Raw genomic sequence first — 115,343 nt, forward strand, 5'->3', positions numbered from 1 at the left:
CGCGGCCGCCGTGCCCGAGCTCGCGCCGATGGCCGGCTTTGACCAGAAGAGCCCCTATCACGCCCATGACGTGCTCGAGCACACGGCGCGCGTCTGCGCGGGTGCGGAGGAGTTCGCGGGCGGTCGTCCGCTGCCGGCGCTGCGCTGGGCGGCGCTTCTGCACGACGTGGCCAAGCCCGCCTGCTGGAGCGAGGACGTCTCGGGGCGCGGGCACTTCTTCGGGCATCCGGGGGAGGGCGCGCGGGTGACGCGCCGCGTGATGGGCCGCCTGGCGATCCCGGGCGAGGTGACGCGCGGGGCGGCGGCGCTCGTGCTGCTGCACGACTTCGAGATCCGTGCGAGCGCGCCGTCCATGCGGCGGATGCTCTCCGAGCTGGAGGCGGCGGCGCCGGGCCAGGCGCGGCCGCTGGCCTTCGCGCTTCTCGACCTCAAGCGCGCCGACGCGGTGGCCAAGGCCCCCGCGTGCATGGGCTACGCCGTCGAGCTGGACGCCATGAGCGCGGTGCTGCGCCGCGAGCTGGCGGCCGGCGGCGTGTGGCGCGCGCGCGACCTGGCCGTGGGCGGTGCCGACGTGATCGCCGAGCGCGGCATCGAGCCGGGCCCCGGCGTGGGCATGGTGCTCGCCCAGCTCCTGGAGGCCGTGAAGGCCGGCGAGGTTCCCAACGAGCGCGAGGCCCTTCTCGCCTGGCTCAGGTGGTAGCCGCCCCCGCATAACTTCTCCAGAATTTCTGGTTGCGCGCGCGGGACGATTCCCGTATAGTACTTCCTTGCGCTGAGAGGCGCACGAAGTGGCAAATTGGGACTTCGTCTAGTGGTAGGACAGCGGATTCTGGTTCCGTCAACGGGAGTTCGACTCTCTCAGTCCCAGCCATTTGCCGCTTGCCTCACAATCGCATATGTGGCCCGTTCGTCTAGCGGTTCAGGACGCCGCCCTCTCAAGGCGGAGATCACCAGTTCGAATCTGGTACGGGCTACCAAATGGCCCGTTCGTCTAGCGGTTCAGGACGCCGCCCTCTCAAGGCGGAGATCACCAGTTCGAATCTGGTACGGGCTACCAAACTGAAATTCGGCGAACTGCCCCTGAGCTGGGCGTTCGCCGATTTTTTGTGCCGCGGTGACGCCCTTTTCGAGCAGACTCTCGCTCGCGCGCCACGGTATCTCCACACGCAGCACGCCGCGGTCGTCGATGGTCGCGCGGGAGGCGGCGTGGCGCAGGAGGGCGTCCGGGTCGCGCCGGCAGAGGCGCGTGCGGACCCACTCCGCCATCTCGTCGACCGTGGGGACGGCCGTGGCGGCCGCCTCGACCTCGCGCTCGAGCGCCGCGCGCTCCCCGGCGAGCTCCGCCAGGCGCCGGTCGGTCCCGGGCGGCACGACGCCCGCCTCCACGGCGCGCAGGATGTTGCGCTCGGCGCGGGAGATCTCCGCCAGGCGCCGGCGGGCGCGGCGGACGGCGGGGGAGTCCCCGTCGCTCTCCATGGCCAGGACCGCGGCCCGCGCGATCCGCTCGGAGAGGTCGCGGTCGGCGAAGGCCCGGGCGAGGGCGCTCACGGCCGCTTCCTCGACCTCGTCCTTGGGGTAGCGCCGCTCGTGTCCGCCCCCGGTGGGGACGGAGTAGTAGAGGTAGCGGCGGCCCGAGCAGCCCGTGCCGCTCGTGCCCCGGTACGGGGTCCCGGTCGCGGCGTCGAACAGCCTCCCGCAGAGGGCGAAGCGGTTCTGTCGCGGCTGGTGGTCCATGAGGGCCTGGACGGCGGAGAAGAGCTCGTCGGGGACGATGCGCGGCATCCCGCCCTCGACCCTGACTCCGTTGAAGAGGTAGACGCCCCGGTACTTCTCGTTGGTGAGCACACCGCGCAGCGAGTTGGTGGTCCAGGGGTTGCCGCGCGTGTTGCGCGAGCCGGAGGCGTTGAGCCACTCCACGACGGCCTTCCTGCCCTCGCCGGCGGCGACGCGCTCGAAGGCCTCGAGCACGAGGGGCGCCTCGCCCTCGTCCACCTCGTAGCGGCCGTCGGCGCCCGTGCGGTAGCCGTAGACGCGCACCCCGTTGGCGAGGCAGCCCTCGGCGTTGCCCATCATGCCGCGCAGCGTGTTCTGCGCGAGGTTGCGGGAGTAGTACTCGTTGTAGCCGTCGATGACGGCCTCGAGGATCACGCCCTCGGGCCCCTCGGGGATGGACTCCATGGCGGACTGGAGCGCAACGCCGCACTCCGCGAGGCGCTTGCGGTAGACGGCGGCGTCGAAGCGGTCGCGCGCGAAGCGGTCGAGCTTGTAGACGAGCACCGTGCCGAAGTTGCCCGAGCGCGCGTCGGCGACCATGCGCAGGAACTCCGGGCGCTCGTCGCTCGTGCCCGAGAGGGCGCGGTCGGCGTAGGTGGCCACCACGGTGAGCCCGTGGCCCGCCGCCCAGTCCGAGCACACGCGCACCTGGTCCTCGATGGACTCGTCGCGCTGCTTGTCGGACGAGAAGCGCGCGTAGATCACGCACGCGGCGCGGTCGGGCTCTGGCGTCCTTCTCTTCTTGCGTGGCATAATGTACCTGCCTTTCAAGCGTTCCCTTGGCTGGCGCTTGCCCCGTGTCGTCTGGCAGGACGCGCGGGGCGCTATTGTGCTACCTGATTCTCAGAGGCCTCTTCCAGTCAATCGGGAACCCCATGGGCGCCAGGCTGACGCCTGGGTGTCGGCCGACGATTGCTGAGAGCTCCGTCCCCAGGTCATCCCATCGTTGGGGCCACGAGGACTCGTAGATCCTCCGGATGACCAGGAGCGTGGGGAACTGCTTGTCCCCCTTGTATGCCGAGTCGGGGCTGATCATCGTTGGTCGCGTGGTCATGACCCTGTTGAACAGCCTGCTGTGGTGGGCACAGATGTTGCGAACGTACGTCAGATGTCTGAGCCAGCTCCTGAGGATGAAGGGCTTAGCCCCAAAGTCCCTGGCGACGGCCGCTCTGACGCTCGTCCCATTCGGGTATGCGGCCGAATCCGCTAGGTTTCCGTATAGCTGCGAGACAGTCCCCATTGACATGACCTCGACGGCCGCCCATATAGGGAGATCGCCATACTTCCCCATGTTGTGGACGACGCAGGGGACGCCATCATCCAGCGCTCTGTCGCGCTCCCTCTTGAAGTTCCCCATTGACCTCGCGTGGCTCTTTGAGCTAAGGAAGTTATTCGAGTCCTCGTGGGCGAGCGGGCCGAGGGCCATCGACATATGGTAGGCAAACGATGTCCTCGCCTTCACCTCAATGGGCGCGAGCGCTCGCCAAACCCAGTCTCTCAGCTCGGCGTCGAGCAGGTAAATCTCCCAGATGTCATCAAAAGTCGTTCCCGGAATGAAAGCGCCGTCCGACTCGAGCGTGAGCCAGTACCCTCGAAGGCGGTAATAGTTGGACTCCGCGAGATGACTCAGGGCAGAGGCCTCGTCCTCAACGAGAAGGCCGCGACCCTTCATGAGGGAGAGCTGATCCCTGAGCGAAAGAGGGCTCTTCATCGGAATAAAAGACGACCCCGCCTGGTTCGCTCCGCCAGTCGGACGGGTCGCGTGCGGGGTACTGTTGGTTGCATTCTTACCCATCTCCCCATCCTTTGCAACACTTTGCAGCACGAAAACACATCTTGTGACACGTTCGCGCACGAAATGACAGCAAGCGGCACGTCAGACGAACCGGAGGTCGCCCTTCGGCCTCACCTCGACCTTCGAGGCCGCCCCGAACCCGCCGGAGGAGACGAAGCCTCGAGGGACGCCGACGACGTCCTCGAACACGTCCTCGGGCACCCCACACCTCGCCATGAGGGCCTTCACGTCGAGCAGCCCCTCCCTCACGGCGAGCGAGACGCACGTCCTGAGGAGCGTCGGGGCTTCGGGCATCCTCTCCCCGTCGTAGGGTTCGGACTTCCTCCAGCGCTTGCGGCTTATGGCGACCTGTCTGGAGGTGTACTGCGACTCGTCGAGGAGGCCGAGGTCGTACGCCCTCCTCACCATCGCCTGTATGGAGACGCCCCACGTCAGCTTGGCCATCTTGAAGTCCTCCAGCGAGAGGCCGACGAGGGAGTCCCTGAAGGGCCCCTCGGGAAGCAGCAGCGCCCCCGCGAAGCGGTGCCCCTGGGACTCGACCACCTTCCTGACGTCAGACGGGATGGACTCGATTCCCGGGATCCCGCGGTGAAGCACCATGTGGCCGAGCTCGTGGGCGACGTCGAACCTCCAGCGGAAGGCGTTCCCGAGCTCCGTGTTGACCATCGCAACGGGGCGGCTCGTCGACCCCATCCTCGAGAGGGCGTCGAGCGTCTCGACCCCGAACGGGAACATGCACACGACGACGCCGTGCGCCTCGGCGGAGGCGACGAGGTTGGCGACCGGTCCGTCACCGAGGCCCCAGGCTGCCCTGAGGTCGCTCGCGGCACGCTCGATGTCGGCGCCGGAGATCTCGTCAACCGACCCGGCGCCGATCGTCGGGACGTCGAAGCTCGGGAAGTCGAGGATGGAGTCGAGCTCCGCCACGATGGAGTCGACCATCTCCGACCTCGCGTCCTGGGCGCTCCGCGCGGACTTCGTCGCGGCGCTCATGGACCTGAAGAACACGGTGGTGCCGACGTGGCCGGTGCCGCCCATCAGCACCTCCGGGGTGGTCGAGAGCGCCTTGGCGAGCTTGCCCGCCACCTCCTCGGTGAGAGCGGCGCCGCCCCTCTCGACCTTGGAGATGGTCGACTGGGAGACCCCGGACTCGACGGAGAGCCTCTTCGCCGTCATCATGCGGGCCTCCCGGACGCGCCGCACGCTGTTCCTCGCCCTATCGGCCATCGCCCGACGCCCTCCTCTCGACGTCCCTCTTGACGGTGACGACGGGCATGTCGACTGCCGCGGGCTCGACCGTCCGGCCGCGACGGACGAGGTGGCTGAGTGATAGGTACTCGTCGGTCTCCTCTGTGATTCCGGGGAGCAGGATGCCGACGGAGGCCAGAGTCAGAGCTGATGGCCTTCCGGGCTTTGCTGCCGTCTGGTAGGTGATGATCGCGCTCGCTTGCTCTCCGGTCGGGGGCGAGGGTACGAGCTCGTCCCCGACGAGCTCGAGACGGAACTGCCCGTTCGAGTTGAAGCTGTCCTTGAACGGCGTGCTCCTGGGGCGTGTGCCCTCCACGGCGACCTTGGCCACGGTCACTCGGACGCCACTCTCCGTGGCGAGCAAGTCCTTCCAGTGGCTCCTGCCCCGGCGGCTGACCGACGCGTCGAATCCTAGCGTCTTGAGTCTGCCCTTGACGGCTATTGCCGCGAGATCCCTCGCGATGTGGGGGACGGAGTCCATGTCTCCGGCATCCTCGACCATGTACTCGACGGTGTCCGCGGTCCTGTCCTCGACGGCCCGCCTGATAGCCTCTACGAGGACAGCGAGACCCTCCTCGCCGCCAAGCGCGTCTACGACGGACTGCATGCCAGGGTTTGCTATATTCATGTATACCTCGCTAACCGAAAAGGATGATTCGATAAGAGGATAACAAATCATTGGCGCAAGCGTTAATTGAACATGAAGAAAATTTCTTCATGTTGGGCTACCGGGCGTTCCGTCACCTAGGCCGCCTCCTTCGTCGGCCTCTCCCGAGGCCTGATGGAAGAGCTCCGCCGTTCCTTCGGCTCCGCCGACCGAGCTCTCAAAGACGAGGATTATTCTGACGCCATCAGTACCCTCGTCGTAGTAGTCGCAGGCGATTCTTCCCTTGCACGGGCGATCAATGTTCTCGGAGATTGTCCGGTATGCCTTCGCGTTCCTTGCGGAAACCTCATAGAGCCCTGTTTTCCCGTTCCGGATGAGAATGTGCGGCTTCGCCTGGGATCCCTCTCTGGTTGGAAGGACCTCGAAGGTGGGCGAGAAGTACGCGCTCCTTTTCGGCCAGTCGCCGCCAAGCCACCTTTCGCGCGTGGGATATAGGGTGGCCATGAGAGACTCGTCGGTCACCTCGATGCCAGCCCTTCCGGATATGGTCCGAAGTCTATTCGCCTCTCTCCTCTCGTCAACGGCCGCCAGGAGATTCGCCTCGTTAATCGGGATGAGGGCAGACGTCTTCGACTGTTGGTCCCACCACTCTCTCAGCGCTCTCGTGTCGATTGTCATGGCAGCAAGCTCGGGTATTCCGGCGGAATACATTCCAACCTTCTTGACCTTGAGGCGGAGCCTGAACCCTGCTGCGACGACCTCCTTGAGGTAATCAAGGCCACTTCCGAGCGACCCGAACACCCTTCCGTTGTACGAGACGGCGGTGGTTCCCCACTCGACAGTGTCGATGGTTGTTCCGGTCGACCGGCTGTGAAGCTCCACATCATGGTCTACGACGTCGACGTAGAACTCGTCGCCCGTCTTGATTCCCTTGAAGACGACTCCGAGGTAAGTGAATATCTTCGTTTGGCAATTGCCATCGATATTAATCTCCTCGCGAACGGGTCGGCGAGGGGAGGGAATTGGACGGCTCTCGGTCGTGCATGCCTGGGAGCGACCCTTCCCCTTGCCTCTGTTTGATCCGAACAGCCAGCTGAGGAATCCCATCACGCGCTCATTCCTTCCGTATCAGCTCCACGTTCGGCAGCCTCTCCCGAGGCCAGCGCGGCGTTGCGCGCGGCGACGACGAGGGAGTGGCGGTTCTCCGCCGTGGAGGCGTCGTGGCATTCGACCGCCTTGTCTAGGGATTTGCCTAGAGCTTCCATCACAGGCCTTCCGTTGCGAGAAGCACGAGGACGATGCCCCCTTGTTCCCCTATTCCTGATACTCGGCCAGGGCGTAGTAGTCGGCCGTCGCGAAGTCTGCCGCCTGGGTGAAGTGGACCTCGAAAGAGCCGGACCCGCCTGCCGCAACGCCGTCTGACCACCCAAAGGCGGCGTCAACGCCGTTTCCGTCGCCGTCGCGCAGGATCGCGACTACCTGCACGTCCGCGGCGTTCGAGAACCCGTTCGAGACCATACCAGAGGCAGAGACGCCCAGGACCTCGTCGGAGGTCTCCGACGTGCTCGTGACTTCGAACGTGGGGACGTCACCCTCCCACTCGAAGAACTCTCCCTCCTCGGGAGCAATTGCACGCGCCTCTATGCGGGCTATCGAACCCTCTCCGACGTCGAAGATGGACGCGACGGCGAAGGTTTGACCCGGCACCGCCGTGAGGTTCGTGTGCAGCGTGAGCGGCTGTGTGTCGGAGCCAATGACGGCGTCGTCGGAGTCGAAGGCCGTGATCTCGATCTGCGGCATCTCGACTGCGTAGGCGTCGCTAGTGTTGCGGGCCACTGCCCATGCAGTCGCGAACCCCATGTGTGGAGAGGAGAAGCCGCTCTCGGTCACCTCGACGGACGGGGCTCCGGGCTCATTCTTACCCTGGTCGCCCGTCGTCTGGCCGTCCTGTTCCGAGCATCCGACCAGCCCGAGCGCTCCCAGGCCGACCGCGGCGACGAGAGACCTGCGTGTGATGTTTGACATGGCATCCACCTTCCTTTGTTCCCGGTGATGAAAGAGCGTCTTCGCGCTTACCTACACCGCCTCCGTATCAGCTCCACGTTCGGCAGCCTCTCCCGAGGCCAGCGCGGCGTTGCGCGCCGCGACCACGAGGGAGTGGCGGTTCTCGGCCGTGGAGGCGTCGTAGCACCTCACGAGCTCCTCGCGCATGGGGTCGGCGGGCGCCGACGCGCCCTCGGGGGGCCACTGGCGGCCGGCGAGCTCGTCCAGGGAGCAGCCGAGAAGGTCGGCGAACTCCCAGGCTTTCTCGAGCGTGAAGTTCGCCTTTCCCTGCTCATAGTTTGTGTATGTGTAGGCGTTCATTCCGATCTTCTCGGCAAACGCTGTTGCACTTCTGAATCCAGCCTTTTTTCGTAGCGCTTGGAGCGTCGAGTAGCCCCTGTCCAGAGTTGCCATCACAGGCCTCCCGTCGCGAGGCCGAGAAGGAACTCCAGCACCTTGACAATGAGGCCGGGGGTGGCCTTCTCCACGCCCTCCATGAGCTTGGAGCCGATGCGGGAGAAGAGTCCTCTGTCGCCCCTTGCCGCCGCCCCCTTTGCCTGGGCCAGGAGCTCCTGGAGCTCTGACTTCTGCGCGTCCGTCAGTCCGGGTTCCGCGTCGACCGCCTCGGACACCTGGGAAATCGTGACGCTTACGACGGCGGACGCCTCGGACCTGCTGTTCCCGACGTCGCTGAGGATGACGGTGGCTCCCCTCGCTGCAGCGTTCAGCTTGGCCACCTCAAGCTCGTGCTCCCTCCTGTCGCGCAGCGCCCGCATCTTCGCGACCAGAACCTCGACGTCTCTGCGCGCGTCGCCGTCGGTGTACGCGGGCATTCCGTTGACTGTGGCGCGATAGAGCGCGAGGCCGTGCTTGTAGGTTGGGACGTCATCAGCTATCGCTCCGCAGAATAATTTTACGAGGGCCTTGGCGCTGCCCTCCTCCTCGCCGGAGAGAAAGCGCTCCCCCTCCTCGATGTACTCGTCGATAAGCGACATCTACGCTACCTCGCCCCCTCCGCTGTAGGAAGATCACGTTCGGCCACATCCTGGCTCATGCCCGCGAAGTCGCGGGCTGTGTCGAGGAGGCGGTCCTGGAGCTCGGCATCGCGCGGGTCGCGGAACTCGGAGGGGCCGAGCACCGGCATGCCCGCGATCTCGTCTATTGAGCAGTCGAGAAAGACGGCGCAATTGTAGGCCTGCTCGAGGGACATCATCGCCCCGCCGCGCTCCCAAGGGCCATAGGTTAGCACTTTCACATCAAGCCTTTTCGCAATCTCCGCCTGTTTGAGGCCTGCACGCTTCCTCATCTCCTGGAGGTGTATTTCCATCGATGCCTCCTTTCTTATGACGCAGATATTGCATCCAAAATGGAGGTCTCAACGAGATTGTCGGCGTTCAGAATCGACGTCTTCGGGTGCCGACCCTTTTCCGTTACTGCCTTTAAGCAGGCTATCAGTTTTGGCGCAATATTGGCATGATTTCTCGGTTGCGAACAGTAAAAGCGACTGTCTGCGCGGGGAATCGAGAAAGTCGTCACTGCCCGCTACGCGCAGCCGCGGCAGCCGGCGCAGGCCGCGCGGGCCGCGGGCGTGGCGGCGAGCCCGCCGCGCGCCGTCTCGCGCAGGCGCGAGGGCAGGGCGTGGCCCACCTCGGCCATCGCGGAAACGACCTCGTCGAACGGCACGAGCCAGCTCACGCCGGACAGCGCGAGCTGCGCCGCGGAGAACGCCGCCGCCACGCCGATCGCGTTTCTCGCCTGGCAGGGGACCTCCACGAGGCCGCCCACCGGGTCGCAGACGAGTCCCAGCAGGTTGGAGATCGCCAGCGAGGCCGCCGTCAGCGCCTGCTCGGGCGAGCCGTCGAGAAGCTCCACGAGCGCCGCCGCGGCCATCGCCGCCGCCGAGCCCACCTCGGCCTGGCAGCCGCCCTCGGCCCCGGCCACGCACGCGTGCGTCTGGATGTTGAGGCCCACGGCGGCCGCGCACCACAGCGCCGACGCCACGTCCTTCTCGCCCGCGCCCACCGCGTCGGCCACGGCGAGCACGCAGCCGGGCACCACACCCGCCGAGCCCGCCGTCGGCGCCGCCACGATCACGCCCATCGCCGCGGAGCGCTCGAGCACGGCCATCGCGCGGGCCACGGCGTCGGTCTGTACCTCGCCCATGAGCGACGCGCCCCAGCGCTCCGCGCCCGCGTTCACGAGCCGCGCCTCGCCGCCGATGAAGCCGCCGAGCGAACGTGCGGGCGCGGCGATCGGAGCGCTCGTCTCCTCGCGCATGACCTCGATCACGCGGCGCATCGAGGCCTCGGCGCGCTCCTCGCCGGTGAGGCCGCGCTCGCGCAGCTCCATGACGCCGCCGATGGAGAGACCGCGCTCGGCGCAGGCCTCCAGCAGCTGCGCGCCGTCGTCGAAGAGCTCCTCGGCCGTGACGCCGGGCGCCGTCGCGGAGGCGGAGCCGGGCACCGAGATGAACGTCGCGAAGCTCACGTCGCGCAGCGCGCGCACCTGCGGCAGCACGCCGTCGGCCGGCGCGCCGTCCGTCTCGAAGACGGAGTAGGCCCGCCCGCCCTGCTCGGTGCGGTAGGTGCGGCAGAAGGCGATGTTGACCCCGGCCTCCGCCAGAAGGTGCGTGAGGGAGGCGAGAAGCCCGGGCGCGTCGCGGTGCGCCACGAAGAGGGTGGCGTAGGCGCCGGTGATGTCCACGCCGACGCCGCTCACGCGGCTGATGCGCATCTTGCCGCCGCCGAGGCTCTCGCCGCGGACCTGGCAGGTCGTCCCGTCCTCGCACTCCATGTCGATGTCGACGGTGTTGGGGTGGACGGAGGTGTCGTCGGGCGCCTCCACGAACTCGAACTCGAGGCCGGCCTCGCGCGCCAGCTCGAACGCGTCGCGGATGCGCTCGTCGTCGGTGTCCAGCCCGAGGATGCCCGCCACGAGCGCACGGTCGGTGCCGTGGCCGCGGTAGGTGCGCGCGAAGCTGTTCCACACCGTGAAGCGGACGCGCCGCACGCGCCCGGAGACGAGCGAGGCCGCCACGCGCGCGCAGCGCAGGGCGCCGGCGGTGTGCGAGGAGGACGGGCCCACCATGACGGGTCCGAGCACCTCGAAGGCCGAGGTCGTGGCGAGGGTCTGCGGCTTGGCTGCCATGGTCGCCGGTGCCGCTAGAGTGCCATCGCGCGGGCGCGGTCGATGCGGGCGAGGCAGTCCTCGCGGCCCACGAGCGCCATCGTCTCGCCGAGCGGCGGGCTCACCATGTTGCCGCACACGGCCACGCGCACGGCCTGGAAGACCAGGCGCTTCTTCACGTCGAGCGCCTCGGGCAGCGGCTCCAGCGCGGCGTCGATCGCAGCCGGCTCCCATTCGGTGAGCCCCGTCAGCGCCTCGCGCGCGGCGTCGAGCACCGCGCCCATGCCCTCCTTGGCCAGGCCCTTCTCGACGCTCTTCTCGTCATAGACCAGCGTCTCGGCCGTGGCGAAGACCGGCGCCGTCACGGCGACCACGTCGGCCGGGAACTTGGTGCGCGGCTTCACGATCGCGGCGAGCGCGTCGACCCAGGCCTCGTCGGCCTCGAAGTCGCCGCCCACGACGCCGGCCTCGTGGAGCTCCGGCAGCATGATCTGGTCGGCGAACTCCTGGTCGCTCATCGAGCGGATGTACTCGGCCTGGATCCAGTCGAGCTTCTTGGGGTCGAAGGTGGCCGGGTTCTTGGAGACGTGCTCCAGGGAGAACTCGCGAGCCAGGACGTCGCGCGGGATGATCGTGGTCTCGCCGTCGAGCGACCAGCCGAGAAGCGCCAGGTAGTTGACGAAGGCGTCGGAGAGGTAGCCCGCGTCGCGGTACTCCTCCACGTTCGTGGCGCCGTGGCGCTTGGAGAGCTTCTTGCCGTCCGCGCCCAGGATCATCGAGATGTGCGCGAACGTGGGCACCGGCGCGCCCAGGGCCTCGTAGACGATGACCTGGCGCGGGGTGTTGGAGAGGTGGTCGTCGCCGCGGATGACGTGGGTGATGCCCATGGCGGCGTCGTCCACGACGGTGGCGAAGTTGTAGGTCGGCGTGCCGTCGGTGCGCTGGATGACGAAGTCGTCGAGCTCGCGCGCGGCGAAGGTCACCTCGCCATGGACGGCGTCGCGCACGACGACGTCGCCGCGGTCCTCGGGCACCTTGATGCGCAGGACGTACGGCTCGCCGGCGGCAATGCGCGCACGCGCCTCCTCGGGGTCGAGGTCGCGGCAGCGGCGCTGGTAGCCCTGGAACGGGTCCTTGCGGGCCTGCGCCTCGGCGCGGTCGGCGGCCAGCTGCTCGGGCGTGCAGAAGCACGGGTACGCCTTACCCTCGTCCCAGAGGCGCTGGGCGGCGGCGCGGTACATCTCCGCGCGCTCGGTCTGGAAGTAGGGGCCAAAGTCGCCGCCCACCTCGGGACCCTCGTCCCAGTCCAGCCCCAGCCAGCGCATGGCGCGCAGGATGATCTGGGTGTTCTCCTCCGTGGAGCGCTCGGGGTCGGTGTCGTCGATGCGCAGGATGAAGGTGCCGTGGTTGGCGCGGGCGAAGGCCCAGTTGTAGATTGCGGTGCGCGCGCCGCCCACGTGGAGCTTGCCGGTGGGGGAGGGCGCAAAGCGCACGCGAACGGGGGTCTCGGACATGGCGTTCCTCTCGATGGTGCTTCTCGTCACATACGCGACCAGTATACCGCGCGGGCGAGAAGGGCGAGGGCCCGCGTCTCCACGTCGCCGTCGTGCGATTGGTAACGCTTTTGGGCGCGATTCCGTTACCAATCGCAAAGTAAGCTCCGGGCGCCGCGCCGCTGGGCGAGAAGGACGCGCGATGCGCGGCTCACATGAGGCGCGTGTCCTCGAGGCGCCGCTCGAACCACTCCCCGAGACGGATGACCGGCCGGCGCACCACGAGCCCCAGCACGAGCGCCGGCACCAGGTAGGCGAGAAGGACCGCGAGCTCGCGCCAGTAGTCGAGCCCGTAGAGGCCGAACATCGCCGCGCGCAGGGCACCTTCGCTGTGCACGAACGGCAGCCACTGGTAGAGCGCCTGGAACGCCGGCGGCAGCATCTGCGGCGGGAAGGTCCCGCCCGATCCCGCCACCTGGACCACCATGAGGACCACGGCCACGGCCTTGCCCACGTCGCCGAAGGACGCCGTGAGCGAGAAGATCAGGTTCACGTAGACCACCGACGACGCGAGGCACGCGAGCGCGAAGAGCGCCGGGTGCGCGCACTGGACGCCGAGAAACGCGAGGTCGCCGCCAGCGATGAGCGCGGCCTGCGCCACGCCCACCGCGCAGAAGAGCGCGAGGCGCCCGAGGTAGGCCTCCGCGTGCGAGCAGCCGGTCTCGGCGAGCGCGGCCGCCGACGGCGTGGCGCGCACGAGCGCGGCGAGCACCACGCCGCCGATCCAGATCGCGAGCGTCGTGTAGAACGGCGCCATGGCCGAGCCGTTGTTCTCGACCGGGTGGACCGCGGTGCGCTCCACGCTCACCGGGGAGGCGACGAAGTCGGCGAGCGCCCCGGTCCCCGAGCCCAGGGCGGCCCGGACCTGCTCGAGGTCGTCGGAGGCGAGCGCCGAGCGCAGCCGAGCGTGGAGCGCGTCGAGGTCGTCCGCCGCCGCGTCGAGCCGATCCGCCGTGTCGTCGAGCGCGCCGCGGGCCCGCCCGAGCGCGTCCCCGGCGCCCGACGAGGCGCCCTCGGCCGCGGAGAGCGCGGCAGCGAGGTCGTCCCGGAGGGCGTCGGCGCCGTCGGCCGCGTCGCCCACCCGGTCGGCCAGGCCCTGGAGCGTCCCGCGCACGTCCTCGTCGTAGCCGTCCCGCGCGTCGCGTATCGCCGTGCGCGCGTCGGAGAGAAGCCCGGCGAGTTCCCCGCGCGCCGCCTCGGCGTCCTTCGCGCCGCTCGCCAGGTCCGCGGCCGTGCGCCCGACGCCGTCGGAGAGGTCCCGGAGCTCCGCGGCCACGTCGCCGGCCGTCTCGGCGAGCCCCGACACGACGGCGCGGATCGCGGCCACGCGCTCGGCGCCCGCGCTGCCCGCGCCGAGGCGGTCCTGGAGGTCGGCAAGGAGGCCGTCCGCCCGCTCGAGCGAGGCCTGCAGCCCCTCGAGGGACGCGACCTGGTCGTCGAGGGCCGTTCGGGCGTCCGCGAGGGCGCCCTGGAGGCGGTCCTGCTGCGCGCCTGCGGCGTCGAGGGCGCCGTCGATCGCGTCGCCCACCTCGTCCAGGCTCCCCTCGGCCGAGGAGAGCGCGTCGCCCACGGACGCGGCCGCGTCGTCGGCCGCCGTGCCGACCCCCTCGAGGCCCGACGCCGTCTCGCGCAGGGTGTCGCCCGCGTCCCCGACCGGCGAGAGCGCCGAGGAGGCCGTCTCGGCGCCGCCCGCGACCAGCCCCTCCGTCGCGGAGAGGAGACCGGAAAGCTCGCGCGCGTCCCCCGCGGAGCCGCGCAGCGCCTCGGACGACCTCGTGACCGCCGCGTCGAGGCGCGCCGCCACGCTCCGGGCGCCGTCGCCGTCGAGCGCCCGCCCCAGCTCCTCGAGCGCGCCCGCCCCCACCGTCGTGACGGCCCGCGCGAAGCCGCGGTCGATGTCGGCGCGCACGGCGTCCTCGGCCTTGCCGGTCACGATGGAGGCGATCGCGTTCTCCTTCTCGTTCTGGTAGAAGCGCACCCGCGGCCGCTCGGGCGCGGCGGAGAGCATCGTCATGAGGCCGCGCGAGAAGTCCTCGGGCAGCACGACGGCCGCGTAGTACTCGCCCGAGCGCACGCCCGCGACGGCGTCCTCGGGGGAGGTCGCCACGTAGTCGATCGTCTCGGAGGCGCGCAGCTCCGAGACCACGCGCTCGCCGAGGTTCACGCTCACGGGCAAAAGCTCGCCCGCGTAGCCCGCGTCCTCGCTCGCCACGGCCACGCGGACGTTGCCCGTGCTGCCGTAGGGGTCCCAGCTGCCGGCGATGTTGAACCAGGCGTAGAACGAGGGGACCGCCACCATGCCCACGACCACCACGACCGCGACCAGCCCGGTCCGCAGCCTCCGCGCGTCGCGACGCGCGAACGCGAGGACCCTGCCCAGAGAGGCGCGCATCACCGCTCACCGCCCTTCTCGCCCAGCGCCGCGTCCACGAGCTCGCGGCGCCCCATCCGCCCGAGCTCGCCCCGCTCGCGCAGGCGCTCCCTCAGGTAGTCGAGGCCGACCAGGTAGCAGCAGGTGACGGCGAGCGAGGCCGCCCACGCGGCGAGAAGGACGAGGCGGGCCCCGGGCAGCGCGGCGCCGAGGGCGAGCGCGCAGGCCGGCGCCACGACGAGCGCCGCGAGGCCGCGCCGCATCCGCGCCGGGTAGAGCCGCTCGAAGCGCCGCTCGCGCTCGAGCAGGGCGTCGCGCGTCGCCGCGGACTCGCCGAGCGCGCGCAGGACCGCCCCGAGCCGCCCGTCCCTCTCGCCCGTGCGCTCGGTGACGAGCAGGTCCGTGCGGGCGAGCTCGCGGTCGAAGAAGGCGTCGACGTCGAGCAGCCGCGGCCGCGCGAGTGTTGCCAGCGCGAGCGCCGGCAGCGCGAAGGCGAGAAGGACGAGCAGGTCGCGGACGTAGTTGCCGTCGTAGAAGCCGCCGACGGCCTCGCGCATGGCGTTGATGCCGTAGGTGAAGGGGAGCCAGGGGCCCAGGGCCTGGAAGAAGGCCGGCTGCATCTGGATGGGGTAGAGCCCGGAGGCGCCGGGGATCTGCAGGACCACGAGCAGCACCGCGAGCGCCTTGCCCACGTGCTTGAGCGTCGCCGCGAGGGCGTAGATCACGAGGACGTAGACGAGCGAGGCGACCATGCCCGCGAGCACGTACGCCGCCGGAGAGACGCTCTGCACGCCGAGCGCGAGGTCGCCGACGCAGCAGACCACGGCCTGGACCTGGCCGAGAAGGGCGAGCAGCAGCCAGCGCCCCCAGAACGCCTGGGTCGCGGTGACGGGGGCCGCGTCGCCGGGCAGGCCCTCGTGGTCGACCTCGAGCTTGTAGACGGCCACGAGGACGAACCCGCCGACCCACAGAGCGAGGTTGGTGTAGAAGGGCGCCACGCCCGACCCGTAGTTGGCGACTGGGTAGACGGCCTCGGTGACCAGGTCGACGGGGGAGGCGAGGGCCGCCCCGGCCTCGGCGGGGTCGAGTTCGAGGACGTCCGTGACGAGCGCGGGGTCCGCGGCGCCCCGCAGCGCGGCGAGGTCGTCGGCGAGGGCGCCGGCGTCCGCGGAGGCGTCCCGCAGCGTGGCCGCGCCGTCCTCGAGCGTCGAGGAGGCGCTCGCGAGGACGGCGTCGAGCTGGTCGAGCGTCCCCTGGGCCTGGCCGATCAGGGCCGGCAGCGCGTCGGCGCCGCCGGCGAGGCGCCCGCCCGCGTCCCCGAGCGCGTCGAGCGCGCCCGCGAGCTCGGGGGAGACGTCCTGCGCGAGGTCCGCCTGGAGCCCGGAGAGGGCGTCGGCGCCCGTCTGCGCGGCGTCGGCCACCGACCCCGCGAGCCCCTCCATGTCCTCGGCGCCCGCCGCGACCTCCTGGGAGACGGCGCGCATCCCGGCCGCCTGGGCGTCCTGGGAGTCAGCGAGCTCGTCGAGTGCGCGGACCTGCTCGTCGAGCGCGGCGACGGCGGCGTCGCGGGCGGCGGCCTGCGACCCGCTCAGGGACAGCGCGGCGAGCGCGTCGCGGGCCCGGCCGAGCGCCGAGCCGACGGTGCGCAGCGTGCCCCCGGCCGCCTCGACCTCCGACGCCGCGGCGTCGAGCTTGCCCTGCGCCCAGCCCACGTCCCCGGCGACGAGGGCCACGTCGTGGCTCGCCTGCGACGCGAGCGCGGAGAGGGTCGAGGCGCCCGTCCCCAGGTCCGACGAGAGGTCACGGGCGAAGCTGCGGATCCTCGCGCGCGTGTCGCCGAGCGTGCCGAGCGCACCGTCGAGGTCCCGTGCGAGGGAGCGGGCGCCGCCGGACGCGTCGTCGAGGGCGTCGCGCGTGCGGGCCACGGCGGCGCGCCCCTGCGCGACGGCCCCGCGCGCAGCGTCGAACGCGTCGGCCGTCTCGGAGAGGTCCCCCTCGGCGCCGCGCAGGACGGCCAGTGCGTCGCCGGCCGTCTCGTCGGCGGCGCCCGTCGCCCCGCCCACGGCCGCCTGCACCTTCTCGGCGACCGCCTCGCCCGCGACGCGCACGAACTCCGAGGAGACCTGGTCCTCGAGGGTCGTCGCGCCCGTGTCGGTGACCTTGGGCGCGACGGCGTTGGCCTTCTCGTTCACGTAGTAGGAGACGCGCGCCGACCGCGCGTGCCCGCTGACGGCGCCCGCGAGCGTCCCCGTGAAGTCGCGCGGGATGACGAACGCGGCGTAGTAGCGCCCCGAGCGCACGCCCTCGAGCGCCGTCGCCTCGTCGACGAAGGTCCAGTCCAGCTGGTGGTTCTGCTCCAGGCGCTCGCGGATCAGCGCGCCGGCGTTGACCGGGCCGAGCCCGGGCACGTCCGCCCCGGCGTCCTCGACCGCCACGGCGACGGGCACCGTGGCGGTGTTCTCGTACGGGTCCCAGTTGGCGAGGACGTTGAGCCAGGCGTAGGCCGACGGTATCAGGCAGACGCCCAGCGTGACGAGAAGCGCCACGGGGCTCCTGAGCAGGCGCTTGAGGTCGCGGACGAGTATGGCAAGCGAGGCGCGCACGGTATCCCCTCTCATGCGGTTGCACGTGAGGGGGCTTCTTCCCGTCGCCGGCGCGCGCCGCGGGCCCGCCGTCCTTCTCGCCCGCGAATCCACCGTCTCGGCACAAGGCTGCTCTCTACCTGAAATGCGTTCGGTAACGGAATCCGGCCCGAAAGCGTTACCAACCGCAAAGCGGCCCCCGCGCCGCCGCGCCGCCGGGCGAGAAGGGCGCGCGGAATTGTGGCGAGACGGCGCAGTCGGGTCCGCCGCCGCGCCGCGCGGGTATCATGTACGGGCCAGCCGGCGGAATGGTAACGGCCGCCGGGATCGTAGAAAGGACACCCATGACCACCACCTCTCGTTCCATCGCACCGCGCAGCTACCTCTTCACCTCCGAGAGCGTCACCGAGGGCCACCCCGACAAGATCTGCGACCAGGTCTCCGACGCCATCCTCGACGCCCTTCTCGCCAAGGAGGCCCAGCTCCAGGCCGAGGGCTACGTCGCCCCGAGCGGCACCCCCGCCAACGTGGACAACGTCCGCTGCGCGTGCGAGACCTTCGTGACGACGGGCACCGTGGTGGTCGCAGGCGAGGTGCGCACCGAGGCCTACCTCGACGTCCAGACGATCGCGCGCGACGTGATCCGCCGCATCGGCTACGACCGCGCCAAGTACGGCTTTGACTGCGAGACCTGCGGCGTCATCAACATGATCCACGAGCAGAGCCCGGACATCGCCGCCGGCGTCGACGAGTCCTTTGACGCGCAGGCCGGCCGCACCACGGACCCGATCGACCTCGTGGGCGCGGGCGACCAGGGCATGATGTTCGGCTACGCCACCGACGAGACGGACGTCTACATGCCCATGCCGCACTACCTGGCCTCCCGCATGGCCGAGCGCCTGTCCGCCGTGCGCAAGGACGGCACGGTGCCGTACCTGCGCCCGGACGGCAAGACCCAGGTGACGGTGCGCTACGAGGACGACCGCCCCGTCGAGGTCACGGCCGTCGTGGTCTCCACGCAGCACGATGCGGCCATCGCGAGCATGGACACCGTGCGCGAGGACATGGTGGAGCACGTGATCGCGCCGGTGCTGGACGCCGCGGGCATCGAGTGGGGGAGCGCCGTCATCTACGTGAACCCCACCGGCCGCTTCGTGGTGGGCGGCCCCATGGGCGACACCGGCCTCACCGGCCGCAAGATCATCGTGGACACCTACGGCGGCATGGGTCGCCACGGCGGCGGCTGCTTCTCCGGCAAGGACTGCACCAAGGTGGACCGCTCCGCCGCCTACGCCGCGCGCTGGGTTGCCAAGAACGTGGTTGCCGCCGGCCTCGCACACCGCTGCGAGATCGAGCTCGCCTACGCCATCGGCGTGTCCCACCCGCTCTCCATCATGGTGGACACCTTCGGCACCGGCGCGGTGGATGACGCCACGATTGAGGCGGCCGTCGAGAGGGTCTTTGACCTGCGCCCGGGCGCCATCATCCGCGACCTGGGGCTGCGCCGCCCGATCTTCGAGAAGACCGCAGCGTACGGCCACTTTGGCCGCGAGGACCCGGACTTCACCTGGGAGCGCACGGACCGCGTGGACGAGCTGCGCGCCGCCGTGGGGGCGCTCGCGTAGCCGGGTCGCCTGCCGTGCGAGCCTTCCACTTCACCAGCCGCGGCAACGCCGCGAACGAGGACTTCGCGCGCGCGGGCGCGCTGCCGGGCGGCGGCGCGTACGGCGTCGTGATCGACGGGGCGACGGGCCTTGCCGGCGAGGCGCTCTTCTTGCCGCGCTTCTCGACCAACGCCCAGTGGCTCTCGCATGCGACGGGAGCCGCGCTGTGCCATGCGCTCGAGGCGGGCGTTCCCGCAAACGAGGCGCTGGTCAGAGCCGTCGCCACCTCCCGTTCCGAGCTCAAGGCCGCCGCCGGGCGACCCCTCGGCCGGATGGACCCGGACGCGGTGCCGTCTGCCACGCTGGCGCTCGCCGTGGCGGGCGAGAGGGACGTGGAGCTCTGGGGCCTGGGGGACTCGCCGCTCGTGGCCCTTCTCCGCACGGGCGAGCTCGTCGTCTCCACCGACGAGGCACTCGAGGCGCTGGACGCCCGCGTGGTCGAGCTCATGCTGGAGCGCTCCGCCGGACGCGACCTCACGGTGTCCGACCGCCGCGCGCTCGTGCGCGACGAGGTTCTCGCCAACCGGCGCCTCCGCAACACGCCGGACGGCTACTGGTGCCTGGACCCGTCGGGCGCGGGGGTCGCGCACGCCCGGCGCCTCACGCTGCCGCGCGCGGACGTGGTCGCGGTCGCCGGGATGAGCGACGGCCTCTTCCGCGCGTTCGGCCAGTACGGGCTGGCCTCGCTCGCGGAGTGGATGGGCGACGCCACGTACCTCTCGGCCCGGGAGCTCTGCGAGCGGATGCGCGCGCTGGAGGCGGCGGACGCCGGGCTCGAGCGCTTCCCGCGCATGAAGGTCGGCGACGACGCGAGCCTGTTTGTGATTGCGCCCTAATCTGAAGCTTCGCCTCTAACCTTGCGTGACTTTTGCGGCCGCAAAAGTCGGAGTTTTTCTCGGCTTACTCTGTTTCCGCAGGTGAGAAGGTCGTGGCTTCTTGTCAACCAAGAAGTTCTGTCATTTGCGGCCGCAAAAGTCACGCGAGGGTGGGCGGTACGTGTCCGCGCGCCAGCCGGGTACAATGGGGGTCCGTCAGGGGACGAGAAGAACGGGGATCCGGCAGCCATGCCCTACGCGAGCGTCGTGCTCGACATACCCACGCGCGCACTGGACGGCGCCTTCGACTACGCCGTCCCGGCCGAGCTCGCCGCCGAGGCCGTCACGGGCTCCACGGTGCTCGTGACCTTCGCCGGACGCGCGGCCGTGGGCTACGTCGTCGCCACGCACGAGGAGCCGCCCGCCGGCGTCGCGCCCGAGAAGATCCGCGCCGTCGAGCAAGTCCTCGCCCCGAGCGCCTTCGACGAGACCGCCGCCCGCGTGGCGGCGTGGATGGCGCGCGAGTACGCCTGCCCGCCCGCCGAGGCGATCCGCCCCTTCCTCGCCCCGGGGCAGAAGGTCCGCGTGACCCGCGCCTCGGCCGACGCCCCCTGGGAGCTCCAGACCGAGCGCGCCGGCGCCGTGGACGACCGCTGGGCGCGCCTCACGCCCGCCGCGAACGACTACGAGCCCGCGCGCACCGCCTCGCGCCAGCGCGCCGTGATCGAGGCGCTGCGCCAGGGCCCGCAGCGCGTGGCCGAGCTCTCCGCCACCATCCCCGGGGCGGCCGCCGCCGTGACGGCGCTGGCCAAGCGCGGCGTCGTCGACGTCACGCACCGCCGGCGCGTGCGCGGCACGGACGACACCACGCTCTCCTCGGCCGCCGCCCCGCGCCCGGAGCGCCTCACAAACGGCCAGCAGGCAGCGCTCGCCGCCATCGACGCCGCCCGCACCGCCGCGCGCGGCGACGTCGTGCTCGTGGACGGCGTGACCGGCTCCGGCAAGACCGAGGTCTACCTGGCCGCCATCGAGCGCGCGCTCGCCGACGGCCGCGGCGCGCTCGTCCTCGTGCCCGAGATCTCGCTCACGGCGCAGACCGTGGGCCGCTTCCGCAGCCGCTTCGGCGACGAGGTCGCCGTGCTGCACAGCCGCCTCTCCACCGGCGAGCGCTTCGACCAGTGGGACCTCGTCCGCAGCGGCCGGGCCCGCGTGGTGGTGGGTGCCCGCTCGGCGCTCTTCGCCCCGCTGCGCGAGGTCGGCCTCATCATCATCGACGAGGAGCACGAGGGCTCCTACAAGCAGGACAAGTCGCCGCGCTACCACGCGCGCGAGGTGGCCGCCGAGCTCGCCCGGGCCCGCGGCGCCGCGCTCGTCCTCGGCTCGGCCACACCCTCGCTCGAGAGCCTCGCGCGCTGCCGAGCCGGCGTCTTCCGCGGCGCCCGCTGGACGCGCGTCGAGATGCCGGAGCGCCCCGGCGCCGCCGTCCTGCCGCGCGTGACGGTCGTGGACATGGCGGAGCAGTTCCGCGGCGGTGGTCGCTCGATCTTCTCGGCCCCGCTCGCGAACGCCCTGCTCGACGTGGCCCGACGCCGCGAGAAGGCGGTGCTTCTGCTCAACCGCCGCGGCTTCGCGAACTTCCTCATGTGCCGCGAGTGCGGCTGCGTGCCCGAGTGCCCGCACTGCTCGACGGCGCTCACCTACCACGAGCGCGGCCACATGCTGGCCTGCCACAGCTGCGGGCGCAGCTGGCCGGTCCGCGCGTTCCCGGACCCGTCCACGAGCTGCCCCAACTGCGGGAGCCGCTACCTCGCCGCCTTTGGCGTGGGCACGCAGCGCGTGGAGGACGAGCTGCGCATGCTCCTGCCCGAGGACGTGGAGGTCATCCGCATGGACGCCGACACCACCCGTGCCAAGGGCGCCCACCAGCGCCTGCTCGAGCAGTTCGACGCCGCGGAGTGCGCGGTGCTCGTTGGCACGCAGATGATCGCCAAGGGGCTCGACTTCCCCGAGGTCACGCTCGTGGGCGTGGTCAACGCCGACACCATGCTCAAGCTGCCGGACTTCCGCGCCGCCGAGCGCACCTACGACCTGCTGGAGCAGGTGGCGGGCCGCGCCGGCCGCGGCGAGCGCCCGGGCGAGGTCATCGTGCAGACCTACTGGGCCACGCACCCCGCCATGCGGGCGGTGGCCGCCCACGACCGCGCGGTCTTTCTCGACGCCGAGCTCGCCGAGCGCGCGGAGGCGCACTACCCGCCGTTCGCGCGCCTCGCCAACGTGACGGTGTGGGGCAGGGCCGAGAAGGACGTGCGCTCGACCTGCGACGAGCTCGCCGCGGCCGTGCGCGGGCGCGTGGGGGACGACGCCGGCTGGGAGGTCCTGGGGCCCGCGGAGTGCGTGAAGGCGCGGGTCAAGGACCAGTTCCGGCGCCACCTCATGGTGAAGGCGCCCGCCGACGCGGACCTCGGCGGGGTGGTCGGCGCGTGCGCGGTCTCGCTCGGACGGCGCGCGGGTATTAACATGGCAGTGGACATAGACGCCTACGACCTGATGTAGGAGGAACCGTGAAGGAACTCGAGGAGATCGTGCTCTCGCCCGACCCGCGCCTCTCGCAGGAGTGCGCGCCGATCGAGGAGATCGACGACGAGGTGCGCGCGCTGGCCAAGCGCATGCTCAAGGTCATGTACGCCGCGGACGGCTGCGGCCTGGCGGGCCCCCAGGTGGGGGAGATGCGCCAGATCGTGGTCATCGACGTCGACTGGGCCGGCAAGGGCTCCAAGAAGAACCCCTACGTGCTGATCAACCCCCGCGTCGTCACCGCCGACGGCCCCGAGATCGAGGGCTCCGAGGGCTGCCTCTCCTTCCCCGGCGTGAGCGTGCGCGTGAAGCGCCCGAGCCACGTGGTCGTGCAGGCCAAGAACCTCGACGGCGACCTCATGCAGTACGAGGCGTCCGACAACCTCATGGCGGTCTGCCTGCAGCATGAGATCGACCACGTCCACGGCGTGACGATGTTCGACCACCTCGCGCCGATGGCGCGCGCCGAGGCGGAGCGCGACTACGAGGAGGCGCTCGCCGCGGGCGCGCGCCCGGGTGACACCGAGGTCTAGGGGGGCGCCGATGCCTGACACCAAGCTGCGCGTCGTCTTCATGGGGACGCCCGAGTTCGCCGTGCCGTCGCTCGAGCGCCTGGCCGAGAGCTGCGACGTCGCGCTCGTGCTCACGCGCCCGGACGCCGTGCGCGGCCGCGGGCGCGCGCTCGTGCCGTCGCCGGTCAAGGCCCGCGCGCTCGAGCTGGGCCTTCCCGTGGTCGAGGCCTCGCGCATCACGCCGGAGGTGGCGGACGCCCTGCGCGCCGCCGCGGCCGACGTCTTCTGCGTGGCGGCCTACGGCTGCATCCTGCCCGACGAGGTGCTCACCATGGCGCCCGGCGGCTGCGTGAACGTGCACGCGTCGCTGCTGCCGCGCTGGCGCGGCGCCGCGCCGATTCAGCGCGCGATCCTCGCCGGCGACGAGAGGACGGGCGTCTCGATCATGCGGATCGGCCACGGCGTGGACACGGGTGCCTACTGCGCCCAGGCGTCCGTCACGGTGGGCGAGAAGGACACCGAGGCCCTCACGGCCGAGCTCGCCCGTGTGGGCGCCGAGCTCCTGGTGGAGACGCTGCCCTCCGTTGTGGGCGGCACGGCCGCGTGGGTCGAGCAGGACGAGGCCCTCGTCACGCACGCCGCCAAGATCTCCAAGGCCGAGCTCATGCTGGACCCCGCCGACGGCGTGCGCGCAAACGCGCTGCGCGTGCAGGCGTCCGGCGACACGGCACCGGCCCGCTGCGTGGTGGCCGGCCGTGGCGTGCGGGTGTGCGCCGCGCGCGCGGGCGAGAAGGACGTGGCACCCGGGTCCGTGGCCGCCGGCCGCGGCCGCGTGTGGCTGGGCTGCTCCGACGGCTCGCTCGAGGTCCTGCGCGTGAAGCCCGACGGCAAGCGCGAGATGGAGGCTGCGGCGTGGGCCGCGGGCCTGCGCGGTGACGGCCTGACGTGGGGGCGCGCGTAGTGGCGCGCCTCTCGCTGGCCCGCCGCGCGGCGCTCGCGCTTCTCGGCGAGCGACGCCGTCGCGACGCCCGGGCGCGCGACCTGCTGCGCGGCGCGGGCGCGCTCGACAAGCTCGACGAGCGCGACCGCGGCCTCGCCACGAGGCTCGTCCTGGGCGCAACGGCCGCCGAGGGCGCGCTCGACGCCATGGTCGACGCCCACCTCCGCCGTGGCGCGCACCTCGAGCCGCGCGTCCGCGACGCCCTGCGCCTCGCCGCCTACGAGCTCGCCTACCTCGGGACGAGGTCGGACGTCGCCGTGAGCCAGGGCGTCGAGCTCGTCCGCTCGGTCGCGCCGCGCGCGACGGGCCTCGCCAACGCCGTGCTGCGCCGTGTGGCCGAGGGGGACGTCGCGGCCGTCGCCGCGGCGCGCGAGCGCGTCGCCACAGGTGACTTCGACGTCCGTGACCTGGTGATCGTTGGCGCGCTGCCCGAGTGGCTCGCCGAGCGCGCGCTCGCCTCGCTCGGGGCCGGCCGCGCTGCCGCCTGGGCGTGCTCCGCGCTCGAGCCCGCCGCCCCCTGGGCCGCCGTCAGCCGCGCGCGCCGCACGGAGGACGAGGCCCTCGCCCTTCTCGCCGACGCCGGCTGCGAACCCGAGGTCGGCCCGCTTCCCGGCTCGGCGCGCCTTGGCGCCCCGTCGCGCCTCGCGCCGTCCGGGCTCGTGGAGCGCGTCGTCGCCATCCCGTGCGACCTCGCCGCCCAGGAGGTCGCGCTCGCGTGCGCGCCTGCGCCCGGCGAGCGCGTGCTCGAGGTCGGCCAGGGCCGCGGTACCAAGACGCTGCTGCTCCAGAACGCCGCCCTCGCCGCCGGGGGTCCGTGCGAGGTCACGGCGGTCGAGGTCTCGCCGCGCAAGTCCGAGCTCGCCGCGCGGCGCATGGAGGTCGCCGGCGTCGCGGGCCACGTGCGCTGCGTCTGCGCCGACGGCCGCGCCCTGCCCGCAGACCTCGGCGCCTTCGACCTCGTCTTTCTCGACGCGCCCTGCTCCGGCACGGGAACGCTTGCCCGCCACCCAGAGATCGCCTGGTCGCTCGAGCCGTCCGCTCCCGCCGACCTGGCCGCCCTGCAGGCCGAGCTCCTCGCCGCCGCCTCCGCGCACGTCGCGGCGGCCGGCCGGCTCGTCTACGCGACCTGCTCGGTGCTGGCCGAGGAGAACGAGGCCGTCGTCGACGCGTTCCTTGCCAGCCCCGCGGGCGCGTCCTTCTCGCTCGAGCGTGCCGGCCTCACCGAGGTTCCCGGCGGCTCCGACACACACTTCCACGCCCTTCTCCGCCGCCGGTAATTTGCGGTTTGTAACGTTTTCCGGCCGGATTCCGTTACCAACCGCAACGTTCACGCCGGCAGCTTGCGCTTCGTAACGTTTTCCGGCCGGATTCCGTTACCAACCGCAACGTGCCTGCCGCGCGCGCCCCAAGCTCCGTGAATTCGCGCTGAAGCCGAGAAGAACGGCGCATCCTCCCGGCGCATTTTGGGTAACGTTAACAGCGTTTGCCGCACCCCCGGAAGGACCCGACCCGCCATGCTCGAGCTCAAGGACATCTCCAAGCGCTACGTCACGACCGGCTTCACGCAGGTGGCGCTCGACCACGTCTCCATGGCCTTCCGCGACAGCGAGTTCGTGGCGGTGCTCGGCCCGTCCGGCTCCGGCAAGACCACCATGCTCAACATCGTGGGCGGACTTGACCACTTCGACGACGGCGACCTCGTGATCGACGGCATCTCCACCCGCGAGTACAAGGACCGCGACTGGGACGCCTACCGCAACAACCGCATCGGCTTCGTGTTCCAGAGCTACAACCTCATCCCGCACCAGACGATCCTCGCCAACGTGGAGCTCGCGCTCACGCTCTCGGGCGTGGGCCGCGCCGAGCGCCGACGCCGCGCGCTGGACGCCCTCGCGCGCGTGGGCCTCGCCGACCACGTGAACAAGCGCCCGAGCCAGCTCTCCGGCGGCCAGATGCAGCGCGTGGCCATCGCGCGCGCCCTCATCAACGACCCGGAGATCCTGCTCGCCGACGAGCCCACCGGCGCCCTGGACTCCGCCACGTCCGTGCAGGTCATGGACCTGCTCAAGGAGGTCGCCCAGGACCGCCTCGTCGTCATGGTCACGCACAACCCCGAGCTCGCCCATAGTTACGCCACGCGCATCGTCGAGCTGGCGGACGGGCACATAACCGCCGACTCCGACCCCTTCGACCCCGCCACGGCGCCGCGTCGCGAGGCCAAGGCCACGCGCCGCACCTCGATGAGCTTCCTCACCGCGCTCGGCCTCTCGTTCAACAACCTCATGACCAAGAAGGGCCGCACCATCATGACGGCCTTCGCGGGGTCGATCGGCATCATCGGCATCGCCGCGATCCTCGCGCTGGCCAACGGCGTCAACGACTACATAGCCCGCGTGGAGGAGGACACCCTCTCCAGCTACCCGCTCTCCATCACCAAGCAGAGCATGGACATCTCCGGCATGCTCTCCGAGGACGGGACGGGCCAGGCGCGGGCGGGCGAGAAGGACGACGACCCCGAGCAGATTCCCGAGTTCATGATGCTCACCGACATGTTTGCCTCCGTGGGCTCCAACGACCTTTCCGGCCTCAAGAGCTACCTCGAGTCCAACCCCGACGACCTTGACTCCTACGTGAACGCCATCCAGTACGACTACGGCCTCACGCCGCTCGTCTACAGCGCGGACACCTCCGACGGCGCGGTCCAGCTCAATCCCAACGCGCTCTCCACGGCCATGACCGGGGGTGCGTCCGGCACCGCCACGGCGGGCATGACGGGCGGCGGGATGTCGGTCTTCAACGAGATGATCGACGACCCCGAGCTCCTCGAGTCGCAGTACGACGTCGTGGCCGGCCGCTGGGCCACCGCCGCCGACGAGTGCGTGCTCGTGCTCACGCAGAGCGGCCGCATCTCCGACTACACGCTCTACGGCGTCGGCGTGCTCGACCCCGCCGACCTCACCCAGATGGTCACGAGCGCGATGAGCGGCACGGCGGGCGAGACGGACATCGAGCAGGGCGAGGTCGACTTCACCTACGACGACGCCCTCGAGCTGGACTTCCGCGTGCTGAGCCCGTCCGACCTCTACCGCAAGAACGCCGAGACGGGCGGCTGGACCGACATGTCCTCGGACGCCGACTTTGTCGCGCAGGCAGTCGAGAATGGCCTCGACCTGCACGTCGTTGGCGTCGTGCGCCCCAACGAGAGCTCCGACGCCAAGGCGCTCTCCGCCGGCATCGCCTACACGCCCGCGCTCACGCAGGAGCTCATGGAGCGCGCCGCGGACTCGGCGATCGTCCAGCAGCAGCTCGCCGACCCCGAGGTCGACGTCTTCACCGGCAAGTCCTTCGACACCCTGCAGGAGGAGGCGCGCCAGGGCGTTGACCTGGGGAGCCTCTTCTCGGTGGACGAGGACGGCCTGCGCTCGGCCTTCTCCTTCGACACGAGCGCGCTCCAGGGCGCCTTCGACCCGTCCGGCCTGGACCTCTCCGGGATCTCCGTGGACCTCTCGGGCGTGGCGGACCAGGTCGACGTCGAGTCGCTCGTGGCGGGCGCGCCCGCGCCGGACTTCTCGGCGATCCTGGACCAGGAACTCGCGGACCCCGCGCTCACGACCGAGCAGCTCGAGGAGGTCACGACCCTCGGCGGCCAGCTCGCCGGCGACTTCGTCTCGTGGTGGGGGAGCAACGCCGGCGCGCTCGACCCCGACGACCCCGACTTCGTCCAGAAGGTTGCCGACCACTTCGAGCGCTACCTCGCGACCGAGAACGCCCAGGCCCTCCTCACGAAGATCGACGCCGTGGCCGGGCCGGCCGTGCGCGAGCGCGTCCAGCAGATCGTGTCCGACTACGTCTCCGGCCAGCTCGCGCCGTACCTGCAGTCGTTCTTGCAGAGCGTGTCCGCCCAGGTCGGCTCGGCTGTCTCCGCCCAGCTCCAGAGCGCCATGACGCAGGTCCTGTCCCAGTACGCCGATCAGGTGGCCGGTGGGCTCTCGCAGCTCCAGAGCGCCTTCTCCGTGAACGCCGACGCCCTCGCCGGGGCCATCCACTTCAACATGGACGCCGAGGACCTCACCTCACTCATGGAGAGCTACGCCAACGCGTCCCAGCTCACCTATGACAACAACCTCCAGACGCTCGGCTACGCCACGCCGGACGACCCTGCCGCCATCCAGATCTACCCCAGGGACTTCGAGGCCAAGGAGCGCGTGGTCGACGTCATCGACGCCTACAACGACCAGCAGCGCGCCGCCGGAAACGACGACGCCGTGATTACCTACACCGACTACATGGGCGTGATCATGGGCAGCGTGACCGACATCGTGAACATGATCTCGCTCGTGCTGATCGCGTTCGTGAGCATCTCGCTGGTGGTGAGCTCCATCATGATCGGCATCATCACCTACATCTCGGTGCTCGAGCGCAAGAAGGAGATCGGCATCCTGCGCGCGATCGGCGCCTCCAAGCGCAACGTCGCGAGCGTCTTCAACGCCGAGACCTTCATCGAGGGCCTCATCTCCGGCCTCTTTGCCATCGCCGTGGTGGTTATCGTCTCGGTGCCGGTGAACGCCTGGGTGCTCGCCGACTTCGACGTGGAGGGGATCATGAACCTGCCTGCGGGCTCTGCGGCGGTGCTCGTGTGCATCTCGGTCGTGCTGACGCTGGTCGCGGGCCTCATCCCGTCGAGTGCCGCCAGCCGCCGCGACCCCGTGGAGGCCCTCCGCAGCGAGTAGGGGAGCCCCCTTTTCGCGGTTTGGGTTCACCTCCCTGAGAGTGCCGTCGCGCGACCTGCGGTTTTGCTAGCGACTACCGTCCATCGTGCGTTTTGGTGAACCCAAACTTCGAAGCGAGGCCTCGGCAGACTGTGGCGTGTGGCCCTTGACATGCAGACTTTCGCATATAGACTAGTATGCAAAACTCTGCACACTAGCAAGAAGGCGAGAAGAACATGGACACGATGCCCATCTCCGTCCCGCGCCAGGCTGGCATCTACGTGCGCCGCTCCCGTGAGGCCCAGGGCCTCACGCGCACCCAGCTCGCAGCGGCAGCTGGCGTCTCGGAGCGTCTGCTCGCCTCTCTCGAGCTCGGTGACGCCACGGGAATCAGACTCGACAAGCTGCTCGCGGTCTTCGATGCCCTTGAGCTCTCGCTTGCGGTGCAGGGCGAGAAGATCGCCGCCCCATCGCCCTCGCCTGCACCCGCTGCGGACCGGCGACAGACGCCGCAGCCCATCAAGGCAGCCGCAATTTCCTTCGATGACGCAGATTTGATTGCGTCCTACACCCGGCTTTTCCGGGAGATCGCTCGGGAGCAGGGGGTTGTCCTTCCTGAGGGGGCGAGCTAGCCATGGCAGCTCTCGATCTGCGCGTCCTTGTCTCCGGAATTCCCGCAGGAACTGTCCATCAGGACGAGCGCGGTCTCATGACCTTCTCCTATGACGCCGGCTACCAGGGTCCGCCACTTTCGCTCTCCATGCCCGTCTCCAACCGGATCTACGGCTCCGATGTGCTGCGCCCGTACCTCTTCGGCCTGCTGCCGGACAGCGAGCTCCAGCGCCGTGCGATCGGACGCGAGCTCGGGGCGAGTGCCAACAACCCGGTGACGCTGCTCGCCCACATCGGTCTCGACTGCCCGGGAGCCGTGCAGCTCTGTCCGCCTGATCGCATGGACGAGGCCCTCTCTCGGGATGACGACCGCCGCGAGCTCACCGACCACGAGGTTTCGCTGCGTCTCAAGGTCGTCCGCGACGAGCCCGAGGCCTCGTGGATGGGACTCGAGGAGCGGTGGTCGCTCGGCGGCAATCAGGGAAAGTTCGCGCTCGCGGAGGAGGACGGCCACTGGTTCGAGTGCCACGGCGCCGCCCCCACCACGCACATCCTCAAGAACGGCGTCGTCGGCTTCAGGCTCCAGGCGCTCAACGAGTACGTCTGCATGCGCACGGCGGAGCGCTGCGGCGTGGCGGCGGCACACGTGGACTACCGCTTCTTCGAGGACGAGCCCGCGCTCATCGTGGAGCGCTACGACCGCTTGCGAGATGCCGCGGGCAAGGTGGTTCGCCTGCACCAGGAGGACCTCTGCCAGGCGCTCTCGGTCATGCCGGACAGCAAGTACGCCGAGGACGGGGGTCCTGCGGCGCGTGACGTGCTGCGACTGTTGGCGCAAACCGCTCACAGCAAGCTCAACCTGCTGCTTTTCTCGCAGCAGCTCTTCTACAACGCGCTCGTCGGCGCACCTGACGCGCATGCAAAAAACTACTCGGTGCTTCTGGGTATGGGCAGGAACGCGGGGCTCGCTCCCATGTACGACGTCGCCTCCGGCCTCGCCTACGAGAACTTGAGGCGGCGCGCGCGTCTCGCCATGTCCATAGGAGGGGAGAACCGCGTGGGTCGCATCGGCGCCGGCGCGCTCAAGCGCTACGTGGGTGGGGGAGATCCCAGCCTTGCCGCGCTTCTCGACCGCGCGGGGCTCACGCTGACGTCGTGTCGCGCCCTCATGACCGACCTTGCGCAGGAGATCCCCGTTGCGATGGGGGAGGTCTTCGAGGAGTCTGCCGGGCTGCCTGGTGCGGACGAGCTCCGCGAGCACCTGCTCGAGCCCGTCGCCGACAACTGCCGTCGCACGCTCGCGCTGTTGTAGCCCCGCCGCTGCGCTATGCTGTGGGCGGACGAGAGGAGCGCGCATGCTGCAGAGGGACTATGTCCTAGAGATCATCGGCCAGTTCGTGGAGGGCGTCTCGCGCGCGCTGCGTCGTGCGGCGGCGGGCGAGAAGGACGGTCTTCTCGCCACGGAGCAGGAGATCGGCGAGCTGCTGGAGCTCGACCACGCGACCGCGCTCGCCCTCGCACCCGACTCGCTCGTCACGATGATGGTGCTCTCGGGCATGGGCGACTCGGTGGCCGCCTACGTCTGCTACGCGCTCGAGCGCCTCGCTCGCCTCTACGAGCACGCGGGCGACGAGGACACGGCGGGCCTGCGCCGCCTGCAGGCCAAGGCCGTCGCCGAGTCCTTCGGCTGCGACCCGGACACGCCGCCCGCCGAGCTCGCCGCGGTGGACGCGGAGCTGTTTGGGTAGGGTACGCTGCGATTTACTACTAGCGCCGGGGCAACCGCCCTACAACGCCGCCGCAACCTTGAGCGGGCGTCCCGCGCGCGGCTTCTCGGTAAGACGCGCCCTCACCGAGTCCAGCGAGACGTAGGCGTTGCGGCCCTCTCTCCAACCATAGAGCCGGGCGTCCTTGATCATCTGAGAGACGCGGCCCTGCGTGACTCCGAGCATGCGCGCCGCTTCCGAGGCCGTCACCTTCTCTATGGTCTCTATCCCCGCCGAAATGCCAAAGACCATGTTGGTCCCACCGTGTCGTGGCTTGTTGCCAAAGGTCGGCGTGGGCAGCTCCTTGCCGGCGATTTCCCAATCCTCGATGTGCATCTTGAGCCAGTCTGCGACCATGAGGCAGAGGTCCTCGAAGTCCTCGCCCTGGGTCGCGCCCTCCATGTCGTAGGGGACGGCGATGAAGCGACCCTCTTCCTGGAACACCTCGAATTCGTAGACGCCGAAATGCATGGCTACCTCCAGTTCTTAATCCCCGCATCACGCAGGATGCTCTTGAAGGTGAATTCCAGAATCTCTCGATGTCTGGGTACCCAGACTTCTCTTCCGTCGGCGTGTCTGAATCTTTCGTGCTTTGTACCGCCTTCGGCGTGGAATCCGTATGCCTCCAGAAGCCTAACCACGTCCCTGCGCTTGGTCAACGCCTCTCCAAAAAATATATAGTGACATTAGAATAATGTCAACGGCATAAGCTTGGACGCACATGCTAGCCAACGGGGAGGCAAGATCTCATCCTTGTTGCTGACACTTGTCTGACGGTGCAGGTAGAATGAGAGATGACGCCGGATGCAGTTCGGCGTACGGTCGGGGTTGAAGGCGCAAGTGGCATGGCGAGCGCGGCGCATACGCTGAGGGTGTGTTGTGCGGTGCTTGGTGTGGTGCAATCGGCCCCTATTTGTCCCTGAGAGCCTCGGCTTGAGCCATTTTCACCAGTTTCTTCTTGAGCTCGCAGATCTTCTGGTCCTGCGTGAACGTGCGGACGAGAAGAACCAGGATGCCGCAGCAGAAGATGAAGTTCACCGGCGCGTCAAAGCCCAGGACGTCGGATGCCCAGTAGGCGATCTGGGGAAAGACGGCGAGCACGAGCAGGATGGCGACGATGAAGAGCCAGAAGATCGAGTCGGTGATCTCCAGGCTGGACTTGCGGATCCTGCGCAGCACAAAGAGCAGGATGAGGGCTGCGCAGACGATGAGGGCGATTCTCAGGGGGCCGTTCATGCAGATCACCTGAACCACTGGACGAGGAGGATGGACGTGCAGGCGCGGGCCATGTAGGAGATGGAGCGGCGCAGGTTGAGGTAGGACTCGCCGGCCTCGCGCTCGCGCATCTCCACCTGGACCTCGCGGACCTTCGCACCGCGCCGCATGAGGTAGGCAACCGAGTCGGGCTCCGGGCCAAAGTCAAAGCGCCGCGCAAACTCCCGCATCATCGCCTGGTTGTAGAGGCGCATCCCCGAGGTCGGGTCCGTGATGCGCTGGCCGGTCGTGAGCCTGATCAGGGTGCTCAGCAGCCTCGAGCCGATCATGCGGGCCGAGAAGGACTTGCGCTCGCTCACAAAGCGCGAGCCGACCACGATGTCGGCGCCCGTGCGCTCCATCTCGGCCACCATGGGCGGGACGTGGACGGGCATGTGCTGGCCGTCGGCGTCAAACTGGATGACGGCGTCGTAGCCGTGGGAGAGCGCGTAGGTGACGCCCGTCTGGAACCCCGCCGTGAGCCCGAGGTTGGTGGGGTGGGTGACGTAGTTGTAGCCGTGCTCCCTGCAGATGGCCTCGGTTGCGTCCGAGGAGTCGTCGTTGATGATGACGTAGTCGCATCCCGTGTTAGCGGCGAGAAGCTCCTCGACCCTGGACACGATGGACTCCTGCTCGTTGTAGGCAGGGATGATGGCAAGTACGCGCATGGTGCTCCAGGTGGGGGTCTAGGATGTCACGTCAGCGCCATGAGTATAGCCCAAGGGCTTCTCTCCCTCATAGAACGCAAGCGTCTTGTCCAGATACTCATCCGCATAGCGGAAGTAGATGTAGAGCCACTCGCCCACGAAGTCGCCCTCCGCCTCCTTGAGCAGCGACCACAGGTACCAGCACCAGCCGGCGAGCTGGACGTGCGCCAGGCAGTGCCTGACCTCCTCCGGCTCCGGTGCGTGGCCAAGGTACTCGCCGAGGGCGTGCAAGGCCTCGGCCTCGCTGAGCTCGCAGCAGACGACGCAGGTGCCAAAGTCGTTGGCATAGTCGCTCATGCCCGCATACTCCCAGTCGATGAGGTAGTACTTGTCGTCCTCGTCGATCAGGAAGTTCATGTAGAAGAAGTCGTTGTGGCAGAGGCAGACGCGGGCGCCGTCCGCCCTGACGTGCGCCTCGAGCTTGTCCACCTTGGCGGACATCTCGGCGTAGCCGGGGATGTCGATGGGGCCCTTCTCAAGGAGCAGACCCTCGTAGCGCTTTGCCTCCTCGTAGAAGTCAAAGTGCCGCGCGACCGCGGCGTTGGACCCGTGCAGCTCGCGCCCCATGCGCATCATCCGTGCGAGCTGGTCCGGGTCGTGCGGGTCGGGCTGGTGGGAGTTTGGGACAAAGCGAGAGATCTTCCACCCGCGCTTTGGGTCCTCAAAGACAAAGGTGTCGTCTATGCCGAGCTCGCGTGCGGTCTCGAGGGCCGCGACCTCTCCGGAGCGATCGATGAGCAGCTCGGTGCCCACGCCGGGGTGACGGTAGACCCACTCCCCGGAATCGGTCGCAAAGTGGCACGAGAGATTGGTGAGTCCCTGCTTGAGGGGGTAGATGTCACGAATCTCCTCGCGGGAGCACCCGAGCACGCCCATGATGTTGTCAAAGATCTGGGAGTCAACGTTGTCGATGAACTCCGGGTCAAAGCCCTCGACCTCGGCGAGGGAGTCAAACTCGTGGATGACGCCCTCGGGGTAGCGCCTGATCTCCATGTCGAGTGACCCGACGTTGCGGACGAGGACGGACTCCCAGAGCTCGTCCTCGGACCCGGCGCGCCTCATCTCTTCGTCGAGCAACGGCACAAAGCACTCGCAAAATGCTCGGTCAAGGTATGCATGACCCAGCATGACCCACGAGTTGCCCCCGCCGACGGTGACGCCTGTGATTCGTCCGTCCTCTCCGGCAGACAGGCACCACTCGCTCGTCTTTCCGTCAACGTACTCCGAGGCGTAGTAGGACTTCCAGACGTAGCGCTCGAAGGGGTTTACGGTGAAGTAGTCGTCAGAGGAGCAGACGTAGGTGTTGCCCAGCCCCTCGCGCAGGAGCCAGAGCGTCCAGGAGTTGTTGCGCTCCGCGTATTGGTCGTTCACCACGATCTTCACGCCGTACTTTGCGGCCAGGTAGAAGAAGTACTCCTTCTTATAGCCCACCGCCACGGTGATGTCCGAGATGCCTCGTCTGAGCAGCTGCTCTATCTGGCGCTCGACAAGAACCTCCCCTCGCACGCGCAGCATCCCCTTGGGGCGCTCGTAGGAGAGGGGGACAAGGCGGCTGGAGAGGCCTGCCGCCAGAATGACGGCGTTTCTCACGCGGTGGGGCTCGAGCGCCGCGACGCCCCGCTCGGTGATGCGGCCGTCCTCGACGAGGCCGGCCTGCTCGCAGGAGCGGATGGCGGACTGCGCCGCGTTGCCGGTGAGGTCGGCGAGTCCCGCAAGGTCGTCTGGTCTCGAGGGCGACCCCGTCGAGGAGAGCGCGCGGAGGACCTCGAACTCGTCTCTTGTGAGCGACATGCTGCCGTCCCTACCTAGTCCTTCTCGGTCCCAAACAGCTCGCGGAAGTCCGCCGCGGCGGTGATGGCGCCCAGGATGATGACGATGGCGCACACGATGCCGCGCGGGTCGGGCATGGTGCCCAGGAGCAGGAGCGAGAAGGGAATCGCCCATGCGGAGTAGGTGATGTTGAGCGCCATGGCGCGAGAGGCGCCGATCTTGGCGATGGCACGGTAGTAGCAGAGGTAGGAGACCGTGCCGAGAAGGGCGGCGAGTGCGATGACGGGCATCGCGCTGCTCGCGATGATGTCGAGCGTGCAACCCCAACCGCCGAGCAGCGGGATGATCACGAGGGCGTAGGTGACGGCCGAGGTCGTCTGGCGGATCTGCATGGCGCACTCGTCGTCCACGCTCGCGTTGCGCAGGCCCCAGTCTATGACCACGGCCTCGGTGCCCCAGCCAAAGACGCAGACGAGCGAGCCGATGATGCCGAGCGTCCAGTCTCCGGGGATCGCGTCGACGGGGGAGTAGCCCAGGGCGGCGACGCCGACCACGCATGCGAAGAGACCGACCCACTGGTAGGCGTGCATGCGCTCCTTCAAAAAGACAGTGGCGAGAAAGGCCCCGTAGGCGGGGAAGAACGCGGAGATCGCCGCCGTGTAGGCGGCACCGATGTTGTTGATCGCGAGGACGTAGCCGGTCATGCCGACGGGGCCGCCGATCAGCGCCGCCCCAACGATGACGAGGCCCTCGCGCGAGCGAATCGTCTTCCACGTCTGGGCGAGCTTTCTGCGGGCGGCCATGTAGAGGAAGGAGAACACCGCGGAGCTCGCATCGTGGAGGAAGGTGCTCGTGAACGACGCGAGCGCTATGGCCTGGGGTGTCGAGACAAAGGCGGCGTTGGAGAGCGCGATGCTCAGGATGACCGTATCGAGCGCCCAGGTGATCGCCGCCGCAACTCCGTGAATCATGCCGCCTCTCCGTTCTCGTACCAGTCGAGCACCATGTCGACGTAGTTGGTGGCATAGCTGTAATAGATGTAGAGCCACTCGCCGACCCCGGCGCCCTCTGCCTCCTTCTCGAGTGCCCAGACGTACCAGCACCATCCTCCGAGGACGACGCGCGACCAGAAGTGCCTGCGCTCCTCGAAGGTCGGGGTGCGCCCAAAGTAGTAGGCGAGGGCGGCGTCCGCCTGCTCCCGGTCGTACTCGCTGCAGATGACAAAGGTGCCAAAGTCGTTGCCGGGGTCGGACATCCCCGCAAACTCCCAGTCGATGACGTCGAGGCCGCCCTCCTCGTCAAAGAGGAAGTTGAGCGGCAGGTAGTCGTTGTGACTGAAGCAGAGGCCATAGCCGTCTGCGGCGGAGAAGTCGTTGAGGCGCACGATCTTGTCGCGAAGCTCAAAGTAACCGGGGATGTCGATGGGGCCGTGGGTCTTGAGGAGGTTCTCGTACCCGACGCCATCCGAGAAGAAGTCGAACTCGGAGTCGATGGTCGCCCCCGACTCGTGGAAGCGGCGGCACAGCTCCATCGCCCGTTTGACCTGGGAGGGGTCGGTGGGATCGAGCGTGTGGGCGTTCGGGACAAAGCGGCAGATCTTCCAGCCTCTCCGCTCGTCCTCGTGGATGAACGTCCGATCGACGCCGAGCTCGCGCGCGGCTGTGTTGGCCTGCGTCTCGGCGACGCGGTTCATGAACTTCTCGGTGCCGATGCCGGGGTGCCGGTAGACGTACTCGTCATCACCCACGCGGAAGTGGCAGGAGAGGTTGGTGAGGCCCTGGCTCATCGGATAGAAGTCGCTGATCTCCTCGCAGGTGCAGCCGAGCACGCTCACGATGTTGTCAAAGATCTCGGAGTCGACGTTCTCGATGAAGTCGGGGTCAAAGTCCTCGAGCTCGGCGAGGGAGTCAAACTCGTGAATGACGCCCTCGGGGTAGCGCCTGATCTCCATGTCGAGCGTCTTGATGTTGTCCGCGTAGATGGCCTCCCAGAGCTTGCCGCTGTTCTCCGCGTGGCTCACGGCCTCGTCGAGCAGGGGGGCAAAGCGCTCGGAGAAGTCGTGGTCAAAGTAGACGTGCCCGAGCATGACCCACGAGTCGCTCCCGCCGACGGTGACGCCCGTGATGCGGTCCCTGGGACCGGCCTCGATGCACCACTCCTCGGTCGGGCCGGCGGCGTACTCCGAGGCGTAGTAGGACTTCCAGACGTAGCGCTCGAAGGGGTTCACGGTGAAGTAGTCGTCCGAGGAGCACACGTAGGTGTTGGAGAGGCGGTCGCGCACGAGCCAGAGCGTCCAGGAGTTGTTCTTCTCGGCAAACTGGTCGTTCACCACGATCTTGACGCCGTACTTTGCGGCGAGGTAGAAGAAGTACTCCTTCTTGTAGCCCACGACCACGGTGATGTCGGTGATCCCGCGCTCGAGCAGCTGCCTGATCTGGCGCTCGATGAGCACCTCGTCGCGCACGCGCAGCATCCCCTTGGGGCGCTCGTAGGAGAGGGGGACAAAGCGGCTGGAGAGGCCGGCGGCCATGATGACGGCGTTTCTCACGCGGTGGGGCTCGAGCGCCTCGATGCCCCGCTCGGTGATGCGGCCGTCCTCGACGAGGCCGGCCTGCTTGCAGGACTGGACGGCGGAGTTGACCGCGCCCAGGGAGAGCCCGCAGGTCTCGGCCAGGTCGCGCTGCGTCAGCGGCTCGCCCGTGTCGGAGAGCGCCTGCAGGACCTTGAACTCGCTCTTGGTGAGGGACATGTCTGCTCCCGGTAGTATCGACTGCTTACCTTGGGATGATTGTACGCTTACCGTTTTCTTATGTTCATATTACTTTGAAGCCAAGCTGAAAATGAACGTATTCTTCAAAAAACATGGAAGGTCACCAGGCTTACGGCGCGGGCTGTCCGATGGGGTATGCTTTTCAGCCGAGTTGACGCGAAGGGAGATGGGCAATGAATCAGGCGGAGGCGCTTGCAAAGCTGCAGGCAACCGAGCTGGAGATTCTGCTGGTGATTGCTGCGTTTTGTCGAGAGCATGATATTACGTGGTTCCTTGAGGGGGGCACGGCGCTCGGGGCGATTCGCCACAAGGGCTTTATCCCCTGGGACGATGACGTGGACATCGCCTTGCTTCGTAAGGACTACGATCGCTTTTGTGAGCTTGCAAAGACGGGGCTTCCCTCCGGCTACTCTCTCCACACCTCACGAAACACCGCCGGCAACGCCGCCCTCTTTGCAAAGGTCTACAAGGACGGAACGCGCTTCGAGAATCAGGAGACTCGCGAGGCGGGGCACGCCCAGGGCATCTTTGTGGACGTTTTCCCCTACGATCGTCTGCCCGTCGATTCTGCCGAGCGTCGCCGGGAGATCTCTCGAGCCTCTCGCGCGCAGCGACTCTCCTACCTCTATCATGCAAGAAGCGTGACGGTTCCCCATAGGGGTGCTCTCGGGGCCTCCGAGCGTGCCGCGTGTTTCTTGGCCCATGGCGTCCTTCGTCTGATTGTGTCGGATGCCGAATGGTTCCAGAATTGTTTTGACGGCGCCATTGTGCGCGAAGGGGAACTGAGCGACGAATGCCTCACGCTTGTGTGGCCAAACATGTCGCCCATTTCTGCAAAATGCCTTGTGCCTCCTGCCGTCGCGCAGTTTGAGGGGCATGAGCTGCCCGTCCCTCATGACGTTGAGCTTTATCTCGAGCATGTCTATGGCGACTGGCGTCGCATACCCGATCCCGAGGATCGCCATACGCATCTGCCGTTGTTCATAGACTTCGGCGACGGGACGACGTGGGGAAGTGCCGCGCGATGAAGCGACTCTCTGTCAGGGAGAATATGATTTGGAACTCGGTGGGTTCGCTGCTGTACTCCGGGTGCCAGTGGCTCATCACCGTGTTGGTGGTACGGCTTTCCCCAGACTATGACGCTGCCGGCGTGCTTGCTCTTGCCATGGCGATCTCCAATGTTTTTGCACCGATTGCGCTCTATAAAATTCGTGCCTATCAGGTGTCGGACGTTCATGAGGAAACGTCCTCGGGAGAGTACGTGGGTTTCCGCTTTGTCACCATCGGAATCGCCCTTGTTGGCGTCATGGCATATGCCGCGCTGACCTGTGCCTCGAACGCGCTTCCTTGCATCTTCCTCTATCTCGTGTTTCGTTCGATTGACAGCTTTATTGACGTGCTCCATGGCATTGACCAGCAGCACTATCGCATGGATTATTGCGGTTGGTCGATGGGCGTGCGCGGGGTGTTGTTCGTCGTCTCGTTTTCTCTGGTGCTGGCGCTTACGGGCAGCCTCGAGCTTGCCGTGCTGTCCATGTCAATCGTGACCCTTCCAATTGTCTTCTACGATCTTTCACGCGCTGCGCGCCTCTCGTCTGTGCGCCCCGTGTTCTCCCGCGAGAAGATCCTCCAGCTGCTTGTTCGATGCCTTCCCGCCGTAGTGGGCATGGCGGTCTGCAATCTCGTCGTCACGTTTGCTCGACAGTACCTCGGCATGTCCCAGGGAGAGTCGGCCCTTGGGATTTATGCGTCCATCTGCACTCCCATCGTCTTGATTCAAGCGTGCTCAAACTATGTGTATGCCCCGCTGCTGGGCGTATTTGCCGAGCACCTCGACCGAGGGGACACAGCCTCTTTTCGTCAACTCTTTGCCCGTGTCATCCTTGCTTTCGTAGTGATCTTCGCGGGCGGCGCCGCCCTTTTCTTCTTTGCGGGCGCTTGGTTCTTGCAGACCGTCTTTGGTGAGGGAATCGTTCCATACGGCTATCTCATGTACGCGGGCATCCTCAGCTCTGCCGTTACGGCGTGCATCGCGTTTCTCTCGGATTTGCTGGTGAGCATGAGGCAGATGCGCTGGAACCTCATAGGTAACCTGGTCGCCTGCGTGGTGTCCGTTCCGGCTACGATCTTGCTGGTGGACGCATTTGGCATGAACGGGACGAGCCTGTCAATCTCGCTGTCCTATGCAGTGGGGGTAGCTATTATGTGCTGGCACGTGCTTCGCTTCCTCCGTGGGGCCCATGGTGTGAAAGGGATGGCGGATGGCTGCTAGCTACGCGCTCTTCTCGGCGCAGTACCCGCCGCATCTGGGCGGCATCGAGAACTTCACGCAGGGTCTTGCCCGCGCGCTCGTGGCTCGGGGAGACCAGGTGCTCGTTGTCACCAACGACACCGAGGGGCTGGGCGCGGGGCGCTCGGACGAGGGGGACGTGGAGGTCCTTCGTCTCCCGTGTCGCCCGCTCGTCTCGGGACGCCTGCCGCTTCCTCGTCACGGCGCGGCCTACGAGGGCCTTGTTCGCGGGCTGGACGAGATGCCGCTCGATGGCGTGCTCGTCAACGCGCGCTTCTACCCTCACTCGTTGCTGGGTATGCGTGTTGCGCGCCGGCACGACCTCAGGCCCGTGGTGCTGGATCACGGCTCGGCGTACCTCTCGTTCTCCAATCCCGTGCTCGATCCTGCTGTGCGACTCTACGAGCATGCGATGACGGCGTGGGGGAGGCGCTACGACGCTGCATACTACGGTATCTCCCAGAAGAGCGCCGAGTGGCTGGGCACCTTCGGGATACGTGCGGAGGGGGTCATTCCCAACGCGATAGACGCTGCCGGGTACCGCGCCGCTGCCAGCGGACGGGACTTCAGGGGAGAGCTCGGTCTGGCGGAGGCTGATCTCATGGTCGCGTTCGTGGGCCGGCTCATTCCCGAGAAGGGCGTCTCTGCGCTGATCGAGGCCTCGCGCGACGAGCGTCTTCGCGCTGCCAGAGTGACGTTTGTGCTCGCCGGCGACGGCCCGCTTGCGGGTGATGTGAGCGATACGAAGAGCTCCACTCTTCGCTGGGTCGGGCGCCTGAGTCGCGAAGACGCGGCCGCGCTCCTCTTGCAGGCGGACTGTCTGTGTCTGCCCACGCGCTCAGAGGGCTTCTCGACCACGCTCCTCGAGGCGTCGGCCTGTGGCTGTCCATCGCTCGTGACGGACGTGGGCGGAGCCCGAGAGCTCATCCCCGACACGGGCTATGGGACAATCATGCCCGATGCGTCGGCGGAGACCGTAGTTCGCGAGGTGCTCTCGCTGTGCGAGCGCCGTTCCGATCTCCCGCTGATGGGGGAGAGGTGCAGGCGCCTCGTGGAGGGCAGCTACGGCTGGGATGACACTGCTGCAAAGCTGGAGAGAGCCCTGAACCTCGAACAGGTAGGTCGGGAGGGCGTGTAGGAACGCCTTGTCAGCCGGTCTGCTAGTATGAGGAAGTTCTGCAATTCCTTGAACGGGGGAATCTCTGTGGAGACAGGTATGCAAGATCGGCCCGCGACATGCCGCTCTCGCGTTCTCGTTGTCATTCCCGCATATAACGAGCAGGAGAGCATTCTGTCCACGGTGGAGAAGATTCGCTCGTGTGGGTATGATTACGTCGTCGTCAACGACGGCTCCAGAGACGACACCCTCAGGCTTTGTCGCGAGAATGACATTAATGTGCTCGATCTTCCGCAGAATCTTGGTATCGGGGGTGCCGTTCAGGCCGGCCACAAGTACGCCCAGCGCTACGGCTACGATATCGACATTCAAGTTGATGGAGACGGACAGCACGATCCGAGCTATATCCCTGACCTCGTTCGCCTTGTCGAAGATGGGGCAGATCTCGCCATAGGCTCTCGCTTCCTTGAGAAAACCGATGGATTCCAGTCCACGTTCATGAGGCGCGTGGGCATCACGTGGCTCTCTTTCTTGCTCAGGCTTTTCACGGGCAGGAGAATTACCGATCCTACGTCGGGGTTTCGCGCATGCGGTCGCCGCGCCATAGATCTCTTCTGCGACAGTTACCCGATTGACTACCCTGAGCCCGAATCGATTGCGCACGCAATCCGCAGGGGGCTCAGCGTTCGAGAGACTTCTGTTCTCATGCGAGAGCGCCAGGGGGGAGTTTCCTCGATCGGAGGTCTCTCTACGGTCTACTTCATGATCAAGGTGTCCCTTGCGATATGGGTTGCATGCTGGTCGTCAAGAAAGGGGCGCTGAGTTCTGATGAGCGTCGTCCTGCGGGTGCTCGTTGCCATCATCTTCGTCGTCTTCTTGATTTGCGTCCTTAAGCTCGTCTCAAGGGACAAGCTGTTGCTCAAGTACTCGTTGCTGTGGATTCTGCTCTGCGTCGTATGCCTTGCCTGCGACTTGTTCCCAGAAATCGTGTACTGGGCGTCGGGTGTCTTTGGTTTCCTTTCCCCCTCCAATTTCATTTTTCTCGTCAGCATCGCACTGCTGCTAGCCATTTCTCTTTCGCTCAGCGTTGCCGTGAGTCGGCTAACCATTGCGAACAAGAACCTCGCCCAGCGCATTGCGCTGCTTGAGAAGGACCTAGAACGAGTTGAAAGCGGCGATGGGGAGACGACAAGCTGCTCCTGAGGTGCACTGTTATCGTTCGCGCCGTGTGCCCCCCTCATATCTCCTGAACTTGCCAAGGAGAGAGTTGCTTTGGTCCGATGCCGCTGCGGAATACCGCCCACAGAATCCCGTAGTCCAAAAAGGGATTGCGCAATAGCTGTCGCTTGATTTCAGCCTATCACACGCTTGTGGTTCGAATTCTTTTGAGGAAGGGAGAGCGTATGTCGTACAGGCAGCGTTTCTTCGCGGGGCTCGTGGGCGCCCTGCTTGCCCTGACGGTCGTGCCCGTCGCCGCCAAGGCAGACATCATCACCGACTCGCAGGACTTTGTCATCGAGAAGCGGGAGTCCCAGATCTCCCTGGGCGAGCCGGTCGACATCGACGAGTCCGAGAGCGTCGTTCTCGCCACGGGAGGAAAGTACGGCACCTTCTCCCTTCCCGTGTCCGGCACCGTGAGGTACGACTACGCCTGGGACGTGCTCGACCTGCTCAACCAGGAGCGCGCTAAGGCGGGGCTGCCCGCCCTGAGCATGGACCAGGACCTTCTCAACGCGGCGGTTCTGCGCTCGGCCGAGATCACGGTGCTCTTCGATCATGACCGACCCAACGGGGAGGAGTGCTTCACCGCATCCAGCAAGATGTTCGGCGAGAACATTGCCTCCGGTCAGCTGAACCCCTCGACGGTCATGAGCGCCTGGATGAACTCGCAGGGTCACCGCGAGAACATCCTGCGCAGCAGCTTCACGACCGTGGGCATCGGATGCCTGCAGGTGGGAAACACCTACTACTGGGTCCAGTGCTTCGGGTCCGGTGACCTCGCCTCCGTTACCCGTCCCGCCAACGTGGACAAGACCCAGGTCGTTCAGGTGGCCCCCGAGGCGTTTGGCCTGGGCGTCTACGTGGTCGCCACGTCCGACGACGGCAGCAGGGTGGTCGACGCCCCGACGAAGGTCGCGCCCAACACCACGCAGCGCTTCATGATGGTGGTGGAGGGCTCCGCCGACAGCCTCTGGGCCGTCTCGGATCCCATGACGTGGGGCACGAGCGACGCCAGCATCGCTACCGTGGACGCCAGCGGCGTCGCGACGTTCCTCTCGGGTGGCAAGGTCACCATCGCCGCAGCCTCCTCCGGCGGCCTCGTCGCCGCGAAGAGCCTCGATCTGACCCTGCTCAGTGAGGGCGACGTCCCGGTCTATCGCGTCTACAACAAGAACTCCGGCCTGCACCACTACACGACGAGCGAGTACGAGCGCGACCAGCTCGTGAGCCTGGGCTGGAACGACGAGGGCATCTCGTTCTACGTCTCGAAAAAGAAGGGTGCGCCGGTCTACCGCAACTACAACCCCAATGACGGCAACCACAACTGGACCGAATCCAAGTTCGAGCACGAGAACCTCAACTCGGTCGGCTGGGACAACGAGGGTGTCGCCTGGTACACGCCCGAGGGCGCCACGATCGAGGTCTACCGCCTCTATAACCCCAACTCCGGCGAGCACGTCTACACCACGAGCAAGTACGAGTACGACTCCGTCGTAGCTGCTGGCTGGCACGGCGAGGGCGTCGCCTGGAAGAGCCTGTAGCGGCAGGGGCGGGGATTCTGTCGAAGCATCACCTCTGTGACGTGATTGTGGGGGGTCGGCGTCGCCGGCCCCCACGTTTGTCTTTGATAGGCGACGGCTGTCGCCCTAGTCGTTGGTCTGAGATCGACGGTTTAGAATTATATGTATGCTGAATAATTCGCGCTGTTGCGGAATAGGGCGGCATGGGAGTGCTCGTTAGGCGGAACGCCTGAGGAGTCCTTCACGAGGAGAATAAACGTCTCGTTTTGCATCCTACCGTCACGCTATGATATGAGGGCGTTTCCTCATGAATTCGAAGCGGGAGAAAAAATGACCGAAGATCGTCCTCAGATGGCTTCCGAGCAAAAGGGATTCCTTGCGCGTCTTTCAAGGGGTCTCATAGAGGGAGGGCGCTGGAAAGCCGTACTGGTGCTGTTGGGGATGCTGACCTGTGGCGTCTATCTCTTCTTTCGTTATAACAGTAAGTACACCCTGGTCGTGACTGCGCTCGTTCTAGGCGTTCTTGCTGCAGTTCTGTTTTGTCAGCGGCTAGATAAGGGAGAGGGGGCGCGACACGATTTCGCTTTCATCGTTGGTCTGGCGCTCTCCGGGCTTGTGTTCACGTTCGTGTTTGCTCCGGGAACGGTTCCCGACGAGATTTATCATTTCAACTCATCATACAAATACTCGGATATGATTCTTATGCAAGAGGTGAGCAACACCTCGATTACCATGCGTGCCTGTGATGCGGAATTTGAGGATGCGGTTCTATACCACTATCACAGCGACCCCTCCTTAACTGCACCGACTGTAAATCGGTCGCTCTATAGGACTGTCGTTCAGAGCTTTGCGCTCTTTGCGGGGGATGCTGAGCTTGTTCAGGTCCCTGTGGATTCATCATATGCCGTAGAGGCAAATCTCCCACAGCTTAAGCTTCCTTCGGCGCTCGGCATTGTTCTTGCCAGAATTATTGGACTCGGTTCAGTTCCCTTGTTCTACCTCGGGCGCCTATTCAATTTTGCATTCTTCGTCATTCTCGTTGTGGCTGCTGTAAAGATAACGCCCATTGGACGCAACATCTTCAAAGTGGTTTCGCTGCTGCCAATGACGCTGCACGTTGCCTCGTCCTATTCCTACGATGCTGGTACGATCGGCCTAGCCTTCTTGTTCTGCGCGCTTGCCCTTAAGGCGATGTGCCTGGAGCGAAAGCTTGACAAGAGAGAACTCGCCGCTCTTGCTGTAGCCGCAGTCCTCATGGCCCCGTGTAAAGTGATATACAGCTTCTTGCTGGTTATCCTGATGCTGCTACCTTCAGATAGGTTTGCCACACCTAAATCGGGGAGGCTGTACAAGTTTGGTGTCATAGGAGGGATAATTGCCTTCGTCGCCCTGCTGAGAATAGATACCTTTGCCGCGATGTTCGTGAATACGACATCTCAGACGGTCTCTGAAGTGTCCTCATCAAGTTCCCCCGCGTATTATTCCTTCACCGATCTGGTGACGGATCCACTGGGCACCGTTGCGTTACTCGCAAGAACGACGGATGCTTATGCAGACTTCTATATGCTCAGCATGGTGGGTGCTCAGCTGGGATGGTTCCAGTCCACGTTATTCGCTCCGTATTACGCAGCGCTCCCCCTGTTTTTCATCCTGGCGCTCTCTTCGGTCCGCTCGCCCGAGGACAAGGAAATACTGCCGCGAGCACCTCGCGCTGCGTTTTTTGGGGCGTTCGCTGTTTTTTACATTGCGCTGCTCGTTGAGTTCGCCATTGCATGGACGACCGATGGCTCGTTCTTGATAGAGGGGGTCCAGGGTAGGTACTTCCTTCCCATGCTCCCACTGCTCCTTCTCGCTTTGAGGGGTAGGACAGTGACGCTCTCCCGTTCGATCATGCCTGTGCTTGAACTTTCCGAGATCTTCATAGGACTGTTTATTGTTCTTCGCGCGTTCGCCATTGCGTTGACTCTGTAGGGAGGCAGCTTTGAAGAGTCTCGGCACTCCTTGGGCAGACCGTCGTTCGGATGCCGTCGAGATTGGTGGAGTGAGAATCGCGGGGGTCGGACCGGGATTCGACCTTCTACGTCTTGAGGTCTCACTGGATGCGGACCCCGATTTGACCCCATGCGTCTCCGTTCTCGACTCTGCATCGAATGAGGTCCAGCTCGGCGAGGCGGCTGTGCTAGGCAGTGCGACGTACGCCGAACCGTCCTATCCTGAAACGCTCCGCAGAAGCATCTGCCTTTCCGTGCGGATTCCTTCGGATCTTCCCGAGTTTTCGATCTCGGTAACGTGCGATGGGACAAAGCCTCTTCGATCGCGTCTCTACGTGAGCCCAGAGGAGGCGCGGGGGCTCAGGGACTCATGGTGGTCCTTGACTAACCCTGCCGAGTGTGACGACGGCTACGAGGAATGGTTTCGAAAGAACCATGTGACGATGGCGGATCGCGCCGCGCAGAAGATTGCCCAGCGGCACTTTTCTATACGACCGCTCTTTTCGATCGTCGTTCCCCTCTTCAGGACCCCCCTGAGCTTCTTCAGCGAAATGACGAGCTCGGTCCTTGCACAAACCTATGACAACTTCGAGCTCATCCTCGTCAACGCGTCGCCAGAGGACGATGCGCTCGCCTGCGCCTGTCGCGAGCTTTCCGCCATCGACGAGCGCGTAAGGGTGGTAACGCTTGACAATAACTACGGCATCACGGAGAACACCAATGCGGGCGTGGACGTGGCGCGAGGGGACTTCGTCTCTTTCTTTGACCACGATGACCTGCTTGAGCCCGACTGTCTCTATTGGTATGTCAAGGGCATCAATGATTATCCAGACACCGACCTCCTTTACTGCGACGAAGACAAGCTGGAGAACGGACATTTGAGCTTCCCGTACTTCAAGCCCGATTTCGACGTCTTCTATCTTGAGACGAACAATTACGTTTGCCACATGCTTACCATTCGCCGAGAGCTTCTCTTGAGGCTGGAGAGGCCAAACTCGGAGCTGGATGGGGCACAAGATCACGCGATGGCCCTTGCGACCGGGGACATGGCTCGCAATGTTTACCATGTCAGGCGCGTGCTCTATCACTGGCGGATCCACTCATCGTCTACGGCCGGCAATGTGGCCGCAAAACCGGAGTCGCTCGATGCCGGAAAGCTTGCAGTGGCGCGTCATCTTGCCTTGCGCGGTGAGCGAGCCTCAGTCGAAAACCTTGAGGACATGCCGCACTACTACAGGGTGTCCCTCACGCGCGCGTCCTCATCCTCGGTGATGGTGTACGGGCGTTCCGACGATCTTGAGGTGCGTGCGGATACGCTGCGCGACTCCTTGCCCGATTCCGTTGCCGAGGTGATTTCCGTAGCGATTCCCTCTCATTCCGCGCTGGTCCCCACTTTGCTGGCGGCAGCGCGTTCGGCGCGCGGGGAGTATCTCGTCCTGTGTTCGGATGACGTGGTTCTCCCTAAGGGAAACTGGGTGGAAGAACTCGTCTCGTTCTGCGCCCGCACAGGAGTGGGCATCGTCGCTCCGGTTGTTCTGTATCCCGATGGGACCGTTCGAGACGCCGGCGTCGTCTGTTCCTTGGAGGGCGCGCTCAGGCCCGAGTTCCGTGATTTTTTCTTCGAGGGCTCCCCACACGTTCGCGGGCTGCTGAGATGTCCACACACGGTGAGTGCCGTCAGGGGGGCGTGCCTTGTCATCCGCGCGGACCTGTTCGCCGAGATTGCGTCTTCCCTTACGGGGTGTCCGGGGCTGTTTTGGGACGTCGCGCTCTGTCTCGAAGCTCGTCGCAGGCGAAATCTCGCCACCGTAGTGCTTCCCTCCGTTCAGGTGAGCGCCCCTGTGCCGGAACTTGCCTTGGGGGGTAGGAAGAGCGAGGTTCTCCGGGCATACGTCTCGGGCCGTGCGTGGCTCTTCAAGAACTGGCCAGAGTTCTTCTCTGGCGCTGACCGCTTCTATAGCCGACAGATGAGACAGGACGGATACTATGGCCTTGCGGACTACCGGTAGCGCTATGGCGGGACGCGTTCGCTTCGGAACCCTTACGCGTGCACGCGGCAAGTGCCTCATTCTTCTTGAGGGCGTTGAGGATGCCGAGGCGTTGGATTGCGAGGTTTCGGGCCCGCGGGGTGTGGCTCTCCCCGGCCGAGTGACGACGACCGAGCGCGGCGACAGCGTCTTGGTTGTACCCGTCGTGCCCTTTGACGTACGCGTCGACCTCTATCGCGAGACGTCGGACGGGAGGCGAGCTCTAGTCGCGTCCCGAATCGTGCGGGAGCTGGGAGCGTCGCTGCGCTCGAAAGCGAACGCTTTCGTGCGCAATCCCCGCGCCACCGCCCTGCGCTCCTCCGACTCTCTCCTGGTCGAGGACGGCGTGTCCTTCGATGTTCTTGCCGGCGATGGGGACAACGAGATCCTGAGGGGTAAGGTCATGTTCTCGTTGGAGGAGGGCGACCTGCGCCTCGTCCAACCCGTCGAGGTCATCGCCCTTGATAGAAGCACGGGTCAGGTGCTCTCGGGCGAATGGTGCTGCCTGGGTGACGCCGCGCCCATGCGAAAGAACTACCCCGGCGTGTGCGAGAGGGTGGTGGACTACTCCCTGCGGATGCCCCGTCTCGAGCATGGGCTCATCGTGTGGGCGCGCTTCGCCTTGGGCGGGGACACGATTGGCTTCGCGGTGCTCTTTGAGGAGTGGCGCGACAGCCTGCGAGCCGACTGGGCGGCAAGAACGCTCTTCGCCGATCGAGACCCCGCGTATGAGCCTTGGTTTCTAGAGCACCATCGCACTGCGGAGCGAGAGATCTCCCTACAGCGATCGAACTGGAGCGACCTTGCCGAGCAGCCTCTCTTCTCGATCGTCGTCCCTCTCTTCAGGACCCCGCTGGCCTTTCTCGAGGAGATGGCGTCCTCCGTGCTGCTGCAAAGCTATCCGCGGCTAGAGTTGATTCTCGTGAACGCAAGCCCTGAGGACGGAGAGCTCGCCCGCGCCGTCGAGGGGCTTGTCGCGCGGGATGAGCGTGTCCGTTACATACTGCTCGAGGGCAACCGTGGCATCACTGAGAACACCAACGAGGGAATTCGTGTTGCCACGGGTGACTTCCTCGTCTTCCTCGACCACGACGATACGATCGAGCCGGACGCTCTGTACTGGTACGCACACGAAGTAAGCATCCATCCCGATACCGACCTCATCTACTGCGACGAGGACCACCTGAAGGACGGGCACTACGTGCTTCCGTTCTTCAAGCCCGACTGGGATCTCGATTTGCTGAGGTGCGAGAACTACGTCTGCCATATGCTTGCGGTGAGACGGAGCCTCGTGATGGAGCTCCCGGAACTTCCGGGGCGTGAGTTCGACGGGTCTCAGGACCACAACATGACGCTCGTGATTGGCGATCAGGCGCGTCACGTAGCTCACGTCAGGCGCATCCTCTATCACTGGCGCATTCACGAGCAGTCAGTTGCCGGTGCGGGAATCGACCAGAAGCCCTACGCTCTCGAGGCGGAACGAATTGCGGTTCAGAACCATCTCGACCGCAGGGGCGAGCGGTCGACCGCCGTCATGGGCGGAAGGATTCCCACGCGTGTCGATGTCGTATACGAGTTTGACGAGCACCCTCTGGTCTCGATTGTGATACCAAACCACAACGAGGCCCCGGTGCTGCGGAGATGCCTCGACTCGCTGTTCTCCAGGCTCACGTGGCCGAACTTCGAGATCGTGATCGTCGAGAACGGGAGTGACGACCCCGATACGTTCGCGCTCTACGAGGACCTCAAGAATAGATTCACGAACGTCCGCGTGGTCACCTGCGAGATGCCGCACGGCTTTAATTTCTCCCGCCTCATCAACTTCGGCGTTGACGCCGCCCGCGGCGAGTATCTGCTCCTACTTAACAACGACACCGAGGTCATATCTCCCGACCTGCTCGAGCTCATGATGGGGTGCGCTCGTCGCGAGGACGTCGGGTGCGTTGGAGCTAAGCTGCTTTACCCCGATGGCCTCGTGCAACATGCGGGCGTATCGACGGGACGCTCGTTCGGGCCCCTTCACCTGGGCCATCTTCTTCCGGACGCGGAGGCGGGCTACTACGAGTGCATGGTGTTGCCTCACCAGCTCAGCGCAGTAACTGCTGCATGCCTGCTTACCAAGCGTTCGGTTTACCGTGAGGTGGGCGGGTTGGACGAGGGTCTTCCCGTTGACTACAACGACATCGACTTCTGTCTCAAGGTACGTGCGCGGAATCTCGCCGTGGTCGAGCAGGTCAATGCGAAGATGTTCCATTACGAGTCCGTCTCGCGCGGAATGGAGAAGACCACCGCTCAGTTCGAGAGCCTCGTCAGGGCCCTTGGGATCTACTCCGACCGCTGGGGCGACAACCTCGTTGAAGGCGACCCTCTCCACAGCTCCCTCTTCTCGTTCGACGACGTATACTGCAAACTTGATGACGGAAGCCTTCCCCTGGGGGCGACCTCGCTCGCCGATTTCCTCTGACGCCCTGAAAGGACCAGCGTGACCACAGCACCCACCAGCGTGAGCATCTCCGAGCCCCGGACGGGCGCGCCGCTCGTCTCGGTTCTCGTGCCCATCTGCAACGTCGAGCGCTACCTCGACGAGTGTCTCGCCTCGCTCGCCTCCCAGACCTTCGGTGACTTCGAGGCCATCTGCATCAACGACGGCTCCACGGACGGGTCGCGCGCCATCATCGAGCGCTACCTCCAGTCGGACCCGCGCTTTCGCGTGATCGACAAGCCCAACTCGGGCTACGGCGCCTCGATGAACCTCGGCCTGGACGCCGCCCGCGGCACCTACCTGGCGATTCTGGAGTCAGACGACTTCTATGAGCCCGACGCCCTGGAAAAGCTCGTGTCCGCGGCGGAGAAGAGCGGCTCCGACGTGGTCAAGGCCGACTTCTGGCTCTACTGGTCCACGCCGACCGAACGCAGGGAGCCCTTCCGCATCGTCGACGAGCAGCAGGCGGGCAGGACCCTCAGGCCCCTCGACGACGTCGCGGTCTTCTTCCGCAAGCCGTCCATCTGGTCCGCGCTGTACCGCCGATCGCTGCTCGAGGACAACGGCATCCGCTTCCTGGAGACCCCCGGCGCGTCCTACCAGGACGCCGGCTTCAACTTCAAGGTCCTCGTCTGTGCGGGCTCGGTGACCTTCCTCGCCGACCAGATCCTGTCGTACCGCCAGGACAACGAGAAGTCCTCGGTCAACTCGCCCGCCAAGGTCTACTGCGTCTGCGACGAGTACGCCGCCATGGAGGCGTTTCTCGCCGACCACGGCACCGACCGCGCGCGCCTCACCGCCATCCTGGAGCGCATGAAGTTCGACAGCTACATGTGGAACTACGACCGGCTGAGCGAGGATCTGCGCGCCGAGTTCGTCGAGCGCGCCGCCCGCGAGTTCGCCGACGACCTCGCCGCCGGAAAGGTGGACGTCTCGCTCTTCGAGCCCTGGTCGGAGGCCGACCTGCGTGCCCTCGTCGCCGATCCCGCCGCGTTCTCGGCGACCCGCTGCATCTACACGGCCCCCGGCAAGCTCAACACCTTCAGGCACTACCTCGACCTCGGGGGCATCCCGCTGGTCCTGAAGGTCATCGCCTACAAGACCTTCCGCCACTCCGTGCGACGCACCAACGAGGCGGGTGGTGCGGAGTGAGCCGGCTCACAGTGGTGGTGCCCTGCTACAACGTGGGCGACTACCTGGACTGGAGCCTCGGCTCCCTCGAGGCTCAGACGCTCGCCGACTTCGACGTCGTCTGCGTGAACGACGGCTCCACCGACGACACGCGCGAGAGGCTCGCTGCCTGGGAGGCGAGGGACCCTCGCATCCGCGTGGTCGACAAGCCCAACGGCGGCCTCTCCTCGGCAAGGAACGCCGGCATCCGCGCCGCGAGGACCGACTACGTCTGCTTCCTCGACTCCGACGACCGCTTCCACCCCACGGCGTGCGAGAGGATCGTGGCGCTGCTCGACGAGACGGGTGCCGACGTCCTCACCTTCGGCGCGACGTGCTACCCCGAGGAGGCGGGCTACCCCTGGCTGATCGGCGCGCTGAGCCCGCGCGACGCCGTCTTCGACCGCTTCACCATGGACATCCTCCTCAAGGAGGCCTCCCGGCCCTTCGCATGGCGCACGGCCTGCCGCACCGCGTTTCTCGTCGAGAAGGGCATCTGGTTCGAGGAGGGGCTCCGCTTCGGCGAGGACCAGGTCTTCGACTTCGCCATCTACCCGCGCGCCGCGAGGACCGTGCTGAGCTCCGAGAAGCTCTACGACTATCGCGTGGTGCGCGAGGGCTCGCTCATGAGCGCCGTGCGCGACGACTTTGGCGTCAAGATGCGCGAGCACGTGAAGATCCTCGACGCGATCCTGCGCGACTGGGACGAGGCGGGCTTTCTCGCGGAGCACGGCGCCGACATGGTCGCGTTCTGCCTCGACTTCGCGCTCTATGACGCCATCAAGCTCAGCGAGGAGGACTACCGCTCGGTGGCCGTCCCCCTGCGCGAGCTCATGGGGCGCTACTGGAGCGTGGGGGAGGTCGAGCGGATGGAGCTCGCCCCCGCGACGAGGCGCATGGCGCTCGAGGCGTGCTACCGGATGAGCATCACGCCGTCCGGCCGCCGGCGCCTCGTCCTTCAGTACTACGGTCAGCAGCACGGCAGGAAGGCGCTGCTGCGCCGCCTGGTCACGGGCAAGGAGTAGGCGGTGCGCGCGCGGAGGGTGGCGGCGTGTCGCGCCGACGGCAGGCTCTACGTGCTCCTGGACGTCGGCGGGACGCCGGTCGGCTCGATCGTACCGTCCGCCACGGTCGAGGGGCGCGACGTCCCCGTCGAGCTCTACCCCTACGCCCCCGACCCGGCGTCGGGGCTCGTCGTGCTGGTCGCCCCCTATCTCGCCCCCTCCACGATCGACGTGCGGCTCCGGGACAACGGGGGAGAGGCGGGCCTCGCCCTGAGCTGCCCCGCGGAGCGCTGGCGCTCCAGCCTGACGTATCGGCTCCACCCCGACGTGCCCGTCGCGCTGCGCGGGACCGAGCGGGGCTGGGTGCGGGGGCGCCTCAGGCCCTCGCTCGACCGCTATCTGCGCGGCGACGGCCGCGACGTGTGGCGCGTGAGCGTCACCTGGGCGGGGGACGAGGCGACGGACCCCCGTCTCGCCCTCCTCGACGAGCATGGCTTCCCGCTTCCCGCCGAGGTCTGGCCCTTCGAGCGTCAGACGGGTGTGTCCGCGCCATGGGGAGGGACGCTCAACCACCAGGTCTTCTCGGTCGCCGTGCCCGAGGGCTGCCGCTCGTTCGTCCTTCTCGCCCACGACGAGGCCGGCGTCGCGGCCGACGGGTTCTGCTCGCTCGACGAGCGGCTCCACCGTGACAAGGAGTACGAGACGTGGCGTCACCAGCGAGACGCCCGGGCCGACGACGGGCGCTACCGCAGCTGGTTCGCCGAGCACCGGGCCACGCCCGGCCAGCTCGACGCGCAGCGCGCCGCGGCCCCCGTGGACGGGCCGCTCTTCAGCATCGTCGTGCCGTGCTTCGAGTCCGACGAGACGTACCTGCGCGAGCTCGTGGACTCCGTGCGCGCGCAGAGCTACGGGCGCTGGGAGCTCCTGCTGGTCGACGCGTCTCCGGAGCGCCGGACGGTCCGCTCGGTCGCGGATGGGTCCTGCGACGCGCGCGTGCGCCGCGTGGCCCTCGAGGCGAACGCCGGGATCGTGGGCAACACCAATGCCGGGATCGCGCTCGCGCAGGGCGACTACGTGGCCTTCCTCGACCACGACGACCTGCTCGAGCCCGACGCGCTCTTCTGGTACGCCCGCGCGGCCTCCTCGGACGAGCAGCCCGACGTGCTCTACTGCGACGAGGACCTCTTCGAGCGAAGGGACGCGTGGCACCAGCCCGTCTTCAAGACGACGAGCCTCAACGTCGACCTGCTCTACAGCCACAACTGCGTGACTCACCTCCTGTGCGTGCGCCGCGCCCTGCTCGAGCGGATCGGCCCCTCACCGGAGGATGTCTCGGGCGCGCAGGACTACGACCTCGTGCTGCGCGCGCTCGCCGCGGGCGCGCGCTTCTCCCACGTCCCCCGCGTGCTCTACCACTGGCGCGAGCACGCCGGGTCCACGAGCGGGGACAACGCGGCGAGCAAGCCCTACGCCGTCGAGGCGGGGCGGCTCGCGCTCGAGCGTCACATGGCCGCCCGCGGCGTCGCGTGCTCGGTCGAGGAGGCGGCGCACCCCTTCGTCTACCGCGTGCGCTACCGGCTGCCCGACCCGCACCCGCTCGTGAGCGTCGTCATCCCCTCGCGCGACCACGCCGACGTGCTGCGCACCTGCGTGGAGTCCGTCTTCGCGCGCTCTACCTACGACCGGCTCGAGGTGCTCGTGGTGGAGAACGGCAGCCGCGAGGAGGGGACCCGGGCGCTCTACCGCGAGCTCGAGGCCGCCCATCCGGGTGCGTTCTCCGTGGTCGACGCCACGGAGGAGGTTGCGGACGGCTTCAACTACGCGCGCCTCGTGAACGTGGGCGCGGCCGCGGCGCGGGGCGAGTACCTCCTGCTGCTCAACAACGACACCGAGGTCATCTCGCCCGACTTCGTGGAGGAGATGCTCGGTTACCTCCAGCGGCCGGAGGTGGGCGTCGTCGGCGCCAAGCTCTACTTCCGAGACGGCCTCACCCAGCACGCGGGCATGCTCGTCGGGCCCTACGGGGCCGTGTCCCACCCCAACCAGGACTTCCCGCCGTCGCGCGAGGGCTATCTGGCGCGCGCGGTGCGCCCGGGGAACTTCTCGGCCGTGACCGGGGCCTGCCAGATGGTGCGCCGCTCCGTCTTCGACGAGGTGGGCGGCTACGACGAGTCGTTCGCCGTGGGCTTCAACGACGTCGACTTCTGCTTCAGGGTGCGCGAGGCGGGCTATCTCGTCACGTTCACGCCCTACGCCGAGCTCCACCACTACGAGTTCGTCTCGCGCGGCCGTGAGGAGGGCGACCCGGAGAAGATGGTCCGCTGGGAGCGCGAGCGGGCGCGCTTCGCCGAGCGCTGGCCGCGGGTCTTCCGCGACGGCGACCCCTACACCAACCCCAACCTCGACCGCGACAGCTTCTACTACGGGCTGTAGACCTTCTCGCCGGCCCTTCTCGCCCACCCTTCGTCGAGGCGGCGCCTTGGCACGGCCTCGCATCGAAGCGGAGGAATCGCACAGAATCAGGCTCCCCGAGGCGCGATTCTGTGCAGTTCCTCCGCCTCGGTGAACGGGCGTGCGAAGGCGGGCGAGAAGAACCCCGCTCCCGGCAGTTGTGAAAGATATGAACGGCGCGCTCCTGCGCTACGATGTCTTCTTGGACTGCAAACAGGACCACGTCGATAGGTTTCCTTCATGGCCTCTCACTTCTCCTCCGGCGACAAGACCCCCAAGAGCGTCCCGACCATCCAGCGCGCCGCGACCGGCTCATCCCCCTACTCGAGGGACAACGCCGCGGCATACGCCACCGTGCGCAGAGGCGGACGCCCGGGCTCCCCGCGCCGCGGCCGCGTCGTCGCCATCGTCGTCTGCGCGGTCGTCGCCCTGCTGCTCGTCGTGGGCGGGACGGTCGGCTTCATGCTGTACCGCTCCGCCATGACGGTGAAGGCGAGCGCCGCGACCATCATGGACCAGGTCGACCCGCTCAAGGAGAGCCTCAAGTCGGGCGACGAGGCGGCGCTCAGCAACGCCGTGAGCACCATCGTCTCCGAGACCGACACCATCCAGCGCGAGGTGAGCGCCCCGCTGTGGACCGTCGCATCCTTCATCCCCGTCATCGGCGAGGACGTGAGGTCGGTCCAGACCCTGGGGACCGTCGCCTCCGACCTCGTCAACGAGGCGCTCGTCCCGATCACCGACGACCTCGCGGGCGTGCAGCTCTCGTCGCTCTTCCAGGACGGCGTCGTCAACGTCGAGCTCATCCAGGAGGTCTCCGGCTCGCTGGGAGACGCGCTGCCGGTCATCCAGTCCTCCGTGGACGCCATCTCCGCGCTTCCCGAGGCCCACATCCCCCAGCTGAGGGAGGTCCTCGACCGCGTGCAGGGGCCCGTGTCCGAGGCGGGCGGCGTCATCGAGCAGGTCAAGCCCATGATCGACCTGCTGCCCCAGATGCTCGGGGCGGACGGCCAGACGCGCACCTACCTCATCGTGGCCCAGAACAACGCCGAGCTCCGCTCCACGGGAGGCCTCCCCGGCTCCTGGGGCACCATCACCGTGACCGACGGCGCCATCTCCATGGGCGGGGACTTCCACACGGTCCTGCACAAGGACGGCCTGCGCGCCTCCGCCACCGACGAGGAGATCAGCTACGTCTGCGCGACCATCCACACCGATCCCGCGCAGATGAACTTCACCCCCGACTTCACCCGCGTGGGTACCCTCGCGCGTGAGTACTGGGAGCAGGTCGGCAACGGCTCGGTCGACGGCGTCATCGCGATCGACCCGGTCTTCCTGCAGCGTCTGCTTGCCCTCACCGGCGGCTTCACCGTGGCCGACGGCACCGTCGTGGACGGGTCCAACGCGGCGAGCATTCTGCTCAACGGCGCCTACAAGGCGATCGGCGACGACGGCGACGCCCAGGACGCGTTCTTCGCCAGCGTCGCCGCGCAGGCGTTCGACCACGTCATGAACAACCTCGGCGGCGTCGACATGACCGCGCTGCTCGACGTCATCCAGGCGTCCGGCGAGGACGGCCGACTCCTCGTGTGGATGGCCAACGAGGACGAGGAGGCCCTCATGGACCAGCTGGGGCTCTCGGGCGCGCTCGAGGACGACCCCGCGACGCCCGAGCTCGGCGTCTACCTCAACGACAGCACCGTCAGCAAGATCAGCTGGTACGCCTCGACGAGCACGGTCGTGGGGGAGGGCGTGACCAACGCCGACGGCACGACCACCTATGACGTCACCACCACGCTCTCCAACACCATCACGCCCGAGGAGGCGCAGAGCGTGCCGCGCTACATCTCCGGCTACAACCCGCAGAAGCGCGACGTCACCGACATGCTCGTCTACCTCTACGTCTACGCCCCGGCGGGCGGCAGCATCTCCAACTACGCCGTGAGCGAGGGCGGCATTGTCGACGGCATGTCGCCGATCGACTGCACCGTCTACGGGCGCCAGGTGATCAACTCCTTCGTCCACGCCCGGGCTGGGGAGACGGTGACGATCACCTATCAGGTGACCGTCCCGGCGGGCGCCACCGAGCCGCTCTCCGTCCGCACGACGCCGCTCGGCCAGGAGTCCCTGATGAGCGTCCAGGAGCCCGGCGCGCAGCAGTAGCGTCCCGCCGGCTTCGCTTCGACCCGAGGAGGGCCGCCCTGGCGCGGCCCTCCTTTTGGTATGTGAGAATTCGGTTTACTCCTACCTCGGCGACCTCGCCTGAGGTAACGTTACGCACGATATGGTCAGTCCACGGTCCCGAATCGAGACATCACCGAGCCACTGGAGGATAGTCGATGACCAAGTCCCGAACCATCACCCGTCGCGACGCCCTGGCCTGCTCCACCCTCGCCGCCGGCGCCGTCGCCCTTGCGGGCGCCACCCCCGCCGGCGCGGAGGAGCCTGGGAGCGTCCTGTCCGCCGACGTCGTCGACTACCTCTACATCGACAGCGCCTCGCTCGGCTTTGGTGAGGAGCAGCACGTCGTCGCCGCCCTGAGGGACCGCTCCGGCTTCAGCGCCGCGACGCTCTCCCTGCTCAACGTCGACACGGGGGCACAGCGTGACGTCGCACTCTCCAAGACGGTCGACAACACGCTGCTCTTCTCGCTCAACGTTGACGGCGAGGGCACCTACTACGTCCAGACGCTCTCCCTCACGGACGCCTCCGGCTCCCTCGTCGTGGACTTCTCCGACGCCGACGCCTCCGTCCGCTCCTTCGAGGTGAGCGCCGCCTCCGCCGCGCCCATGCTGCTGAACGCGGACGGCGCCGATGAGGACGTCGCGTTCGAGGTGTACGGCTCCGACTCCGAGGGCGAGCTGGTGAGCGCCGCATCGATTGAGGACGCCGCGGCCGTGGCCGTCTCCTCCGTGGACGCCGAGCCCCAGGCGCGGGGCACGGGCGTCGTGGTGGCGCTCGACCCCGGCCACGTGGGCGCCAGCTCCGGAGCCTCCGGCAACGGCCTGCGCGAGGAGGAGATCACCTGGAAGATCGCCCAGTACTGCCGCTCGGAGCTCGACACCTACGAGGGCGTCTCATCCTTCTTCACGGTGACGCCGAGCGAGAGCATCGGCACGGGCAGGACCGAGCTCAAGACCCGCGTGAGCAGGGCAAAGAGCGGCGGTGCCGACGTGCTGGTGAGCCTGCACATCAACTCGACCGGCAACGGCAGCGCCTATGGCGCGGAGGTCTACTACCCCTACAACGGGAGCTACAACAACTCCACGCACGCCGTCGGCAAGGCCCTCGCCGACAAGATCGTCGTCCAGCTGGAGGCCCTCGGCCTCTACAACCGCGGGACCAAGATCAGGGTCATCAACGGCGACGACGACTATGCCTATGCGGACGGCAGCGATGGCGACTACTACGGCATCATCCGCTACGCGCGCCAGGAGAACCTGCCCGCCATCATCGTGGAGCACGCCTTCATCGACAACAGGAGCGACGCCGCCAACTTCCTGAACTCGCCCGAGAAGCTCAGGCGGCTCGGCGTGGCGGACGCTGCGGGCATCGCCAACTACTTCGGCCTCTCCAAGGCCGGGGCCTCCGACGGCACGATGTACCGCCTCTACAACCCCAACAGCGGCGAGCACTTCTACACCGCGAGCTCCGGCGAGCGGGACAACCTGATCGCGGCGGGCTGGAACTACGAGGGCGTGGGCTGGACGGCCCCGACGAGCTCGAACACCCCGGTCTACCGCCTCTACAACCCCAACGCCGGGGACCACCACTACACCACGAGCGACTACGAGCGCGACAGCCTGGTCAAGGCCGGCTGGCGCTACGAGGGCGTCGGCTGGTACTCCGACGACGCGAAGTCCGTCCCCCTCTACCGTCAGTACAACCCCAACGCGCGGTCCGGCACGCACAACTACACCACGAGTACCTACGAGCGCGACAGCCTGATCAAGGCGGGCTGGCGCGACGAGGGCATCGGCTGGTACGCCCTCTCGTAGCACGACGACAGATTGGAACCGTATATGACGCGCTCCCACCGACTGCGCAGCCTCGCGCTCTCCGCCCTGCTCGCGTTCTCCGTCGCCGTGACGGCCTCGCCCGTCTGCGCCGTCGCCGAGGAGGCCACCGAGGGCACGGGGCAGGCTGCGATGTACCGTCTCTACAACCCCAACAGCGGCGAGCACTTCTACACCGCTAACAACTACGAGGCGGAGTTCCTCGTCGACGAGGGCTGGGACTACGAGGGCGTGGGCTGGATGGCCCCGACCACGTCGAGCACCCCGGTCTACCGCCTCTACAACCCCAACGCCGGAGACCACCACTACACCACCTCGGTCGCCGAGCGCGACCACCTCAAGTCCGTGGGCTGGCGCGACGAGGGAATCGGCTGGTACTCCGACGACGCCAAGACCGTGGCGCTGCTGCGCCAGTACAACCCCAACGCGGCCGCGGGCGCCCACAACTTCACCACGAGCGAGTTCGAGAGGGACAGCCTCGTCAAGGCGGGCTGGCGCGACGAGGGAATCGGCTGGTACGGCTGCGGCACGGGCGAGGAGGACCCCTACAAGGGCGTCCTCACGCGCACGCCCATCATGGGGAAGTCCACCGCGACGGTCGACCAGATGGTCGCCTACTACAACCGCACCGGTAAGACCTATCCCTCCGACGTGTACGCGCGCTACGGCGCGGCAGACATCCGCGCGTTCTGCACCATCCTGGTCGAGGAGGCGAACGCCGAGGGGATCAACGCGGAGGTGCTCTTCGCCCAGGCGATGCACGAGACCGGCAACCTGCAGTTCGGCGGTCAGGTGAGCGCCGAGCAGTGCAACTTCGGCGGTCTCGGCGCCACCAACGGCGGCGCGGCCGGGGCCGACTTCAGGCAGGTCGCCGAGGAGCACGGCTACGAGGAGTCCGACAGCGTCCGCATCGGCCTGCGCGCGCAGGTGCAGCACCTCAAGGCGTACGCGACCAAGGGCCCGCTCAACAACGAGTGCGTCGACCCGCGCTTCGGCCTGGTCCCTCGTGGCGTCGCTCCGTACGTCGAGCTTCTCGCCGGCAGGTGGGCGGTCCCCGGGGACGGCTACGGGAAGGCGCTCGTCACCATCATGGAGAAGGTCGCCTAGCTGCGATCTCATCGATCAATCGGGGGCGCGTCCGGAACCGGGCGCGCCCCCTGTGATTGTGAGGAGGGCGCTCTTCTCGGCGACACGACGACGACTCTCGTGGTACAGTCAAACGGTTTGCCAATTGATAGATGGGAAGAGCATGAGAAACCGCATCGCTGTCGTGGCCGTCTGTCTTTCTCTCGTCCTCGCCGCCGCGCTCGCCCCCCTCGGCGTCAGCGCCGAGGCGACGGAGCCCGAGGCCGAGTCCGAGGAGGCGGTCGTCGAGGTCGCGGATACCCCGTCGCAGGACGTCGTCACCGACGACGATCCCCCTCAGACCGACGAGGTCCCCGACTCCGGCGCCGATCAGGAGGAGGGGGACTCCGCCGACGACTCCGGCTCCCAGGGGCAGGGCGCCGAGACCGGCGAAGGGGATGAGGAGGGAGAAGCGCCCGCCGACGAGACGGGCGACCCGACGGAGGGCTCCGACGACGAGACGGGCGAGCCGGAGGAGGCCCCCGCCGAGGTGTCGACGCTCTCCGCGGACCCCGAGCCTCGCGCCGCCACGTCCATGAAGCCGATGTACCGCCTCTACAACCCCAACAGCGGCGAGCACTTCTACACCGCGAGCAACTACGAGGCCCGGAGCCTGGTCTCGGCCGGCTGGCGCTACGAGGGCGTGGGCTGGATGGCCCCGGCCACGTCGAGCACCCCGGTCTACCGCCTCTACAACCCCAACGCCGGGGACCACCACTACACCACGAGCGCCTACGAGCGCGACCACCTCAAGTCCGTGGGCTGGCGCGACGAGGGAATCGGCTGGTACTCGGACGACGCCAAGACCGTGCCGCTGCTGCGCCAGTACAACCCCAACGCCCGCGCGGGCGCCCACAACTTCACGGCGAGCACCTACGAGCGCGACAGCCTCGTCAAGGCGGGCTGGCGCGACGAGGGCATCGGCTGGTACGGCAGCGGGTCGGCCGGCGACGATCCCGCCCACGGTCTGCTCACGCGCACCCCCATCGTGGGCGACTCCACGGCGAGCGCCTCCACGATGGCCGCCTACTTCAAGGCGATGGGCCGCTCCTACCCCTCCGACGTCTACTCGGCGTACGGTGCCGGCAGCATCGATGACTTCTGCCGCATCCTCGAGGAGGAGGCGAAGGCGGAGGGCGTCAACCCCGCCGTCGTGTTTGCCCAGGCCATGGTCGAGACCAATAACCTCAGGTTTGGCGGTCGGGTGAGCGCCGCGCAGTGCAACTTCGCGAGCCTGGGTGTTACGGGCGACAACGCACGGGGAACGGACTTCTCCTCCTACGGCTCCGACGCGGTGAGGATGGGGCTGCGCGCCCAGGTGCAGCACCTCAAGGCCTACGCCACGGACGCACCGCTCAAGAACGCCTGCGTCGACGCGGGCTACGACGCCGTGCCCAAGGGCAGCGCCGCCTACGTCGAGCTCTTGGGCTCCGGGGTCTGGTCCGGCGACTCGGGATACGCCTCCAAGATCGTGAAGATTCTCGACGCCTACGCGCCCACGTTCGTGACGAGCTCCGAGAAGTCCTACAGCGCCGTGTACAACTACGAGTTCTACCGTACCAAGTACCCCGACATCGCCGCCGCCTTCGGGGACGACAGGGCGGCGACGCTCAACCACTTCCTGACGCTGGGCGTCAGGGAGCGGCGCCAGGCCTGCGCGACCTTCTCGGTCCAGTCGTACTACAACCAGTACGAGGACGTGCGCCGGGCGTACGGCACGAACATGCTGGCGATCTGCCGGCACTACATCCAGTACGGCAAGTCCGAGGGGCGCGCCGGGACGGGCTGCTCGACCCTCCAGGGCTCGTGGCAGTACCACAACGTCGCCTGGGCCGGCCAGCCCAACGGCTACTGGTGCGGCCCCGCCTCCGGCTACATGATCCTGCGCAACGTCGGGGCCAACACCTCCGCGAGCGGGACGCCGCTCACGATGGGCAACGTCGCGAGCTACATGGGCACCACGACGAGCGGCACCAGCTTCGCCAACCGCGCCTTCGCCAACGGCATGAACAACTGGCTCGGCAAGAGCGTCTACACGACGGTCCACACCCCGTCCTACTCGACGGTGCGCGCTGCGATTCTGGACTCCTACAACAACGGCTACGCCTCAGCGGTCGACACGCAGGAGCGTCGCGGCGGCCCGCACCTCAACGGGCACAGCAACAGCACCTTCTCCCACATCATGGTCGTCGACGCCTACAACCTGAGCAGCGACACGGCGACGATTGTCGATCCCGGCGCGGGCACGATCTGGGGCGCCTCGGCGCAGAAGTTCAGCGTCAACCTCAACTATCTCGTGACCCAGTTCATGCAGAAGGAAGTCTTCTTCGACCGCGAGCACATCGGCCTTCACTACGCCCGTTAGGAGGCGCGCATGCCCAGGCACTTCACCGATGACGAGGGGACCGCGCGGCACCGGCGTGCCCTGATTGCGGTCCTGGTCGCCGTGCTCGCGCTGGCGTGCGTCGGCGTCGGCGCCCTTCTCGCCCTGCACGGCGGCCAGCAGGGAGAGGAGGCGCCGGTCGAGGAGCCGGACGACGCGGTACCGGAGCCCGAGACTGACGACGTCCCCACCGAGCAGCCCGCCGCGGACCTGCCCTTCTCGCTCGACGGCGTGACCGCGGACGCTCCCCTCGTGGAGGCCGCCGACGCGGCCCGGCCCGCGGAGCTGGCGGGGGAGTGGACGTTCGGCGGCGACTACGCCCAGATCGGCTCGTATCCGCTCGACGGGCGGACCGTGTTCGGTTCCGCGACCGACACGCCCGACGACATCTCGAGCTACCGCGCCGCGCTCATCTCGCCGGACGGGGTGACCTACCTCGAGGACCGGCAGACGGACGAGGCCTACTTCGAGCCGCAGGACGGGACGGGGACCGCGGAGCGCCTGGTGTGGCGCTCGTCCGAGCTCACGCTCCTTCCCGCCTCGACCTCGGACAACTGGCGTGTCCAGACCTGGGACGCCGCCTCCGGTGAGACGGTCGTCCTCGGGAGCGCCGAGCTGCTCAACGGAACGCCCGACACCCCCGCCGTCGGCGGGGAGGTCGTCCCCACCTGCAACGAGACGCACGCGTTCTTCTCGTCGTGCCTCGCGGAGGGCGACTCCTGGTCTCCCGCCGTGCTCGCGTTCGACCTGTCGAAGGCCGAGCAGAAGGGCGAGGTCATCGGCACCGGCAACTACCCCGCGGCGATCGAGGGCGGGGCTCTGTGGGCCTCTGCGCAGGTCCAGGCGGGTGACGGCACGCTCTTCGGCTCGCTCGAGCAGTGGGACGGCGGCGATTCGGAGAGCGTCTTCTCCGTGACGTCCGACGACGGTTCCTGGGGTATCTCGGGGGTCTGGGCGAGCGACGGCCGCCGCGTGGTGAGCTTCTCCTCCACCGACTCCTCCCAGGGAAGCTACATCGGGATTTGGGACGAGGGCTTCGAGTCCTGCCTGGCGTGGGTCCGGACGCCCGCCTCGAGGGTCATCGCGTCCGTGAACGAGGGCTGGGTCGTCTGGGGCGCCGGCTCCGAGCTGGACAACCCGGGGATGTACGCCTTCGGCTTCGCCGACGGCACGATGCTGGACCTGGGCTCCTCCGTCGGCTATTCGCGGCCGCTGATCGCGAGCGACAGCAACGCCGTGATCGTGCCCGAGTGCGACGGGCAGAACGCCGCGGTGTTCCACGTCGGCGAGCTCGGCTGATCGTCCTCGACGCTCGTCCTTCTCGCCCCACCGGCGCCGAATCGCCCCCCAGCGGATTGTCGCGTCTGAGCGAGACGTTTCGGGGTAACATATCCCTCGTGGCAATCGCCACGGGTATCGCGCGCAAGCGCAGCTTTTGCCCCGCGGGGCGTATGAAAGAAAGGCACGACATGGCACAGGGTACTGTCAAGTGGTTCAACCCGGACAAGGGCTACGGCTTCATCTCTCGTGAGGACGGCGACGACCTGTTCGTCCACTACTCCGAGATTCAGATGGACGGCTTCAAGACGCTGGACGAGGGCCAGGCCGTCGAGTTCGACATCACCACCGGCCAGAACGGCAAGCTCCAGGCTTCCAACGTCCGCAAGCTCTAGGCTCTGCGAACAAGGCGACTTGGAGGGGCTCGGACTCAGGTCCGGGCCCCTTTTGCGTGGCTGCGTCCTTCTCGCCCGTGCCACCTTCGCCGAGACAGAGAAACGGCACAGAATCGCGCATTTTGGAGGCCGATTCTGTGCCGATTCTCTGTTTCGGCGCGCTTGTCTCTCGCCGCCTTGACAACCATCCGAAATCGGACTAATCTGGCACCTCGCAACCGGGAGAAGGGGGAGAGGTGTCCACGCACGACCAGCTCACGAGCGCGCGAGAGATTGACGTGCTCTACCGCGAGAGCGACAAGCTCTACTACGAGCTCGCGCGCGACTGCGGTCTGTCGGAGACCGCGTACTGGATCATGTACGCGCTCGAGGTCTCCGGCGGCAGCGTCACGCAGCGCCAGATCGCCGGCGACTTCTCGTACTCCAAGCAGACGGTCAACTCCGCGCTCAAGACGCTCGAGGCGCGCGGCCTGGTCACGCTCGCGCCCGCCGAGGACGACCGCCGCACCAAGCTCGTCTCGCTCACGCCCGCCGGCCGGGCCTTCGCCGACGAGCGCATCCGACCGGCCATCGCCGCGGAGGACCGCGCCTTCACGAGCCTCGCCCCCGCCGAGCGCGCCGAGCTCCTGCGGCTCGTGCGCGCCTATGCGAGCGCCATCGACGCAGAGATCGCGCGTCTGAGAGAGGGGAGGGCGGACGCATGAGCGAGAAGAACCCCTCGACGCGCCGCGACTACAGCAAGCGCACCTCCGCGCGGCTCCTCGTGAGCCTCATGGCCCCGTACAAGGCCACGCTCGCCGCCATCCTGGTGGCGGCCCTGTGCGACATGACGGGCATGCTCTTCATCCCCACGCAGCTCTCCGCCATGGTCAACGTGGCCGTGAACACGCGCGACATGTCCGCGCTCATGGGCCATGGCGTCGCCATGCTGATCGCCGCCTTCGTGGGCTCCGGCGGCTACCTCACGACGGTCTACCTCACCTCGCGCCTGTGCGCCAAGATCGGCCGCGACCTGCGCACGCGCGTCTACGAGGCGTCGCTGGCCTTCTCGGCCTCCGACTTCAACGCCTTTGGCACGGGCTCCATGATCACGCGCACGCTCTCCGACGCCAACGTCGTCCAGCAGACGCTGCTCATGTCGATCCTCATGATCTTCCCCGTGCCCATCGCCTGCGTGATCGCGGTGGCGCTGGCCTTCTCCACCGACGTGGTGATGGGCTGGGTGCTGCTCGTCGTGACGCTCGCCGTGGTCGCCATCTGCGTGGCGGCCGTGGCCAAGTCGGCGCCCATCTTCACGCGCCTGCAGGGCTTCATCGACAACATGAACACGCGCCTGCGCGAGTCGATCACCGGCGTGCGCGTGATCCGGGCCTTTGGCAAGGAGGCCCACGAGCGCGGCCGGCTGGACGAGACGTTCTCGGACTTCGCCACCAACGCGATTAGCGTGAACGTGGTCTTCGCCCTGACCGACTCCATCACGTTCTTCCTGATGAACGCCGTCGAGTCCGTCATCATGTGGGTCGGCGCCGACCGCGTGGGCGCCCACGCCATGCAGATCGGCTCCATCTCCGCCCTGGTGGAGTACGCGATGCTCATCATGATGTTCCTCATGATGGCGCAGTTCGCGATCCTCCAGGTGCCGCGCGCCCTGGCCTGCCTCACCCGTGCGGCCGAGGTGCTGGGCGTGGAGCCGGAGATCGCCGACGACCCGGCCGCCGCGGCGCTGCCCGCGGGCGTGAAGGGCGCCGAGGTCGCGCGCTTCGACCACGTGAGCATGCGCTTCTCGGACGCCGACGAGGACACCCTGCACGACCTCACGTTCTCCCTGCGTCGCGGCGAGGTGACCGCGATCATAGGCAACACGGGCTCCGGCAAGTCCACGATCGCGCGCATGCTGCTGCGCTTCAACGACGCCACGGGCGGCAGCCTCAGCTTCGGCGGCGTCGACGTGCGTCGCCTCACCCAGGCCGACCTGCGCGCCCGGATCGCGTACGTGCCGCAGAAGGCGTGGCTCTTCTCGGGCACCATCGCCGAGAACCTGCGCCACGGCGACGCCGACGCCCCCGACGAGCGCCTCTGGCACGCCCTCGACGTCGCCCAGGGCGGCTTCGTGCGGCAGCTGCCCGACGCGCTCGGGACGCGCGTGGCCCAGGGCGGCACCAACTTCTCGGGCGGCCAGCGCCAGCGCCTTGCCATCGCCCGCGCCCTCGTGCGCGACGCCGACCTCTACGTCTTTGACGACTCGTTCTCCGCGCTCGACTACAAGACCGACGCCGCCCTGCGCCGCGCGCTCGCCGGCGAGCTCACGGACGCCGCCACGCTGATCATCGCCCAGCGCGTGAGCACCATCCACGACGCCGACCAGATTGTGGTCCTGAAGGACGGCGAGGTCGTGGGCCTGGGCCGCCACGACGAGCTCATGGAGAGCTGCCCCACCTACCGAGAGATCGCCGATTCCCAGACGAGGGGAGGTGCCGCCAATGAGTAGCGAGAAGGACCGCGAGCTCGACCAGGCCGCCGAGCTCGAGCGCGGCTGCGCCGCGGCGTCCGCCGAGGAGGAGCTGGAGGTGCCGACCGACGCCCTCGGCACGGCCCGTCGCCTCTGGGAGGCCGCCGCAGGCCAGCGCTGGAGGCTCGTCGTTGCCGCCGTCTGCTCCGTGCTCTACGTGTGCGGCTCGCTCGGCGCCACGGCCTACAGCGCACACCTGATCGACCTGCTGTGGACCAACATCCAGGCGGCCTTCGCGGAGGGGGAGAGCTTCGTCGCGGCCATCGGCAACGGCGGCGAGCGGATCCTCGTCTTCCTGGGCATCTGGACGGCCGCCTGGCTCTTCTACACGGTGCAGGTGCTCGTCATGGCGAGCTTTGCCGAGCGGCTCAACCTCGGCCTGCGCCGCCGCATAGCCGAGAAGTGCGCGCGCCTGCCGCTCTCCTACTACGACGCGCACCAGCCTGGCGACACCATCAGCCGCGCCACCAACGACCTCGACAAGGTCTCTGAGGTGCTGCAGCGCGGCCTGCTCCAGCTGCTGATCGCCGTCACCATGGTGGGCGGCGCCATCGTCATGATGTCCACCTACGACCTCATGCTCACCGGCGTCTTCGTGACGTTCGCCCTGGTCGCGACCGTGGCGACCAAGATCGTGACCACGGCCACCCTGAAGGCCGCCGCGGCGCGTCAGGCCGCCCTCGGCGAGCTCACCGGGCGCGTCGAGGAGGCCTACTCCGGGCGCGCCGTCATCAAGGCGTTCGGCCGCGAGGAGGCGAGCCTGGCCGACGTGGCCGAGGCCGCCGAGCGCCTCGCCGAGACGAGCGGCGCCGCCGACTTCGTGACCAACGCGATCGCGCCGGCCATCCGCTTCCTGATGCGCCTCTGCCAGGTGACCGTGGGTCTTCTCGCCGGCGGCATGCTCGTCATGGGGCAGATCTCGGTTGGCGTGTTCCAGGCGTTCTTCCAGTACGTCATGCAGGCGTCCGAGCCGTTCACGCAGCTCTCGCTCACGGTGAACATGCTGCAGGGCGCGCTGGCCGCCGCCGAGCGCGTGTTCCGCCTGCTCGACGAGGCGGAGGTCGTGCCCGACCCGGCGGTCCCGACCGAGCTCCCGGAGGTCGTCGAGGGCCGCGTTGCCTTCGAGCATGTGCGCTTTGGCTACGCGCCGGACCGCCCGCTCATGCGTGACGTGTCGCTTACGGCCGAGCCCGGGCAGAAGGTCGCCATCGTGGGTGCCACGGGCGCCGGCAAGACCACGCTGATCAACCTGCTGATGCGCTTCTACGAGGTGGACGGCGGGCGGATCACGCTCGACGGCGTGGACACGCGCGAGCTCACGCGCGCGGAGCTGCGTCGCCAGTTTGGCATGGTGCTGCAGGACGCATGGCTCTTCGAGGGGACCATCGCCGAGAACATCGCCTACGGCAAGCCCGGGGCCACCCGCGAGGAGGTCGAGGCCGCGGCCCGCGCCGCGCACGTGGACTTCTTCGTGCGCACGCTCCCGCACGGCTACGACACGCTGCTCTCCAACGACGCCGAGAACATCTCCCAGGGCCAGCGCCAGCTGCTCACCATCGCGCGTGCCATGCTCACCGACCCGGCGATCCTCATCCTCGACGAGGCGACCTCGAGCGTGGACACCCGCACCGAGCAGGCCATCGTTCGGGCGATGGAGGCCATCATGGAGAACCGCACGAGCTTCGTGATCGCGCACCGCCTCTCCACGATCGTCGACGCCGACCTCATCCTCGTGATGGAGGCGGGCAACATCATCGAGCAGGGCACGCACGAGGAGCTGCTCGCCGCCGGCGGCGCCTATGCCGAGCTCTACCGCAGCCAGTTCGCGTAGCGCCGCCGCCCTTCTCGCCCGCGCCGCCCTTCTCGCCCGCGCTGTCCTTCTCGCCCGCGCTGCCCTTCTCGCCCGCGCTGTCCTTCTCGGCCAACCGCGCCCAAACAGAGAAACGGCACAGAATCGGCCCTCCAAGAGGCTGGTTTTGTGTCGTTTCTCTGTCTCGGGGAGATTGGCATGGCCGACGATGACCGCCTGTCGCCGCAGACGCCAATCTTGCAGATAGCTGCATAAAATCCTATGAAGATAGATTGAAGCAAGCCATTATTCATCCAATCGACGTGCGAGAATGACGCCGAGGGGGTGAGCCATGAGCCTGACGGTCGAAAGAAGAATCGAGGAGCTGCTGAGCGACGCGGAACGTCGGGGCTCCTGCTGCGTGCCGGGAGATCGTGCGACGCGCGCCGCCATGCGACGCAGGGCGGGTGAGGTCACAGAGCCCATCCGCGGCATCTTCGTCCGAGGTGAGGTATGGGAGCGGCTCGAGCCGCCGGACAAGATGATGCACCTCATGAGAGCGGTCGCGACGCTCCGTCCCACGTGGCGCTTCTGCGGCGCGTCGGCGGCGGTCGCGTACGGCCTGCCCGTCACGCGGGAGCTGCTCGACGAGGTCTCCGTGGCGGCTCCGCCGGGTGCCGTGCATCAGGCGACCGGGGGCATCGTCCGCCATCACATCGCCGACGACGCCGTCGAGATGTGCGGGGGCCTGCCGCTGGTTCCGTTCTGGCGCACGGTCTTTGACTGCCTGGCGTCGTTCGAGCTCCCCGACGCGCTCGCCATAGCCGACGCGGCACTGAAGGTGGGTCGCCTCTCGGCCCGCGGGCTGGCCGGATTTCTCGCCGAGGAGTACCGGGGCCGTCCCGGCGTCCGCAGGGCGCTCGGGGCGGCCGTGCTCGCGGACGCGCGCGCCGAGAGCGGCGGCGAGTCAATCGCGCGTGCCACCATGTTCCAGCTCGGCTTTGCGAAGCCGGAGCTGCAGGTCTGGATCGAGGACCCGGTGGAGCCCGGGAAGTGGTTCCGCGTGGACTTCCTGTGGCTCACGGAGGACGGCCGACTCGTCATCGGCGAGCTGGACGGGCGCCAGAAGACGAGCCGCCCCGATCTCATGGGCGGGCGCGACGCGCTGCGCGTCATGCAGGACGAGCGGCTGCGGGAGTCGCACCTCACGGCGCTGCGTCCCGCGATCGTGCGCTTCTCGTACGATGACGCGCGCGACCCGGCGCGGCTGGGCCCGCTGCTCGAGCGCTTCGGCGTGCCGCGCGGCTCGGACACCTGGCCGACCGAGGCCCCGACGATCGTCACGCGAAGCTCCCGCCTCGACTACGCGGAGGGTCGGCTGCGCATCGTCCGCGCGACGGCCCGCGCATGAGGTTCTTCTCGCTTGCCAACATCGCCCAAACAGAGAATCGGCACAGAACGAGCCGTCTGAGAGGCTGATTCTGTGCCGATTCTCTGTTTGGGCGATGTTGGCCCGAGAAGAACGCGCGGGCGAGAAGGACGCCTAGTCGCAGGCGCCGCAGGACTCGCACTTCTCGCTCTTGGGCGAGGCGCCCTTGCCGCGCTGGTCGGTGTTGTAGAAGCCCGAGCCCTTGAAGACGATGCCGGACGGGTCGAACACGCGCTCCGCCTCGCGGCCGCAGCTGGGGCAGCTCACCGTGGGGTGGGCGCTCATCGGGTGCTCCACCTCGAACGTGATCCCGCAGTCGGGGCAGTGATAGTCGTAGCGTGCCATGGTACCCTCCGAAAAGCCTGAATAGTCCAAACGCAAGATACTTTACCCAACGCGCGCGTCGGCGAACACGAGGTTTTTCTCGCTCGATGCGTTTATCATGATAGATGTTCGACACGTACACGAATGTGTGTGCAAGTGCGTGGGCGCCACGCGCTCGCACGGGACGGGGGACCGATGGAGATCTCGGGCGCGATCTTTGACTGCGACGGCACGCTCGTCGACTCTATGACCATGTGGCGCGGCGCGAACCGCTGGCTCTTCGAGGCCAACGGCCTTGACGCCGACGCGGTCGACCTCGTGGCGCTCGAGGCGCTCTCCATCTGGGACATGTGCGCCTACATGCACGACGAGCTGGGCTGCGAGGCCACGGCCGAGGAGCTCTACGAGCAGCTCTGCGCCCACGTCCGCGACGCCTACAGAAACGAGGTGGAGATCTTCCCCGGCGCGCGCGAGTTCGTCGCCGAGCTGGCCGCGGCGGGCGTCCCGATGATCATCGCCTCCTCGACGCCGGTGCGCGAGCTGCGCTGCGCGCTCGAGGCGCACGGCCTCGACGGCTACTTCCGCGACCTCGTGAGCACCGAGGACGTGGGCGGGCGCGACAAGGAGTTCCCCGACGTCTACCTGGAGGCGCAGCGCCGCCTGGGCACGCCGCGCGAGACCACGTGGGTCTTCGAGGACGCGCCCTTTGGCGTGCAGACGTCGCGGCGCGCCGGCTTTGCCGTGGTCGGCCTCATGAACGACCACGACGGCCGCCGCGAGGAGGACGTGCGACCCTACTGCGACATCTACGTCCACGGCTACGCCGAGCTCTCGCTGCCGCTGCTGCGCGACTACGAGCGGCCCGTGCCGCCGCACGGCGCGCCGATGAGGGCGCTTCTGGTTGCCGGCTCGCCGGAGCCGAGCTCGCCCTCGCTGCTCACGCGCCTCGCCGACGAGGCCGACTACGTCGTCGTGGCCGACGGCGGCGCCGACGCCTGCCGCGCGGCCGGCGTGGCCCCCGACCTGTTCTGCGGCGACGGCGACTCCGCCTCCGCCGAGGCAGCCGACTGGGCCCGCGCCGCGGCCCGAGCCTGCGTGGACTTTCCGTCCGAGAAGTACGCGACCGACCTCGCCCTCGCGATCGACTGCGCGCGGCACGAGGCCGCCCGCCGGGAGGCCCCGCTCGCCGTGACGCTCACGTGCGCCTCGGGCGGCCGGCCCGACCACGCGCTCGCCGTCGTGGGCCAGCTCACCGCGCCCGACCTCGCTTCGGCGCGCCTCGTCGAGGACGGCTTCGAGATGCGCGTCGTCTCGGCGGCGGGGGAGTCCAGCTGGGAGCTCGGGCCGGACGCCGTGGGCCGCACGTTCTCGGCCGTCGCCGTCGCCCCGGACACGCGCGTGGACGAGACGGGCATGCGCTGGGAGCTCTCCGACAAGCCGATGGAGCTTCTCGGCGACCTCGGCGTCTCCAACGTCGTCACCTCCGCCGACGCGCGCGTCGCCTGCCGCTCCGGCGCCGTGGCCGCGTTTCTGCTCGGGGCGTAGCCCCGTCGCCCCCACAGGTTGTCCCCGCCGACACAAACGCCACAAATGCTTGAGGTTTTGCGTTGCAGACGGGCGGCCGTGTGCTATAGTTGGCGAGCTGTGTAAAAGCGGGCGCGAGAAGAGCGCCGCGCCCCCGAGGAGGTAAGCATGTCCAAGGTCTGTGAGTTCTGCGGCAAGCATGCCGTTGCCGGTCGTTCCATCAGCCACTCCCACCGCGTGGTGAACCGCACGTTCAAGCCCAACATCCAGCGCGTCACCGTGGTCGTCGACGGTCACCGTCGCAAGGCCAACGTGTGCTCCCGCTGCCTCAAGTCGGGCAAGATCGCCCGCAGCTAGTCGCCGCGACATCGCACGCGCAGGGGGTCGTCCTCGGACGGCCCCCTTTTTCTGTGGCGCCGCGGCCGCGCGTCGCGCTCGGCCTGCCTGCGCTATAATCGACGCATTGAGACAGCTCTCCCTACTTGAGAGGAGTCCGCATGTCAGGTGTTGTTCCGGGTACGCTCAGGGTCTCCAACGACTGCATCGCCGACCTCGCCGGCTATGCCGCGCTCGAGTGCTACGGCGTGGTTGGCATGGCAGAGATCGACGAGCAGGCCGGCGTCGCCCGCCTGCTGCCGTCCTTCCGCCTGCGCAAGGGCATCGACGTCGCCGCCTCCGCCGGCCGCGTCACGGTGGACCTCCACGTGATCGTGGAGCAGGGGGTCAACATGTCCTCCGTCGTGGGCAACCTCACGAGCTCCGTCAAGTTCCTGCTCAAGCAGATCGCCGAGCTCGAGAACGTTGACGTGAGGGTTCACATCGAGGGCCTGCGCAACGCGCGCTAGCACCTCCCGCAGCATAGGCCCGAAAGAGAAAAGGTCCTCGAAGATGATTTCTTCCGTCGTCCGCACATGCTTCCCCGTGGCCGCCAAGGTCGTGGCCGACCGCGCCGAGGAGATCAACAAGCTCAACGTCTTCCCCGTCCCCGACGGAGACACCGGCACCAACATGTCGCTCACCCTGAACACCGTCGTCCGCGAGGTGGAGGCCCTGCCGGCCAGCGCCACCATGGACGACGTCTCCAAGGCGATCACGCACGGCTCGCTCATGGGCGCGCGCGGCAACTCCGGCGTCATCACGAGCCAGATCCTGCGCGGCATCGCCGAGGGCCTCTGCGACGCCAAGGACCCCGAGCACGCCACGCCCGCGGACGTCGCGCACGCGTTCCGCCGCGGCGTGAAGGTGGCCTTCAAGGCCGTCCGCAAGCCGGTCGAGGGCACCATCCTCACCGTCCTGCGCGACGTCTCCGCCAAGGCCGACCAGCTCGAGAAGACCCGCGACCTCGCCACGCACGACATGCTCGACGCCCTCGTCGTCGAGGCCTACGAGTCCGTGGCGCGCACCCCCGAGCTGCTGCCCGTCCTCAAGGAGAACGGCGTCGTGGACTCCGGCGCCTTCGGCTTCGCCGTCTTCATGGAGGCCTTCGTCAACGCCGCCACCGGCAAGGCCGGCGAGCTCACTGACTTCAAGACCACCGTCGACGCCAAGGCCGACGTCTCCGCCAAGGTCGCCATCGAGCTCAACGACGACTGGGAGGGCTCGGAGTTCCGCTACTGCAACGAGTTCCTCTTCAAGGCCGAGAAGGACTTCGACGTCGACGAGTCGCTCTCCTATCTCGCCACCCTCGGCGACTGCGAGCTGATCGTGGGCGCCTACCCCGACTTCAAGGTCCACGTCCACTCCAACGAGCCCAACCGCGTGCTCGAGTACATGCTCCAGTTTGGCCAGGTCTACGAGGTCTTCATCCACAACATGGACATGGAGTCCCACGACCGCACCGCCAAGATCGCGGCCGACCAGGCGGCGGAGGGTGAGAAGGACGCGGGCCCGCGCAAGGCGCTCGGCTTCGTGGCCGTCGCGGCCGGCTCGGGCGAGGAGGAGATCCTCCGCTCGCTGGGCGTTGACGTCGTCGTCTCCGGCGGCCAGACCATGAACCCCTCCACGGCCGACATCCTGGAGGCCATCGAGTCCGCCAACGCCGACAACGTGATCGTGCTCCCCGGCAACGGCAACATCCGCATGGCCGCCGAGGCAGCCGCCTCCGCCTGCGAGGACGCGCACGTCGCCGTGGTTCCCACCAAGACGGTCCTGCAGGGCTTCTCGGCCATGTTCGTCGTGGACCCCGAGGCCTCGCTCGAGGACAACGTCGAGGCCATGACCGAGGCCATCCAGGGCGTCCGCGGCGGCGAGGTCACCACCGCCGTGCGCGACTCCCAGGCCGCCGACGGCACCCCCATCCACGACGGCGACGTCATGGGCATCCAGGACGACTCGATCGACGTGGTGGGATCCGACGTCATGCAGGTCACGCTCGACCTCATCGCCAAGATGCAGGACGAGGAGGAGGGCGACTCGCTCACCATCCTCGCCGGCCAGGACATGGACGATGAGAGCTTCGAGGCGCTCGTCGCCGCCATCGAGGAGGCCCAGCCCGACCTGGAGGTCGACCCGCACCGCGGCGAGCAGCCCCTCTACCCCGTGATCTTCTCGATCGAGTAGGCAGTGGGGGAGCGCCCCGCCATACCGTCAGCAGCAGAGAGGGTGCAGCGAACCTGCGCCCTCTCTGACTCTGTGTCGAGCCTGCGCTACGTGAAGGGCGCGCGCCAGGAGGCGCTCGCGCGCCTGGGGATTCGGCGCGTCCGCGACCTCCTGCTGCACGTGCCCCACCGCTACCTCGACTTCACGAACGTCACCAAGATCGCCCGTGCCGACGTGGGGCGCGACGCCACGGTCGTCGCCACGGTCGACCGGGTCGACCAGCGCCGCGCGCGCACCCGGCCCAACATGAAGATCGTCGAGCTCTCCGTCATGGACGAGACGGGCGTCCTCATCGCCACGTTCTTCCGCCAGCCGTGGGTCGCCGAGCAGGTGCACGAGGGGGACACCGTCGCGCTCTCGGGCAAGGTGACCTTTGGCAACGGCTTCCGGCAGATGAAGGCCCCGTTCTACGAGGTCGTGACGGGGGAGGGCGGCGCCGGCGGCTACGCGCGCGTCCTGCCCGTCCATCCCGTCACCGAGGGCCTCACCGCAAGCTGGATGCGCAGGATCGTCGCCTCGGCCGTCGCCGACGCCTCCGACGTCTGCGACTGGCTGCCGGCGTCGCTCGCCGCCCGCCGCGGTCTCATGACGCTCGGACGCGCCCTGCGCGACGTCCACTTCCCGCCCTCCGTTGCGGCCGCGGGCCTCGCGCGCAGGCGGCTCGCCTACGACGAGCTGCTCTGTCTCCAGCTGGCCCTTCTCGCCCGACGCCAGATCGAGCTCGCCGGCGTGGAGCCCTGCTCGCACGTCAGCGGGGGACCGCACGTGGACGCCCTTCTCGCCGCGCTTCCCTTTGACCTCACCGACGAGCAGCGCGTCGCCGCCGATGAGATCCTGGCCGACATGGCCGCCCCGCGCGTCATGAACCGGCTGCTCCTGGGCGACGTCGGGACCGGCAAGACCGCCGTCGCCGCGGTCGCGCTCGCCGCCGTGGCCGACACCGGGACCCAGGCCGCCGTCATGGCGCCCACCTCGGTGCTCGCGCGCCAGTACGCCGAGAAGCTCGGCCCCGTGCTCGACGCCGCGCACGTGAGCTGGGCGCTCGTGACCGGCGCTACGCCCGCGCCCGAGCGCTCGCGCCTCGAGAGCGCGGCTGCCCGCGGCGAGGTGACGGTCGTCTTTGGCACGACGGCGCTGCTCTCCGACGCCCTCGAGTTCTCCGCCCTCACGCTCGTGGTGATCGACGAGCAGCACCGCTTTGGCGTCGACCAGCGCGCGGCCCTGCGGCGCAAGGGCGCGGGCGCGGACCTTCTGGCCATGACCGCCACGCCCATCCCGCGCACGCTCGCCCTCTCGCTCTACGGCGACGTCGACCTCTCGAGGATCCGCCGTCGGCCGCGCGCCGGCGCGGGCATCACGACGCGCGTCATCTCTCCCACCAACCTCGACCTCGCATGGGGTGCCATCCGAGACGCCGTGGCGGCCGGGCGCCAGGCCTACGTGGTCTGCCCGCTCGTGGACGACGCCGACGACGGGTCGGCGCTCGACGACGTCCCCGAGGCCCTGCGCGGCTCGGCCGCCCGCCCGCGCGCCGCGGTGCCCACGCTCGAGGAGCTGCGCGCCCAGGTCCTGCCGGGCGTCGCCTGCGACCTGCTCCACGGTCGCATGACGGCGGCCGAGAAGGACCTCGCCATGGAGCGGTTCCGCGCGGGGAAGACCCAGGTGCTCGTGACCACCACGGTCGTGGAGGTGGGCGTGGACGTCCCCAACGCCACGGTCATGGTCGTGCTCGACGCCGACCGCTTTGGCCTGGCCACCCTCCATCAGCTCCGCGGCCGCGTCGGCCGCGGCGACGTCTCGGGGACGGTCTTCCTCTCCTGTGCGGCCAAGCGCGACAGCCGCGCGCGAGAGCGCCTCGCCGCCCTGGAGGCGACCTCGGACGGCTTCGAGCTCGCCGAGCTCGACCTGCGTCTGCGTCACGAGGGCGAGGTTCTGGGGTATCGTCAGAGCGGCGGCGTCTCGCTCGAGGTCTCCGACCTCGAGGCCGACCGCGACCTCGTGGAGTGGGCGCATGCCGACGCCCGCGAGATCGCCGACGCCGACCCGCGCCTCTCCGCGCCCGCGCACCGCGCGATGGCGCTCGAGGTGCGCGACAGGTTTGGTGCCTACTTCGAGGAGCTGGAGCGCGCATGAGGATCGTCGGCGGAAAGTGGCGGGGGCGGCAGATCGAGGCCCCGGAGGGGCGCGGCGTCACGCGGCCCACGACCGACCGCATGCGCGAGAGCATCGCCTCGCAGATCCTCTCGGCGCGCGGGCTCGACCTCTCCGGCCGCTCGGTGCTCGACGCGTTCGCGGGCTCGGGCGCCATGGGGCTCGAGCTGCTCTCGCGCGGCGCCGCCCGCGCGACCTTCGTGGACCGGGACCGCCGCGCCGTTGCCCGCATCCGGCGCACGGTCGGCGCGCTCGGGGCCGGGGAGGGGGAGGTCGCCGCGCTCGCCGGCGACGTCTTCGCGCTCGCCGCACGCGGCCTTCCGGGTGCGCCGTTCGACGTCGTGTTCCTCGACCCGCCCTACGCGCTCGAGGCAGCCCGCGTCTCCGGGCTCGTGGACGCGCTCGCGTCCTCGGGCCAGCTCGCCGACGGCGCCGTGGTAGTCTACGAGCATGCGGCCGACGCCCCCGCCCTGAGCTGCGACGCGCTGGGGCCCGCCCGCTCCAGAAGACATGGGATTACGGCCGTGGACCTCATGGTCGCACGCGTGGAAGAGGACGATCAATGAGCAGCGAGACCATCACGCACGTCGTCGTGCCGGGAACCTTCGACCCGGTGACGCTCGGCCACATCGACGTCATCCGCAGGACGCGCCGGCTCTTCCCGCGCGTCACCGTCGCCGTGGCGGCGTCCGCCAACAAGAACGGCCGCGGGACCACGTTCTCGCTCGAGGAGCGCGTCGAGATGATCCGCGAGGCGCTGGTCTGCGAGGGCCTGCCGGACGACATCGAGGTCGCGCCCTTCACCGGGCTTCTCGTCAGCTTTGCCAAGGAGCTCGGCGCGGGCGGCGTGGTCAAGGGCCTGCGCGCGATGACTGACTTCGAGTATGAGCTCCAGCAGGCGGACCTCAACAGCCACCTCTCCCCGGACCTGGAGAGCGTCTTCGTCATGTCCAACCCGCAGTACGGCTACGTCTCGTCGTCGATCGTGCGCGAGATCGCCTCGATGGGCTCCGACGTGAGCACGCTCGTGCCCGCCAACGTCAACGAGCGGCTGCTCGCGCGCTACGGGCGGTAGAGCGGTCCTTCTCGCCCGGCGCTTTCCGCGATTTGCCGCCCTTGTCCTTCTCGGCCCTAGAAAGTCGTGCCCTTGTACGGCAGCGACGGCCCCGGGGCGTACAACGCCGAGAATTTCTAGAAGATCTTGCGACAAGGTCGTCGATTCCTAGAGGCGCAGGTGACAAGGACAACGATTCCTAGGGGCGGGGACGACAAGGGCCGCGTTTTCTAGAACCGCGGGCGACAAGGACGGCGATTCCCGGAGCCCGCCGCCACGCCCGCCGACGCGAAACCGCCACAACCTGCGGTGGCCCCCGGCTGCGCCTTTATCATCAGGCGCGCAATCTGCTACTATGGCCTTTGATGGAGCCACTGCGCCCACCACCGATGAGTCACGCGAAAGGAACCATAGATGCAGCCAGGTGAGGAAATCGAGAGCTTGGTGGACGAGCTCGAGCAGATCGTCAACGAGGCAAAGTCCCCGCTCATGGACAACGGCCAGAAGAAGATCGTGGACGCCCAGGACGTCTACGAGATTCTCGACGAGATCCGTCGCGTCTTCCCGCAGGAGTTCTCCGATGCGCGCCGCATCCTCAAGGAGGAGCAGGAGATGCTCGACCGCGCGCAGCAGCAGGCCAACTCCATCATCGCCGACGCCCAGCAGCAGGCGATCATCCTCGCGGGCGACCAGGAGGTCGTGCGCATCGCGCAGCAGCAGGCCGAGGGCATCCGCGACCAGGCCGCGCAGTACGAGCGCGACACCCGCTACAACGCCGAGGAGTACGCCGACACGGTGCTGGCCCACCTCGAGGAGAACCTCAAGAGCCTCACGAGCTCCGTCTCCCGCGTCCGCCAGACGCTCGACGAGAACTCCGGCCCGCGCAACACCACCAACAACGTGCCCTGGTAGCAGCCGTCATGAAGCCGCTGCCCTTTGTCATCGACGACCGCCTCGCGGCGGCGGGCGACACCTGCCCGCTCGCCGGCCACCTCGACGAGTCCGGCTACGAGCTCGGTGACCACGAGTTCTCCCTGCCCGAGGGAATCGACTACGACCTCGTGCTCACCAACGCCGGCGAGGGCATCCTCGCGACGGGGCTCGTCCGCGCCCACGTGGTGGGGACGTGCGACCGCTGCCTGGAGGATGCCGAGTTCGACGTGGCGGGCGAGGTCGACGGCTACTACCTCTTCGAGGAGCCCGAGCGCCTGGGCGAGGACGAGGACGAGGCCGACTACGAGCTCGTCGCGCCCGACAACACGATCGACCTCTCGGTCGCGCTGCTCTCGGCGCTCGTGATGGACACGCCGTTCGTGGTGCTGTGCCGCGAGGACTGCGCCGGCCTCTGCCCGGTCTGCGGTGCCAACCTCAACGACGGCGACTGCGGTCACGCGGCCCAGATCGAGGCACAGCGCGAGGCCGATCGCCTCGAGTCGTCGCCCTTCTCGGCGCTCGCTGGGCTCGATCTTGGCGCGTCCGAGGGGGACGATTCCGCGAACGAGTGAAGAATTGCTGAGCACGTGCCCTTTTCGTGGACTCGTGCTATAGTGTCTCCTTGCGTGAATTGGTAATGAGCGCCTCCGTGGGCGAGCGGCGGGCGCCTTCGTGACAAGAGAGGTTTTGACATGGCAGTACCCAAGCAAAAGAAGGGCCGCGGCGCCACCCACTCCCGTCGTTCGGCCAACAGCAAGCTCGCTGCTCCGGCGCGCTCCGTGTGCCCGCAGTGCGGCGCTCCCAAGCTCCCGCACCACGTGTGCCCCAACTGCGGTCACTACAAGGACCGCGAGGTCATCGTCACCGAGTAGCATCGCTCACAGACGACTCCGCAGGGGTCGGGCCTTCGGGTCCGGCCCCTTTTGCGTGCGGCGGCGTCCTTGTCGCCCGGCGTTCCGGGAATCGCCGCCCTTGTCCGGTTGGGCTCTAGAAAATGCCGCCCTTGTCCGAGGTTCTTCTAGGAATGCGCGCCCTTGTCCGAACCCCTTCTAAAGATTGCCTCCCTTGTCCGGCAGCCTTCTAGGAATCGCCGCCCTTGTCCGAGCTAGCGCTGATTTGGCCGGACAAGGGCTTGCAATTCTAGACGTCGGGATGACAAAGGCGGCGATTTTCGGAAGGGGCACAGGCAAGGGCGGCAATTCTTAGACGCGGCCCGGACAATGACGGCGATTTTCGGAAGGGGCACAGGCAAGGGCAGCAATTCTTAGACGCGGCGCAGACAAGGGCCGTGATTCGTAGAACGGCGCGGGCGAGAAGGACGGGCGGCGTGCGTGACGTGGCATAATGGGACGCGGACAAGAACGCGCGAAAGGGGAGACATGACCACCATCTGCGTAGACGTCATGGGCGCCGACAAGGAGCCCGAGGTCCTTCTCGAGGGCGTGGCCCAGGCGCTCGCCGACGACCCCGAGCTCGAGGTGCTCGTCGCCGGCGCCGCCGAGGTGGTCGAGCCCTTCGCGGCCGCCCACGAGCGCGCCCGCGCCCTCGTGACGACCGAGGTCATCACGATGTCCGAGCACCCAGCGAGCGCCGTGCGCCAGAAGAAGGACGCGAGCATCGTGCGCGCCGCCGCCGCCGTGCGCGCGGGCGAGGCCGACGGGCTCTTCTCGGCCGGCTCCACCGGCGCCGTGCTCACCGCCGCGACCTTTGGCGTGGGCCGCATCAAGGGGGTCAAGCGCCCCGCGCTCTCGCTGCCGTTCCCGGGCGTCTCCGGCAAGCCCACGGTCTTTCTCGACATGGGCGCCAATGCCGACGTCAAGCCCGACGTGCTGGTGCAGTTCGCCCACATGGGGCGTGCCTACTCGCGCGCGGTCCTGGGCGTGGCCGAGCCGCGCGTGGGCCTGCTCTGCAACGGCTCCGAGGACACCAAGGGCTCGGAGATGGCGCTCGCCTACCACGCCGCGCTCGAGGCGGGGGACTGCGGATTCGCCGGCAACGCGGAGGGCACCGACCTGCTCGCCGGCACCTTCGACGTCATCGTGGCGGACGGCTTCACCGGAAACGTTGCCCTCAAGTCGATCGAGGGCACGGGCAAGTTCGTCATCAAGCGCCTCAAGGCCGCGATGGAGGCGTCGCTTTCCAACAAGATCGGCATGGCCCTTCTCGCCAAGTCGCTCAAGTCGCTGGCCGCCGAGATGTCCGGCGACGAGTACGGCGGCGCCATCCTGCTGGGCCTGCGCGCCCCGGTCGTGAAGGGGCACGGCGCCACGAGCGCCCAGGCCGTCCGCAAGGGCACGCTCGCCGCCGCGGCGGCCGTCCGGGCCGGGCTCTGCGAGAAGATCGCCGACGCCTGCGAGATCGCCGGCTAGCGCGGGTGGGCGCCGGGCGCCGGACGGGGTAGAATCGTACGGTAGGCTTTATCCGGAGGAGGAACCATGGACCGCGACGCAATTCTCGCCAAGGTGATCGAGGTCGTCGACGACACGCTCTCGCTCGGCTCCGACGTCACGCTCGACGAGCAGACCAACCTGAAGGAACTCGGCGCCGACTCGTTCGACCTGCTCGAGCTCGTGACCGCCCTCGAGGACGAGTTCTCCATGACCTTCGACGACGACGCCGTGGGCACGATCGCCACCGTCGGCCAGGCCGTCGACGCCATCGCGGCCGCCCAGTAGGTGGGGGACCGATCGTTGAAGATGCACCAGCGGGTGGCCGAGGCCGAGCGGGTCTGCGGCCACCACTTTGAGAACCAGGACCTGATCGTCTCGGCCCTCACGCACCCCTCGGCCGCCGAGGGGCGGCCCGTGTCGGCCTCCTACGAGCGCCTCGAGTTCCTGGGCGACTCCATCCTCGGCGCCATCGTGGCGACCGACCTCTTCGAGCGCTTCCCCGACATGGACGAGGGCGCGCTCACACAGGCCAAGATCAGCCTCGTCTCGGGCAAGATGCTCTCGAGCGTCGCCGCGCGCCTGGGCCTCGCGCCCCTCATCGTGATGGGCGAGTCCGAGCGCGGAACGGGGGAGCGCGGCATGCACTCCGCGCTCGAGAACGTCTACGAGGCGCTCGTGGGCGCCCTCTACCTGGACGCCGGCTACACGACGACGCACGAGTTCGTGCTCGCTACGCTCGGCCCGGAGGTCTCCCCGGCGCTCGCCGAGAAGCCCATCAGCCCCAAGTCGCGCCTGCAGGAGGTCACCCAGCGCGAGCTGCACTGCGGCCCGGAGTATAGGCTCGTCTCGGAGGAGGGGCCCGCGCACGACCCCACGTTCACGTCGGTCGTGCTCGTCGAGGGCCGGCGGATCGGCCGCGGCTCGGGGCCCTCGAAGAAGTCTTCTGAGAGCGCCGCCGCCGTCGACGCGCTCGTCCGCCTCGGCTACGCCGACGAGGGCGACTTCGACGGCGCCGGGACCACCAACTAGCGTGCGGAGGACGTGCAAGTTGTACCTGAAGTCGCTGACACTCAAGGGGTTCAAGTCCTTCGCGGACCGCACCCACATGGTCTTCGACCCCGGTCTCACCGTGGTCGTGGGGCCCAACGGCTCCGGCAAGTCCAACGTCTCCGACGCGATCCTGTGGGTCCTCGGCGAGCAGAGCGCCAAGCAGCTGCGCGGCCAGGCCATGGAGGACGTGATCTTCTCGGGCTCGTCGGCGCGCTCCGCGGTGGGCGTGGCCGAGGTCACGCTCGTGCTGGACAACTCCGACCACACGCTGCCCATCGACTTCGCCGAGGTGGGCATCACGCGTCGCATGTACCGCTCGGGCGAGTCCGAGTACCTGATCAACGGCTCGCCGAGCCGCCTCATGGATGTCCAGGACATCCTGCACGACTCGGGCCTGGGCAAGGACACCCACTCGATCATCTCCCAGGGCAAGCTCGACTCGATCCTCTCGAGCCGCCCGGAGGAGCGTCGTGCCCTCATCGAGGAGGCGGCCGACATCTCCAAGCACCGCCGCCGCAAGGAGCGGAGCCAGCGCAAGCTCGCGTCGATGGACGAGAACCTCGCCCGCGCCAAGATGCTCTCGCGCGAGATCGCGCGCCAGCTGCGCCCGCTCGAGCGCCAGGTCGACAAGGCCCAGCGAGCCCGCCAGCTCGAGGACGAGCTCAAGGGGCTCGAGGTCCAGCTCGCCGTCGACGACCTGCGGCGCCTGCAGGAGGGCTACGCCCGGCTCGAGGCGCGCGGCAAGGAGGCCGACGCCGCCTGCGAGCTCGCCCAGTACCGTCTGGACGAGAAGAGCGCCGAGCTCGAGAAGCTCCAGTCGCTGCTCGAGCAGAAGGGCCTCTTTGTGGGTGACCTCGGCGAGCAGCGCCGCCGCATGCAGGACCTTCTCGGCAGGATGGACGCGGACATGCGCCTTCTGGAGGAGAAGGGCAAGAACATGGTCTCGCGCCTCTCCGACATGCGCATGCAGCTCTCCACGATGGAGAAGCAGCGCGCCGACGCCGCCTCGGAGCACGAGGGCGTGGCCGGCGAGCTCTCCGACGCGCGCGTGCGCGAGGCGAGCCTGCGCGAGTCGGTCGAGGGGCTCTCCCGCGCCGCCCGCGAGGCGAGCGAGCGCCGCCGCTCCATAGACGACGAGCTCTCCGGCATCACGGCAGACGAGCGCTCCGCGCGCGGCGAGGCCGACCGCGAGACGCTCGCCTATGCCAAGCTCGAGGACCAGATCTCCAACGCCGAGGTCGAGGACCAGATGTTCGCCTCGCGCCTCGAGCAGCTGGAGGAGTCGCTGCGCACGACCGGTGAGGCCGTCACCGAGAGGGCCGACCGGATCGAGGCCCTCGAGGGGTCGCTCCTCGAGGCGCGCCGGCGCGAGTCCTCCCTCACCGCCTCCATCACGGGCCTCTCGGGCGCGCTCGACGCGGCGCGCTCCGAGCACGCCGAGGCGCAGCGGGCCCTCTCCGCAGCGACCGCCACGCTCGAGGCGCTGCGCTCCGTCGACTCCGACGTCGAGCTCGCGAGCCCGCTCGTCGCGGCGCTCGCCGCCGACGAGGACCGCGTCCGCTGCCGCCTCGCCGACCTCGTCGACGCCGACCCCGAGGTCGAGTCGCTCGTCGAGCGGCTCCTCGGCGACGACCTCGCCGCGCTCGTCGTGGACGGTGCGGACGACGCGGTCGCCCTCGCGGAGCGCGCCCTCGGCCTCGCCGACCGGGACGGTCGCGCCGCGATCGTCGCCTCCGCGGCCCCCGGGCATGCGGATGTCCCCTCGGACGCTCCCGGCACCCCGCTCGTCTCCCGCCTGCGCGTCTCCGACGAGGCGCGGTCGCTGCTCGAGGCGCTTCTCGGCGGCGTGCGCATCGTGGGCGACGCCAAGGAGGCGGTCCGCGCGCACTCTGCCGTTCCCGACGCGACGTACGTGACCCTGGACGGCGTCGTCGTCCTGCCCGACGGGCGCGTCCACGTGGGCACCGCCCCCTCGAGCGAGGCCGGCGCACTGGAGCGCAAGCGCCGCATCCGCGAGCTCGAGGGTGGCATGGCGGCCCTCGAGTCGCGCCTGTCCGCCGCGGCGGAGGCGGTGGCCGAGGCCGAGTCCTCCCTCGCCGACGCCCGCGAGCAGGCTGCCGCCGCAAAGGGCGAGCTCGCGCGCCTCACCGCCGAGGTCTCCTCGACGACCGCGGAGCGCGGTCGCCTGGAGGCGCAGCTCGCCGCCGCCACCTCGGAGCGCGCGCAGGTGACCAAGCGGCGCGAGGCGTCGCTCCAGCGTGCTGCCGAGGCGCGCGCCCAGATCGAGGAGCACCGCGCCGCCGCCCGAGCCGCCCGTGAGCGCGCCGACGAGCTCGCCGGCCGCCTCGCCGAGCGCACGGCCGAGCACGAGGAGGCCGTCCGAGCCCAGGGCAAGGCGTCGAGGGAGCTCTCCGACGGCCGCCTGGAGCTCGCCATGACGAGCGAGCGCCGCGCGGGGCTCGAGCGCAGGGAGCGCGAGCTCTCCGCCCGCGTCTCGGAGCTCGACGGTCGCATCGACGCCACCCGTCGCTCGTCGCGCTCCCTGGAGGTCGTCCGCCTTCGTGTCGACCCGCTGCACGACCGCTACGACGCCATCCGCGAGCGCGCCCTCGAGTGGGCGGGTCGCCTGAAGGACCGCGCCTCGCTCGCCGAGGCGGACTCCGACTCGCTCAAGAAGACGATCGGCGACGCCCGCGAGGCCGTGAACAAGGCCTCCGCCGAGCTCGAGGAGGCCCGCACGGCGTCCACCGCCGTCAAGGTCGACCTCGGCAAGCTCGAGGTGCAGGTGCAGACCGCGGTCAACGCCATCGTGGCGACGGGCGCCGTGCTCGACGAGGCCCTCGAGTGCCCGCCGCCCGAGGACCGCGACGAGGCCGAGCGCCGCGCCGACTCCCTCCGCTCCCAGATCGAGTCCATCGGACCGGTGAACGCCGTGGCCATGGACGAGTACCTGAGGCTCAAGGAGCGCTACGACTACATCGACGAGCAGGTCCGCGACCTCGAGGACGCCCGCGTGTCCCTGCGCAAGATCACGGCCGCCATCGACCGCAAGATGCGCAACCGCTTCCTCACGGTGTTCGAGCGCGTGAACGCGAACTTCTCGGAGATATTCGCCCTGCTGTTCCCCGGCGGCCAGGCGCACATCGAGATGACCGACCCCGACAACCCCTCGGAGACCGGCATCGAGATCGTGGCCCAGCCGCGCGGCAAGCGGCTCTCCAAGATGATGCTCATGAGCGGCGGCGAGAAGTCCCTCACGGCGCTCGCCCTGCTCTTCGCCGTCTACAAGGTGCGCACGGTGCCGTTCTACGTCTTCGACGAGGTCGAGGCAGCGCTCGACGACTCGAACCTCTCCAAGCTGCTCGACGCCATCGAGCAGCTCAAGTCCTCCACGCAGCTCATCGTCATCTCTCACCAGCGCCGCACGATGGAGCAGGCCGACGTCCTCTACGGCGTCTCCATGCAGGCGGACGGCGTGAGCCGCGTGGTGTCCCAGCGTCTCGACCGCGAGACCGGAAAGGTGGTTGATGCATAGTGGGCCTTCTCGACAGCCTGAGGTCCGGCCTCCAGCGCTCGCGCGAGGCGATCAACGAGATCTTCTACATGGGCGGCGAGGTCGACGAGGACTTCTGGGAGGACCTCGAGGACACGCTCGTCATGGGTGACATGGGCGCCGAGGTCGCCATGCGCGTGACCGACGACCTGCGCGAGCAGGCGGCGCGCGAGAACCTCACCCGTGCCGACCAGCTTCGCGACGCGCTGGCCCGCCGTCTCGCCGCGGAGTTCCCCTCCGCCAAGCGCGACCCCTTCACCGACCTTCCGAGCTGCGTCCTGTTCGTCGGCATCAACGGGGCCGGCAAGACGACCACGGTGGGCAAGCTCGCCGGGCGCGCCCGTGAGGCCGGCGCGAGCTGCCTCATCGGCGGCGCCGACACCTTCCGCGCGGCCGCCATCGAGCAGCTCGAGGTCTGGGGCCAGCGCGCGGGCGTCGACGTGGTGACGCGCGAGCGCGGCGCCGACCCCGCGAGCGTGTGCTACGAGGTGGTCGAGGAGGCCGAGAGGCGCGGCGCCGAGCTCGTGCTCATCGACACCGCCGGGCGCCTCCACACCTCTGCCGACCTCATGCGCGAGCTCGCGAAGGTCGTGAACGTCACCCGCAAGCGCTGCCAGCTGCCGGTCGCGGTCGTGCTCGTCATCGACGCGACCACCGGCCAGAACGGCCTCAACCAGGCGCGTGAGTTCAACGATGCCCTCGAGCTCGACGGCCTCATCGTCACCAAGCTCGACGGCACCGCCAAGGGCGGCATCGCGCTCGCCATCTCCAGCCAGCTCGGCCTGCCCATCTACCGCATCGGCGTGGGCGAGGCCATCGACGACCTCCAGACCTTCGACGCGCTCGACTTCTGCCGCGCGCTCGTGGGTGAAGGGATGTAGCCATGTTCAACTCTCTCTCCGACCGCCTCCAGGACACCTTCGACCGCCTTCGCGGCAAGGGACGCCTCACCGAGGACGACATCAACGTCGCGATGCGCGAGATCCGCATGGCGCTTCTCGAGGCCGACGTCAACTACCGCGTGGTCAAGGAGTTCGTCGCGCGCTGCAAGGAGAAGTGCCTCACCGCCGACGTCCTCTCGTCGCTCTCTCCGGCGCAGAACGTCGTCAAGGTCGTGCTCGACGAGCTCACGGTTCTTCTCGGCTCCACCGACTCGCGCCTGACGCTCGCGCAGAACCGCACGCCCAACGTGATCATGCTCGTCGGCCTGCAGGGCTCGGGCAAGACCACCGCCGCGGCCAAGCTCGCCTACCTCCTCAAGGGCCAGGGCCACAGCCCGCTCCTCGCCGCGTGCGACACGCACCGCCCCGCGGCTGCCGACCAGCTCGAGACGCTCGGCTCAGAGATCGGCGTGCCGGTCTTCCGCGGTGACGGGAAGGACGCCGTGGCCGTCGCGGAGGGCTCGATCAAGGAGGCGGTCGACCGCCTCTGCGACATCGTCATCGTGGACACCGCCGGACGCCTGCAGATCGACGAGGAGATGATGCAGGAGGCCGTGGCGATCAAGGCCGCGGTGCGCCCCGACCAGATCCTCATGGTCGTCGACGCCATGACCGGCCAGGACATCGTGAACGTGGTCACGGAGTTTGCTAACCGCGTGGACTTTGACGGCGTGATCATGTCCAAGCTCGACGGCGACGCCCGCGGTGGCGGCGCGCTCTCCGTGCGCGAGGTCACCGGCAAGCCCATCAAGTTCGTCTCGATGGGGGAGAAGCCCGACTCGCTCGAGGTCTTCCACCCCGACCGCATGGCCAAGCGCATCCTCGGCATGGGCGACGTCGTGGGCATCATCGAGCAGGCGCAGAAGGTCGCCGACGAGCAGCAGGTCGCCGACGCGGAGCGCATGCTGCGCGAGGGCTTCACGATGGACGACCTCCTCTCGCAGATGCAGCAGATCCGCAAGATGGGCGGCCTCCAGAAGCTGATGGGCATGATTCCCGGCATGGAGCGCGCGATGGCGCAGGCGCCCCAGGCGGCGAGCGACGAGCAGCTGACCCGCATCGAGGCGATCATCCACTCGATGACCAAGGAGGAGCGCGCCCGCCCCAAGATCATCAACGGGCAGCGCCGCCGCCGCATCGCGCTGGGCTCCGGCCGCAGCGTCCAGGAGGTCAACCAGCTCATCAAGCAGTGGGGCGAGATGAACAAGATGATGGGCCGGATGAAGGGCATGATGCAGCCGGGTGCGGGCGGCAAGAAGAACCGTCGCGCCATGCAGCAGATGATGCGCAACATGGGCGGCGGGCAGGGCCTCCCGTTCTAGACGCCCGCTCCTCCGCCCCCTCTGTGCCGGTTTGGGTTCACGGTTTCGTGGCTTGCTCCGGCACCTTTTGCAGAACCGCAGGTAGTTGCATCATTCAATTTCATATGAGCGAACTGCGCGTGCAATGCGAACCCAAACCGTTTTCCGGTTTGGGTTCGTTCTTCCGTGCACGCTCGGTCCTTGCTGAGAGCTCTTGCTGCTAGTTGCTCTGCAGGGCTTCGAGATGCGTCGGCTCGCAGCAAGCTGCGAACCCAAACCTCTCTTGGAGGTGGCTAGCGCTGTGTCGGGAGGAGTGCCCTTCCCCAGCGAATGCCGTCGACAAGCTCGAGCGCGTCGTGGAGGGCGACGCGCTCGTCGCGGTAGAAGGCGAGGTCATCCGCCGGCAGGCGCAGGTCCCTCCGAATTTTGGCGACGAGCGAGTCCATGTAGTCGATGTCGTCGTAGTGCACCTTCCTGAGCTCGTAGGGCTTTATGCCGTGGGCGATCATCTCGTTCCTGCGCTCGTCGTCTCGCGCCGCCACGACGGGGTCGTCATGTACGCGTCCCTTGTAGTCCACCGCTATCCCTCGAAACGGCATCCGTGCCTCGGGCCCAAAGCTGACGGGCGCGAGGATGAGGATGTCCGGCTTCCTTATGCTCTTCTGCTCGAACTCCCTCCCGATGGCCTCCAGGCTCAGCTCCTCGTTCATCGACACGAAGTCGAGCTCGTATCCTCCCTGTTCACGCCTGCCCCTGAACCTCACGCCCAGCTTGCTCTCGTAGGGCGACCCCGAGTCTGAGCAGACGAGCGGCAGGGCGTCCCTGACCTTGCCCATCCCGTAGCAGCCACCCATCCTGTCGAGGAACTCGTCAATTGCACGCCGCGTGGTGAGAGGTTCCCAACGCTGGTGCATGCCGTCCTCGACGTCGTCCGAGATCGCGTAGGTCCCGCAGAGCTCGCTCATGAGGAGCGACTCCTCGAGGGTCGTGGCGATTCGCGCCATCTGCAGCGGCAGGAGCTCGGGGGAGGTCAGGCAGACGTCCTCGGAGATGCGGACGAACGCGTCGCGCGGATGGATGCGACGGGTCACGTGACGGACGACCCTTCTCGAGGAGTGGCTGTTGTTGTCGCTCGAGACCAGGAGGTGAAGCGGTCGCGAGAGCCGCTGCAGGGGAGGACAGTTGTCGACGGCCCTCTCCAGCTCTTCGACGGAGGGGAGCTTCTCGGGCACGTAGCCCGTCCGCTCGTCCCACTCCGCGACGAGTGCGGGAAACTCGGCCAGGCGCATGACCTCGAGCGCGGAGGTGTATGTGATCAGAATCGACATGAGCCAAGCCTAGGGGACGAACGCGGCGAGAGGCGGGGCGTGGGAAAAAGTCAGTCCGCTCACGTACCGCAAACTGTCACGAGACGTGCGCCGCGGGGCGAAGCCCCAGATAAACACTATGATAGGTGTCGGGTTGAGGCGCGCGCCAGCGGTGCCGCCGACGCCCGGGATCGCTGCCGCTGGGCGGGCGAGAAGGACGCCCCAAAGCTGGGCATGGCGTACGACGTCCTCTGTGGTTTGGGTTCGAAAACATGGTGTCGGCGGTCAAGGGGTGCGATTCCTAGAAGAAACGAACCCAAACCGTTATTCGGTTTGGGTTCGCTCGTCACGCGGGCGTTGTGGGCCCGACCCTAGCCGTGAACCACCACGACGTCGCCGACCTGGACGAGGCCATAGAGCGACTCTGCCTTGTCGCGCGGGAGGTTCACGCATCCGTGGCTGCCGTTCCAGAGGTAGATCGAGCCTCCGAAGCTGGAGCGCTGCGCGTCGTGGAGGGCGACGAGGTTGCCGACGAACGGCATCCAGTAGGAGACCGGGGTCTCGTAGTCCGGCTCGCCGTCCTTGTTCCAGTCGAGGCCTATGAGGACGGTGTCCCGGGTCATGTTCTCGTTGATCGCGTAGACCCCATAGCTCGTTCCCCAGCCCTGCGAGGGGTTGCCGGTGACGCAGGCGGACTCCCAGACGAGCGAGCCGTCGTCGCCGTACATGCGCACGTACTGCTCGGAGATGTCGATGTCGATGTAGCGCTGGCCCCAGTCGCGCCCGCCCTCGCCCGGGACGACCTGGCCGCGCTGCTCGAAGGGGACCTCGACCGCCTGCGGGGCGCCGGCGCTCACGGCGGCGACCAGCGCGTCGGCGACGCCCGACTCGCTGATCTTCCACCCGTAGTCACCACCCGAGACGCTGACCTGCTTGCCGTCGGCGCGCGTGTAGGTGCGCTCCGAGCCCACAGTGTTGAGCCGCGAGACGCTCTCCGCGGCCCACGCGGCGGCGGCGTCGGTGCTGAGCGAGACGGTGAGGTCGTCCGCGACCGTCACCCACCCGGCGATGACCTCGGCGCTCACCTCGGCCGCGGTCTCCCCGTCGAGCGTGAGGGTGGTCCCGGCGGCCGCGAGGTAGGCGTTCGCGGCCTCGACAGCCGCATGGAGGGCGTCGTCGGACTCGGCGAGCTGCTCCGAGCCGAGCTCGATCTCGCCCGCCCGCGAAGCAAACCCCTGGGCGAGCGCGTCGACCAGGGCGTCGTCATCGAGGTACTGCGCCATGACCGAGGGGTCGAGCCCAAACGACCCCGCCTCGGCGTCAAAGACCACCGCCCCGCCGGCGAGGCTCGAGGCGGCCACCTTCGCGGAGTCCTTGAAGGGGGCGAAGAGGCCGAGAAGGGCCTCGCGGTCATAGACGACGGCGCTCTTGGCGCTCACGGATCGTGAGCCCTGGGAGAGGGCGATCGGCCATGCCCAGGGGTTCGTCGCCGCGACGGCCTCTCGTGCGTAGGACTCGCCGTCGTAGGCGAGCCCTATCTGGTCCGCCGCGATGGTGAGGTCGATGCCGTCGCCGGAGACGTGGGCCTGATACCCCGCGAACGAGCCCGCCTTCTCCGTCGCGACGTCCTCGGCGCGCCGGAGGGAGACGTCGGTGCCGTCGAGCGTGGTTCCGGGCATGAAGAAGAGGTGGAAGTAGATGACGCCGCCGAGATAGGCAACGAGCACGACGGCGAGAAGGGCGAAGGGAACGACCAGCGCCCGCCTGCTCTTCTTGGGCTCGGGCGCGGGGGCGCTCATGTGACTTGCCATGGGGACACCTTGATTTCGGGACGCGCGGTACGTTGTTTGCGTTCCTTATCGTACCCTAGGATGCGTTGCTTGATGGCGAGGTATCGGAAAAGTTGACAGGAGGGGCATGGCACGTCTGGTCTATGCGAGCGACCTGTCCGACGAGCGTCTGGACATCTTCTCCCGCCTGACGGAACATCAGCTCAGGGCTGGGCTCGAGACGGACGGCGGCGCGTTCGTCGCCGAGTCGCGCCTGGTGGTCGAGGTCGCGCTCGACAGCGGCGCGCGGCCGCTGTCCTTTCTCCTTGACGAGCGGGACCTCGCGGCGAGCGAGGGGCTGCTCGCGCGCGCGGGCGATGACGTGCCCGCCTACGTCCTGCCCCACGACCAGATCAGCCGGCTGACGGGGTTTCGGCTCACGAGGGGACTGCTCTGCGCGATGCGCCGGCCGCCGGAGCGCTCGGTCGAGGACGTCGTGCGCGGCGCCCGCCACGTGGCCGTGCTCGAGGACCTGGTCGACGTCGCCAACGTCGGCGCGCTCTTCCGCAACGCCGCCGCCCTCGGCGCCGACGCCGTGATCCTCTCGCCCCGCTGCGCCGACCCGCTGTGCCGCCGCGCGCTCCGCGTCTCGATGGGGTGCGCCCTCAAGCTGCCGTGGGCGCGCGCCGAGGAGGGGGAGTGGCCGCGAGGGACGCTCACCGACCTCCGTGACCGGGGCTTCTCGTGCCTCGCGCTCGCTCTGGAGCCGGGCGCCGTGCCGCTCGACGACGCGTCCCTTCTCGTCTCCGAGCGCAGGGCCCTGCTCTTTGGCAGCGAGGGCTTCGGCCTCTCGAGGGAGGCCCTCGAGGCCTGCGAGCGCTCCGTCATCATCCCGATGGCGCGCGGCGTGGACTCGCTCAACGTGGCCGCGAGCTCCGCCGTGGCGTTCTGGCAGCTCTTCCGGTAGCGCGGGCGAGAAAAGCCCTCCCCGTCGCAGGTGGCGGGGAGGGCATGAGGGCCTGGAACGCGGCCGCTTACTCGGCGGGCTTCGGCATCTTGGGGGCGAAGCCGTCGTCGCGGGTGAGGATGTTCATGAACTCCTCGCCGGTGATGGTCTCCTTGCGCTGCAGGTAGTGGGCGATCTCATGCAGCTTGAAGCGGTTCTCTCGCAGCGTGCGCAGGGCGTTCTGATGCCCCTCCTCCACGAGCGCCTGGACCTCGGCGTCGATCTCCTGGGCCGTGCCCTCGGAGCACGTGAGCTGCTGGCCCCCGCCGAGGTAGCGGCTCGCGGGCTGGCCGAGCTGCACCATGCCAAACTTGTCGGACATGCCGTACTGCGTGACCATGGCGCGCGCGAGCTGCGTGGCCTTCTCGATGTCGTTGGAGGCGCCGGTGGTCATCTCGTCGAAGATGAGCTCCTCGGCGGCGCGCCCGCCGCACAGTACCGCGATCTTGTCCTTGGCCTCCTGGCGCGTGGTGAGGAAGTGCTCGTCCTCCTCGACCTGCATCGTGAAGCCGAGCGCGCCCGAGGTGCGCGGCACGATCGTGATCTTGGAGACGGGGGCCGACCCCTTCTGCATGGCAGCCACGATGGCGTGTCCCGTCTCGTGGTAGGAGACGACCTCCTTCTCGTGCGGCGAGAGGACCGTGGACTTCTTCTTCTCGCCGGCGATGACCACGTCGACGGACTCGAGCAGGTCCTCCTGCGTCACGCGGCGCCTGCCCATGCGAACGGCGCGCAGCGCGGCCTCGTTGATGATGTTGGCGAGGTCGGCGCCCGAGGCGCCCGGCGTGGAGCGCGCGATGACGCCCAGGTCGATGCCCGACTCCATCTTGACGTCGTCAGCATGGATCTTGAGGATGGCCTCGCGGCCGGCGAGGTCGGGAAGCTCCACGGGGATGCGCCGGTCGAAGCGGCCCGGGCGCAGCAGCGCCTGGTCGAGGGTCTCCGGGCGGTTGGTGGCCGCCAGCACGACGATGCCCTTGTGGTTGTCAAAGCCGTCCATCTCGGAGAGGAGCTGGTTCAGGGTCTGCTCGCGCTCGTCGTTGGACGAGAGGGAGGTGTCACGCCGCTTGCCCACGGCATCGATCTCGTCGATGAAGATGATGCAGGGCGCCTTCTCGTTGGCCTGCTTGAAGAGGTCGCGCACCTTGGCGGCGCCGCGTCCGACGAACATCTCGACGAAGGCCGAGCCCGCGATCTGGAAGAACGTGACGCCCGCCTCGCCGGCGACGGCCTTGGCCAGGAGCGTCTTGCCCGTGCCCGGAGGGCCAACGAGCAGCGCACCCCTCGGGCAGCGCGCGCCGATCTCGGTGTACTTGTCGGGGTTCTTGAGGAAGCTCACGATCTCCTGGAGCGACTCCTTGGCCTCGTCCTGGCCGGCGACGTCCTTGAAGGTGACGCCGGTCTCCTCGCCCTTGATCTCCTTGGCGTTGGACTTGCCGAGCCCGCCGCCGCCAAAGCCGCCGCCAAAGTTCATCGACGGGCCGTCGTCGCCCATCGCCTTCTTCATGCGGCGGTTGAGCCACCATCCGATGCCCAGGAAGACGAGGATCGGCAGGCCGTAGGAGACGAGCAGCATGAGCCACAGGTCGCCGGAGGTGTCCGGGATCGTGGCGTTGGCATCGGCCCCGTGCTCCTCGAGACGCTGGATGAGCGTGTCGTCGTAGGGCCACATCGTGGTCTCGTAGTGCCTCTCGCTCTCACCCTCGCCGGTCGTGAACTGGAGGGTGTTGTCGCCGGTGTTGAGGTCGACCTTCTCCACCTGGTCGTTATCGACCATCTCGAGGAACTGAGAGTAGGTGACCTGCTCGATCTGCGTCGCGCGCAGGTTGGGGTAGAGCGTCTGGCTGATCGCGAGGTACGCGACGATCGCGATCAGGATGTAGAGCAGCATCGAGCGGCGCCGCTTGTTCTCGTTCATGTCCATCGTGCGTGGTGCCCTTCGTCTCGTTGTCAGATGGGACAGAGATACCCAAGTTTAGCCCGCCCCAACCCGAGGCCGGGAACCGTCGCAAAATCCCCGACATCGCCCTTGTCGCCCGCCCTGTTGGTGGCCCTTGTCGCCCATCCCGCATAGGTTATGCAACATACGCGAGGTTATGCGGCATCGACGAGGTTATGCGGTAACCCCAGCCCTCACGTTTCCGCAGCTATATGGCTTGGCGAGAAGAACGGGCGATTGCCGGACGTCGCATAACCTCACGCATGCCGCATAACCTGCACGCCGCCCGCGCCGCGGGCCCGGTGCGCTACCCGCGCTTCGTGCGCTCCGGCAGCTCGCCCGAGCGGTAGACGTCGAGAAGGGCACGCAGGTCGGCGATCTGCTCGCGGATCTCGTCGCCGGTGTCGGTGTCGCCCACGGTGAGCGGGCGCGGCTCCAGCTCGAAGCGGTCGTCGTCGCTCATGATGTCGGCGTTGAGGTCGAGCACGTCGGCGATCGAGCCAAAGGGGCGGTGCGCCTTGATGCGCATGCCGCGCGGGTCCGAGATGAGCGTGTAGCCGCCGATGCCGGTGGTCTTGTGGTAGGCCTGGCAGAACCCGCCGTCGATGACCAGCAGGTGGCCGCCGGCGCGCACGGGCTTCTCGCCCTCCGAGGCGTGGACGGGCGTGTGGCCGTTGATGATGTGGCCGTGGTCGGGGTCGACGCCAAACTCCTGCAGGATGCGGCGGCACACCCCGGCGTCGTCTGTGAGGGCGTAGTAGGGGTCGCGCGGCTCCTCCCAGGTGGAGCGGTCCGCGAGGTAGGTGCGCTCGAACGTCTTCATGAGGCGGCCGGAGAGCGGCGAGTAGCGCCCGCACCACAGGTACCACATCCAGTCGAGCGAGACCTCGTCGCTCTCCTGCCACGCGCGGCGCGCCAGGCGGTCGGCGTAGTCGTAGTAGGCCTTGCCGGAAAGCAGCTGCCCCTGGTGGTTGACGGGGTGGAAGGTGCCGTCCTCGTTCATGGGCACGCAGGCGTGGAAGAGGACGTCGTCGTTGTGGACGAGGTAGGCGCTGCCGTGCTCGTAGAGGAAGTTCACGTGCGCGTTCAGCTTGTAGGAGCTGCGCACCGCGGAGAGCAGGTTGTCCATCACGGCGATCTCCTCGTCGGAGAGCGCGTAGGGGTCCGACCAGTCGACGGTGGGGAAGTCGCAGGTGACGAGCTCGTAGTCCTTCTCGCCCATGCGCACGGTGCCGCGCTGCGCGTCGACGCGACCGAGCAGCAGACGGTCCTCCATGTGCCAGTTGGGGTGGCGCATGATGGTCTGCCCCTCGAGCTTGAACAGGATGACCGAGATGGCCTTCTCGAGCGGGCTCATGGCCTCGCCCGCGCGGTAGGTTGCCTCGGCGAAGAGCGCGAGCTCGCGCAGGGAGATGCCGTAGGCGCCCTCGAGGATCTTGAGCGAGTCGTAGCGGATGTTGTTTCGGATCACGGCGGCCAGGCACGTGGCCGAGCCGGCGGCGGCGCCCATCCACACGATGTCGTGGTTGCCCCACTGCAGGTCGACGGAGTGATACTCCATGAGGCGGTCGAGAATCTTGTCGGCGTGGTCGCCGCGGTCGAACACGTCGCCCACGACGTGCAGGTGGTCAACCGCGAGGCGCTTGATCAGCGAGGCCAGGCTCACCACGAAGTCGTCGGCCGAGCCGGTGTCCACGATCGTGTCTATGATACGGCGGTGGTAGCCCTGCCGCTCGTCGCCCTCGCCCGGGGAGGCGTGCAGCAGCTCGTCGATGATGTAGGCGTACTCGGGCGGCATGGCCTTGCGCACCTTGGAGCGCGTGTAGGAGTCGGAGAGGTAGCGCGCCAGGCGCACGAGGCGCATGAGCGTGATGGCGTACCACTCCGCGCCCACGACGCCGGCCGACTTGAGGCGGCGCAGCTTGCGGTGGGGATAGTAGATGAGCGTGCAGAGGTCGGCCTGCTCGCTGCCCGTGAGCTCAAAGCGGAAGATGTCGGCCACGCGCTCGCGGATGACGCCGGAGCAGTTGTTGAGGATGTGCTTGAACGCGTCGTACTCGCCGTGGACGTCGGAGATGAAGTGCTCGGTGCCCTTGGGGAGGTTGAGGATGGCCTCGAGGTTGATGATCTCTGCGTAGGCGGAGCGGACGGTCGGGAACTTCTCCGAGAGCAGCTCGAGGTACTTGCGGTCAGGCATGCGACGTCCCTTCTCTGTGCGTAACCTCTCTATCTTCGGACGAACGGCACCGGTCCCCGCAACCAGTTTTCGGCGAGAAGAACGTGTTTCTCGCCCTACGCGGGGCAAACGTGCTACCATGCTGCAACAGGCGTTGACGGGGAGAGTACCCGGGGACGCGCGGCCAAGAGAGAGCGGGGACGGTGGGAGCCCGCGGTCGCGTCCCGGCGAAGATCACCCCCGAGCCGCGGCCCGAAAGCGCGAGCGAGTAGGCGTCGCCGGAGTGGCCGCCGAGACAGGCCAGCCGAGTACGGCGGATATCCGCTCGCTGGGTGGTTCACAAGCGAAGTCGCGTGCGCGCTTCGTCCCAGCAGGAGGGACGGGCGCGTTTTTTCGTGTCCGAGAAGGACGGCGGGGGAGGCCCCGCCACGAAGGAGGAAGCGTGGCGAACGAGTACAAGAAGACGACCAACCTGCCGAGCACGGGCTTTCCTATGCGCGCCAGCCTGGCCCAAAACGAGCCCAAGCGCCTGGCCATGTGGGAGGAGAACCACGTCTACGAGCAGATGATCGCCAAGAACGAGGGGCACGAGAAGTTTGTCCTGCACGACGGCCCTCCGTACGCCAACGGCCCCATCCACCTCGGCCACGCCCAGAACAAGATCTCCAAGGACGTCATCAACCGCTACTGGTCCATGCGCGGCTACCAGACGCCCTACGTCCCCGGCTGGGACTGCCACGGCCAGCCCATCGAGCACAAGGTCGAGACCATGCTCGGGACCGAGAAGTTCAACCAGCTCCCCACCGAGAAGATCCGCGAGCTCTGCCGCAAGATGGCCGTCGAGCAGGTGGACACCCAGCGCCAGGGCTTCAAGCGCCTGGGCGTGCTGGGCGAGTGGGACAACCCCTACCTCACCTACGTGAACGACTACGATGCCACCGACGTGGAGATCTTCAAGGCGATCTTCGACGCCGGCGCCATCACGCAGGGCTCCAAGCCCGTGCACTGGTGCTCGCACTGCCACACGGCCCTCGCCGAGGCGGAGATCGAGTACGGCGACGAGGTCAGCCCCGCCATCTTCGTGCGCTTTGAGATGACCACCGTTCCGGAGGGCCTGGAGGCCTGGGCCGGCAAGCTCTTCGTGGACATCTGGACCACCACGCCGTGGACGCTTCCCGCCGACGACGCCGTCATCTGCCACCCCGAGGCCACCTACGTGGCGCTCGTCCATGACGGCCGTGCCGAGATCGTGGCCGAGGCGCTCGCCGAGCGCTGCGCCGCCAAGTTTGGCTACGGCGAGGTCGAGCTCGTGCGCGGAGCCGACGGCGAGCCCTGGCGCGCCACCGGCGAGACCCTCGCGCACAACCGCTACAAGCAGCCGATCTTTGGCGACCAGGGCGAGACGGGCGAGTTCATCTACGCCGACTACGTCACGCTGGACGACGGCACGGGCATCGTCCACTGCGCGCCCGGCCACGGCGTGGACGACTACCTCGCCGGCCAGAAGTTTGGCATTCCCACGGTCATGCCCGTGGACGACGACGGCCGCTTCTTCGTGGGCGACGGCATGGGCACCGGCGGCCCGTGGTCCGGCATGGAGGTCAACGAGGCCAACCCCAAGATCATCGAGTGGCTGCGCGAGCGCGGCACGCTGATCCTCCACGAGGACATCAACCACAGCTACCCGCACTGCTGGCGCTGCAAGGAGCCCGTCATCTTCCGTGCCACGAGCCAGTGGTTCGTCTCGATGGACAAGCCCCTGCGCGGCGGCAAGAGCCTCCGCGAACAGGCGCTCGAGGAGCTCTCGAAGGTCAGGTTCTACCCCGGTCACGCCATCAAGCGCATCGGCTCGATGGTCGAGGGTCGCCCGGACTGGTGCATCTCGCGCCAGCGCAACTGGGGCGTGCCCATCCCGGCCTTCACCTGCCAGGACTGCGGCGAGACCGTCATGAACGACGACACGCTCGACGCCGTGATCGAGCTCTTCCGGAGCAAGGGCTCCGACGCCTGGTTCACCGACGACCCCGCGAGCTACCTTGGGCAGTCGTGCGTCTGCCCCAAGTGCGGCGGGCATCACCTCAAGGCCAACCGTGACATCCTCGACGTGTGGTGGGACTCCGGCGTCTCCCACACCGCCGTCTGCCGCCACCGCGACAACCTCACGTTCCCGGCCGACATGTACCTCGAGGGCTCCGACCAGCACCGCGGCTGGTTCATGAGCTCGCTCATGACCTCCGTGGGCGCCTACGGCGTGGCGCCGTACAAGTCCGTGGTCTCCCAGGGCTTCACGCTCGACGGCCAGGGCCGCAAGATGTCCAAGTCGCTCGGCAACGTCATCGACCCCAACAAGGAGTGCGACACCCGCGGCGCCGACATCCTGCGCCTGTGGGTCACCTCGGTCGACACCTCCAACGACATCCCCTGCGACGGCCAGATCCTCGACCACGTGGGCGAGGCCTACCGCCGCTTCCGCAACACCCTGCGCTTCCTGCTGGGCGAGATCGAGGACAAGTTCGACCCCGCGACCGATGCCGTGGCTTACGACGAGCTCCTCAGTTACGACAAGCTCGCGCTGGCGCGCCTCTGCCAGGTCCACGACCAGGTGAGCGCCGCCTACGAGTCCTATCGCTTCAACGTGGTCTACCGCACGCTCTACGACTACGTGATCACCGAGCTCTCCAACGGCTACCTCAACGCCACCAAGGACCGCGTCTACTGTGGCGAGAGGGACGGCTTCGAGCGCCGAAGCGCCCTCACCGTCTGGGCGCAGATTCTCTCGATGCTTGTCCACGACCTGCAGCCCATCCTCGTCTACACCACCGACGAGGTCATGGCCTACCTCCCGGCCTCGCTGCGCGACGGCCAGGAGTACGCGGCCCTTCTCGACTGGTACCAGGCGCCCTGGACCGCCGAGGAGTACGAGCCCTACCTCGCCGCCTATGACGCAGTCGTGGAGGCCCGCGCCGCCTTCACCAAGGCCTACGAGGCTGCGATCGCCGACGGCACGCTGTCCGAGAAGACCACGCAGGCCGCCCGCGCCACGCTGGTCGCGCCCACGGAGCTGCACGCTCTTCTCGCCGGCGAGATGGGCTGCGAGCTGGCCGAGCCGTTCGTGTGCTCCGAGGTCGAGCTCACGGAGGGCGAGGAGCTCTCCTGCTCCGTGGAGCCCGCGCACGGCGAGAAGTGCCCGCGCTGCTGGAACTTCCGCGAGCTCGGCGAGGACGGCCTCTGCCCGCGCTGCCACGACGCCGTGGCCGCGCTCGAGGAGTAGGGCTTGTCCGGCCCCGACGTCACGAACTCCGCCCCCGTGCGGCGACTGGCGCTCTTCGCGCTGGTCGCCGCCGCGGTCGTCCTTCTCGACCAGCTGAGCAAGCTCGCCGCGCGGGACCTGCTCGTCCCCGGCGAGCCCGTCACGCTGATCCCGGGCGTGATGGACCTCTCGCTCATCTACAACACCGGCGCCGCGTTCTCGATGGGGGAGGGCGCCGGCCCGCTCTTCGTGCTCATCGCCGCCGCCATGTGCGTCGCGGGCGTCTACGTGGCCTGGCGGCGTGTCGACGTCCCGCTGCCCCTGCTGCTCACCTGCGCGTGCGTCGTGGGTGGCGGCATCGGCAACGCGATCGACCGCGTCGCCCTGGGCGCCGTCACGGACTTCTTTGCGACCACGTTCATGGACTTCGCGATCTTCAACGTCGCCGATATCTTCGTGACCTGCGGCGTTCCAATCGCGCTCATCCTCTGGTGGCGCTGGGACGCCGCCCGCGAGCGTGCCGCAGCGGGGGAGTAGGCCTTCAGTGTTCCCTCCGCCTCCGAATAACACGCAGAATCGACTTAAAACTCATATATTCGCAGGTAAGGTTTTGGGAAAAGTCCGATTCTGCGTGTTATTTCCGATAAGCACATCCGAAGGGGGTGTCAGCCCATGCCCAGTCGCATCGTGAACCTGCTCGTGGGGCCCGAGTCCGACGGCATGCGACTCGACGCGTTCCTCGCCGCGGGCGAGGGGATGCCCTCGCGCTCCGCCTGCGCGCGCCTCGTGGAGGGCGGCACCGTCACGATCAACGAGACCCCGGCCACCTCCAAGTCCGAGAAGGTCCTGCTGGGGGACCGCGTCCGCGCCCTCGTCGACGAGCCCGAGGACGCCGCGGGGCCGCTCAGGCCCAACCCGGAGATCCCGCTCGACATCCGCTTCGAGGACGACCACCTGATCGTCCTCTCCAAGCAGGTCGGCCTCGTCTGCCATCCGAGCCCGGGCCACGTCGACGACACGCTGGCTAACGCGCTCGTGGCGCACTGCGGCTACGCCCACCTGGGGATGCTCCAGGGCGAGGAGCGCCCGGGCATCGTGCACCGCCTCGACATGGAGACCTCCGGCCTCATGGTGGCCGCCAAGGACGATGCCACCCAGAAGGCCCTTCAGGACCTCATCCGCCTGCGCGTGCTGGACCGGCGCTACGTCACGCTGGTCCACGGGCCGATCGCCCACGACGAGGGCACCATCGAGACCGGCATCGCCCGCTCCACGCGCGACCGCCTCCGCATGGCCGTCTCCGACGCGCCCGGTGCCCGCGAGGCCATCACCACCTTCCGCGTGCTCGAGCGCTTCGAGGCGGGCCCGCGCGACGACGGCTACACGCTCATCGAGTGCCACCTCTACACCGGGCGGACGCACCAGATCCGCGTGCACCTGCGCCACGTGGGGCACCCGCTCGTGGGCGACCCCCTCTACGGGCGCGGCGACCTCCGCCAGAACCTGGGGCTCTCCCGCCAGTTCCTGCACTCCTGGCGCATCAGCTTCGAGCACCCCGCAACGGGAGAGACGGTGGAGCTTGCCGACACGTTGCCGGACGACCTCCTCGGTGTACTAGAATCGCTCTCCGACAGGTCCATGGGACGGACGTCGGCGGGCGAGAAGATCTGTCCGCTCCTGACGCCCGACGGACGAGGCGCCCACCGCGAGGGATAAGATGGAGTTCAACCAGTTCGGCCTCACGCCGATCGTCTTCTTCAACTTTCTCATCTGGGTCTTCTTCACCTTTGCCTACCTCTACCAGGCGGTGTTCATGGTTCGCGCCCTCATCCAGGGCACGGTCCGCCTGCCCGAGGCCAAGCGCAACCACAGCTACGCCTTCGTGATCGCCGCGCACAACGAGGAGGCGGTCATCGCCAACCTCGTCGAGTCGATCTTCGCCCAGGACTACCCCCGCGAGCTCATGGACGTCTTCGTGGTCTGCGACGCGTGCACCGACAACACCCACGCCGCGGCGCAGTCCGCCGGCGCGACCGTCTGGGACCGCAACGACCTCGCCCGCCGCGGCAAGAGCTGGGCGCTCGACTACGCCTTCGACCGCATCCTCAACGACTACGGCGACAAGTACGAGGCCTTCGTCGTCTTTGACGCCGACAACCTCGTCTCCCCGAGCTACCTCTCGGTCATGAACCAGGCGTTCGACGCGGGCTACCTCGTCTGCACGGGGTACCGCAACTCCAAGAACTTCGACTCGAGCTGGGTAAGCTCCGCCTACGCCACCTGGTTCATCCGCGAGGCGAAGCTCCTCAACAACGCCCGCATGATGTCGGGCACGAGCTGCGCCATCTCGGGCTCCGGCTGGATGGTCTCGCAGCACATCGTGCGCGGCATGCACGGCTGGGACTTCCACACCCTGACCGAGGACATCCAGTTCTCCACGTTCTGCTGCGCCAACAACGTGCAGATCGGCTACGCGCCCGCGGAGTTCTACGACGAGCAGCCCGTCACCTTCAAGGCCTCCTGGACGCAGCGCATGCGCTGGACCAAGGGCTTCTACCAGGTGTTCTTCAGTTACGGCCGAGACCTCGCCAAGGGCATCTCCAAGGGACGCTTCGCGAGCTACGACATGCTCATGACCATTGCGCCGGGCATGATCCTCACGCTGCTGTCCTTCTCGGTGAACGCGACCTACCTCGTCATCGGGTCGCTCAGCCACGGCTTCATCGCCACCCAGTCCGAGCTCGACATGTGCGTGGGCACCCTCATCATGACGTTCGTCTCGCTGTACGTGACGTTCTTCCTCCTGGCGCTCATCACCACCGTCTCCGAGCGCACCCACATCCACGCCAAGAAGCGCTGGCGCGTGGTCACGAACCTCTTCACCTTCCCGATCTTCATGATGACCTACATCCCCATCACGGTCGCTGCCCTGTTCAAGAAGGTCGAGTGGATCCCCACCAAGCACGACATCGCCGTCGACGTGAAGGACGTCGTCGGGGAGGGATAGTCCTCTCGGGACGGGTTTAGGAAGGTTTCGTAAGCTGGTACTTCTCGGCAAACGGTCGCCTGTAAACCCGTGAGCGGATGTTACAATGGCGTGAACTCAACCAACTACCGCCACGGGCGGGGAGAGGAGCCATCAGATGGCAACGTTCTTCGAGGGGGAGTCCCACACCTTTTCCGAGTACCTGCTCGTCCCCGGATACTCCTCGGCGGAGAACATCCCCGACAACGTGTCGCTCAAGACGCCGCTCGTGAAGTTCCGTCGCGGCGAGGAGCCGGCGCTCTCGCTCAACATCCCCATGGTCTCCGCGATCATGCAGTCCGTCTCCGGCGTCGACATGGGCGTCGCCCTGGCCATCGAGGGCGGCCTCGCCTTCATCTACGGCAACCAGACGCCCGAGCAGGAGGCGGCCATGGTCAAGGCCGTCAAGGACCACAAGGCCGGCTTCGTCGAGTCCGACTCCACGCTCACGCCCGACATGACCATGGAGCAGGTCATGGAGCTCAAGGCCCGCACCGGCCACTCCACCATGCCCGTCACCGACGACGGCTCCTCCCGCGGCAAGCTCCTCGGCATCGTGACCAGCCGCGACTACCGTCCCAGCCGCGACGACCACCAGAAGAGGGTCGCCGAGTTCATGACCCCGCGCGAGAGGCTCATCGTGGGCGACAAGGACATCACGCTCAAGCGCGCCAACGACGTCATCTGGGAGAACAAGCTCAACGCCCTGCCCGTCGTTGACGAGAACGACCACCTGGTGGGCATCGTCTTCCGCAAGGACTACGACCAGCACAAGTCCAACCCCAACGAGCTGCTCGACGCCAACAAGCGCTACATGGTGGGCGCCGGCATCAACACGCGCGACTACGCCGAGCGCGTGCCGCTTCTCGTGGAGGCTGGTGCCGACGTGCTCTGCATCGACTCCTCCGAGGGTTTCTCCGAGTGGCAGAAGCGCACGCTCGAGTGGGTGCGCGCCAACTACGGCGACTCCGTCAAGGTGGGTGCCGGCAACGTCGTGGACGAGGAGGGCTTCCGCTTCCTCGCCGACTGCGGCGCCGACTTCGTGAAGGTCGGCATCGGCGGCGGCTCGATCTGCATCACCCGCGAGACCAAGGGCATCGGCCGCGGCCAGGCCTCCGCGGTCATCGACGTCTGCCGCGCGCGCGACAAGTACTTTGAGGAGACCGGCGTCTACGTGCCCGTCTGCTCCGACGGCGGCATCGTCTACGACTACCACATGACGCTCGCGCTGGCCATGGGTGCCGACTTCATGATGCTCGGCCGCTACTTCGCGCGCTTCGACGAGAGCCCCACCGAGCGCGTCAACGTCAACGGCCAGTACATGAAGGAGTACTGGGGCGAGGGCTCCGCGCGCGCTCGCAACTGGCAGCGCTACGACCAGGGCGGCGCCTCCAAGCTGGGCTTCGTCGAGGGCGTCGACTCCTACGTGCCCTACGCCGGCTCGCTCAAGGAGGGCGTGGGCCAGACGATCTACAAGATCAAGTCCACGATGTGCAACTGCGGCGCCAAGACCATCAAGGAGCTGCAGGAGAAGGCGCGCCTGACGCTCGTGAGCTCGACCTCCATCGTCGAGGGCGGCGCGCACGACGTCGTGGTCAAGGACTCCCAGCACAGCGTGAGCTACCGCTAGCATCCGTGACGCGTCCTGAAAATCGAGGCTGCGGCGCACCTGACGTGCCGCAGCCTCTTTTTTAAGGACATCCGCTGAGAAGAACCGCAGGTCGAGAAAAACGCCAGTGCCGCAGCCTCGATTTTCAGGACGCTACGGGACGTCGCGCCGAGGTTCTTCTCGCCCTCCCTGAGGTTATGCGACGTCGCCTAGGTTATGCGGCATCGCTGAGGTTATGCGAGCAGTTGCGCTATTCATATCTGCAGGTATTCGACTTGCCGAGAAGAGCCCGCGGCTGTGGCGACGCCGCATAACCTACGGCATGTCGCACAACCTACGACGCGACGTCCCGTTCTTGTCGCCAAATGCGGCGGTGCTGCTACAATGGCACGGTTGACCATCGCACACGAAGGAGTCACGCAGATGAGCGACGCCGAGAAGAACTTCGAGGTCCCGGCCTACGACGCCGAGGAGATCGAGACCCGCTGGCAGGCGGAGTGGGACGCCGAGGAGCTCTACAAGACCGAGGAGAGCCCCGAGAAGCCCAAGAAGTACGTGCTCGAGATGTTCCCGTACCCCTCGGGTGACCTGCACATGGGCCACGCGCGCAACTACACGATCGGTGACGCCATGGCGCGCCAGGCCCGCATGCGCGGCTACGACGTGCTGCACCCGATGGGCTACGACGCCTTTGGCCTGCCCGCCGAGAACGCCGCCATCAAGCACAACACGCAGGCGAGCGTCTGGACGCACCAGAACATCGCGCAGGCCACCAAGACCATGCGCCGCATGGGCTTCTCCTACGACTACGACCGCATGTTCAACACCTGCGACCCCGAGTACTACAAGTGGGGCCAGTGGATCTTCCTCAAGATGTGGGAGAAGGGCCTGGTCTACCGCGACAGCTCGCCGGTGAACTGGTGCCCCGGCTGCCAGACGGTGCTGGCCAACGAGCAGGTCGTCGACGGCAAGTGCTGGCGCTGCGGCTCCATCCCCGAGAAGCGCCCGCTCTCGCAGTGGTACTTCAAGATCACCGACTACGCCCAGGAGCTCCTCGACGACCTCAAGAAGCTCGAGGGCAAGTGGCCGGAGCGCGTCCGCGCGATGCAGGCCAACTGGATCGGCCGCTCCGAGGGCGCCGAGATCGACTTCACGCTGGCCGACAAGGACGGCGTGACCCCCACCGACACCAAGATCACCGTCTTCACCACGCGCCCGGACACCCTCTTTGGCGTGAGCTTCTTCCTGCTGCCGCCCGAGAGCCCGCTCGCCGCGGAGCTCGTCGCCGGCACGGAGCACGAGGAGGCCTTCCTCGAGCTCAAGGCCGCCGCGGAGAAGGTCTCATCGGTCGACCGCCAGGGCTCTGAGCGCGAGAAGCACGGCGTCTTCACCGGCCGCTACGTCATCAACCCGGTGAACGGCCGCCCGGCCCCCATCTGGGTCGCCGACTACGTCCTCATGGACTACGGCACCGGTGCCGTCATGGGCGTCCCCTGCGGCGACCAGCGCGACTTCGACTTCGCCAAGAAGTACGGCCTCGAGATCGCCCCGATCATCTGCGAGAAGGACGACCCGCTCTACGAGCAGCTCAAGGACCAGCGCGAGCTCGTCGTGACCTCCGTCGACTGGGACCACGCGATGGAGGCCGAGGGCTACCTCGTGCAGTCCGGGCAGTTCACCGGCATGAAGGGCGGCAAGCACTCCGAGGCCGTGGACGCCATCATCGACTGGCTCGGGCAGCAGGGCCTCGGTCGCAAGACCGTGCAGTTCCGCCTGCGCGACTGGCTCATCTCCCGCCAGCGCTACTGGGGCAACCCCATCCCGATGATCCACTGCGACTGCTGCGGCGACGTGCCGGTGCCCTACGAGGACCTGCCCGTCACGCTGCCCGACAACCTCGACCTCGGCGCCGGCGAGACCCTCGCCGAGTACGCGCCGTTCTACGAGACCACCTGCCCCAAGTGCGGCAAGCCGGCCAAGCGCATCACCGACACCATGGACACCTTCACGTGCTCCAGCTGGTACTACCTGCGCTACTGCGACCCGCACAACGAGGAGCTGCCCTTCTCGCGCGAGGCGGTGGACCGCTGGATGCCGGTCGACAACTACATCGGCGGCATCGAGCACGCGATCCTGCACCTGCTCTACAGCCGCTTCTTCACCAAGGTCCTGCGCGACCTCGGCATGATCGGCATCGACGAGCCCTTTGAGAACCTGCTCTGCCAGGGCATGGTCAAGGACGCCAACGGCGACACCATGTCCAAGTCCAAGGGCAACGTCGTGCCGCCGTCCTCGGTGATCGAGCCCTACGGCGCGGACACCATGCGCCTAGCCATCCTCTTCATCGCCCCGCCCGAGAAGGACTTCAACTGGGACGAGGAGGCCGTCGCCGGCGCCAACCGCTTCATCAAGCGCGCGTGGCGCGTGGTCTGGCTGCTCAGCCAGGGCGCGGCTTCCGGCGCCGTGGACGCGGGCGCCCTCGACGCGGCGGGCAAGGAGCTGTGGCGCACCCTCAACGGCATGGGCATCAAGTGCACCACCGACTTCGACCGCGGCCAGTTCAACACCGCCATCTCCGCCGTCATGGAGATCACCAACGCGGCGTCCAAGTACGTGAACGACGTTGCGCTCGAGCAGCGCGACCCGGCGCTCTGCTTCGCCGTGGCGCACGCGATCGTGACGATGCTCGCGCCGATCTGCCCGCACTGGGCCGAGGAGCTCTGGCACAAGGCGCTCGCCCAGGAGGGCTCGGTCTACAACGCCGCCTGGCCCGAGTTTGACGCCGAGGCCGCCAAGGCCGACGAGGTCGAGATCGCCGTCCAGATCAAGGGCAAGGTCCGCGGCCGCATCATGGTCGCCGCCGACGCCTCCGACGACGAGGTCGCCGAGGCCGCCAAGGCCGCCGTGGCCGAGCAGCTCGCCGGCAAGGACGTCAAGAAGGTCATCGTCATCAAGGGCCGCCTGGTCAACATCGTGGCGGTGTAGGTCCTCACGCGATTGGCGAACCCCGCCGACCTTCCTGCGAGAAGTGCGCTGCGCGTAACTTCTCTCCGGAAGGTCGGCGGGGTTCGCGCGTCTCGGTCCTCGCGCGCGGGGGAGAGGTTCTTCTCGCCCGTCAGGGGCTTCCTCGACTTTTGAGGCCTCAAAAGTCGACCGAGGTTTTGCGTTTTCCCAGTTGGCGAAAAAAGTCGCGTGACTTTTGAGGCCTCAAAAGACGAGGTTTGGAGAGTGGCGCCGAGAAGGGCGTCGGCTTGTGGGCTTCTCGTGGAGGCGCGTTTGACGCGGGGCGAGAAAAACCGTAGACTAGCTGCGTATTCGAAGCTGTAACCGTAGGAAGTGGGGTGGATCTTCTCGCCCCGCTTCCTTTCTGTATGAAGACGGGAGGGGAGCATGCCCAAGTCCGGCATCGAGCAAGAGATCATCGACGCGCTGGAGCCGCTGGCCGCCGAGCGCGGCGTCGACGTCGTGGACGTCGAGGTCGTGGGCGCGACCAAGGCACCCTGCGTGCGCGTGCGCGTCGACCACGCCGACGAGTCTCTGCCCACCATCACGCTCGACGAGGTGACCGAGGAGACGGAGTGGATCTCCGCCGCGCTCGACGAGCTCGACCCCATCCCCTCCAGCTTCACCCTCGAGGTCTCGAGCCCCGGCATGGCGCGCCCGCTGCGCAAGCAGCGCGACTTCGAGCGCTTTGCCGGCGAGGTCGTCTCGGTCTCGCTCACGCCGGGGGAGGGGAGGCGCCGCTACACCGGCACCCTCCTCGGCATCGAGGCGGGCGCCGTCGCCCTCGAGGTGGACGGCGAGCGCGTGGAGCTCCCGTTCGACGACATCAGGAAGTGCACGATCAAGCCGGACTTCTCCGCGTAGGCCGGCCGAGGAAAGGACTATCACATGGCATCTGAGATGATGGCAGCCCTCGAGCAGCTTTGCGAGGAGAGGCACATCGACCAGCTCGACCTCATCACCCGTCTCGAGCAGTCGCTCGCCAAGAGCTACGCCGACGTTCTCCACCTGCCCTTCGGCGCGCGCGTCACGATCGACCGCGCCACGGGCAAGGTCTACGTCTACGAGCTCGTCCCCAAGGGCGAGGAGGACCCGGAGACCGGCGAGTACAGCGAGTTCGACGAGGTGGACGTCACGCCCGCCGACACGAGCCGCATCGCCGCGCAGCACGCCAAGGCCGAGATCCGCGCCATCGTGCGCAATGCCGCGCGCGTCCAGATCTACGAGGAGTTCTCGCAGCGTGTCGGCGACATCATCACCGGCACCGTGCTGCAGTCCACGCCCGACTTCACGATCATCAAGATCCGTGAGGGCGTCGAGGCCGAGCTGCCCCACTTCGACCAGCGCCGCTACCCCGAGGAGCGCAACGAGCGCCCCGCCGGCGAGCGCTACAGCCACAACCAGCGCATCCGCGCCATCATCGTGGACGTCCGCGACCCCAACTCGACGCAGCCCGTCGTGCGCGGCGAGCGCCAGCGCCCGCCCATCGTGGTCTCCCGCACCCACCCCGACCTGCTCCGTCGCCTCTTCGAGCTCGAGGTGCCCGAGGTCTACGACGGCGTCGTCGAGATTCGCAGCATCGCCCGCGAGCCCGGCGTCCGCTCCAAGGTGGCCGTCTCCTCCAACGACGACCGCCTCGATCCCGTGGGCGCCTGCGTCGGCCCCAAGGGCAGCCGCGTCCGCACGGTCGTCTCCGAGCTCCGCGGCGAGCGCGTCGACGTGGTGCTGTGGAGCGACGACCCGGCCCGTTGCGTCGCCTCCGCGCTCTCCCCGGCCCGCGTCTCCCGCGTGGTCATCGATCCCGAGACCGGCTACGCCACGGTGATCGTGCCCGACGACCAGCTCTCCCTGGCCATCGGCAAGGAGGGCCAGAACGCCCGTCTCGCCGCCCGCCTCACGGGCCTGCACATCGACATCAAGAACGAGTCGCTCGCCGCGACCGTCCTGCGCGACCTCCCGCGTGCGACCGTCGAGGAGGAGGTCGTCGAGGACGGCGAGGCGCACCGCTGCGAGTACGTCGGCCCGACCGGCATCCAGTGCCGCAACATGGCCCGTCCCGGCTCGCGCTTCTGCGGCGTGCACGAGGAGATGGCGGCCGCCGAGGTCTCCTCTGACCCCGACTCGCTCATCTAGCCCGCGGCATCGACGACGCCCACACGACTCTCTGAGGCCCCGCGCCTCATGCTTGGAAGGTAGGTCACATGGCAAAGACGCGCGTACATGACCTCGCGAAGGAGTACGGCATCTCCAGCAAGGAGATGCTCGAGCACCTGCGCGACCTGAAGATCCCTGCGAAGTCGGCCTCCTCGACCCTCGAGGACGCCTACGTCTCGATCGTCCGCAAGAAGCTCAAGCCCATCCTCGAGGCGCACGCCGCCGAGATCGAGGCGCAGAAGCGCGCCGAGGAGGAGGCCAAGGCCGAGGAGGAGCGCAAGGCCGCCGAGAAGGCCGAGGCCGAGCGCCTCGCCGCCGAGCAGCGCCGCGAGCGCGAGCGCGCCGAGGAGGAGCGTCGCCGCGCTGCCGCCGAGGCCGAGCGCAAGGCCCGCGAGGAGGCCAAGGCCGAGGCCGAGCGCAAGGCCGCCGAGGAGGCCGAGAAGAACCGCGTGCGCGACAACGCGCCCAAGTCCGTCCCCTCCTTCACCTCGCTGCTGGACCAGATCGCCCAGCAGGAGGAGATCCTGAAGCAGCAGGCCGAGGAGTCCGCGCAGAAGAAGACCGCCGGCCAGGGCCGCGGCCAGCGCTCTCGCGGCGACTCCCGCCCCAGCGCCGCCCCGAGCGCCGCGCCCGCGCCCTCCGCCGACGCGAGCGGGCGTCGTCGCGGCAAGAAGGGCCGCCGCGGCGAGGGTGACGGCGAGGACCGCTACAGCCGCATGGCCCGCGAGGCCGAGGCCTACAACCGCAGCCGCGTCCTCGAGGAGGCCCGCGTGGCCGTCGAGGAGGCGTCGCGCGAGTCCACCGGCCGCCGCAAGCGCCGCAAGGAGCGCCGCCAGAAGCAGGCCGAGGAGGCCGCGATGGAGCAGCGCATCGAGGAGGCGCTGGCCAACGACCAGGACCTCTCGCAGCTCGACACCGTCAAGGTGCCGCAGGGCTCGACGGTCCAGGAGCTCGCCGAGCTTCTCGGCGTCCCCGCCAACGACATCATCAAGCGCCTGTTCCTGCTGGGCACGCCGCTCACGCTCACCGAGTCCATGTCCGACGAGCTCATCGAGCTCGTTGCAGACGACCTCGGGCGTGACGTCAAGGTCATGACCAAGGAGGAGGAGAACTCCTTCACCTTCTACGACGACCCCGCCGACCTCAAGCCGCGCCCGCCCGTGGTCACCGTCATGGGTCACGTCGACCACGGCAAGACGTCGCTTCTGGACGCCATCCGCCACACGGGCGTCGCCGCCGGCGAGGCGGGCGGCATCACGCAGGCCATCGGCGCCTCCCAGGTCACGATCAACGGCCGCCTGATCACCTTCATCGACACCCCGGGCCACGAGACCTTCACCGCCATGCGTGCCCGCGGCGCCAAGGTGACCGACATCGTCATCCTGATCGTCGCGGCCGACGACGGCGTCATGCCCCAGACCGTCGAGTCGATCAACCACGCCAAGGCCGCCGGCGTGCCCATCATCGTGGCCGTCAACAAGATCGACAAGCCCGGTGCCAACCCCGACCGCGTGCGCCAGGAGCTCACCGAGTACGGCATCATCCCCGAGGAGTGGGGCGGACAGAACATGTTCGTCAACATCTCGGCCAAGCAGAAGATCGGCATCGACGAGCTGCTCGAGACCGTCATCCTCCAGGCCGACGTCCTCGAGCTCAAGGCCAACCCCGACACCTTCGCCTCCGGCAACGTCCTCGAGGCCAAGCTCGACCGCGGCCGCGGCTCGGTGGCTACGGTGCTCGTGACCCGCGGCACCCTCCACATCGGCGACGCCCTCGTGGCCGGCATGTCCTACGGCCGCGTCCGCGCCATGCTCGACCCGAAGGGCAACTCCGTCACCGAGGCCGGCCCCTCTGACGCCGTGGAGATCCTCGGCCTGCAGAGCGTGCCGATGGCCGGTGACGAGTTCCGCGTCTTCCATGACGAGCGCGACGCCCGCGACCTCGCCGACCAGCGCGCCCTCAAGGCCCGCATCGAGGAGCAGAACCGCGTGAAGCACGTCACGCTCGAGAACCTCTTCGACACCATGGCCGACGCCGAGGTCAAGGAGCTCAACCTCATCATCAAGGCCGACGTCCAGGGCTCGATCGAGGCGCTCCAGGACTCGCTCGACAAGATGGACCAGTCCGAGGTCCGCATCAACACGATCCACTCCGCCGTCGGCGCCATCACCGAGACCGACGTCATCCTGGCCGACGCGTCCAACGCCATCATCATCGGCTTTGGCGTGCGCCCGGAGGCCAAGGCCAAGAGCGCCGCGGAGCGCGACGGCGTGGAGATCCGCACCTACAGCGTCATCTACAAGGCCATCGAGGACATCGACGCCGCCCGCATCGGCATGCTCAAGCCCACCGAGGTCGAGGTGCAGACCGGCGTCGCCGAGGTCCGCGACACCTTCAAGGTCCCCAAGGTCGGCATCGCCGCCGGCTGCATGGTCCAGGAGGGCGAGATCTCCCGCGACGACCAGGTCCGCCTCGTCCGCGACGGCATCGTCGTCTACGAGGGCAAGATCGCGTCGCTGCGTCGCTACAAGGACGACGTCAAGAGCGTCAAGGCCGGCTTCGAGTGCGGCATCGGCCTGGAGAACTTCCAGGACGTCAAGCCCGGCGACCAGATCGAGGGCTTCCGCATCGACCAGGTCGCCCGCACCGAGTAGACGACCTGTCCCCTTTGACCGTGGCGACCTTTCACCCGGGTGAAAGGTCGCCACGGGGCTCTCGGTTTGGAGCAGAAGATGAAGCAGAACCAGCACTCGAGAAGGACGAACGAGCAGGCGCGCGTCAAGCTCGCCAACATCCTCCTCTTTGAGATCTCCGACCCCGACCTCGCCCTCGTGACCATCACGGGCGTGGAGGTCTCGGTCGACAAGAGCTACCTCCGTGCGTACGTGAGCTGCGACGCCGACCGCTACGACGAGGTCACCGCCGCGCTCGCGCGCGCGAAGGGCCGCATCCGCACGCTGCTCGGCCGCAGCCTCGGCTGGCGCGTGACGCCCGAGCTCGACTTCCGCATCGACACCACGACCGACGAGGCCGAGCGCATCTCGCGCGCCCTCGAGGACGTGCCGGCCACGCTCTCCGTGGAGAAGGACGAGTTCGGCTATCCCGTCGAGCCGTCCGCCGCCGAGAAGGACGAGGGGTAGGGGGCTTCCGTGCGATGTGACGAGGCCATCATGGGCGCCCAGGCGCCCGAGTTCGACGCGCTCACGCGCCTCGTGGAGGATGCGCGCACCATCGCCGTCTGCGCCCACACCTCGCCGGACGGCGACGCGCTCGGCTCCGAGCTCGCGCTCGTCGAGCTGATCGAGCGCACGTGGCCGGGCAAGGGCGTCTTCGCCCTTCTCGCCGACGACGACGTCGTCCCGAGGATCTACCAGTTCCTGCCCGGCGCGGAGCGCCTCGTGCGCGCCGTCGACTTCCACGAGGACCCCGACCTCTTCGTCTGCGTCGACCTCTCGCACCCCGACCGCCTGAACCAGGCCCGTGCGGTGCTCGAGCGCTCGCGCGGCGTCGCCGTGCTCGACCACCATCCTGCGGGGGAGCGGTTCTGGAACGCCGGGGTCGTGCGCCCCGACGCCGCGGCCGCCGGCGTCATCGTGGCTGAGTATGCCCTCCACCTCGGCGCCCGGATCACCCCCACGATGGCGCAGAGCCTTCTGTGCGCCCTCGTGACCGATACGGGCCGCTTCCAGTACCAGAACGCCAACGGCGAGGCCTTCCGCGTCGCGAGCGCCCTCGTGGACGCCGGCGCGTCGCCCTCCGACGTCGCGCTGCACGTCTACCAGAGCGACCGTCTGAGCTACCTCCACCTCTCCGCCACCGTGATGGGCCGCATCACGACCTTCGAGCAGGGACGCATCGCCTACAGCTACGCGACCACCGCCGACCTCGAGGCCAACGCCGTGCCCGTCGCCGAGTGCGACGGCCTCGTCGATATCGTCCGCCGGGTCGACGGCTGCGAGGTCGCGCTCTTCCTCAAGGAGGTCCCGGGGGGCAAGGTCCGCGGCAACCTCCGCGCCAAGTCCGACCGCGACATCTCCGTCGTCGCGCGCGAGATGGGCGGCGGCGGGCACCCCGCCGCCGCGGGATTCACCGTGGAGGGCGACATCGACCAGGCGCTCGCCGTGGTCCTGCCCAAGCTCCGCGCGCTCTACTCGGACGCCGAGGGGGCGCGTTGAGCCGCCGCCCGAGCGCGTTCTCCGCGCTCATCGCGGTCGACAAGCCCGCCGGGCTCACGAGCCACGACGTCGTCTCCCACGTGAGGCGCGCGGTGGGGGAGCGCCGCGTGGGCCACGCCGGCACCCTCGACCCGGCCGCGACCGGCGTGCTCGTGGTGGGCATCGGTCAGGCGACCAAGCTCCTCGGCCTTCTCACGCTCGACCGCAAGGGCTACCGGGCCACGTTTAGGCTGGGCGCCGAGACCACGACCGACGACGCCGAGGGCGAGGTGTGCGCGACTGCGGACGTCTCGCCCGAGCTGCTCGAAGCCTCGCGCGCAAAGAGCGAGCTCGCGCGACTCGTCGGCGAGGTCGACCAGGTCCCGCCGCGGTTCTCGGCCGTCTCGGTGAACGGACGGCGCGCCTATGACGCCGCACGCGCCGGGGAGGAGCTCGAGCTCGCCGCCAGGCGCGTCACCATCCATGACGCCAGGCTCGTCTCCGTCGATGCCGAGGAGCGGACCTGGACCGTCGACCTCGACGTCTCCAAGGGCACCTACGTGAGGAGTATCGCCCGCGACCTCGGTCGCGAGCTCGGCTGCCTGGCGCATGTCAGCGAGCTGCGCCGGACCTTCTCGGGCCCGGTGTCGCTCGACGCGTGCGTGAGCCTGGGCGAGCTCGCCGAGGGGGGTGCCGAGCTGGCCCGCGAGCGCGCCCTCGACCCCGCGGCGACGCTCGGCCTTCCCGTCCGCGACCTCTGTCTCGACGAGGTCGCCGACGTCATGAACGGCAGGCGCATCCCGGCGGGCGAGCTGCGCTGGGGAGGCTCTCCCGAGCCGGGCGGCCGCGTCGCGCTCGTCTTTGGCGGGGCGCTCGTGGGCATCTGGCGCCGCGAGGGCGCCCGGCTCGTCTGCGAGTCCAACTTCCCGCAGGGCATCGAGGGGGTCCGCTAATGGGCGAGAAGAACCTCGAGCAGCGGCTCCTCGCGCTCTCGCCTGATAACCCTATCGGGGGCGTCGGAGGTGTTCTTGCGGGAAGTGCGCTGCGCGGAACTTCCCTCCAGAACACCTCCGACGCCCTGGCGGGCGTTGCTCGGAAAGTAGGGCTGCACGGGTTCAAGAAATCTGTTTGTGCGATCGGGGCGTTTGATGGGGTTCATATCGGGCATCGGGCGTTGATCGCGCGGGCTCATGAGGAGGCGCTCGCTCGTGGGGACGAGCTCGTCGTCGTCACGTTCTCGCCGGACCCGTCGGCGGTTCTGTGCCCGGGGCATCCGCAGAAGATGTTGCTTTCTGACGAGGGCCGCCTGGACGCCCTGCGCTCGGTCGAGGGCGTGGACCGGGTGATCGTGCTCGACTTTACGAGCGAGCTGGCCGCGCTCTCCTACGAGCGGTTCGTGCGCGAGACGCTCGGCGAGCTCATGGACCTGGACGTCATCGTCGTGGGCGCCGACTTCAGGCTCGGCGCCGGCGGCGCCGGCACCGTTGACGCCCTTTCCGAGCTGGGACGCATTGACGGCTTCGACGTCATCGGCATGGACCTGCTCGACGAGGGCGGCTCCCCGGTCACCGCGACGAGGATCCGCGGGCTCCTCGGCGAGGGGCGCGTCGAGGCGGCGGCGGGCCTCCTCGGCCGCTGCCACTTCGTCACCGGTGAGGTGGTGCGTGGGCGCGGCGAGGGGACCGGCTTTGGTTTCCCGACGGCCAACGTGCGCGTGCCCGAGAGCCTCTGCCTGCCCGCCGAGGGCGTCTATGCCGGCTACGCCGTCTGTGACGGGACCGCCTGGCCGGCGGCCGTCAACGTGGGCAAGCCCAGGTCCTTCTCGCCCGGCGAGAAGGGGGCGAGCTTCCTGGAGGCGACGCTTCTGGGGTTTGCGGGCGACCTCTACGGCTCCGACCTGTCGGTCGTCTTTGTGCGCTGGCTGCGCGAGCCGAGGTCCTTCTCGTCCGTGGACGAGCTCGAGCGCGTCGTCCTGGGGAACGTGTCCTGGGTGCGTGCTACGCTGGGGGAGCGAGGGGTCGACCTGGGAGGGGAGGCGCGCGCGTGATCACCGACGAGGACAAGGAGCGGGTCCGCCAGGCCACGGACTTCGTCCAGCTGGTGGCCGAGACCGTGGAGCTCAGGCAGCGTGGCCAGGAGTTCTGGGGCTGCTGCCCCTTCCACGGGGAGAAGACGCCGTCGTTCAAGGTGAACCCCGCGACGGGGCTCTGGCACTGCTTTGGCTGCGGCGAGGGAGGGGACGTCTTCTCCTACGTCCAGAAGCGCGAGAACCTGGAGTTCCCCGACGCCATCCGCTATCTGGCGGACCGCGCCGGGATCGAGCTCACGGAGGAGCGCGGGGGCAGCCGCGGGCCGCGCAAGACCCGCCTCATGGAGGCGCTCGGGGCCGCCGAGGAGTTCTACCACACGATGCTCATGCGCGGAAAGGGCTCGGGGCCGGACGAGGCACGGCGCTACTTCGCGGGGCGTGGCTTTGGCTCGGAGGTGTGCCGCCGCTGGGGGCTCGGCTACGCACCGGGCCGCGGCGCCCTTGTCGCCCACCTGCGCAAGCTCGGCTTCACGCCCGCCGAGATGATCGCCGCCGACCTCGCCCAGGAGCGCTCGGGGCGCCTCATGGACCGCTTCTACGAGCGCGTGATGTTTCCCATCCACGACGAGCAGGGCCGCACCATCGCCTTCGGCGG

The 115,343-nt window shown here is 68.0% G+C and carries 88 protein-coding genes and 3 tRNA genes (2 of these 91 running past the window's edge); 68 read left to right on the forward strand and 23 right to left on the reverse strand.

Going from position 1 to position 115,343, the window contains the following annotated elements; translation table 11 throughout:
* The 5 genes from B5F73_RS03635 to B5F73_RS09230 form a co-directional block, all read left to right on the forward strand.
* On the forward strand, nucleotides 1-700 hold the 3' portion of the coding sequence (locus tag B5F73_RS03635) for an HD domain-containing protein (RefSeq protein ID WP_343224991.1). Its footprint begins 818 nt before the window's first position; only the last 700 of its 1,518 coding nucleotides appear in the window; the start codon falls outside the window, past its left edge; it ends in the stop codon at nucleotides 698-700.
* 97 nt (nucleotides 701-797) lie between these two features.
* Nucleotides 798-871 (forward strand) — tRNA-Gln (locus B5F73_RS03640).
* A gap of 29 nt (nucleotides 872-900) precedes the next feature.
* A tRNA-Glu gene (locus tag B5F73_RS03645) sits at nucleotides 901-977 on the forward strand.
* Nucleotides 978-980: 3 nt separating this feature from the next.
* Nucleotides 981-1,057: transfer RNA gene (locus B5F73_RS03650), tRNA-Glu, on the forward strand.
* A 189-nt stretch (nucleotides 1,058-1,246) separates the two neighbouring features.
* Nucleotides 1,247-1,579, forward strand: a complete 333-nt coding sequence (locus tag B5F73_RS09230) for a hypothetical protein (protein ID WP_143803118.1) — start codon at nucleotides 1,247-1,249, stop codon at nucleotides 1,577-1,579.
* 1,026 nt (nucleotides 1,580-2,605) lie between these two features.
* Here the strand turns inward: B5F73_RS09230 and B5F73_RS03660 are convergent.
* The 12 genes from B5F73_RS03660 to B5F73_RS03715 form a co-directional block, all read right to left on the reverse strand.
* Nucleotides 2,606-3,568 (reverse strand): Abi family protein, encoded by a 963-nt coding sequence (locus tag B5F73_RS03660; RefSeq protein ID WP_087226568.1) that lies wholly within the window; start codon nucleotides 3,566-3,568, stop codon nucleotides 2,606-2,608.
* An 81-nt stretch (nucleotides 3,569-3,649) separates the two neighbouring features.
* Entirely contained in the window at nucleotides 3,650-4,795 is a 1,146-nt protein-coding gene (locus tag B5F73_RS03665; protein ID WP_087226571.1) for an XRE family transcriptional regulator, read from the reverse strand.
* The gene (locus tag B5F73_RS03670) at nucleotides 4,785-5,423 is read right to left on the reverse strand and encodes a hypothetical protein (protein WP_143803119.1); all 639 of its coding nucleotides are present in this window, start codon (nucleotides 5,421-5,423) and stop codon (nucleotides 4,785-4,787) included. Before B5F73_RS03670 ends, B5F73_RS03665 begins: the two co-directional genes overlap by 11 nt.
* Nucleotides 5,424-5,531: 108 nt before the next feature.
* A complete protein-coding gene (locus tag B5F73_RS03675) occupies nucleotides 5,532-6,530 on the reverse strand; it encodes a hypothetical protein (RefSeq protein ID WP_143803120.1) in 999 nt (332 codons plus the stop codon).
* Nucleotides 6,531-6,737: 207 nt separating this feature from the next.
* Nucleotides 6,738-7,448, reverse strand: coding sequence for a hypothetical protein (locus tag B5F73_RS03680; protein ID WP_087226581.1), 711 nt, complete (start codon nucleotides 7,446-7,448; stop codon nucleotides 6,738-6,740).
* 51 nt (nucleotides 7,449-7,499) lie between these two features.
* Nucleotides 7,500-7,880, reverse strand: coding sequence for a helix-turn-helix transcriptional regulator (locus B5F73_RS03685; RefSeq protein ID WP_087226584.1), 381 nt, complete (start codon nucleotides 7,878-7,880; stop codon nucleotides 7,500-7,502).
* A complete protein-coding gene (locus B5F73_RS03690) occupies nucleotides 7,880-8,461 on the reverse strand; it encodes a hypothetical protein (RefSeq protein WP_087226587.1) in 582 nt (193 codons plus the stop codon). The genes B5F73_RS03685 and B5F73_RS03690 overlap by 1 nt, the downstream gene beginning before the upstream one ends.
* Before the next feature lie 5 nt (nucleotides 8,462-8,466).
* Nucleotides 8,467-8,793, reverse strand: coding sequence for a helix-turn-helix transcriptional regulator (locus B5F73_RS03695; protein ID WP_087226589.1), 327 nt, complete (start codon nucleotides 8,791-8,793; stop codon nucleotides 8,467-8,469).
* 215 nt (nucleotides 8,794-9,008) lie between these two features.
* Nucleotides 9,009-10,613: an L-serine ammonia-lyase, iron-sulfur-dependent, subunit alpha gene (sdaAA, locus tag B5F73_RS03700; RefSeq protein WP_087226592.1), complete on the reverse strand. Its 1,605-nt coding sequence runs from the start codon at nucleotides 10,611-10,613 to the stop codon at nucleotides 9,009-9,011.
* Between the two features lie 14 nt (nucleotides 10,614-10,627).
* Nucleotides 10,628-12,106 (reverse strand): glutamate--tRNA ligase, encoded by a 1,479-nt coding sequence (gltX, locus tag B5F73_RS03705; RefSeq protein WP_087226596.1) that lies wholly within the window; start codon nucleotides 12,104-12,106, stop codon nucleotides 10,628-10,630.
* Between the two features lie 190 nt (nucleotides 12,107-12,296).
* Nucleotides 12,297-14,537, reverse strand: a complete 2,241-nt coding sequence (locus B5F73_RS03710) for a YhgE/Pip domain-containing protein (protein WP_239379788.1) — start codon at nucleotides 14,535-14,537, stop codon at nucleotides 12,297-12,299.
* Nucleotides 14,537-17,119, reverse strand: coding sequence for a YhgE/Pip domain-containing protein (locus B5F73_RS03715; protein ID WP_158094750.1), 2,583 nt, complete (start codon nucleotides 17,117-17,119; stop codon nucleotides 14,537-14,539). The genes B5F73_RS03710 and B5F73_RS03715 overlap by 1 nt, the downstream gene beginning before the upstream one ends.
* 323 nt (nucleotides 17,120-17,442) lie before the next feature.
* Between B5F73_RS03715 and metK the strand changes: the two genes are divergently transcribed.
* The 10 genes from metK to B5F73_RS03765 all read left to right on the forward strand — a co-directional run bounded on the left by metK (nucleotide 17,443) and on the right by B5F73_RS03765 (nucleotide 30,732).
* Complete coding sequence (gene metK / locus B5F73_RS03720; protein ID WP_087226602.1) at nucleotides 17,443-18,723, forward strand: methionine adenosyltransferase; 1,281 nt, start codon at nucleotides 17,443-17,445, stop codon at nucleotides 18,721-18,723.
* Nucleotides 18,724-18,737: 14 nt separating this feature from the next.
* A complete protein-coding gene (locus tag B5F73_RS03725; RefSeq protein WP_158094751.1) occupies nucleotides 18,738-19,598 on the forward strand; it encodes a protein phosphatase 2C domain-containing protein in 861 nt (286 codons plus the stop codon).
* Between the two features lie 228 nt (nucleotides 19,599-19,826).
* Nucleotides 19,827-22,130, forward strand: a complete 2,304-nt coding sequence (priA, locus tag B5F73_RS03730) for a primosomal protein N' (RefSeq protein ID WP_087226608.1) — start codon at nucleotides 19,827-19,829, stop codon at nucleotides 22,128-22,130.
* Nucleotides 22,131-22,138: 8 nt separating this feature from the next.
* Entirely contained in the window at nucleotides 22,139-22,684 is a 546-nt protein-coding gene (gene def / locus B5F73_RS03735; RefSeq protein ID WP_087226611.1) for a peptide deformylase, read from the forward strand.
* Between the two features lie 25 nt (nucleotides 22,685-22,709).
* Complete coding sequence (gene fmt / locus B5F73_RS03740) at nucleotides 22,710-23,624, forward strand: methionyl-tRNA formyltransferase (protein WP_087226845.1); 915 nt, start codon at nucleotides 22,710-22,712, stop codon at nucleotides 23,622-23,624.
* Nucleotides 23,624-24,940, forward strand: a complete 1,317-nt coding sequence (locus tag B5F73_RS03745) for a transcription antitermination factor NusB (RefSeq protein ID WP_158094752.1) — start codon at nucleotides 23,624-23,626, stop codon at nucleotides 24,938-24,940. Before fmt ends, B5F73_RS03745 begins: the two co-directional genes overlap by 1 nt.
* A gap of 237 nt (nucleotides 24,941-25,177) precedes the next feature.
* Entirely contained in the window at nucleotides 25,178-28,393 is a 3,216-nt protein-coding gene (locus B5F73_RS03750; RefSeq protein ID WP_087226617.1) for an ABC transporter ATP-binding protein/permease, read from the forward strand.
* A gap of 215 nt (nucleotides 28,394-28,608) precedes the next feature.
* Complete coding sequence (locus B5F73_RS03755) at nucleotides 28,609-29,004, forward strand: helix-turn-helix domain-containing protein (protein ID WP_087226620.1); 396 nt, start codon at nucleotides 28,609-28,611, stop codon at nucleotides 29,002-29,004.
* Between the two features lie 2 nt (nucleotides 29,005-29,006).
* On the forward strand, nucleotides 29,007-30,296 hold the full coding sequence (locus B5F73_RS03760; protein WP_087226623.1) for a type II toxin-antitoxin system HipA family toxin: 1,290 nt from the start codon (nucleotides 29,007-29,009) through the stop codon (nucleotides 30,294-30,296).
* 43 nt (nucleotides 30,297-30,339) lie between these two features.
* The gene (locus B5F73_RS03765) at nucleotides 30,340-30,732 is read left to right on the forward strand and encodes a hypothetical protein (protein WP_087226626.1); all 393 of its coding nucleotides are present in this window, start codon (nucleotides 30,340-30,342) and stop codon (nucleotides 30,730-30,732) included.
* Nucleotides 30,733-30,771: 39 nt separating this feature from the next.
* Here B5F73_RS03765 and B5F73_RS03770 read toward each other — a convergent pair whose 3' ends face one another.
* The 6 genes from B5F73_RS03770 to B5F73_RS03800 form a co-directional block, all read right to left on the reverse strand.
* Nucleotides 30,772-31,221, reverse strand: a complete 450-nt coding sequence (locus B5F73_RS03770) for a helix-turn-helix domain-containing protein (protein ID WP_087226629.1) — start codon at nucleotides 31,219-31,221, stop codon at nucleotides 30,772-30,774.
* A gap of 438 nt (nucleotides 31,222-31,659) precedes the next feature.
* A complete protein-coding gene (locus tag B5F73_RS03780; RefSeq protein WP_087226847.1) occupies nucleotides 31,660-31,986 on the reverse strand; it encodes a DUF2304 domain-containing protein in 327 nt (108 codons plus the stop codon).
* A 5-nt stretch (nucleotides 31,987-31,991) separates the two neighbouring features.
* Complete coding sequence (locus B5F73_RS03785; RefSeq protein ID WP_087226635.1) at nucleotides 31,992-32,672, reverse strand: glycosyltransferase family 2 protein; 681 nt, start codon at nucleotides 32,670-32,672, stop codon at nucleotides 31,992-31,994.
* 18 nt (nucleotides 32,673-32,690) lie between these two features.
* Nucleotides 32,691-34,502, reverse strand: coding sequence for a phosphotransferase (locus B5F73_RS03790; RefSeq protein WP_087226638.1), 1,812 nt, complete (start codon nucleotides 34,500-34,502; stop codon nucleotides 32,691-32,693).
* Between the two features lie 14 nt (nucleotides 34,503-34,516).
* Nucleotides 34,517-35,452, reverse strand: a complete 936-nt coding sequence (locus B5F73_RS03795; protein WP_087226641.1) for a DMT family transporter — start codon at nucleotides 35,450-35,452, stop codon at nucleotides 34,517-34,519.
* Complete coding sequence (locus B5F73_RS03800) at nucleotides 35,449-37,230, reverse strand: phosphotransferase (RefSeq protein WP_087226644.1); 1,782 nt, start codon at nucleotides 37,228-37,230, stop codon at nucleotides 35,449-35,451. The genes B5F73_RS03795 and B5F73_RS03800 overlap by 4 nt, the downstream gene beginning before the upstream one ends.
* 194 nt (nucleotides 37,231-37,424) lie before the next feature.
* Here B5F73_RS03800 and B5F73_RS03805 point away from each other — a divergent pair, with 194 nt between their 5' ends.
* From B5F73_RS03805 to B5F73_RS03910, 22 genes are all read left to right on the forward strand, one after another.
* Nucleotides 37,425-38,279, forward strand: coding sequence for a LicD family protein (locus B5F73_RS03805; RefSeq protein ID WP_087226647.1), 855 nt, complete (start codon nucleotides 37,425-37,427; stop codon nucleotides 38,277-38,279).
* Between the two features lie 23 nt (nucleotides 38,280-38,302).
* Nucleotides 38,303-39,523: a polysaccharide biosynthesis C-terminal domain-containing protein gene (locus B5F73_RS03810; RefSeq protein WP_158094754.1), complete on the forward strand. Its 1,221-nt coding sequence runs from the start codon at nucleotides 38,303-38,305 to the stop codon at nucleotides 39,521-39,523.
* Nucleotides 39,513-40,679 (forward strand): glycosyltransferase family 4 protein, encoded by a 1,167-nt coding sequence (locus tag B5F73_RS03815; RefSeq protein ID WP_087226653.1) that lies wholly within the window; start codon nucleotides 39,513-39,515, stop codon nucleotides 40,677-40,679. Before B5F73_RS03810 ends, B5F73_RS03815 begins: the two co-directional genes overlap by 11 nt.
* Nucleotides 40,680-40,727: 48 nt before the next feature.
* Nucleotides 40,728-41,480, forward strand: coding sequence for a glycosyltransferase family 2 protein (locus B5F73_RS03820; RefSeq protein ID WP_239379789.1), 753 nt, complete (start codon nucleotides 40,728-40,730; stop codon nucleotides 41,478-41,480).
* A gap of 6 nt (nucleotides 41,481-41,486) precedes the next feature.
* The gene (locus B5F73_RS03825; RefSeq protein ID WP_087226659.1) at nucleotides 41,487-41,861 is read left to right on the forward strand and encodes a DUF2304 domain-containing protein; all 375 of its coding nucleotides are present in this window, start codon (nucleotides 41,487-41,489) and stop codon (nucleotides 41,859-41,861) included.
* Between the two features lie 200 nt (nucleotides 41,862-42,061).
* Entirely contained in the window at nucleotides 42,062-43,420 is a 1,359-nt protein-coding gene (locus B5F73_RS03830) for a CAP domain-containing protein (RefSeq protein ID WP_087226662.1), read from the forward strand.
* A 309-nt stretch (nucleotides 43,421-43,729) separates the two neighbouring features.
* On the forward strand, nucleotides 43,730-45,370 hold the full coding sequence (locus B5F73_RS03835) for a DUF2142 domain-containing protein (RefSeq protein ID WP_158094755.1): 1,641 nt from the start codon (nucleotides 43,730-43,732) through the stop codon (nucleotides 45,368-45,370).
* 10 nt (nucleotides 45,371-45,380) lie between these two features.
* Nucleotides 45,381-47,399, forward strand: coding sequence for a glycosyltransferase (locus B5F73_RS03840; protein WP_143803121.1), 2,019 nt, complete (start codon nucleotides 45,381-45,383; stop codon nucleotides 47,397-47,399).
* Between the two features lie 4 nt (nucleotides 47,400-47,403).
* Nucleotides 47,404-49,881: a glycosyltransferase family 2 protein gene (locus tag B5F73_RS03845; RefSeq protein WP_158094756.1), complete on the forward strand. Its 2,478-nt coding sequence runs from the start codon at nucleotides 47,404-47,406 to the stop codon at nucleotides 49,879-49,881.
* 18 nt (nucleotides 49,882-49,899) lie between these two features.
* Entirely contained in the window at nucleotides 49,900-51,051 is a 1,152-nt protein-coding gene (locus tag B5F73_RS03850) for a glycosyltransferase family 2 protein (RefSeq protein ID WP_087226674.1), read from the forward strand.
* Nucleotides 51,048-52,094, forward strand: coding sequence for a glycosyltransferase (locus tag B5F73_RS03855; protein WP_158094757.1), 1,047 nt, complete (start codon nucleotides 51,048-51,050; stop codon nucleotides 52,092-52,094). Before B5F73_RS03850 ends, B5F73_RS03855 begins: the two co-directional genes overlap by 4 nt.
* A gap of 3 nt (nucleotides 52,095-52,097) precedes the next feature.
* A complete protein-coding gene (locus B5F73_RS03860; protein ID WP_087226680.1) occupies nucleotides 52,098-54,506 on the forward strand; it encodes a glycosyltransferase family 2 protein in 2,409 nt (802 codons plus the stop codon).
* A 258-nt stretch (nucleotides 54,507-54,764) separates the two neighbouring features.
* Nucleotides 54,765-56,687 (forward strand): DUF4012 domain-containing protein, encoded by a 1,923-nt coding sequence (locus B5F73_RS03865; RefSeq protein WP_087226683.1) that lies wholly within the window; start codon nucleotides 54,765-54,767, stop codon nucleotides 56,685-56,687.
* 176 nt (nucleotides 56,688-56,863) lie between these two features.
* Nucleotides 56,864-58,522, forward strand: coding sequence for an N-acetylmuramoyl-L-alanine amidase (locus B5F73_RS03870; protein WP_143803123.1), 1,659 nt, complete (start codon nucleotides 56,864-56,866; stop codon nucleotides 58,520-58,522).
* Nucleotides 58,523-58,546: 24 nt separating this feature from the next.
* Complete coding sequence (locus B5F73_RS09430) at nucleotides 58,547-59,647, forward strand: glucosaminidase domain-containing protein (RefSeq protein WP_087226686.1); 1,101 nt, start codon at nucleotides 58,547-58,549, stop codon at nucleotides 59,645-59,647.
* A gap of 142 nt (nucleotides 59,648-59,789) precedes the next feature.
* Complete coding sequence (locus B5F73_RS03880; protein ID WP_087226689.1) at nucleotides 59,790-62,030, forward strand: glucosaminidase domain-containing protein; 2,241 nt, start codon at nucleotides 59,790-59,792, stop codon at nucleotides 62,028-62,030.
* A gap of 9 nt (nucleotides 62,031-62,039) precedes the next feature.
* On the forward strand, nucleotides 62,040-63,347 hold the full coding sequence (locus B5F73_RS03885; RefSeq protein ID WP_087226692.1) for a hypothetical protein: 1,308 nt from the start codon (nucleotides 62,040-62,042) through the stop codon (nucleotides 63,345-63,347).
* 170 nt (nucleotides 63,348-63,517) lie between these two features.
* Nucleotides 63,518-63,721, forward strand: coding sequence for a cold-shock protein (locus B5F73_RS03890; protein ID WP_072371401.1), 204 nt, complete (start codon nucleotides 63,518-63,520; stop codon nucleotides 63,719-63,721).
* 236 nt (nucleotides 63,722-63,957) lie between these two features.
* Nucleotides 63,958-64,425: a MarR family transcriptional regulator gene (locus B5F73_RS03895; protein WP_087226695.1), complete on the forward strand. Its 468-nt coding sequence runs from the start codon at nucleotides 63,958-63,960 to the stop codon at nucleotides 64,423-64,425.
* Nucleotides 64,422-66,209, forward strand: a complete 1,788-nt coding sequence (locus tag B5F73_RS03900; RefSeq protein ID WP_087226698.1) for an ABC transporter ATP-binding protein — start codon at nucleotides 64,422-64,424, stop codon at nucleotides 66,207-66,209. The genes B5F73_RS03895 and B5F73_RS03900 overlap by 4 nt, the downstream gene beginning before the upstream one ends.
* Nucleotides 66,202-68,061 (forward strand): ABC transporter ATP-binding protein, encoded by a 1,860-nt coding sequence (locus B5F73_RS03905; RefSeq protein ID WP_087226701.1) that lies wholly within the window; start codon nucleotides 66,202-66,204, stop codon nucleotides 68,059-68,061. The genes B5F73_RS03900 and B5F73_RS03905 overlap by 8 nt, the downstream gene beginning before the upstream one ends.
* Nucleotides 68,062-68,371: 310 nt before the next feature.
* Nucleotides 68,372-69,430: a hypothetical protein gene (locus tag B5F73_RS03910; protein WP_087226703.1), complete on the forward strand. Its 1,059-nt coding sequence runs from the start codon at nucleotides 68,372-68,374 to the stop codon at nucleotides 69,428-69,430.
* A 132-nt stretch (nucleotides 69,431-69,562) separates the two neighbouring features.
* Here the strand turns inward: B5F73_RS03910 and B5F73_RS03915 are convergent, their stop codons facing one another.
* Nucleotides 69,563-69,793, reverse strand: a complete 231-nt coding sequence (locus B5F73_RS03915; protein WP_087226706.1) for an FmdB family zinc ribbon protein — start codon at nucleotides 69,791-69,793, stop codon at nucleotides 69,563-69,565.
* Nucleotides 69,794-69,967: 174 nt separating this feature from the next.
* On the opposite strand from B5F73_RS03915, the gene B5F73_RS03920 reads away from it, so the two are divergent.
* The 16 genes from B5F73_RS03920 (at nucleotide 69,968) to ffh (ending at nucleotide 87,288) form a co-directional block, all read left to right on the forward strand.
* Complete coding sequence (locus B5F73_RS03920; RefSeq protein ID WP_158094758.1) at nucleotides 69,968-71,317, forward strand: thiamine diphosphokinase; 1,350 nt, start codon at nucleotides 69,968-69,970, stop codon at nucleotides 71,315-71,317.
* A 147-nt stretch (nucleotides 71,318-71,464) separates the two neighbouring features.
* Nucleotides 71,465-71,653 (forward strand): 50S ribosomal protein L28, encoded by a 189-nt coding sequence (gene rpmB, locus B5F73_RS03925; protein ID WP_075576473.1) that lies wholly within the window; start codon nucleotides 71,465-71,467, stop codon nucleotides 71,651-71,653.
* Nucleotides 71,654-71,793: 140 nt separating this feature from the next.
* Nucleotides 71,794-72,141 (forward strand): Asp23/Gls24 family envelope stress response protein, encoded by a 348-nt coding sequence (locus tag B5F73_RS03930; protein ID WP_087226713.1) that lies wholly within the window; start codon nucleotides 71,794-71,796, stop codon nucleotides 72,139-72,141.
* Nucleotides 72,142-72,184: 43 nt separating this feature from the next.
* Complete coding sequence (locus tag B5F73_RS03935) at nucleotides 72,185-73,855, forward strand: DAK2 domain-containing protein (RefSeq protein ID WP_087226716.1); 1,671 nt, start codon at nucleotides 72,185-72,187, stop codon at nucleotides 73,853-73,855.
* Between the two features lie 42 nt (nucleotides 73,856-73,897).
* A complete protein-coding gene (gene recG / locus B5F73_RS03940) occupies nucleotides 73,898-76,027 on the forward strand; it encodes an ATP-dependent DNA helicase RecG (protein WP_239379790.1) in 2,130 nt (709 codons plus the stop codon).
* Nucleotides 76,024-76,611 (forward strand): RsmD family RNA methyltransferase, encoded by a 588-nt coding sequence (locus B5F73_RS03945; RefSeq protein ID WP_087226722.1) that lies wholly within the window; start codon nucleotides 76,024-76,026, stop codon nucleotides 76,609-76,611. The genes recG and B5F73_RS03945 overlap by 4 nt, the downstream gene beginning before the upstream one ends.
* Nucleotides 76,608-77,120 (forward strand): pantetheine-phosphate adenylyltransferase, encoded by a 513-nt coding sequence (gene coaD, locus B5F73_RS03950; RefSeq protein WP_087226725.1) that lies wholly within the window; start codon nucleotides 76,608-76,610, stop codon nucleotides 77,118-77,120. Before B5F73_RS03945 ends, coaD begins: the two co-directional genes overlap by 4 nt.
* 393 nt (nucleotides 77,121-77,513) lie before the next feature.
* Nucleotides 77,514-78,011, forward strand: coding sequence for an ATPase (locus B5F73_RS03955; protein WP_087226728.1), 498 nt, complete (start codon nucleotides 77,514-77,516; stop codon nucleotides 78,009-78,011).
* An 8-nt stretch (nucleotides 78,012-78,019) separates the two neighbouring features.
* Entirely contained in the window at nucleotides 78,020-78,604 is a 585-nt protein-coding gene (locus B5F73_RS03960; protein WP_087226731.1) for a DUF177 domain-containing protein, read from the forward strand.
* 120 nt (nucleotides 78,605-78,724) lie between these two features.
* Nucleotides 78,725-78,904: a 50S ribosomal protein L32 gene (gene rpmF / locus B5F73_RS03965; RefSeq protein WP_075576485.1), complete on the forward strand. Its 180-nt coding sequence runs from the start codon at nucleotides 78,725-78,727 to the stop codon at nucleotides 78,902-78,904.
* 507 nt (nucleotides 78,905-79,411) lie between these two features.
* Nucleotides 79,412-80,401 carry a phosphate acyltransferase PlsX gene (gene plsX / locus B5F73_RS03970; protein WP_087226734.1) on the forward strand — a complete coding sequence of 330 codons (990 nt, stop codon included), beginning with the start codon at nucleotides 79,412-79,414 and terminating at the stop codon, nucleotides 80,399-80,401.
* A 66-nt stretch (nucleotides 80,402-80,467) separates the two neighbouring features.
* Complete coding sequence (locus B5F73_RS03975; RefSeq protein WP_087226736.1) at nucleotides 80,468-80,707, forward strand: acyl carrier protein; 240 nt, start codon at nucleotides 80,468-80,470, stop codon at nucleotides 80,705-80,707.
* Between the two features lie 15 nt (nucleotides 80,708-80,722).
* Nucleotides 80,723-81,451, forward strand: a complete 729-nt coding sequence (gene rnc, locus B5F73_RS03980) for a ribonuclease III (protein ID WP_087226739.1) — start codon at nucleotides 80,723-80,725, stop codon at nucleotides 81,449-81,451.
* A 19-nt stretch (nucleotides 81,452-81,470) separates the two neighbouring features.
* Nucleotides 81,471-85,007: a chromosome segregation protein SMC gene (smc, locus tag B5F73_RS03985; protein WP_087226742.1), complete on the forward strand. Its 3,537-nt coding sequence runs from the start codon at nucleotides 81,471-81,473 to the stop codon at nucleotides 85,005-85,007.
* Entirely contained in the window at nucleotides 85,007-85,906 is a 900-nt protein-coding gene (gene ftsY, locus B5F73_RS03990; RefSeq protein ID WP_087226745.1) for a signal recognition particle-docking protein FtsY, read from the forward strand. Before smc ends, ftsY begins: the two co-directional genes overlap by 1 nt.
* 2 nt (nucleotides 85,907-85,908) lie before the next feature.
* Entirely contained in the window at nucleotides 85,909-87,288 is a 1,380-nt protein-coding gene (ffh, locus tag B5F73_RS03995) for a signal recognition particle protein (RefSeq protein WP_087226748.1), read from the forward strand.
* 272 nt (nucleotides 87,289-87,560) lie between these two features.
* Here the strand turns inward: ffh and B5F73_RS04000 are convergent, their stop codons facing one another.
* A complete protein-coding gene (locus tag B5F73_RS04000; protein WP_087226751.1) occupies nucleotides 87,561-88,595 on the reverse strand; it encodes a hypothetical protein in 1,035 nt (344 codons plus the stop codon).
* Between the two features lie 350 nt (nucleotides 88,596-88,945).
* Nucleotides 88,946-90,385, reverse strand: a complete 1,440-nt coding sequence (locus B5F73_RS04005) for a L,D-transpeptidase (protein ID WP_087226753.1) — start codon at nucleotides 90,383-90,385, stop codon at nucleotides 88,946-88,948.
* 106 nt (nucleotides 90,386-90,491) lie between these two features.
* Here B5F73_RS04005 and B5F73_RS04010 point away from each other — a divergent pair, with 106 nt between their 5' ends.
* A complete protein-coding gene (locus tag B5F73_RS04010; protein ID WP_087226756.1) occupies nucleotides 90,492-91,310 on the forward strand; it encodes an RNA methyltransferase in 819 nt (272 codons plus the stop codon).
* 67 nt (nucleotides 91,311-91,377) lie between these two features.
* Here the strand turns inward: B5F73_RS04010 and ftsH are convergent, their stop codons facing one another.
* Both ftsH and B5F73_RS04020 read right to left on the reverse strand, forming a co-directional pair.
* On the reverse strand, nucleotides 91,378-93,273 hold the full coding sequence (gene ftsH, locus B5F73_RS04015; protein WP_204206252.1) for an ATP-dependent zinc metalloprotease FtsH: 1,896 nt from the start codon (nucleotides 93,271-93,273) through the stop codon (nucleotides 91,378-91,380).
* 322 nt (nucleotides 93,274-93,595) lie between these two features.
* Nucleotides 93,596-95,485, reverse strand: a complete 1,890-nt coding sequence (locus B5F73_RS04020) for a fructose-1,6-bisphosphatase (RefSeq protein ID WP_087226759.1) — start codon at nucleotides 95,483-95,485, stop codon at nucleotides 93,596-93,598.
* 421 nt (nucleotides 95,486-95,906) lie between these two features.
* Between B5F73_RS04020 and ileS the strand changes: the two genes are divergently transcribed.
* From ileS to dnaG, 14 genes are all read left to right on the forward strand, one after another.
* A complete protein-coding gene (gene ileS, locus B5F73_RS04025; protein ID WP_087226762.1) occupies nucleotides 95,907-98,735 on the forward strand; it encodes an isoleucine--tRNA ligase in 2,829 nt (942 codons plus the stop codon).
* Between the two features lie 3 nt (nucleotides 98,736-98,738).
* On the forward strand, nucleotides 98,739-99,251 hold the full coding sequence (lspA, locus tag B5F73_RS04030; protein ID WP_239379791.1) for a signal peptidase II: 513 nt from the start codon (nucleotides 98,739-98,741) through the stop codon (nucleotides 99,249-99,251).
* Between the two features lie 135 nt (nucleotides 99,252-99,386).
* Nucleotides 99,387-100,430, forward strand: coding sequence for an RluA family pseudouridine synthase (locus B5F73_RS04035; protein WP_087226765.1), 1,044 nt, complete (start codon nucleotides 99,387-99,389; stop codon nucleotides 100,428-100,430).
* Between the two features lies 1 nt (nucleotide 100,431).
* Entirely contained in the window at nucleotides 100,432-101,721 is a 1,290-nt protein-coding gene (locus tag B5F73_RS04040) for a glycosyltransferase family 2 protein (protein ID WP_087226768.1), read from the forward strand.
* A 136-nt stretch (nucleotides 101,722-101,857) separates the two neighbouring features.
* Nucleotides 101,858-103,369: an IMP dehydrogenase gene (locus tag B5F73_RS04045; RefSeq protein ID WP_087226770.1), complete on the forward strand. Its 1,512-nt coding sequence runs from the start codon at nucleotides 101,858-101,860 to the stop codon at nucleotides 103,367-103,369.
* 402 nt (nucleotides 103,370-103,771) lie between these two features.
* Nucleotides 103,772-106,333, forward strand: a complete 2,562-nt coding sequence (gene leuS, locus B5F73_RS04050; RefSeq protein ID WP_087226772.1) for a leucine--tRNA ligase — start codon at nucleotides 103,772-103,774, stop codon at nucleotides 106,331-106,333.
* Between the two features lie 405 nt (nucleotides 106,334-106,738).
* Nucleotides 106,739-107,215: a ribosome maturation factor RimP gene (gene rimP / locus B5F73_RS04055; RefSeq protein WP_087226774.1), complete on the forward strand. Its 477-nt coding sequence runs from the start codon at nucleotides 106,739-106,741 to the stop codon at nucleotides 107,213-107,215.
* A gap of 24 nt (nucleotides 107,216-107,239) precedes the next feature.
* Complete coding sequence (gene nusA / locus B5F73_RS04060) at nucleotides 107,240-108,484, forward strand: transcription termination factor NusA (RefSeq protein ID WP_087226776.1); 1,245 nt, start codon at nucleotides 107,240-107,242, stop codon at nucleotides 108,482-108,484.
* 68 nt (nucleotides 108,485-108,552) lie between these two features.
* Nucleotides 108,553-111,159, forward strand: coding sequence for a translation initiation factor IF-2 (infB, locus tag B5F73_RS04065; protein WP_087226778.1), 2,607 nt, complete (start codon nucleotides 108,553-108,555; stop codon nucleotides 111,157-111,159).
* Between the two features lie 78 nt (nucleotides 111,160-111,237).
* On the forward strand, nucleotides 111,238-111,645 hold the full coding sequence (rbfA, locus tag B5F73_RS04070; protein ID WP_087226855.1) for a 30S ribosome-binding factor RbfA: 408 nt from the start codon (nucleotides 111,238-111,240) through the stop codon (nucleotides 111,643-111,645).
* A 30-nt stretch (nucleotides 111,646-111,675) separates the two neighbouring features.
* A complete protein-coding gene (locus tag B5F73_RS04075; protein ID WP_087226780.1) occupies nucleotides 111,676-112,680 on the forward strand; it encodes a DHH family phosphoesterase in 1,005 nt (334 codons plus the stop codon).
* Entirely contained in the window at nucleotides 112,677-113,612 is a 936-nt protein-coding gene (truB, locus tag B5F73_RS04080; RefSeq protein ID WP_087226782.1) for a tRNA pseudouridine(55) synthase TruB, read from the forward strand. The genes B5F73_RS04075 and truB overlap by 4 nt, the downstream gene beginning before the upstream one ends.
* Nucleotides 113,612-114,706 carry a bifunctional riboflavin kinase/FMN adenylyltransferase gene (locus B5F73_RS04085; RefSeq protein WP_087226784.1) on the forward strand — a complete coding sequence of 365 codons (1,095 nt, stop codon included), beginning with the start codon at nucleotides 113,612-113,614 and terminating at the stop codon, nucleotides 114,704-114,706. The genes truB and B5F73_RS04085 overlap by 1 nt, the downstream gene beginning before the upstream one ends.
* Nucleotides 114,703-115,343, forward strand: partial view of a DNA primase gene (dnaG, locus tag B5F73_RS04090; RefSeq protein ID WP_204206253.1) — the start only. The gene runs 1,300 nt beyond the window's last position; only the first 641 of its 1,941 coding nucleotides appear in the window; the start codon lies at nucleotides 114,703-114,705; the stop codon falls past the right edge of the window. Before B5F73_RS04085 ends, dnaG begins: the two co-directional genes overlap by 4 nt.

Source organism: Olsenella sp. An270, assembly GCF_002159735.1.
Lineage (GTDB): Bacteria > Actinomycetota > Coriobacteriia > Coriobacteriales > Atopobiaceae > Thermophilibacter.

Excerpts from the sequence above, each read along its gene's own strand:
- B5F73_RS03675 (WP_143803120.1), bottom strand. The coding sequence starts at position 6,530 with ATGGGATTCCTCAGCTGGCTGTTCGGATCAAACAGAGGCAAGGGGAAG.
- B5F73_RS04005 (WP_087226753.1), bottom strand. The coding sequence starts at position 90,385 with ATGGCAAGTCACATGAGCGCCCCCGCGCCCGAGCCCAAGAAGAGCAGG.
- metK (WP_087226602.1), top strand. The coding sequence starts at position 17,443 with ATGACCACCACCTCTCGTTCCATCGCACCGCGCAGCTACCTCTTCACC.
- rpmB (WP_075576473.1), top strand. The coding sequence starts at position 71,465 with ATGTCCAAGGTCTGTGAGTTCTGCGGCAAGCATGCCGTTGCCGGTCGT.
- B5F73_RS03750 (WP_087226617.1), top strand. The coding sequence starts at position 25,178 with ATGCTCGAGCTCAAGGACATCTCCAAGCGCTACGTCACGACCGGCTTC.
- rimP (WP_087226774.1), top strand. The coding sequence starts at position 106,739 with ATGCCCAAGTCCGGCATCGAGCAAGAGATCATCGACGCGCTGGAGCCG.
- B5F73_RS03765 (WP_087226626.1), top strand. The coding sequence starts at position 30,340 with ATGCTGCAGAGGGACTATGTCCTAGAGATCATCGGCCAGTTCGTGGAG.
- B5F73_RS03665 (WP_087226571.1), bottom strand. The coding sequence starts at position 4,795 with ATGGCCGATAGGGCGAGGAACAGCGTGCGGCGCGTCCGGGAGGCCCGC.
- B5F73_RS04045 (WP_087226770.1), top strand. The coding sequence starts at position 101,858 with ATGGCAACGTTCTTCGAGGGGGAGTCCCACACCTTTTCCGAGTACCTG.
- B5F73_RS03880 (WP_087226689.1), top strand. The coding sequence starts at position 59,790 with ATGAGAAACCGCATCGCTGTCGTGGCCGTCTGTCTTTCTCTCGTCCTC.
- B5F73_RS03955 (WP_087226728.1), top strand. The coding sequence starts at position 77,514 with ATGCAGCCAGGTGAGGAAATCGAGAGCTTGGTGGACGAGCTCGAGCAG.
- B5F73_RS03760 (WP_087226623.1), top strand. The coding sequence starts at position 29,007 with ATGGCAGCTCTCGATCTGCGCGTCCTTGTCTCCGGAATTCCCGCAGGA.
- priA (WP_087226608.1), top strand. The coding sequence starts at position 19,827 with ATGCCCTACGCGAGCGTCGTGCTCGACATACCCACGCGCGCACTGGAC.
- B5F73_RS03865 (WP_087226683.1), top strand. The coding sequence starts at position 54,765 with ATGGCCTCTCACTTCTCCTCCGGCGACAAGACCCCCAAGAGCGTCCCG.
- B5F73_RS03805 (WP_087226647.1), top strand. The coding sequence starts at position 37,425 with ATGAATCAGGCGGAGGCGCTTGCAAAGCTGCAGGCAACCGAGCTGGAG.
- B5F73_RS03905 (WP_087226701.1), top strand. The coding sequence starts at position 66,202 with ATGAGTAGCGAGAAGGACCGCGAGCTCGACCAGGCCGCCGAGCTCGAG.
- B5F73_RS03690 (WP_087226587.1), bottom strand. The coding sequence starts at position 8,461 with ATGTCGCTTATCGACGAGTACATCGAGGAGGGGGAGCGCTTTCTCTCC.
- B5F73_RS03695 (WP_087226589.1), bottom strand. The coding sequence starts at position 8,793 with ATGGAAATACACCTCCAGGAGATGAGGAAGCGTGCAGGCCTCAAACAG.
- B5F73_RS03845 (WP_158094756.1), top strand. The coding sequence starts at position 47,404 with ATGGCGGGACGCGTTCGCTTCGGAACCCTTACGCGTGCACGCGGCAAG.
- B5F73_RS03930 (WP_087226713.1), top strand. The coding sequence starts at position 71,794 with ATGTCAGGTGTTGTTCCGGGTACGCTCAGGGTCTCCAACGACTGCATC.
- B5F73_RS09430 (WP_087226686.1), top strand. The coding sequence starts at position 58,547 with ATGACGCGCTCCCACCGACTGCGCAGCCTCGCGCTCTCCGCCCTGCTC.
- B5F73_RS04075 (WP_087226780.1), top strand. The coding sequence starts at position 111,676 with ATGGGCGCCCAGGCGCCCGAGTTCGACGCGCTCACGCGCCTCGTGGAG.
- coaD (WP_087226725.1), top strand. The coding sequence starts at position 76,608 with ATGAGCAGCGAGACCATCACGCACGTCGTCGTGCCGGGAACCTTCGAC.
- B5F73_RS03680 (WP_087226581.1), bottom strand. The coding sequence starts at position 7,448 with ATGTCAAACATCACACGCAGGTCTCTCGTCGCCGCGGTCGGCCTGGGA.
- B5F73_RS03685 (WP_087226584.1), bottom strand. The coding sequence starts at position 7,880 with ATGGCAACTCTGGACAGGGGCTACTCGACGCTCCAAGCGCTACGAAAA.
- infB (WP_087226778.1), top strand. The coding sequence starts at position 108,553 with ATGGCAAAGACGCGCGTACATGACCTCGCGAAGGAGTACGGCATCTCC.
- B5F73_RS03670 (WP_143803119.1), bottom strand. The coding sequence starts at position 5,423 with ATGCAGTCCGTCGTAGACGCGCTTGGCGGCGAGGAGGGTCTCGCTGTC.
- plsX (WP_087226734.1), top strand. The coding sequence starts at position 79,412 with ATGACCACCATCTGCGTAGACGTCATGGGCGCCGACAAGGAGCCCGAG.
- ffh (WP_087226748.1), top strand. The coding sequence starts at position 85,909 with ATGTTCAACTCTCTCTCCGACCGCCTCCAGGACACCTTCGACCGCCTT.
- leuS (WP_087226772.1), top strand. The coding sequence starts at position 103,772 with ATGAGCGACGCCGAGAAGAACTTCGAGGTCCCGGCCTACGACGCCGAG.
- B5F73_RS03800 (WP_087226644.1), bottom strand. The coding sequence starts at position 37,230 with ATGTCCCTCACCAAGAGCGAGTTCAAGGTCCTGCAGGCGCTCTCCGAC.
- B5F73_RS04000 (WP_087226751.1), bottom strand. The coding sequence starts at position 88,595 with ATGTCGATTCTGATCACATACACCTCCGCGCTCGAGGTCATGCGCCTG.
- B5F73_RS03815 (WP_087226653.1), top strand. The coding sequence starts at position 39,513 with ATGGCTGCTAGCTACGCGCTCTTCTCGGCGCAGTACCCGCCGCATCTG.
- ftsH (WP_204206252.1), bottom strand. The coding sequence starts at position 93,273 with ATGGACATGAACGAGAACAAGCGGCGCCGCTCGATGCTGCTCTACATC.
- B5F73_RS03870 (WP_143803123.1), top strand. The coding sequence starts at position 56,864 with ATGACCAAGTCCCGAACCATCACCCGTCGCGACGCCCTGGCCTGCTCC.
- B5F73_RS03795 (WP_087226641.1), bottom strand. The coding sequence starts at position 35,452 with ATGATTCACGGAGTTGCGGCGGCGATCACCTGGGCGCTCGATACGGTC.
- B5F73_RS03935 (WP_087226716.1), top strand. The coding sequence starts at position 72,185 with ATGATTTCTTCCGTCGTCCGCACATGCTTCCCCGTGGCCGCCAAGGTC.
- B5F73_RS04085 (WP_087226784.1), top strand. The coding sequence starts at position 113,612 with ATGGGCGAGAAGAACCTCGAGCAGCGGCTCCTCGCGCTCTCGCCTGAT.
- B5F73_RS03710 (WP_239379788.1), bottom strand. The coding sequence starts at position 14,537 with ATGCGCGCCTCTCTGGGCAGGGTCCTCGCGTTCGCGCGTCGCGACGCG.
- B5F73_RS03945 (WP_087226722.1), top strand. The coding sequence starts at position 76,024 with ATGAGGATCGTCGGCGGAAAGTGGCGGGGGCGGCAGATCGAGGCCCCG.
- B5F73_RS04040 (WP_087226768.1), top strand. The coding sequence starts at position 100,432 with ATGGAGTTCAACCAGTTCGGCCTCACGCCGATCGTCTTCTTCAACTTT.
- B5F73_RS04020 (WP_087226759.1), bottom strand. The coding sequence starts at position 95,485 with ATGCCTGACCGCAAGTACCTCGAGCTGCTCTCGGAGAAGTTCCCGACC.
- rpmF (WP_075576485.1), top strand. The coding sequence starts at position 78,725 with ATGGCAGTACCCAAGCAAAAGAAGGGCCGCGGCGCCACCCACTCCCGT.
- B5F73_RS03825 (WP_087226659.1), top strand. The coding sequence starts at position 41,487 with ATGAGCGTCGTCCTGCGGGTGCTCGTTGCCATCATCTTCGTCGTCTTC.
- B5F73_RS03915 (WP_087226706.1), bottom strand. The coding sequence starts at position 69,793 with ATGGCACGCTACGACTATCACTGCCCCGACTGCGGGATCACGTTCGAG.
- gltX (WP_087226596.1), bottom strand. The coding sequence starts at position 12,106 with ATGTCCGAGACCCCCGTTCGCGTGCGCTTTGCGCCCTCCCCCACCGGC.
- B5F73_RS03755 (WP_087226620.1), top strand. The coding sequence starts at position 28,609 with ATGGACACGATGCCCATCTCCGTCCCGCGCCAGGCTGGCATCTACGTG.
- rbfA (WP_087226855.1), top strand. The coding sequence starts at position 111,238 with ATGAAGCAGAACCAGCACTCGAGAAGGACGAACGAGCAGGCGCGCGTC.
- B5F73_RS03885 (WP_087226692.1), top strand. The coding sequence starts at position 62,040 with ATGCCCAGGCACTTCACCGATGACGAGGGGACCGCGCGGCACCGGCGT.
- B5F73_RS03790 (WP_087226638.1), bottom strand. The coding sequence starts at position 34,502 with ATGTCGCTCACAAGAGACGAGTTCGAGGTCCTCCGCGCGCTCTCCTCG.
- B5F73_RS03810 (WP_158094754.1), top strand. The coding sequence starts at position 38,303 with ATGATTTGGAACTCGGTGGGTTCGCTGCTGTACTCCGGGTGCCAGTGG.
- sdaAA (WP_087226592.1), bottom strand. The coding sequence starts at position 10,613 with ATGGCAGCCAAGCCGCAGACCCTCGCCACGACCTCGGCCTTCGAGGTG.
- B5F73_RS03660 (WP_087226568.1), bottom strand. The coding sequence starts at position 3,568 with ATGGGTAAGAATGCAACCAACAGTACCCCGCACGCGACCCGTCCGACT.
- B5F73_RS03920 (WP_158094758.1), top strand. The coding sequence starts at position 69,968 with ATGGAGATCTCGGGCGCGATCTTTGACTGCGACGGCACGCTCGTCGAC.
- nusA (WP_087226776.1), top strand. The coding sequence starts at position 107,240 with ATGGCATCTGAGATGATGGCAGCCCTCGAGCAGCTTTGCGAGGAGAGG.
- B5F73_RS03770 (WP_087226629.1), bottom strand. The coding sequence starts at position 31,221 with ATGCATTTCGGCGTCTACGAATTCGAGGTGTTCCAGGAAGAGGGTCGC.
- B5F73_RS03960 (WP_087226731.1), top strand. The coding sequence starts at position 78,020 with ATGAAGCCGCTGCCCTTTGTCATCGACGACCGCCTCGCGGCGGCGGGC.
- B5F73_RS03900 (WP_087226698.1), top strand. The coding sequence starts at position 64,422 with ATGAGCGAGAAGAACCCCTCGACGCGCCGCGACTACAGCAAGCGCACC.
- B5F73_RS03910 (WP_087226703.1), top strand. The coding sequence starts at position 68,372 with ATGAGCCTGACGGTCGAAAGAAGAATCGAGGAGCTGCTGAGCGACGCG.
- B5F73_RS03830 (WP_087226662.1), top strand. The coding sequence starts at position 42,062 with ATGTCGTACAGGCAGCGTTTCTTCGCGGGGCTCGTGGGCGCCCTGCTT.
- B5F73_RS03780 (WP_087226847.1), bottom strand. The coding sequence starts at position 31,986 with ATGAACGGCCCCCTGAGAATCGCCCTCATCGTCTGCGCAGCCCTCATC.
- B5F73_RS04035 (WP_087226765.1), top strand. The coding sequence starts at position 99,387 with ATGCCCAGTCGCATCGTGAACCTGCTCGTGGGGCCCGAGTCCGACGGC.
- B5F73_RS03890 (WP_072371401.1), top strand. The coding sequence starts at position 63,518 with ATGGCACAGGGTACTGTCAAGTGGTTCAACCCGGACAAGGGCTACGGC.
- B5F73_RS03785 (WP_087226635.1), bottom strand. The coding sequence starts at position 32,672 with ATGCGCGTACTTGCCATCATCCCTGCCTACAACGAGCAGGAGTCCATC.
- B5F73_RS04010 (WP_087226756.1), top strand. The coding sequence starts at position 90,492 with ATGGCACGTCTGGTCTATGCGAGCGACCTGTCCGACGAGCGTCTGGAC.
- B5F73_RS03835 (WP_158094755.1), top strand. The coding sequence starts at position 43,730 with ATGACCGAAGATCGTCCTCAGATGGCTTCCGAGCAAAAGGGATTCCTT.
- B5F73_RS03975 (WP_087226736.1), top strand. The coding sequence starts at position 80,468 with ATGGACCGCGACGCAATTCTCGCCAAGGTGATCGAGGTCGTCGACGAC.